Here is a 115343-nt window from a genome sequence, read left to right on the forward strand (position 1 = left end):
TGTACTCGGCCCCCGCCGGCGGAGCGGCTCCGTGGGACAGGATATCAACCTGATCTGGCATAAGGATGGGCATTCTGTGGAGGTCCTGACTACCCTTGCGCCGATTATTATCAACCAGTCTACCGTAGGCTTTTATATTATCGTCAAGGATATTACCGAGCAGAAGAAGCTGCTGATTGCCAAGGAGACCGCAGAGAATACGAACCGCGCCAAAAGTGAGTTCCTGGCCATGATGAGCCACGAAATCCGTACTCCGATGAACGGGGTGATCGGGATGACCGACCTGCTGCTGGAGAGCAGTGAGCCGGGTTCGCAGCAGCGGGAGTTCCTGGAGATTATCCGCCAGAGCGGTGAATCCCTGCTGAATATCATCAACGACATTCTCGATCTCTCCAAGATTGAGGCAGGCAAAATCTCACTCCAAGACGAGCCGTTCATCCTCCAGCACTGTATGGATTCCGCACTGGAGCTGCTTCAGCTCAAGGCGGAGCGCAAAGGGCTGACCCTCAGCGTGGAGACGGAGCCGGATGTGCCGCAGCGGCTGATCGGGGACGGGGAGCGGCTGAAGCAGGTGCTGCTCAATCTGGCCGGCAATGCCGTGAAATTCACCTGTACCGGCGGGGTAAAGGTAAGCGTGAAGCGCATTGCCGATGGCCTGGCAGGCGTAACGCTCCAGTTCACCGTGGCGGATACGGGGAGCGGGATTCCCGAGGAGGCCCGCAGCCGCTTGTTCGAGCCGTTCTATCAGATGGAGCATTTCAGGGGCCGCCAGGGTGAAGGCACTGGTCTGGGGCTGGCGATCAGCAAGCAATTGGTCGAGCGGATGGGCGGAGAGATCTATCTGGATACAGCAGCCGGGCAGGGGGCGACCTTTGTGTTCACCGTGGTCCTCCGGACAGAAGCGCAGTCGCTTCCGGCTGACGGGCCGGATGCGAACCTGCCGGAGCCGCAATCAGAAGGCCGGTCCCTGCATATTCTGGTAGCCGAGGACAATGTGATTAACCAGATCGTCCTGCGCAAAATTCTGGAGAAGCGCGGCTTCGCCGTCGATGTGGCCGAGGATGGGCGGCAGGCGGTCGATATGACGGCCCGGCATGGCTATGATCTGATCTTCATGGATGTGCAGATGCCCGGGATGAACGGCCTGGAGGCCACAGCTGCCATTAGGGCAGAGCAGCCCGCAGACCAGCAGCCGGTCATTGTTGCAGTGACGGCCAACGCGCTCAAGGGCGACCGGGAGCTATGCCTTGAAGCAGGGATGGATGAGTATATCAGCAAGCCGCTGAGAAGCGACAGCATTGCCCAAGTAATCGGGAAATTTTTTGCGGAACAGGAATAAGCAGACCTCTCTTCACAAAATAATCACAATGCTGAGTTAAAGCTGCAATGCAGTGCTGTGATGTCTTGCATATGGAAGTCTTTTTGATTAAGATAGCAGAAACTGGTGCATAAGCAGCACCGATATACCTTGTAATGACAATGACGAAGAGAGTAAGCACTTCATAGCGTATTTTAACAGGGAAGGCGTGCCGGAGACTGAGAGCACCCCCATTAGACGCTTAGTGCCGAAGTTCACTTCCGAGTCGGTCCCTGAAGTACACTGCTGCAGCAGTTATGGGTAGGGTGGCCCGCTTCCTGCGTTAACGGATGTAAGACAGAATGAATCGACTGGCCGGTATCCTTCAGGTTATGCCGTCATGTGCTGATGCGTCAGCAGGATTCAGTTCTAAATAAGGGTGGTACCACGGCTCCTCGTCCCTTGCGGCGGGGGGTCTTTTTGCGTTCGTTCATAGCCTTAACTATTAATATCACAAAGGAGTGTCTTGGAATGAGTAATGTCGAATTGGATGATCTGAGAGCAAGATTGGATGAGATTAACGGTCAGCTGCTGGAGCTGATCTCGGAGCGTGCCGGAATCGTTCAGGAGATTGGGGTGCTCAAAGAGAAGCAAGGCGTGCCGAAGTTCGATCCTGAACGGGAGAAGGCGATGCTGGAGAAAATGGTCGCAGGCAATAAAGGACCGTTCACGAATGGAACCATCCGTACGTTGTTCAAGCAGATTTTCTCAGCTTCGCTTGATCTGCAAAGTACGGAGCATAAGAAGACCCTGCTGGTAGCGCGTAAAGACCATGCGGAGGATACAGTTATTGAGCTGCCGGGCGGCGTTACAGTAGGCGGATTATCCTCCCTGATGGTAGCTGGCCCGTGTTCGGTGGAGAGCGAGCTGCAGACCCGTACGGTGGCTGCGGCCCTGCAGAAGGCAGGCGTCAAGGTTATGCGCGGCGGCGCCTTCAAGCCCCGGACCTCCCCATATGATTTCCAGGGACTGGGCATGGATGGCCTGCGGATTCTGCGTGAAGCGGCGAATGAATACGGGCTGCTGACGATCAGTGAGATTGTCGATCCCCGGCATATTGAAGAAGCGCTGGATTATGTGGATGTCATTCAGGTCGGCGCGCGGAACATGCACAACTTCGAGCTGCTTAAGGCGGTAGGGGAAGTGAACAAACCGGTGCTGCTGAAGCGCGGACTATCTGCCACGCTGGATGAATTCGTCCATGCGGCAGAATATATTATGTCCCGCGGCAATATGGAGATTATGCTGATTGAACGCGGTATCCGCACCTATGAGCGGTCGACGCGCAATACGCTGGATATCTCGGCGGTACCGATTCTTAAGCAGGAATGCCATCTGCCGGTGCTGGTCGATGTCACCCATTCCACCGGACGCAAGGACATTCTGATCCCGTGTGCCAAGGCTGCGCTTGCTGCCGGAGCCGACGGTATTATGGTGGAGGTGCATCCTGATCCGGCTACAGCCTTGTCTGATGCGGCGCAGCAGCTTAATATTGAGGAGTTCAACACCTTCTTCAATGAGGTGAAGGCCTCCGGATTATACCGTTAAGTGAAACAGGGTGAATTCAGGTAACAGGAGGAACTGAAATTTTGAAGCAAATCGTCTCATACAACAACGGTTGGTTCTCCAACACACGGAGTGATATTTTATCGGGCATGACCGTGGCTATTGCCTTAATTCCTGAAGCGATTGCTTTCTCCATCCTTGCTGGCGTAAGCCCTATGGTTGGTTTGTACGCCTCCTTCTGTATCGCTATTGTAACAGCCTTCGCCGGCGGGCGGCCGGGGATGATCTCGGCGGCGACAGGAGCGATGGCGCTGCTGGTCGGCAGTCTGGTGCTGTCGCACGGCATTGAGTATCTGTTCGCGGCTACGGTGCTGGCTGGCATCCTGCAGATTGTGATGGGGCTGCTGAAGCTGGGCCGGTTCATCACCTTCCTGCCGCAGCCGGTCATGACCGGCTTTGTCAACGCGCTGGCGATTCTGATCTTTATGGCTCAGCTCGTGCATTTTGAGGGACAGGGCTGGATCATGTACGCACTTGTGGCTCTTACGCTGGTCATCATCTATACGGTTCCCCGGATCACCAAGGCGGTGCCATCGGCGCTGGTCGCCATTGTCGTAGTCTCGGTCCTCAGCATTGTGCTGGGTCTGGATGTAAGAACCGTGGGCGATATGGGGACTATTACTTCAGCGCTGCCTGTATTCCATCTGCCGAGCCTTCCCTTGACGCTGGATACACTGCTGATTATACTGCCGTATTCGCTCTCACTCGCGGTCGTCGGATTACTGGAATCGCTGATGACAGCCACGCTTATTGATGATATCACGGGCACCGGCAGCGACAAGAACCGGGAAGCGAAGGGGCAGGGGCTGGCCAACATCGTGACCGGCTTCTTCGGCGGCATGGCTGGCTGTGCGATGATCGGCCAGTCGATGGTCAATATGAAATCGGGCGGACGGACACGCTTGTCCACTTTTGTCTCCGGGATCTTCCTATTGTTCCTGATTCTTGTGCTGGGTGATGTTGTTAAGCAGATTCCTATGGGTGCACTGGTCGGTGTAATGATTATGGTCTGCATCAGCACCTTTGAATGGAAGTCCCTGACTTCCTTGCGGAGAGTTCCGCTAAGCGATGCCCTGGTTATGGTGGTCACTGTGGTTACAGTAGTAGCTACCGATAACCTGTCGATCGGCGTGCTGTTCGGCGTGCTGCTGAGTGCTTTGTCTTTTGCCTGGAAAATCGCTTCCCTTCAGCTGAATGTTCATACTACGGCATCTGTAACGACTTATCGGGTATCGGGCCAGCTGTTCTTTGGAACCACGAGCCATTTCGTGAATGAATTCATGTATGACAGTGATCCGGCGCAGGTCATTATCGATTTCAGCCGTTCCCATGTGTGGGATCAGTCGGCGGTGGGGGCCATTGCCAAGACGATGGACAAATACGCGGCATTGGGTACTAAGGTCACTCTCACGGGTCTGAATGAAGAAAGTGCCCGGCTGGTGCAGCGGGTTGGATTGTCGTCTTCGGGCGGCCATTGACGGATCAAGGACAGAAGGCTGTTTTTGGAGCGATTAGGCTTCAGAAGCAGTCTTTTTTTTGACAATATAATAATGTAAAGGATTCATTCTACAAATTTTAATCGTCTACGCCGTCTTTGGAAAAGGGTTTTTGAAAAGTTTGTCGAAATTTTCCGGTAGAGGGACATTTGTCATTGCATCTTCGGATGGCCCTACTATAACTACGCAATTGTTATGCGCGAAAGGGAAGGCCTCCATGTTTTCTTTTATCCGAACCAGACTGATTGCCCGTATTCTCTGTGTTATGACTTTAGTGATTCTCTGCATTACAGCAGGCAATGCCGCCATTCAGTGGGTGAACACCGGATCAGCGGTCAAAGGGACGATCAGCAGCTACAACATGAGTATTGCCAGCCATTATGTGACGCAGATTGATGCCGGGCGCTACAGTGAATTCCTGGCTGATCCGCAGGAGTCGGACCTGTATTGGTCGCTCCGCAATGAACTGGATCAGTTCCGGAAGTCGATTGGTGCCCGTTATGTATATTTTGTGCGGATTGATGATGCCCGCCAGCCGCAGCTGATGATTGACGGCAGGCCGGAGGGAGACCCGCTGGCTTCAGGGATTAATGAGAGTACCGATATGCCAGCGGCCGCAGTTACGGCTGTGCTTGCCGGAGAGAATGCCAGCACGCCGCTGATCAGCAATCCCGAATACGGGGATTATATCTCGGCATTCGTTCCTATGAAGGACACCGGCGGGAAGCTGGTCGGGGCGCTGGGCATTGATACCGATGTTGCTGTGCTGAGTACGCTGACCCGTGATGTCCTGATGGAGAGCCTGCCGCTCTATAGTATTATTCTAGCTCTGTCTCTGGGCGCACTCGCGGTGCTGGCCTGGTTCGTCTCCCGGTCCTTGCGTCCGCTGGTGACGATTACAGAGAGCGCGGGCACGATGGCTGAAGGGGATCTCGCCGGGGCAGCCCGTATCCTGCATGCCCGTCCGGTCAACTCCCGGGATGAGATTGGCAGGGCTTATCAGGCGATGCTCCAGATGTCAGGGGATCTGAATGCCAGAGTGAAAGGGATGGTATCCGGGGTGTCTACCGCCTCTGACAGTCTCTACGGCTCCTCCGAGACCTTCGCCAGGAATGCCGATGATGTGCTGAAGATGAGTGAGACGGTGAGCGGCAGAATCAGCAATATCCATGCCGGGGCTAACTCGCAGACGGAAGGCGCTCAGAGCAGCGCAGTAGCCATGGATGAGATGGCGCTGGGCATCTCGCGCATCTCGGAGGCCTCGGCTGCGGTCTCGGAATTCGCAGTCAAGGCGCTGGACATTGCAGAGGCGTCACAGACGGCGATGAACCACACCAATCAGCAGATGAAATCGATCTCTGTATCCACCGGGGAGACGCTGGATATCGTGCTGCGGCTGCAAGGGTACACGGATGAGATTGAAGGTGCGCTGGCTGCGATCAGGCAGTCTGCGGATCAGACGAAGCTGCTGGCGTTGAATGCTTCCATTGAGGCGGCGCGTGCGGGGGAGCACGGCAGAGGCTTCACTGTCGTAGCCGGTGAAGTACGCAAGCTGGCGGAAGGCTCCGCGGCCTCAGTCGAGCGGGTGACCGAGCTGCTGCTGCACATCAGCCAGGCTTCGGCAAGCATCGGGGTTCAGATGACGGAAGCATCCGCTGAAGTGCAGGAAGGGGTGCGGATGTCAGCCGAAGCGGAGGCTGCTCTGCTGGAGGCTTCCACTGCCTTCCGCGAGGTGGCCGGACAGATCATTGATGTGTCGGCGACCGCCGAGCAGCTCTCCGCCGGCTCGGAGGAGGTTGCGGCAGCGGTGGGCAGCATGGCCGATATTGCCGGAGAGGTCTCGGAGCAGACCCGGGAGATCCGTGAGCTGACTGATCTGCAATTGGCGCGAATCAAAGAAGTCTACGAGGCTTCGCTGAGCGTCAGCGCGAGTACAGGCGATCTGCGGGAGGCCATCCGGCAGGTGAATGTATAGGGCTAAGGGTTCGGTGCGCTTGATCTATGCTGCCCGGAGCGGATACGGATTAGCAGATGTTATGCCCTCCAGCTTTCAAAAGCGTCCGACTATTGGTATGATACAAGGGATGTGAACATCTATTACCGATTATATGGAGGAATTGAACATGAGTGACACTACAATATCCGGGATTATTGATCATACGCTGCTGAAGGCGGATGCCCGGAAAGACGATATTATCAAGCTTGCCGAAGAGGCCAAAGCCTACAAATTCGCCTCTGTGTGCGTGAATCCGGCCTGGGTGGCAACGGCGCATGCCGTGCTGAAGGATACACCGGAAGTGAAGGTATGTACAGTAATCGGCTTCCCGCTGGGGGCATCGACGCCTGAGACGAAAGCTTTTGAGACGAAGGATGCCATTGCGAACGGTGCCGGTGAGGTGGATATGGTCATTAATATCGGCGCACTGAAGGACGGCAATGACGAGCTGGTGAAGCGCGATATGGTTGCTGTAGTCGAAGCCGCACGCGGCAAAGCGCTGACCAAGGTCATTATTGAGGCCTGCCTGCTGACTGAAGAGGAGAAGGTCCGGGCCTGCAAGCTTGCTGTAGAAGCGGGCGCAGACTTCGTGAAGACTTCAACCGGCTTCTCGACCGGCGGGGCAACGAAAGAAGATATCGCCCTGATGCGGGCAACGGTCGGCCCTGAGATCGGCGTGAAGGCCTCCGGCGGTGTCCGCAGCGCGGAAGACGCGCTCGTGATGATCGGCGCAGGCGCCAGCCGGATCGGCACCAGCGGCGGCGTAGCGATTGCCAAGGGCGAGCAGAGCCAGAGCGGCTACTAAGCTGAGGTGAGTTAAACACATAGAAACGGCTGCGGCCTCCTTGAGTTCAGGGGAGACGCAGCCGTTTTCTGTTTAGAGGAAGTAGGGTAGGTGGATTTACTCCAACTATTAAAGAACATATGAGTGCTGCCGTTCCACTATATAAATTAATTGTATTTAAGAGTACTTAACAAATTGATAAAAGTTATATAAAAAGGATATATAACCATCGCACCAATAGCAAGGAGTCCATGCACTGGAGGAAGCATTTCGGCAGGATTCACATTTGGCCATATTCTGGTAAAAACAAATACGAAAATGGCGAAGTATGGCAACCATAGAATTGCCGTGAAATAATTTAATTTAGATTCTTTAAAATGCTTGTTGGTATAAAAAACGAAGAAAGCCGTACCTAAAATAAAAAATATTATATTAAAAATTGAGACCAATCTATTTGTAAAAACGAAATCTAAACCAGTTGTCCTACTCAGTCTATTTACATTCCCCATTAATTGCAATTCAATGAATAATAATAAAGCATACATACAACTGATATTATTCAGCTTTAGCATAATTACTCCCCTCATTCCATTTCCATATATATTCTAGGTGGACAATTTTATGAATGATCTATGGTTGAGGGGCAAGGTAGTTGGCGTTATTGAGACAGTATGAAAAAAAACAAGGACACTGTGGGTTTTAGCCAGGTCCTTGTTTTTTTATTGTACGTGGGCCAAAGATATGCGTAAAACAGAATACAAGGGGTGCTGCTGGGATGAAGGATAGGCCTCATGCTCTCCAGCCAGGGAAATTTTAGAGAAATCCTGCAAAAAGTGGAGCGACCGAGCCTAGGTTGAGTAACTTAGCAGGTGGAACCCCTGCTTGGAAAGGCGAAAGCCACGCCACCAATAGCGAGTCTTGGAGCGGCAAGGGTAACCCTGCCGTTTAAGCGTAGACAGTTAGGATGCAGGCCTGAAAGTGATGGAGCCTCGAAATGCAGCAAACGGGAAGGTCGACGGGCTCACTTTCCCGGAAGACAACATGACTCCAGCCGAAAAAAAAAAAAAAAGGCGAGGATGGAGGAGCTTCCCCGGGGTCGAAGAGCCAGGCATGTATACCCATGGTTACTCAGCAACTCGGGAGACCCTGACGCTCTTCTGCGAGAGAAGTACTATTTAGGAACCTTTGCAGGAGTATGGCAAACAAGCCGTAACACGTAAGAATGTCAAACGGCGTTCAGGGAGTCGGATTGCCGCATAAGACCTGTGAAACCCCTGTAATGGGGGCGGAGGAAAGGCAGGCGACACCCCATCAATCTTGGTAAGGACACATTGGCCACACACAGAGGTGGGAAAAAAAAATGGAAACGAAATTAACAAGAATAGCAGAAATGGCCAAAGCAGATCCGAAGTTACGGTTCAACTCCATCGGACATCTCATTGACACAGAAGCATTAAAGAGAAGTCACAAAGAGATGAAACCGGGAAAGGCAACCGGAGTCGATGGATCGACCAAAGAGACGTACGAAGCCAACGTGGAAGCGAATGTAACACACCTGGTGGACCGGTTAAAGCGAAGAAGCTACAGACCTCAGCCCGCGAGAAGAGTGTACATCCCAAAGGACGGGAAAAACATGCGGCCCCTAGGAATTCCTGCGTATGAAGACAAACTGGTGCAACATGCGCTGAAAAGAGTACTGGAAGCCATTTATGAACAAGACTTCATGGATTTCTCGTATGGATTTCGCCCGAACCGAAACATGCACAGTGCGCTGAAACATCTAAACCGGGTCATCGAGCAGGGAAAAACCAGCTATGTCGTCGATGCAGACATCTCCGGCTTCTTCAACCATGTAAATCACGAATGGCTGATGAAATTCCTCGAACTGCGAATCGGAGATCCAAACATCCACCGGCTGGTGAGACGGATGCTGAAAGCAGGTATTCAGGAGGATGGACACTTTGAACCGACGGAGGAAGGAACTCCCCAAGGTTCGGTGGTGTCGCCCCTGCTAGCCAACGTCTACCTGCACTATGTCCTTGACCTATGGTTTACCGTGACGGTGAGGAAGCAGTGCGGGGGGCAAGCCGAAATGGTGCGCTTCGCCGATGATTTTGTATGCTGCTTCCAGTACAAAGAAGATGCAGAACGCTTCTATACCGCACTTGTGCTCCGGCTGGAGAAATTCGGGTTAAGCATTGCGGAAGAGAAGACGAAAATCATCGCGTTCGGTCGTTTTGCGGAAGCAGAATCACGGAGGAAGGGCGAAGGGAAACCGAAAACATTCGATTTCCTAGGCTTCACGCACTACTGCGCCAAGAGCCGAAAAGGAACCTTCCGGGTAAAGCGTAAAACGAGTGGGAAGAAATTCAGACAGAAGGTCAGAGCCATGAAGAGCTGGGTCAGGTGGAATCGCCACATGAAGCAGGAGGATTTCCTAGGCGTCATCCGGTCCAAACTGTCGGGACACTACCGATACTATGGAATCACGGATAACTCGGAGAAAATAAAAACCTATTACATGCAAACGCTCGACTTGATCTATACATGGCTAAACCGCAGAAGTCAGCGCAGGAGTTTCACCTGGGAGAGGTTCTACGAAGTGCTAAACGAATTCAGGCTACCTAAGCCGCGGATCTACGTCAATATCTACGATTAAGGCCAATTGTGAACGATGGGGTGAAGAGCCGTATGCGTAAATTGCGCACGTACGGATCTGTGAGGGGTAGGGGCACAATCCACGAAGGAAAGGCCCCGCCTACTCGACCAGCATTACTGCCTAATAGAAGCGGTCTGTGCCGAAATCTTGCAAGAAATACAACAAAGTCAACGCTAATTTGCTCTCTGTACTGGAATTTGTGCAAATAATGCAACAATCTACCACGATCAGCAGTAGTTATATAAGAATCCTGCAAAATATGCAACAATGCTCTCCACACAATAGGTCGGTGAGAGAGAAAAAACATACTGGCTGGATATACCATCAGAAAGCGGTGAGATACCAGCATTATTCACCGCAGGGTGATTTTATTCTGCAGATTGTTAGTAGTTAGCTCCTCTATGAGTAGACTGTTCAGTTCACCCCTTGCCCCCTTAAACCAGCCCCTTATCCATCGCCTTACCGATCAGCGTAGCGAACAGGCTGTTGGACCAGGCGAACCACTCGCGCGAGAAGTCGGCCGGGTTATCCGGGTGGAAACCTTCGTGCATGTAGCCGGTATCGGCATCGGTGCGGATCAGCATGTCGATCAGCTCCTTGATCTCCTCATCGTTATCCGCCGTCAGCGCCTGCATGGAGAGCGCCATATGCCAGACATATCCGCCCGGTGTATGCGGACTGCCGATGCCCTTGGCGTGCTTGCCCTCGAAATAGAATGGGTTATCGAAGCTGAGCGCGAACCGGCGGGTGTTCTGATAGATCTCATCCTCTACGCCCACGTAACCAATATAAGGAATAGAGATCAGCCCTGGAGTACCAGCATCGTCCATCAGTGAGTAATTGCCGTAGCCGTCCGTCTCATAGGCGTAGATTCTGCCGTATTTCGGATGGGTCACGATGCCATAGGTACGGATGCCGAAGTCGATCTCCTTGCGCAGCTTCGCCGCTCTCGCCGCCAGCCGTTCATCCTGGTAGACCTCGCTCGCTATCTCGCCGATATACCCCAGAATGACCACAGCGAACATATTCGAGGGAATATTGTAGCCGAATTCGCAGCTGTCATCGCTCGGACGGAAGCCTGACCAGCTCATCCCTGTGTAGTTGACCGGCATCCCGCGTCCGTTATTGTGCAGCGTCTCCGTATCCTGGAGCGTCTGCCGGATGAAATGGTAAGGGGATTTCTCCCCGTGGTGCTGCTCGGTCTCGATCGTGTTCACGATGGAGGTCAGCGCCTGGTAGCAGGCGGCATCGAAGATATCGGTCTGCTCCGCTTCCTTCCAGTACATATAAGCCAGCTGAACGACGAAGCAGAGGGAGTCCAGCTCATATTTGCGCTCCCACATCCACGGGTTCAAGTTACAGTCGTCCGTATCGCGGTAATGCTTGTCACTTGCCGTCTCGTTGAAGGCATTGGTGTACGGATCAATATTCACATAGAACATCTGGCGGGCAATCAGGCCGCGGAGAATCCGCTGCAATTCAGGGTCGTTTTTGGCAAAAGGAATATAATGCCGCACCTGCTCCGTCGAATCGCGCAGCCACATGGCCGGAATATCGCCGGTGAACACGAAGGTCGTGCCGTCATCCAGCAGCTTGGTTGTAGTCTCCAGAGTGTTCGGGAAGCAGTTGCGGAACAACTGCTGCAGTTTCGGGTGATGCGCTAGCCGTTCATCGGCCTCATTTAGATAGGCGGTAATGGAAGCTGGCAGATTCATGGTGTAACTCCTCCTGGCATAGTCAATTTAGGGTTGTACGGTTTGCAGGGCATAGGTGACGATTTGAGCTTTACCGACAGAGTGGCGGAGAGTGCCTTCATCCAGAACTTCCCGCTGTTTGCGCCGTTCCAGAATATCACTGGCATGGACAGCCTTCACCGGAAAATGCGGCGTCAGCGCGAGCTCCTGCTCCGCGCCCGCCAGATTGTACCAGCGCAGAATGAGGTCCTCATGATCTGCGGACATTTTGAAGGCCGACAGCGCCAGGGTGCGGCCCTGCCACTCCAGCGGCTGATAGACAGCAGGGAGGGAGCCTTCCTGCCAGCCGGTCTGGACCGTGAACCAAGGCACCTGGTACTGATAGGCCCAGGCACAAGCCTCCGTCCAGTCCGCATCCCCGGCAAAGGGACGGACCGCGAATTCTACGGTCTGCTCGCCCAGGCACTGGGCTTCCGGTGTAGGGAACACGCCCCAGTCCCCCAGCTCCGATACGCTGCGCAGCAGGGTAACGGCAATCGTATTCCTGCCGTCCCGCAGCACCTCGTATTCGTTCAGACCTTGGTTGGCTACCAGCAGTCCGGCGCTGCCGTCTGACACGCTGACATAAGCCTGCTGGTGCTGGGCATTGCTCGGATTGATCCAGTCCGCTGCCGGCTCAATCTCGCGTTCAGCAGCTTCGAAGATCGAATCGGCCCGCAGGGTGGAAGCCGCCAGCCCGGTAGGGACAAGCACACGCAGCCGGTGGTCCTTAGCCTGATTATTGAACGTGGCAGAGATCTGAACGCCGGTCCCGCTGGTCTCCAGGCTGATCCGGGTCACGATCCGCAGTGGCACCTGCTCCGCAGAGCGTCCGGCCTTGCGTTGCCGGAACGGCACCATTCTGCGCTTCTCGTCCTCGAACGAAGCATCGGCGGAAGCGGGAATAGCCCATTCATGCACGATTTCATACGTGATGCGGTAAGGCTCATGCTCAGCCAGCGAGATCCGGGCGGCAAGGCCCTTGGTCGTCAGTGCAGCATCGCCCTCGGGCTGGCGGAACACGTATTCATTCCCGATATCGCCGCAGTTCTCATAGACGCCGAGTCTGGTGAAGCTGCGGCCCGTCCGCTTGTCAGCCACATCGTAAGAACCGTCCTCGCGGATCTGAACGGTCAGGAATTCATTCTCCATCCCACGTTCCAGCAGCTTAAGCGGGCCTTCAACAGCCAAGGCAGACTCATCCGCCGACTCTACCCAGGCGTAGGTGCTGTAGCCTAACGGCGGCACCTGTGCAGCCTCGAAGGTCAGCCGGACCATCCGGGCCATGTAAGGCTTGCGGAATTGGTCCTCCGGCAGCTCATAGCCGAACCGGGTGCCCAGATCCTCCGCACGGCAAGCCACGGTCTGCCCTTCAGCGTCCACTAGCCAGCCGCGCGAAAGCTCAAGCGGAAGCTGATCCAACGCTTCGGCAATTGCCGCCGGACTCGGCCCTTCCTTGAAATAACGCTTGGCGAAGATCACCTCCACGCTTACTGTTCCGCTGCGCTCCCAGCCGGTAGTATTGAACACCGTCACTGGCCGGGCCGATTCGCCCCAGGCTGCAACATTCCGGGTTCCAATCTGTGCGGATACCGCCTTCAGACTCTCTTCAATAATAGCTTCGCCGACATGGCGGCTCTTCTCGAAACGTGTAATCATCTCGCGGTGGACCTCATCCACACTGCAGCCGCAGATGCTGTCATGCGGGTGGTTCTGCATCAGAGTCTTCCAGGCGTAGGTCAGCAGGGCATGGGGGTAGGCCTGCCCGCTGACCAGATAAGCGAGTGCCGCCAGCGGCTCTGCGCCCTTCTCCAGCAGCGTCTGGCCCTGCTGGTTAAGCTGCTTCAGATAGACGCGGGCAGAAGCGGTATTCACCAGCGTCCCCCAGCCGTCCGTATGCTGGCTGCGCAGCTCGCCGTGCACGGTAACCAGATCCTCAGGCAGCGAGGGCGCCAGCGCCTTCAGATACTGCTCGAAGCTGGAGTGGACGAAGTCCGTGTCCGGGTACAGCTTCCGGGCTGTCTCCAGCGCATCCGCGAGATCACGCTGCACCGGCTGATGATCACAGCCGTTCATGAACAGCAGCTCCGGGGTGGAGGCATATTTGCCGGCATCCGCGAGTTTTTTGTCCCAGAAGACCTTGGCGTCCTCAGCATCCACCGGCACCTCGTTGCCGTTGCTGTACCAGTTCGCAAACAGCAGTCCAAGCAGGGCTGAGCCATCCGGGGATTCCCAGTACATCTCGGAGTAAGGCGACTCATAGCTGGTGCTGTTCAGCTCGCCGACCATGTTATCGAAGCCTGTCGGCTTCACGCCGCGGCCGAACACCGCAGTCTCGATGTCAGCTTGCTTGAGCAGCTGCGGGGCTTGGCCCATATTGCCGAAGGAATCGGGGAAGTACCCGAGCTTCGAGATCACGCCATATTTCGCGGCGTCCTGATGGCCGATCAGCAGATTGCGCACATTGGCCTCGGAGCTGGTCAGGAATTCATCCTGGAGCACATACCAGGGACCGATGACAATCCGGCCTTCGCGGATGAACCGCTCCAATTGCTCTCTTTTCTCAGGATGCACCTGCAGATAATCTTCAATAATAATGGTCTGTCCGTCCAGGTGGAAATACCGGTAGCGCTCGTCCTGCTCCAGCGTCTCCAGCAGCTCGTTCATCAGCTTCGCCAGCAGCACATGGTGACGCTCATAAGGCATATACCATTCCCGGTCCCAATGGGTGTGTGAGATCAGGTGGGCAGTTGTACGGGTCATGACAGAAACCTCCTATATCTTCAGTAGGGTGTTGTAGTGTCGGCATTCGTAGCAAATGTTTGCATACCTGCCGGGGGATCACAATATGTAACTTTTGCAGCGGGGATGAGGGTTCATAATTCACACATTTACGGCAGTCAGCCAGCAGCGGCCCGCATAAGTTATTCAGCTCGTAAGCCCCGTAACAGCGCGGTTTTACACTCCGTTAACATGACAATGCACAACCTACATATTTACGGTGTCAGCTTAGTTTCACTACAATTTGGGATGTAAGCGTTAGCAGGCAAGGCCATTGCAAGAATGCGAAGCGGATACAGATTTATGTGTAATGAAAACTAACATAGAGAGGAGTGGGAGAATGAAGGGGAACAAGTCCCTTGGCAAACGAATCTGGCAGAATTGGGAGCTCTATCTGTTCATGCTTCCCGCGTTACTGTATTTCTTCATCTTTCATTATGGTCCGATGTACGGCATTCAGATTGCCTTCAAAAACTTCGTACCTTCTAAAGGAATTACGGGCAGCGACTGGGTAGGCTTCGACCATTTCGAACGGTTCTTCAATTCTTATTTCTTCTGGGATCTGCTGTGGAACACGTTCAGCATCAGCTTCTATGAGCTTGCCATCGGGTTCCCGCTGCCGATCATTCTGGCCCTGGCCTTCAATGAGGTCCGCAACGGCCCGTTCAAGAAGTCGGTCCAGACGGTTACCTATGCGCCGCATTTCATTTCAGTGGTCGTCATGGCGGGGATGATTATTACCTTCCTGTCGCCCTCCAGCGGAATGATTGTCCGGGCGATTGAATTCCTGGGCTTCCAGCCCGCACAGTTCCTGACCGACCCGGCCTGGTTCAAGACGGTATACGTCTTCTCAGGCGTCTGGCAGAGCACCGGGTGGGGGACGATTATCTATCTCGCAGCGCTGTCCGGCGTAGATCCACAGCTGCATGAAGCGGCCATTGTGGATGGAGCCAGCCGGATCAAGCGGGTGCTGCATATCAATCTGCCGACGATTATACCCACGATTACGATCATGCTGATTCTGAACATGGGTAACATTCTGGGCCTGGGCTTCGAGAAAATCCTGCTGCTGCAGAATTCGCTTAACATGGAAGCCTCCGATGTCATATCCACCTATGTCTACCGCGCCGGTCTGGTGAACGCCCAATACAGCTTCTCGACGGCTGTCGGATTGTTCAACTCGGTAGTCAATGTAATACTGCTCGTTACCGTGAACCGGATTGCCAAACGCACCAGTGAGAACAGCCTCTGGTAGAAAGGAGTTGAAGTCTATGGTTACTGCGATGAAAGAATCCAGGGGAGATAAGCTGTTTCTGATCAGCACCTACATCTATCTGTGCCTTGCGCTGGTAGTGGTCCTCTATCCGCTGATCTACATCCTGAGTGCGTCCATCAGTTCGCCGCAGGATGTCAATTCGGGCGCGATGTGGCTGTTCCCGAAGAATGTGACGCTGGACGGCTACAAGCTGGTGTTCGAGAACCCGAAGATCTGGAACGGATATCTCAATACCGTCATCTACACAGCGGTGGGCACGTTGCTTAATCTGGCGGTTACACTGCCTGCTGCGTATGCACTCAGCCGGTCTGATTTTGTCGGACGCCAGTTGTTCATGGGCCTTATTCTGTTCACGATGTTCTTCAGCGGCGGGCTGGTGCCGACGTATCTGCTCGTCAAGAACCTTGGCCTCATTAACAGCATGGGGGCGTTGATCCTGCCGGTGGCCGCATCGGTGTGGAACATCGTGGTCGCCCGCACCTTTTTCCAGTCCACCATTCCAAAAGAATTACAGGAAGCGGCCCACATCGACGGCTGTACGAATCTGAAGCTGTTCATCCGCATCATCCTGCCGCTGTCCGCGCCGATTGTCGCCGTGATGGCCTTGTTCTACGGGGTTGGACACTGGAACAGTTACTTCCCGTCCCTGATCTATTTGAATGATGAAGCCAAATATCCGCTGCAGATGGTGCTGCGTCAGATTCTGGTCCTGCAGGAAATGTCAGCCGAAACTACAGGCGCTGCAATCAACGGCGAGGTAGCTATGGCCATGAATAATAAGGCAGAGACAGCATCGCTGGTCAAATACGGAGTTATCGTTGTGTCGACACTGCCGATTGTAGCGGTCTACCCGTTCCTGCAGCGTTATTTTGTGCAAGGGGTCATGATTGGCTCTGTGAAAGGCTAAAGGTTAAAATGTAATGAACCTAAGGGAGGAATTATTAATGCAGATCACACGTAAACCATGGAAGATTCTGCTGTCATCAGCTGTGATTGTTGGACTGCTGGCAGGCTGCGGAAGCTCGGGGGCAAATGAAGGTAAAACGGACAAGGGTACCGGAGAGGCTACAGTGAACAAAGAAGGCTTCCCGATTGTGAGTGAGCCGATCACTCTGTCCATGATGGCCCCGGATGTGGGCATCCAGAACTGGGAGAACATGCCGGTGCTCCAGCAGATGAAGGAGAAGACCGGGATTACGATGGAATATAAAAATGCGCCGAAGGACAGCTTCGATACCAAAAAGAATCTGGTGTTCGCCAGCGGCGATTACCCTGATATCTTCTATGCGGCCGGTCTGACGACTGCCGAGCAGATGAATTACGGCGAACAGGGGATTCTGATCCCGCTGGAGGACCTGATCGAAGAGTATGCCCCGAACTTCAAGGCGCTGTTGGAGCAGAACCCGGATGTGCGCAAATCGATTACCGCCCCGGACGGTCATATCTACTCCCTGCCGGTGGTGGAAATGAGCCAGCACTGGTACCGCAACCCGATGTGGTATAACGGCGACTTCCTGAAGGCGCTGAACATCGATAAGCTGCCGGAAACGACCGAGGAGCTGTACACCTACCTGAAGCGCGTGAAGGAGGAAGATCCGAACGGCAACGGAACCGCCGATGAAATTCCGATCTCTTCAGTGACGACAACAGCCGCGAACCTCCGCGATATCCGCACCTGGCTGCTGGGCGCTTTTGGCATCTATGAAGAAGAAATCTATGTAGACGATGCGGATAAGGTCCACTATACACCGCTCGAAGAAGGCTATAAGGAGTATCTGACGTATATGAACCGTCTATGGTCCGAGGAGCTGCTGGATCATGAGAGCTTCTCGCAGACGGCGGAGCAGAAGAAGGCCAAGGCGCAGAATAACCGCGTGGCGCTCTTTTCCGACTGGCACGCTTATATGACGAAGGGTGGAGAGCCGTCCACGTCAGATCCGATGTTCGCCCCTGTGCGCAGTGAATCGGTGTCCGCTCCAGCGATTGCCAAGAACAGAGGAATTACGACAGGCGCATTCGCCATCACGAACAGCAATCCGGCGCCGGAAGCCTCGCTCCGCTGGGTAGATTACCTCTATTCCTATGAAGGCGCCCTATTCTTCAACAAAGGGCCGGAGGGAACGCTCTGGGAGTACACCGACAAAGACAACCGCGTGAAGCAATACCTGCCTGTACCGGACGGCAAGGAAATGGAAGATTTCCGGGCTACCTTGACGCCGAACTACGGTATTCCTGCACCAACCCTGTCCATGGATGATATTAACAAGGGGCTGAAGACGGACTTTGACCTCTGGGTAGAGCAGGAGACCAAGCAGAAGCTGCTGGATAAAGGCGCGCGCATTCCATTCCCGGCCCTGTTCCTCACCGTGGAAGAGCAGACGGAAATCAGCAGTCTGAATTCGGACCTGAGCACTTATGTGAAGCAGATGGAAGCGAAGTTCATTACCGGAGCCGAGCCGCTGACCGGCTGGGATAACTATGTGGCCACTGTCAAGAAGATGGGCGGAGAACGTGTAGCCGAGATTAACCAGGCTGCCTATGACCGCTGGAAAACCAACTAAATCAGGCCCGGCAGAAAGGTGCTGTAAAAATGATCTATAAGGATAAAACACAATCTGTGGCGGATCGGGTACAGGACCTGCTGCAGCGCATGACGCTTGGAGAGAAGGCTGGACAATTAGTCCAGCCTTTCGGCTGGCAGTGCTATGAGAAGCACGCGGACGGAACCACAGGCATGACGGAAGCCTTCAAGCGCCAGGTTGCCGCCGGAGGTGTCGGCTCCCTGTATGGGACGCTGCGTGCCGACCCGTGGACCGGGGTCACGCTGGAGACCGGCCTGTCCCCGAAGGAGGGGGCGGAGGCTGTTAATGCAATTCAGGCTTACGCCATGCAGGAGAGCCGGCTCGGGATTCCGATTCTGTTCGGCGAAGAATGCTCCCACGGGCATATGGCAATCGGCGCAACCGTATTTCCGGTTCCGCTGGCTCTGGGCAGTATGTGGAACCCGGAGCTGTACCGGGAGATGTGCCGGGTGGTGGCGCTGGAGACCCGCAGCCAGGGCGGAGCGGCGACCTACTCGCCGGTGCTTGATGTGGTGCGTGATCCGCGCTGGGGCCGGACGGAGGAGACCTTCGGCGAAGATCCGTTCCTGATCGCGGCGATGGGTGTAGAAGCCGTGAAGGGCTTGCAGGGGGAACGGCTGGACGCGGAGGATTCCGTGCTGGCCACCTTGAAGCACTTCGCCGCCTACGGCAGCTCGGAAGGCGGGCGGAACTCCGCGCCTGTGCATATGGGACTGCGCGAGCTGCATGAGGTCGATCTGCTGCCGTTCCGTAAGGCGGTAGAGGCCGGGGCGCTGTCCATTATGACAGCGTACAACGAGATTGACGGCGTACCTTGTACGACGAACCGTTATCTTTTGCAGGATGTGCTGCGGGAGCAATGGGGCTTTGACGGGTTCGTGATCACGGACTGCGGAGCGCTGGGCATGCTGACGAATGGTCATAACACCGCAGATAGCGGAGAAACGGCTGTAGCCCAGGCACTGCTGGCCGGCATCGATATGGAGATGTCGGGCGAGATGTTCGAGCAGCATATCGCGTCCGCGATCGAGCATGGACGGCTGCAGGAATCCGATCTGGACCGCGCGGCGGCACGGATTCTGGAGCTGAAGTTCAAGCTCGGGTTGTTCGACCGTCCCTATGCCGATCCTGAGCAGGCAGAGCAAATCATCGGCAAGCCGGAGCACCGGGAGCTGGCGCGGCGGATCGCCGGTGAGAGCATCATCATGCTGAAGAATGAGAACGCAGCGCTGCCGCTAAGCAAGGAGATTCGCAAGCTTGCCGTAATCGGTCCCAATGCGGATGCGCCGTACAACCAGCTTGGCGACTACACCTCGCCGCAGCCCGCAGGCGCGATTGTTACCGTGCTGGACGGCATCCGGCAGGCGCTGGGCGGCGAAGCGGACAAGGTCCTGTACGCACCCGGCTGCCGGATCAAGGGCGATTCCCGCGAAGGCTTTACCCCTGCGCTGGCCTGTGCGGCTGAAGCCGATGCGGTGGTGCTGGCCATTGGCGGCTCCAGCGCCAGAGACTTCGGTGAGGGGACGATTGATCTGCTCACCGGCGCTTCTGTTGTGACGGAACATTCCTGGAGCGACATGGAAAGCGGGGAGGGCATCGACCGGGCCACATTGAATCTGATGGGTGTGCAGCTTGAGCTGGTGCAGGAGCTTCACAAGCTGGGTAAGCCGCTGATTGTGGTCTATATCAACGGCCGTCCGATTGCCGAGCCTTGGATTGTAGAGCATGCCGACGCCATTCTGGAGGCGTGGTACCCGGGCCAGGAGGGCGGACATGCAATTGCCGATATCCTGTTCGGCGAGGTGAATCCTTCGGGGCGGCTGACGATCAGCGTTCCGAAGCATGTCGGCCAGCTTCCTGTGTATTACTATAAGCGGCGGACAAGAGGCAAACGGTATCTGGAGACAGACTTCCACGCCGAATATCCCTTCGGCTATGGTCTTAGCTTCACTGAATTCGGGTACAGCAACCTGAAGGTGGAACCTCCTGTAATCTCTGCGGATGAAGAAGCGCTTGTCTCCGTGGATGTGACTAATAGGGGCGACCGGGCGGGCAGCGAGGTGGTCCAGTTGTATATTTCCGACTTGGTCTCCTCCATTACCCGGCCCGAGAAGCAGTTGAAGGGCTTCCGCAAAATCAGCCTTCAGCCGGGAGATACGCAGACGGTAATGTTCCGTGTAGGCCGGGAGGAGCTGGAATATGTATCAGCGGATCTGACGCGGATCGTCGAGCCGGGAGAATTCGCGGTGATGGCAGGCCCTCACTCCGCAGAGTATCTGAGCGCGCCGCTCCAGGTCAGAGAGGAGGGCTAAGCCATGAAGCGAATAGAGCGGTTCATCGGATGGCTGGCCAAGCGGCAGTGGGCTGAGAAGATAGAGCTTGCGGAATGGACGATGCGCAAATCCCGTTACCTCACTCCGGGCTGCTATGAGCATGAGGAGGAACTGCATCAGGAGTACAACATTTCCCGGCTGGATGGCGGGTATGGTACTACGTATTTCCTTCAGCGGGAGATTACGGTTCCGGGGGATTGGGGACCGGAAGAAGCAGCGCTGCTCTATCTGGGACGCGGGGAAGGCCTCCTGAAGCTGGGCGGAGCGCCGTATCATGGCTTGGACAGCAATCACTGGTTCATTCCGCTGCCGTCTTATGCTCCGGGTGAACGGCTGAATCTGGACATCGAGCTATATGATCCGGTGCCTGAGCCGGAGGACCCGCTGAACCGGCAGGCGGTGATTAAGCCGCCGCTGACAGGCATTGAAATCAAGCTGGTGCGCGTCAATCGTCTGGTATACAGCCTGCTGTATACGGTGCGAATCGTACACGAAGCAGCCCTCCTGCTGCCGGAGGGCGACATGCGCCGCATCCGCAGCCTTAAGGCGCTGGAGCGGGTGATGGACGCGCTCTATATGAAGGAGGAGCTGCTGCTGGACTCTGAGGCCGTGACTGCGGCGGAACAGCAGCTACGGGCTGCTGCTGCGGCTGACCGGGCTGCGGGACTGGACCCGGGAACGATGCATATGGTCGGCCAGTCCCATATTGATGTGGCCTGGCTGTGGCCGGTCCGGGAGACGGTGCGCAAGGTCAGCCGGACCTTCTCCACCGTCTGCACCCTGATGGACAAGTACCCGGACTTCCGGTACTCGCAGAGCCAGCCCCAGCTCTATGCCTTCGCCAAGGAGCATTATCCCGAGCTGTACGGGCGGATCAAGGAGCGGATCGCTGAAGGCCGGTGGGAGCTGGTCGGAGGCATGTGGGTAGAGCCGGATCTGAACATTCCCGGCGGGGAGTCGCTGGTCCGGCAGATGCTGTACGGCCAGGGCTTTTATATGAAGGAATTCGGCAAGCATTCTACGATTGAATGGCTGCCGGATACCTTCGGCTATTGCGCCTCCCTGCCGCAGCTGCTGAAGCAGGCGGGCATCGATTATTTCATGACCACCAAGCTGGGCTGGAATGATACCAATCCCTTCCCGCATACCTTATTCCATTGGGTCGGCATAGACGGAACGAAGATTGTGGCCTATCAGAACCATGGGGTGAACGAGCATACCCACCCGAAGGATGTGCTGGAGCACTGGGAGGCCTACGCTCAGAAGGAAGTGCATGATGAGCTTATGCTGCTCTATGGCCACGGAGACGGAGGCGGCGGAGTCACTCATGAGATGCTGGAATATGTGGCCCGTACTGATCTCGCGCCGGGCCAGCCGGTCAGCGGATTCTCTACGGCCGAAGCTTTCTTCTCGGAGATCGGTGCGTGTCAGCCGGAGCTTCCGGCGTGGCACGGCGACCTCTATCTGGAGCTGCACCGGGGCACCTTCACGACCCATGCCTTCAATAAACGCAGCAACCGCAAGGCGGAGGTCTTATACCGGCAGGCAGAGATTTGGAGTGTGCTGGCGCAGAAGGACGGTGCGCTGGAGCTGGAGCAACCGGATCAGCCGGATGTGCAGCGTCTGCTGCCCGCCGGGGAGCTGGCCGAGGGCTGGAAGCTGCTGCTGCTCAACCAGTTCCATGACATCATTCCGGGGACTTCCATCCCGGAGGTGTATACAACCTCGCGTGAGGAATACGCTGAGATCTTCCGTCTGGGCGGGCAGGTGCTGGACCGCTCCCTGCACGCTCTAGCGGCTGAGGTGAATACATCGGGCGAAGGCCGCCCTTATGTGGTCTTCAACAGCCTGGGCTGGGAGCGGACGGAGGTCATCCAGCTGGAGGGTGGTCCTGAGCTGGCTGCTATGCAGGCCTTCGATGAAGATGGGCCGCTTGCGAGCGAATGCTGGAACACCGAGGCTGGCGGGGACAGCTACACACTGGCTGTGGAGGTCCGCAAGGTACCGGCCTTCGGCTGCCGGACGATCTGGCTGCGGGAGGCTGCAGAGCCAGCCGGAGTAAGGCTTGAGCGGCAGGTTGATTCAGCTGCGGGAGACGATTTCCCGGAGCAATGGGAGACGGACCATTATATCCTGAAGTTCAATGAAGACGGCGAGATCAGCCGCTGGTATGACACAAGCGAGGGCCGCGAGCTGCTCCAGCCCGGCCAGTCCGGCAACCAGCTGCAGTTCTATCATGACACCCCGCCGCTGTGGGATGCCTGGGATATAGACCCGCGCTATGAACAGCAGCCTGCGGGCAAGGCGAAGCTGCTGGACCGCGAGGTAGTCAGTAGCGGACCAGTGCAGACAGTGCTGAAGTTCCGCTGGCAGCTCGGTGAATCGCAGATTGAGCAGGAGATTGTCCTGCCCCGGAACAGCCGCAGAGTGGATTTCCGCACCCGCGTAAGCTGGAGGGAGCAGCATAAGCTGCTGAAGGTTGCTTTTCCGGTCGATATTGTGGCCGCGAAGGCTACCTATGAGATTCCGTTCGGCGCGCTGGAGCGCCCGACCCACCGCAACACCAGCTGGGAGCAGGCGCAATTCGAGGTCTGCGGACACCGCTGGGCTGATCTGTCCGAGGGCGGCTATGGCGTCAGCCTGCTGAACGACTGCAAATACGGCTATGACATCCATGACGGAGTGCTGCGCCTCTCGCTGTTGCGTTCCCCGCGCTGGCCGGACAGTTATGCGGACCAGGGGGAGCATGAATTTACGTATTCGCTCTATCCGCACAGCGGAGAATGGCGGCAGGCCGATGTGGTGCGGGAAGCGGCAGCGCTGAATGAGCCGTTGCTGGCGGTCAGTGAAGCCGCACATTCCGGCCGCTATCCAAGCACCAATGCCTGGCTCGCCTTCCAGAGCAGTCACGTCATGCTCGACACGATCAAGCCTGCCGAGGACGGCAGCGGCACGATTGTCCGGCTGTATGAGGCGGCAGGCAGCAGAGAGACAGCCACGCTGGACTGGCAGGACGAGGAGATCAGCGCCTGCCGGGTCAACCTGCTGGAGAGCAAGACCGGCTCAGTGGAGACATCCGGCGGTGTGATCCCGCTGTCCTTCAGACCCTACGAGGTCCAGACGCTTAAGCTATATAAGAAGCACGACAGAAATTAACTGAAAGCAAAGAAGCGGAGGGGAAATTTGGAACTGCAGGAGCGGTAGCGTCCGCCTGAAAGCTTTCCGTAGGAAAGCTAGCATCGGAAGCATAAGCTGTCACCGGATTTCTACCGCGAGGAGCGGTTATAATCAGGAAATTCAAACACAACAGCGGCCGAAAGTCCAAATGTTCACCGCAGTGACGATCAAGCTTCAAGTTCAAATCCTAAGTGTTTCTTGTATACCACAGTGCTTCCTATATACCACCAACATCATTCGCAGGAGGAATAGACATGCAAATTACAAGACATCCCAATAATCCGATTGTCGTCCCGGGCGGCTATGAGTGGCGCAAGGTGACCGTGTTCAATCCTGCGGTTATCATCGATAACGGCAAGTTCTATATGATTGAGCGTACAGCCGGGTCCCTGACTCCGTGCAAGAACTTTCTGGGTCTACTGGAGAGCGAGGACGGCGTGAACTTCACCCATGTGAAGGATGAGCCGATTGTTACGCCGGATATGCTGGGCTTCCCGTACGGCAGTGTGCAGGACCCGCGCATTGTGAAGATCGACGGAACGTTCTACCTGAACTACGCCCTGCGCCCTTGCGCCATGAGCTATTATCCTACCGGGCGCGGCGTCCCTGAGCGCTCCATTCCGGCCTACCCGGACGGCTGGGGGGAAGAGGAGGGCCACTGGCTGACCCGCTCCTCGATTCTGAAGTCAACCAATCTGCTGGACTGGGAGTTCGTCGCGGACACCACGCCGCTGGACATTAACGACCGGGACAACATCCTGTTTCCTGAGAAAATAAACGGCAAATTCGTGCTGCTCCGCCGCCCCGAAGAATATGTGGGCGAGGCTTACGGAACGGAGAAAGCCGCCATGTGGATTACCTATTCCGAGGATCTCGTGCATTGGGAAGAGCCCAAGCTGCTCGCCACCGCCGGGAACCTGTCCTGGGAATCGCGGAAGATCGGCGGCTCTACGCCTCCAATCCGTACAGACAAGGGCTGGCTGGTGCTCTATCACGGCGTAGATGAAGAGATCGTCTACCGCGTGGGGGCGATGCTGCTGGATCTGGAGCAGCCGGAGAAAATCATCGCCCGGACCCATAACTTCATTATGGAGCCGGAGACGTATTACGAGAAATTCGGCTTCCAGATTCCGAATGTCATCTTCCCGACCGGCAATGTAGTCAAGGACGGATTGCTCTATATCTATTACGGAGTAACCGATACCGCGATTGCGCTGGCTACCGTGCCGCTGGATGAGCTGGTAGAGCATATTTTGCAGGAAGCAGAGTAGGCGGCAGCTTCAGAAATCGGAGTAGGCAATGAAGTGGAGCAACCAGTCCCGGTTCCCCTGCGGGCGACGGGTTCACTCCCAACTGCCAGGGAACTCCTTTATAAGGCATTGAGGACATAAATGTTGCACTTTTTGCAGCTTCGGTTCGTACGTAGCCAGGTGTACAGGCAGATTGTTGCATAGAATTCAACAATCTGCCTGCTAAGCGGCCTGAAAAAGGTGAAATCCTGCCTTTTGTGCAACAATCGCGGATTCGGGCCAAACCGCTACGGGAAATGTTGCATTTGTTGCAGGATTATAGGGGTGCTCACCAGATTTCAGGGGTTCAGGCTATTAACTATTCACAGGATAAATAATTGCTTGGACATCGCAATATCAGGTTCAGCCTATCCATGGTTCAGCCTATCCATGGTTCAGCCTAGCCACAGGGCGGAGGCTCCGTCCAATCAAACCGGTCTTTTCGCAGCGGCCCCCTTCAAGGCATGTTCCTTGCGGTATTGCCCCGGCGTCAGACCGGTTTCTTTTTTGAACTTGCGGATGAAGTTGGGCGCATCCAGGTAACCGACCTGCTCGATAATCTCCTTGAGCGGAGCGCTGGTGTTCTCCAGCAGCCGGATGACCTCGTCCACACGCCGCTGCCAGATATATTGCGAGAAATTGCTGCCGGTCTTCTCCTTGAAGCTCCGGCTTAAATAAGAGGTCGAGATGGCGAACTTCAGCGCTACATGCTCCAGGCTGAGGGTGTAATCTGCGAATTGCTGGTCCACATACGCCAGAATGTCATCCATCAGGGAAGACTCACTGGTCTCTGTGTTCCGCTCGACCTGCGCGCAAATGGCGGAAGCCAGCGAGAGCAGCCGGCTCTCCAGCTCCTCTAATGTCTCGAAGGAGGTCAGCTCCGGCATATTGGTGAACACCTCATCCATACCAAGCTCGGAGGCGGTGCGCAGAAAAGCGTTCAGCAGATCGAAGCAGATACACCGCAGCAGATGAACCTGCAGCGGCTCGTCCTTGATCGTGTCAATGGTGTCGGTAATCATCTGGGCCGCTACCGATTCGTTGCCCTGCTTCAGACTCTGCTCCAGCTTCAGCATGGTTTTGCGCGGAATCCAGAAGCTCTCGGCAGCGGCGGGATTTAGCTCCGCAAGCTGCTCGAAGTAGGTGACCTGGCCGCTGCGCCGGATCATCCGGTGCTCCAGCGCGGCGGCGGCTTCAATGAAAGACTGGTTCAGCCGGGCGAGATCACGGTAGGCCATACCGACACCGATACTCAGCGCAAGCTGCGAGTGTTCACGGATCACATCCTGAATCGCTTCAATCACCTGCTCCATCCGGCTCTGAACGGGCAGCTCCCCCTCCCCTGGAAGGGAGATGATCAGGGCGAACTGGTCCTTGACCGAGAATTCAATTCCGAAGATCTGCGCATCCGGGCCCGGCAGGCAGATATTGCTCAGCATCTCCTGCAGCAGATGGCGTTCCTGCCAGGACTTGCCGCCCGGAGCGGTATCATCCCAGGACAGGATGGCCGAGAAGTAGAGGCCCTGTCCCTGCGGATGCCGGAAGCCTGCGCTCAGGATCATCTGTTCAATCTCGGGATCATCCGGCTGGCCGTGCTTGAGCAGCAGCAGCATACACTGGTTGCGGACAAAAGGCTCCTGGAGATCAATCCGGGCACTGTAGTCATGAAGCGTCTGCCGGATGGACTCCCATTCATCGCGCAGCTTCGGAGCCTCATTGCTGTTGCCTCTCGGCTTGGCGAACTCCATCAGATCGCGGATCGGGTGATACTGCCGCTTGGCCAGCAGCAGCGCGGCCGCTATGCCGGTAACGACTGTAATACAGAAGACAATCAAAATCAGTGTCTGGACATGGGCAACGCGGCTGAAGAACTGGAAGCTGGGCATCGTGGTGACGTAGGTCCAGCCATTCTCCTCCGACTGCACGGACACGACGGAGTACTGTTCCCCGTCCAGCTCCAGATTGTGTATCCCCGGCTCAAGGGCGGATAGGGTCTGAAGCTCGTTCTGGGGAAAGCTGACGCCATGGCTGTTCGCGGTCAGCACCTCGCCGGAGGGGCCGAAGATATAGCTGCTGCCTGAGAAATCGCTCAGAACCGAATCCATGACGCCGGTAAGATTGGATTCCTTCATCAGATAGACGACCGTCCCGTAAGGGAAAGGGTCATTCGGCTTCACCGGGACAAGCATGGCGAGCATCGGCTCCATCCGGGAATTGACGGTCACATTCTCGGCAGGACGGACGAGCGGCTGACGGGTCTCGTTCAAGTCGCGCCGCAGCTCCTCCGGGGTCCAGCGCTCGAACTGATAGAGGGTATCGAAGGTGACATGAAGATCAGCCAGCCCGCGGTAAGAATAGATATTCGAATCACCGTGGAAGTAGAGGAACAGATCCTCCGCGATGCTGCTGCTGGCCTTGTAATTCGCCAGTGCCTGAATCGCCTCCAGACTGTAATAGGGATGCCGGACCATATAAGGAGTCAGATGCTTGTCATAGGCGATTCTTCCGGCGATCTCCTGAAGCTCGTTCATCCGGCCGTCGATGGTGCTTTTCACCTGATTGAGCTGATTGACATTGGACTGTTCAATTTCGACCCGCAGGCCCTTGACGGCGTTTTCATAGACGAAGATGGTAACACCTGTGAGCGGGATCAGGAACATGAGGATATAGGAAAAAGCGTATTTCAGCAGCAGCCTTGACTTGAAATGATTCCAGGTCAGCCGGAACCGGTTCAGCAAGGATGGCTTGGGTGCGGAATTAGCCATACAGCAGTACCTCCAGTGTTAAGATATTCGGACTAGAAATCTAGGATGGAACCTCTTGACTTAGAAATTGCAGTTCTCTTCTGGATTACACTTGTGCTACTATAAACATTATAACATTATAATCTTTGGAGTGAAGCAGCTTTATATTTTTCTAAGAGGACGGCATGTCCGTTACTACTTGTTAAATATAAGGATGTATGGAGTTCATGTCATTAATCATTTTTTGTAATTCCCTTGTAAATCTGTATTTGGAAAAAAGGAGATGGGACAAGTGGGCACAGAGAACGTGCTGCGCAATTTGCGGCTGGTGGACGGCCGGACGGTAGATATCTCCATTCAGGATGGGATCATCACCGCGATTACCCCGCCGGGCCAGGCAGGAGGCAGGACCCTGCTGGACTGCTCCGGGTTATACGGCTCCAGCGGATGGATTGATCTGCATGTACATGCTGTGCCGGAGCTTGACCCCTATGGTGATGTGATCGACGAGATCGGGGTGAAGCAGGGAGTGACGACAGTGGTGGATGCCGGAAGCTGCGGGGCAGACCGGATCGGGGCTTTTTATAGTGCCAGTCTTCTGGCGGATACACGGGTATTCGCGCTGCTCAATATCTCAAGAATCGGCCTTACGCGGACCGATGAGCTCTCCAAGCTGGACTGGATTGACCGAAACTGCGCACTTGCAGCAGTAGAGGCTTATCCTGAATTCATCGTCGGCCTGAAAGCCCGCATCAGCCAAAGTGTCGTCAAGGACCGCGGCATTGAGCCGCTTAAGCTGGCGCGTACCTTATCGGATGAGATGAAGCTCCCGCTCATGGTGCATATCGGCTCCGCTCCGCCTGCGATCTCCGAGGTACTGGAGCTGCTGCGGGCGGGCGATGTAATCACTCATTACCTGAACGGCAAAGCCAATAATCTGTTCCGGGCGGACGGCACACCGCTGCAAGAGCTGCTGGATGCTGTGGCCCGGGGCGTTCATTTGGATGTCGGGCATGGCACGGCAAGCTTCTCCTTCCAAGTGGCGGAGCAGGCCAAGCGGGCCGGGATTGCCCTGAATACGATCAGCACAGACATCTACCGGGGCAACCGGTTGAATGGTCCAGTGTACAGTATGGCGGATGTACTGACCAAATTCCTCTATCTCGGCTACAGCCTGGGAGAGGTGATCCGTGCAGTCACAAGCAGCGCCGCAGCGTGGCTCGGCAAGCCGGAGCTTGGGCAGATCCGGATAGGGCAGCAGGCGAATCTGACCTTGTTCGCTCTGGAAGCCGGAGAGAAGCAGCTTATGGACTCGGAGGGCGATGTCCGGACCGCGAATCACTATATTGAAGCAAAAGGAGTCTTTATCAATGGATCACTCATTACAAGCTAAATATGGATTGAAGCGTGTGATTAATGCCAGTGGAAGAATGAGCATCCTTGGTGTATCTGCCCCAACAGATTCGGTGATGGAGGCAATGAAGCAGGGCGGGCAGCAGTACGTGGAGATTGCGGATCTGGTGGACAAATCGGGAGCGTACATCGCCCGTCTGCTCGGCTCGGAAGGGGCTGTTGTCGTGAATTCGGCCTCCAGCGGCATTGCGCTGTCGGTGGCAGCCATTGTGACCGCCGGAGATCCCCGCCTCAGTCTGCGTCTGCACCAGGAGCCGGTGCTGAAGAATGAGATCATTATGCTGAAGGGCCATAATGTGCAGTATGGAGCGCCGGTGGAGACGATGGTTTTCCTCGGCGGCGGCCGGGTGGTTGAAGCGGGATATGCCAACGAAGGCCGTGCAGAGCATATTGAACAGGCCATCGGTGAACGTACCGCAGCGATCCTCTATGTGAAATCCCACCATGCGGTCCAGAAGAATATGATCTCGGTGGAGGAAGCCTGGGAGGTGGCACAGCGCAGGGGAGTACCGATGATTGTCGATGCGGCTGCGGAGGAGGATCTGCGCAAGTATGTCCAGTATTCCGATCTGGCCATCTACAGCGGCTCGAAGGCGGTGGAAGGTCCTACTTCAGGCATTGTAGCTGGCAAGCAGGAATACATCGGGTGGCTAAAGGTGCAGCTGCACGGGATCGGCCGCAGCATGAAGGTCGGCAAAGAGACGACCTTCGGACTGCTCAAGGCTCTGGACGAGTACCAGGACAAGGCGGACAACAGCCAGCAGGAGAAGCAGTCACTGGAGGCGCTTCAGCCGCTGGCCGGTCTTCCCGGAGTGTCGGTCCGCACCGTGCAGGATGAAGCGGGCCGGGCGATTTACCGGGGACGCATCCAGATTGATGCCGCTGCTGCGGGCGTGGATGCAAGGGAGGTCAATGACAGCCTGCGGGAAGGCGAGATTGCAGTGTACACGCGGGACTATGGAGTGAAGCAAGGGTATTTCGATATCGATCCAAGGCCGCTGCAGGGCGATGATCTGCAGGTCATTGTCAGCAGAATTCATGAGATTATAGGGGGCAGATCATAATGAGCAAGATTCAGGAGCGATTCTATAAGAACAGAGCGGCACTGAATGTACTGGCCGGCAGTATCAGGAATGCCAAGGATATATACGAGGCTGCCGAAGGGCATGTTCTGGTAGGCGTACTCTCCAAAAATTATGCCAACGCCAGGGAAGCATCCGCCGCTATGACGGAATATGGACAGGTGATTCAGGACGCCGTATCCATCGGGCTTGGAGCCGGGGACAACCGCCAGGCGGCGGTAGTCGCAGAGATTGCTTCAAGCTATGCGGGCAGCCATATCAATCAGGTGTTTCCGGCTGTAGGCGCGACCCGGGCCAATCTGGGAGCCAAGGACAGCTGGATTAACAGCCTGGTCTCTCCCTGCGGACAGCCGGGTTATGTCAATATATCCACCGGCCCGGTCAGCGCCGGGAATGCTTCGCAGGCCATCGTTCCGGTCCGCGCCGCCATCGCCCTGGTCCGGGACATGGGCGGCAATGCGCTCAAATATTATCCGATGAAGGGGCTGGAGCTGGAAGAAGAGTATCGTGCGGTAGCCAAGGCCTGCGGAGAAGAGGGATTTGCCCTTGAGCCTACGGGCGGCATCGATCTGGACAACTTCGCGCCCATTCTGGAGATTGCGCTTCAGGCGGGTGTACCGCAGGTGATCCCGCATGTCTATTCCTCGATCATCGATCCGCAGACCGGGAACACGAACATCCAGGATGTCCGCACGCTGCTCAGCGCGATGAAATCGCTGGTGGACCGGTATGCCTAGAATCGCTGCATTTGGCGAAGTGATGATGCGGCTGCAGGTTCCGGGGGTGGAGACACTGGCCCAGAGCAGCAGGCTGGAGTACTCTTTTTCGGGCAGCGGGGTAAATGTAACGGCAGCGCTGGCCAGATATGGCCATAACGGAGCATTAATCACGACCTTGCCGGAGACTCCGGTAGGGGAAGCCGCGATTGCTTATCTGCGCAAGCTTGGGGTAGATACGTCACTGATCCGCCGGGGCGGCAAGCACCTCGGGATGTACTTCCTGGAGAACGGGTTCGGTGCCCGTCCCGGAAGAGTCACGTATACCGACCGGCTGGGCAGCAGCTTCAATACCGCTGAGGCTGGTCAGTATGATATGGCGGCGCTGGCTTCCCGGGTGGATGTGCTTCATCTATGCGGCATTACGCTGGCAATGAATGACGGGGTGCGCGGGCAGATGAAGCAGCTTGCGGCGGAGGTGAAGCGTGCGGGGGGCAAGGTGGTATTCGACTGCAACTACCGTCCGGCGTTATGGGGTGAGGAGGGTTATGCCAAGGCCCGTCCGCATTATGAGGAGCTGCTCACGCTTGCGGATCTGGTGCTGATGAACGAGAAGGATGCGCTGTACATTCTTGGCCAGAGTGCCGGAGATTATGATAGAATAACACAGTTGAAGCAAGCGGTTCCCGCTGTGGCGGAGCGCTTCGGAATTGCAGCGGCAGCGGGCACCCACCGTGAGATTAACGCAGACAATACGCATTCCCTCACAGGATATCTGTACCGTCAAGGTACGTTCGCGTTCTCCCGTAAGCGCACCTTCCCTGTGTATGACCGGATCGGTGCCGGGGATGCTTTTGCCAGTGCCATTATTCATGGTGAATTGCAGGATTATCCGCAGCAGCAGACGGTGGATATGGCAGCGGCCGCAGCGATGCTGGCCCATACCATCCCGGGCGATACAGCGTTGTTCACCGAGAGCGAGGTGCTCCGCGCGCTGGATGGCCATACCTCAGATGTTGAAAGGTAGTGAACGTAAGGTGTCTCTGAAACGCAAGCAAGGCCCCTTATACCAGCAGATCCAGAAGATCCTCAAGGACCGGATTCTGCACGGGGTATACCCGCTCGGCAGCATTATCCCTTCCGAGCCGCAGCTGGAGAAAGAGTTCGGTGTCAGCAAAATGACGGTCCGCGGCGCGGTCCAGGAGCTGGCCCAGGAAGGCTATGTGCAGAAGAAAAGCGGTGTCGGAACCATTGTCATGCGCAATACCGCCTATCAGAAGCTCTCTAAGGGCAAACGGTTCACAGAGCTGCTGGTTGAAGCAGGTCATAAGCTGGAAAAGAAGCTGCTGAGCACAAGTCTGGTCACCAATGAGACTGGGACAGAGGAATACAGCCGCTACGGGCCGTATTGCCAGCGGATTGAACGTCTGTATATTCTGGATGGACAGCCTTATATCCATCTGGTGCACTTCTTGACGGCAGCAGCCCTGCCGGGCGGAGGGTCGGCAGAGCTGGGGGAGGACATCCAGTCCCTGTACGACTCGCTGGAGGAGAACGACATCGTGCTGGAGAACTTCAGGGACCGGTTTTTTGTCGAGTCAGCACCACCCGAGGTATGCCTGCTGCTGAAGCTTCCGCCGGGGACGCCTGTGCTGAAGCGCCTGCGCAACTCCTATGACGGGGAAGGCAGGCTGATCGAACACAGCATCGGCAGCTATAATACGGAGCTCCATCATTATCTGGTCAGCTACGACACCTGAGGCTCGTCACTCTCATTCTATGCTACGGTTGCACACAAGCTCGCTTGTAGGTAACTGTAGCATTTTTGCTTATATAGATTGAACTTGAAAATATACGGAAAGGGAAAGTGGCGGAGGGGAATTTTGGAACTGTAGGAGCGGTAGCGTCTGCCTGATAGTACATATTCGGTTCATATTCTGTTCATATTGTCGTCATAAAGAGTACATCTTCGTTCGGTAAGCTTGCATTAACGGCAATGAAGCAAGCTTACTACCAGTTAAGATAGGGGAAGATGAACATGAGACCATCGGCGAATAACATAATGGGAAATCAAACGGGGTTCAAGAAACTGCGCAAGATTCTGCTTAAAATATTGGGAGCCATCCTGCTCGCTATTGTGATTTTTGTGGGGATTGTGTATATCACGAATGTAATCAGCAGCAATGCGGAGGCCAAAAGGATAGAGCCTTACGGCCAGCATGTATCCGTAGACGGCAAGAATATGAATGTGTTCATTCAAGGCGACGGCCCGGACACGGTTGTGCTGCTTCCCGGCTTCGGAACAGCTTCACCGGCGCTTGATTTCAAGCTGCTCATTGACGAGCTGTCTCCACATTATAAGGTTGTAGTTGTTGAGCCTTTCGGCTATGGCTTAAGCGACGCGACGAAGAAAGAACGAACCTCAGAGAACATCGTAAGTGAAATCCATGAAGCACTGCAGCAGCTCAATATTGACCGTTACATCCTTATGGGCCATTCCATTTCAGGAATTTACAGTCTGGATTATGTGAATAAATACTCAGATGAAGTAAGTACATTTGTCGGACTGGATAGCAGTGTACCCTCGCTGAGCGAGAAGAAAATAGAGTCTTCAGAGACAAGCATGGTTAAATGGTTCCGCGATCTGGGCTTCGCCCGGCTGCAATTGAAGCTGAGTGCTGACCCTTACGAAGGACTGGCGTATGATGAACATACCAAAGAACAACTGAACCTGCTGATACACAAAAATATGTACAATACTACTCAGTTAAATGAGGCGGAGAGTATGTTTTCCAATTTTGAAGAGGCTGAACAGCGGAAGGTAACTTTCCCTCCCAATCTCCCTGTCCTTCTCTTTGTTCAAGCAGAGCATCCGGCAACCGATCAATGGATTCCTGAGCATGAGAAGCTGATCCAGAATTCCGTACATGCAGACATGGAGCTGCTGGATGCCAATCATTATTTGTACCGTTCCCATCCCAAAGAAATTGCGGAGAAATTCATGAGCTTCATGAAGGGGATAGCGCAGCAGCCATGAGGCTATGCCGGGGCTTACTAAACTTAATAAAACACAGTGAATTAATAAGAATTTTATCTTTTCAAATGACATGGTTTGTGAGAGAATAGGTACAATCTTGTAGAGTTAACATTTGACATTACCTATTTTAGAGGAGGAAATACCCATGTCAGAAGAGCGCAAGCTGTCCTTTGAAACCCTCGCCATCCACGCAGGCCAGGAGATTGATCCCACTACTTTAGCCCGTGCCGTGCCGCTGTATCAGACTACATCCTACGGTTTCCGGGATGCGGAGCATGCTGCTAATCTGTTCGCGCTCAAGGAGTTCGGCAACATCTATACCCGGCTGATGAATCCGACCACCGATGTGTTTGAGCAGCGTCTTGCCGCGCTGGAGGGCGGGGCAGGGGCACTGGCGACCGCTTCCGGAGCAGCAGCGATTTCCTTCTCTATTCTGAATATTGCCGGGGCAGGGGATGAGATTGTCTCCTCCGCAAGCCTGTACGGCGGAACTTATAATTTGTTCTCCACGACGCTGCCCAAGCTGGGCATTAAGGTGAATTTTGTGGATTCCGATAACCCGGAGAACTTCCGGGCAGCGATTACGGACAAGACCAAAGCGCTCTACGCTGAGACGATTGGTAATCCGCAAGGGAACGTTCTGGATATCGAAAAGGTTGCAGCCATCGCCCACGAGCACGGGATTCCGCTGATTGTAGACAACACCTTCCCAAGTCCGTATCTGCTGCGTCCGATTGAATTCGGGGCGGATATCGTCGTACACTCGGCGACCAAATTCATCGGCGGCCACGGTACCTCTATCGGCGGAGTCATCGTGGACGGCGGCAAGTTCGACTGGAAGGCCAGCGGCAAGTTCCCGGGCCTGACCGAGCCGGACCCGAGCTACCACGGGGTAGTCTACACTGAAGCGGTCGGTCCGATTGCTTATATCATCAAGGCGCGGGTTCAACTGCTTCGTGACCTGGGCGCGGCCATTTCACCGTTTAACTCGTGGATGCTCTTGCAGGGTCTCGAAACGCTGCACCTGCGTCTGGAGCGCCACAGCCAGAATGCACTCAAGGTTGCCCAGTATCTGGAGGCGCATGATTCGGTAGAGTGGGTCAGCTACGCTGGACTACAGAGTCACCCTTCTTATGAGCTGGCACAGAAATATCTGCCTAAGGGCCAGGGCGCGATTCTGACCTTCGGAATTAAGGGCGGGGCAGCCGCAGGGGTGAAGCTGATCGAGAACGTGAAGCTGTTCTCCCATCTGGCCAATGTCGGCGATTCCAAGTCGCTGATCATCCACCCGGCCAGCACCACTCACCAGCAGCTGTCGGACGAAGAACAGATTACCGCCGGTGTTACACCGGAGCTGCTGCGCTTGTCCATCGGTACTGAATCCATCGATGATATCCTCTATGATCTGGAGCAGGCGATCGCTGCCAGCCAGCAGGCTTAGGCGCTGTTCCTTGCAGCATAGGAAGAGGAATTACAGACCACTGTTTGATGCAGCGTATTTCTGCATTAGGCAGTGGTCTTGTTTTTTTAGCAGGAGGTGGGATTGGGAGTAATGGGAAGAGAGAGGAGTGTCAGCGGGGGAATCGTTTGTGAGTAAAACGGTTGGTGAGGTATGTGTTCCCGCTGAAGTTGCACGGCAATTGTACTTTCTGCAATGGATTAGGCCATTTTCGGCGTTAAAATCCGTTCTAATGTATTCCATACAACAGATTTCCGGCATACGGCCCCAAAACACCTCTCCCGCAAAAATCTGCTGTACAAACTGCAACAGATCGCTTTTTACAACCGCTAAAGAGAAAATCTGCTGTAGTAAATACATTAGATCAGCTATGGACCATGCCGAACCCGAATCCCAACCCCAGTTCTAAGCCATTAGAGATTAACAACAAAATATGTAAACTTTACTTCCCGCCTACTTTAGCCCTTTTATCCACTTCAGCTCTCTTACCCTCTTTAGCCCGTCGTCCACCTTCTGCCCACTACCCATTCGGGTAAGATGCAGCTGCATTCATTTGATACCGTTTGCATATTTCAGTACCTTTGCCAGTATTTATAGATTGAAGCCTCTTAATATGCTGGCAGCTTCTCTTCAGGGGAGCGGAGCGGCAGTAATTCAAAGGTAAAGGGTGGGTGCGAGGATGAAGGGTGAACGCCAGCAGAAGGATGATCCAAACAAGGAAGATCGCCCGTTCAAGTATAACGCCGGGGACCGGACCATTGGCGTCGAGATGAGCCAGTCCGCATCTGTAGCCTCCGCCGCAGCGGAATTTCTTGCTGAGGGGGACCGGCGCAAGAGTAACGTGAGTACGAGCCGCACGTATATCCGCCGTCCCGGGGAGCGCCAGGCCTTCCTGGTGCTGCGCGAGGGCAGGGGGGACGGGGCTGTCCGCCGTGAGCCGCCCGGCGTCTACCCTGCGGGTCCCTGCCTGATCCGGGGCGAGGAATGGCTGCACGAGCCGGAACTGTCGGCGCTCTACTCGCGCTGGATGTCGTGTGGGGATGAGGAGCCGGTGCAGGCTGAGCGTATCCTGCAGCGGATCTATCACCGGCTGCGGGCAGCTGCTGCCGACCTCCTGGAGTCGGCGGATGGCGTCTGGGCCGCAGTCACTCTGCCTTACACGGCGGAGCTCGCCGCCCGCCCGGACCGGCTGGCCGCGCTGCAGGACGCGCAGCTCGGCGCGCTGTTCGCCGCCGTCCTGCACAGCCAGCGGCTGGGCGGCGACAGCCGCATTGACCTGCTGGCGCCGTACCCCGCCAGCCTGGAGGAATTCGCGGCGCAGCGCGAATTCATTGAGGGCGTGGCCGAGCAGACTCTCGGCCACGCTTATGCGGCAGCCTGCCGCATCGGGGCGCTGCTCGCGCCCGATGTGGGGCCGGCTGCCGCCGGGGAAATCGCGCGCATCGCCGATTTCCTGGTGCTGGACGGCGCGGCGGAGGAGGCCGCGCCGGGAGAGAACGCCGCCGAGGGCTTCGCGCAGGCGGCGGCCGGGGTGCTGGCCGCCGTGCGCCGGGTGCGGCCGGCGGCGGCAGTGCTCGCCGCGGGGGCACCGGCGGCGTACGCGCTGGCCGATCTGTATGAGATCGGCCTGAGCGGGGTCTTCTGCGGCGCGGCCCAGCGGACCGACGCGCTGCTGCGGGCGGCCTGCCTCACCTGGATAGCGAGGCAGGAGCATCCTGATGCTGCCGCCGGAGGCTGGCAGTAGGTGGAAGTATCTGGCAGTAGCTGGCGGTAGCGGTGGCCTGGCCTGCCTACACTGTCTGGTCTGCCGCGAGTAGCGGGATCGGCCAGGCAACGACTGATACAGCGCTCTATTCTCCACCATCTGCACAAACGTACACCAACGAAATACCCGCAAAACACTCGAAAACCCACAACAACCCACAACAAACCACAAAAACCCGATTTCGCCAAGCCCTGGGGCTGCGCGGAATCGGGTTTTTAAACTAACTTATAAGTGTGTTTTAAATTCATATGATTAGGGAAGCTCACTCCATTTTGCGGCGTAATGCGGCTATGCTTGGAGCTCCAAGTTTTCATTCGCAGCGATCATTCAGCGGTAGTTGTATTCTGTACATTTAAAACCAGCGAAAAGGAAGACTTTTCTCTTCTAAGTGTAGTTGGTACAACTAAATTAGCCCGAATAAGCGGGAATTCAGCTATAGCGTTATTATAATTGTACGAACTACAGCTAATCGGATATTAGTCGGTATAACAGATAATTTAGTTGTACAGAGTGCAAGTAAGTATACCGTGTACACATTACTCGGGCACGGCACGGTTAGCGCTATAGCTGGGGCTGTGCTGAGGCTGAAGGGAGGACTCTTGTGGCGGCTCGGTGGGGGCTGATCGGTATTGATAATAGTTGAGTACATTGTCACAGCCCCAGTTACAGCTATAACCCCAGTCTCAGCGATAGCCCCAATCTCAGCCTAGCCACCGTCCAAGTACAGCCCCAGTCTCCCCCAAATTTTCTCTCTATTCAGCCCCCTATCTCTAATGCCAGCTCCTGAGTCTCACCCTAGCCCCAACTCCTAGCCCCATTCCCTACCCCAGCCGCACCGTCCCCCCGCCCGGAATGCGGCGGGCTTCATCCCCCACAGAGACCCACACCTCCGTAGCCGACGGATTATACACCATCTCCTGCGAAGCGGAGAAGCGCAGTCCCTGCAGCGCGGACAGATAGTCCACGATTTCAATATTGGTAGCATACCAGATGTCCTCGTGACCGCCCATCATGGCGGCGAACTGCTCCAGCTCTCCCCAGTTATCATCGTCATTGAACTCATAGCTGTGTCCCCAGACGTACAGCAGCTGCATATACGAGAAGCGGGGCTTTTCCTCCAGGAACTTTTTGCCCAGGGCCAGCATCTCCTTGTGGTGGCAGGTAGGGTGCCAAGCCAGCAGGTTGTCCGGCAGGCTGAAGCTGCGGTGGGAATTCACCGTGCGGGAATACTCAATGCCCAGGGCAGGCAGCAGGCCGATCACCTGATCATTGTAATTGCCGAACGGATAGGACATGCCCCGGATCGGATAACCGGCCAGCGCCTCCAGCGCCTTACGGTCCGTCAGAATCTCGTCGGCGATCCCCTCGCGCGGAGTCATGGTAAGGAAAGGATGTGTGCTGGTATGCGCCGAAATCTCATGCCCCTCATAGAGCGCAGCCACCTCGTCCCGCGAGATGTAGCCCTCATTGCCGAACAACCCCGAATTGAGATGAAAAGACCCCTTCAGCCCATGCTGATTTAGAATCTCCACGAGCTGCCGGTCGTAGATTCTTCCATCATCCCAGCTTAATGTTAGCGCTTTAGAAACTCCGCCCGGAAAAAGATCAAATTTGATTCTCATTGCTGTTATCCTCCCTGACTATAAAATATACAGAATTTGAAGTGAGCACCGGTTCCGCCTAAGACGAATACTGCTCCACCAAGAACAATGCCAGAAGTGAAAGCGATTAGCAAGATTCTTGTTAATGGACGATACTGCGGCGCTTGACTACACTGGGGTTGCGAACAGGGCTATACAGCCGGGAACAGGCTCCAGGTTTCAGGTTTCAGGCTACAGGTTTCCGGTTCAGAACAGGACATTGCAGAAGGAGGAGCATTATGGAAGCAGTATCACGGACAGTACTCGAAGGCCATATCGCCCGCGTCATTGAGCGGATGAAAGATATGAGAGGCTCCATTCATGAAACCGCACCCATCGGCATCATCTCTATGGACAATTGGGAGTGGCCCCAGGGGGTTGGATTATTTGCCTTATACAGATATTACCGGGAAACCGGGGAGCAGGAGATTCTACACTACCTGACCGGCTGGTTCGACAGCAAGCTTGACGGGGGCATCCCGGCGAAAAATGTTAATACGATGTGCCCTATGCTTACCCTAAGCTATCTGGCAGAGGAGACCGGGCGCGCGGATTATATGCAGCTATGCCGGGAGTGGCTGGAGTATGCGCTGCATGAGATGCCCCGCACGGAGGAAGGCGGCCTTCAGCATGAGGTGACCGGCAGTCCGAATACCGGGCAGCTTTGGGACGACACGCTGTATATGACGGTGCTGTTTATAGCCCGGATGGGAATCGTGCTGAAGGAGGAGGAGGGCATACAGGAGAGCATCCGCCAGTTTCTCGTCCACCTCAAGTACCTGACCGATCCCGTGACCGGATTGTTCTTCCATGGCTGGACCTTCGAGGGAGGCCACCACTTTGCCCGGGCCTTGTGGGCACGGGGCAATTCCTGGTATACCGCCGGACTGGCGGATTACCTGGAGATGGTGGAGCTGCCGCCAGGGGTGAGCAGCTTCCTGCTGTCCTCGCTTGAGCGACAGGTACGCAAACTTACAGAGCTGCAAGCCCCGGAAGGCGCATGGCATACCTTGCTGGACGACAGCAGCTCGTATCTGGAGACCTCGGCCACCGCCGCCTTTGCTTACGGCATGTTAAAGGCGATGCGGCAGGGACTGCTGCCAGAGGACTGCTGCAAGCCTGCAATGGCAGCCCTTCATTACGTGCTGGGCCAGATCGATGAAGAAGGGGTGGTGCAGGGCGTCTCCTACGGCACGGGGATGGGCGCTACGCTTGACGATTACCGGGAGATTCCGGTCTGCCCGATGCCCTACGGGCAATCCATGGCCCTGCTGCTGCTGGTGGAGGCGATGAAGCATGTATAATCCCGCCAGCACCCATTCTGCCAGCATCAATTCCGCCACCATGGGGCTGCCGGGACTGGACCGGATTGCCTTCCATAACGTGGCCGAGCTGGAGCCGGCTACGGGCTACGGCGTGCACCTCCGCCGCATTCCCCGCAGCGTCAGGGAGCATCTGAACGAGCGGGGCCGGTTCATCGCCGGGGAAGCGGGCGGCTGTGAGCTCAGGTTCGTCACACCGGCTCCGAATATCCGTGTCACGCTGACCTTGCCGGAGACGGATGGCAGCGTAACGGTATACAAGGGCGGGCTGTTCCACTCCAGGCATGAGCTTCAGGCCGGGAGCATACGCACCCTCCAGCTAAGCGAACCGCCGCGTCTGGCGATGGTGGAGCGTGAGCTGCTGATGGAAGCGGGCTTCGCACCGGAGGTATGGCGGATCTGCTTCGGACGGTATGCCTGTGTGGTCTGTGGCATCGAGACCTTCGGCCATCCGCTCCGCCCGCCGGTGGAAGGGGAGATTCCCCGCACACGCTGGATTGCTTACGGCTCATCCATCACGTATGGAGAGAACAGCAGCCTGCCGTATATTGCCCACGCGGCAAGAAGGCTGGCTGCCGATGTGCTCAATCTCGGCATGAGCGGCTCCTGCCATTGTGAACGGGAGATGAGCAACTATCTTGCGGCGCAGGAGGACTGGTCATTCATGACGCTGGAGCTGGGCGTGAATATGCGTGACCACCTGTCGCCGGATGAATTCAGTGAGCGGAGCGGCTACCTGCTTGACCAGCTGGTGAGCAGACATCCCGGGAAGCCGGTAGCGGTGATCACGATGTATCCCAACTTTGCGGTGTTCCCCGGCAGTGGAATAGCGGAGAAGGATCTTCAGTTCAACGACATTCTGCGAAGTCATGTGCAGCGTCTGTCCCGTCCCAAGCTGAGCCTGATCGAGGGAAGCCGGGTGCTGGATGACCTGGCCGGGCTGTCCTGCGATCTGATTCACCCGGGGGATGAGGGACATATACGGATGGGTGAGAATCTGGCCCGGGAGCTGGCTGGAATCCTGTAATCCCGGGCTGCATAAGGGTTCAGCGGCAATTAACAGAAAAACTGAATATTGCCCTAACCCGCTGAAGCGGCTATGGTGAGGACATGAAATCGGCCATTTCAGCTCCGTAGCATTTATTCATCACACAATTAGGCACCACATGCAAGTGAAAGGAGGCACCGTAATGAAAGCGAATACAAGCAGTGAGGCGGTGCTGCGTCTGGACACTTCACGGCAGACCGGAAGCAGCCGCAGACGTTTTTGGCAGACCCGCCGCTTCAAGAATAATGTCCCCCTGTGGGTCATGTTCGTTCCGGTTATCGCATTTTATATGATTTTCAAATACACCCCCATGCTGGGGCTGGTCATCGCCTTCAAGGATTATACCTTCTATGAGGGGGTATGGGGCAGCCGGTGGGTGGGCATGGACAATTTCACCAATCTGTTCACCCAGGCGCAGTCGGTGCAGATTATCCGCAATACGCTGGTGCTCAGTATATTGTCGGTGCTGGTCAGCTTTCCGTTCCCGATTGCCCTGGCGATTATGCTGAATGAAGTCAGGAACAAGTGGTTCAAAAAATCGGTCCAGACTCTCGTCTACCTCCCGTACTTCTTCTCCTGGGTCATTGTCGGCGGGCTGGTGGTGACAATCTTTGCCCAGACCGGGGTAGCCAATGCGGTGGTTGAGAAGCTGACCGGCCAGGCTTTTCCCTTCCTGTTCAAAGAGTGGTCCTGGGTCTCGATCTTCCTCGGCTCGGGAATCTGGAAGGATGCGGGCTTCAATGCAATTATCTATCTGGCTGCGCTGACCTCCATCGACCCCAGTCTCTATGAGGCGGCGAGTATGGACGGAGCGGGCAAATGGAAGCAGATCCGCCATATCACGCTGCCCGGAATCAGTCCAACCATCGTTATTATGCTGATTCTGGCCATGGGGCGGGTCATGGAGGTAGGCTTTGACCATGTGTACGTGCTGCAAAATTCGATTGTATCGGGGATCTCCGAGGTTATAAGTACGTATATTTACGCGATAGGACTACAGGGAGGGCAGTTCAGCCTGACCGCTGCACTGGGGATGTTCGATTCCCTCGTGGCACTGACCCTGGTGCTGATATCCAACGCCATTGCCCGGCGCTTCAATAAAGGCTTGTGGTAACAGGAGGACACTATGCAAAGTACAAACGGTGAAAAAGTATTCTACAGCTTCAACTATCTGCTGCTGACGCTCGCAGGCATTCTGTGTCTGCTGCCGCTGCTCCATCTGGCATCCCTGTCGCTCAGCGGCAAGGATGCGGTGCTGTCCGGTTTTGTCACCCTGTGGCCGGTGGATTTCACGCTGAGCTCATACACGATGCTCTTTGAAGGAACGCCGGTGGTGCGCGCCTTCGGCAACAGCCTGCTGATTACCCTGGTCGGTGTGGCGGCCAGTATGCTGTTCACCATTTTCGCCGCGTATCCCTTGTCCCGCCGTGATTTCTACGGAAGACGCACGCTGACGCTGGCGATTGTGTTCACGATGCTGTTCACCGGCGGACTGATTCCGACCTATCTCGTGGTCAGCAGTCTTGGCCTGGTGGATTCCTACGCAGCCCTGTGGCTGCCCGCTCTGGTCAGCACCTATAATATGATGATCATGCGGTCTTTTTTCGAGAACATTCCGGAGGAGCTGATCGAGGCGGCCAGAATCGACGGCTCCGGTGAATGGCGGCTGCTGGCGGGCATTATTCTGCCGCTGTCCCTGCCTGTGCTGGCGACCATCGGCCTCTTTTACGGCGTGTATTACTGGAATTCGTTCTTTAACGTCATGATCTATATGAACAGCCCGGAGAAAATCAATCTGACCGTGCTCATCCAGCAGATGGTGAAGAGCCAGGCTGTCCTGCAGGAGCTGAACACCATGAACTCGCAGGAGGTGGTCAATATTACACCGGAGGGCATCAAGGCCGCAGGGATTATGGTTATGGTCATTCCGATGCTGATCGTGTATCCGTTGCTGCAGCGGTATTTTGTCAAAGGCGTAACCATCGGTGCTATCAAGGGCTGACCCCTGCTGCACCATACCTGCAAGTACAAGAACGCCATTATAGGAGGGTCATAATCATATGCACACATCACCTCGGCTAATAAAAACAACTGCTGCCGGTGCAGCTTCCCTGCTGCTCGCCATCGCGGTTACAGGCTGCGGCGGCAATAATGCCGCCACGCAGGGAACAGACAAGGGAGAGGGCTCCGGGAAGCGCGGGACCATCACCGTCTCGCTGTATGACCGCGGCTCGGTACCCGCAGAAGAGGGGACCATGAGCGACAACCGCTGGACGAAGTGGGTCAACGAGAACGGGCCGGTGAACGTCAAATACGTTACCGTTCCGCGCTTCGAATCCCTGCAAAAGTTCAATGTGCTGTTCGCGTCGAAGTCGGCCCCCGACCTGATCTTTGAATTTGATACCGCTTACCAGGGCCAGCTCTACAACCAGAAGCAGCTTCTGCCGCTGGATGACCTGATTGACAGCAGCAGTACAGAATATAAGGCGATGCTGGAGAAATATCCGGCGCTGCGCAAGGCAGGCACCATGGCGGACGGCAAGCTGTATACGGTGGGGCGTCCGGTCCAGTTCGGCCCGCAGCATTATCTGTTTATCCGCAATGACTGGCTGAAGAAGCTGAATCTGGAAGTGCCCACCACACCAGAGGAGCTGCTGAAGGTCGCGAAAGCCTTCACAGAGCAGGACCCCGACGGCAACGGCAAAGCGGACACGTATGGAACCGGGCTAAGCTTCGTGGCCGGCATTATTCTGAACAACATGTTCGGCACCGGGTTCACGCTGTTCGGGGAAGACCAGTATCCGTGGGTGCTGGAGAACGACAAGGTTGTGCATGACTGGGACCGGATTCAGGCGGCGCTCTCCTTCCAGAAGCAGCTGTATGCGGCCGGTGTGGCGGATAAGGATTTCGTCACCGATAAGAACGGCGAGAAGCAGAAGCAGGACTGGATCTCCGGCAAGCTGGGGATTTACGGGGGCAACGGTGCCGATATCGGCACCTATGAGACGTTGAAGAAGAATTCTCCTGAAGCCGAGGTCATTCCGATTGCCTTGCCGACGACGGAATTCGGGCAGTTCAGCCCGACCCTGACCACGCCGATCCAGATGACGGGGATGGTGAATGCTGCAGCCAAAGATCCGGAATCCGTGATGAAGATGATCGACTTCATGGTTGCGGCCCCATACACCACCACCATTCAGAACGGGCTGGAAGGGGTGCATTACAACAAAACCGCCGACGGCCGCGCCGAGGTGATTGATCCGGAGAAAAACAAGAAGGAGCTGGAATACAACCGCGATATGGGGATGCTGACTCCGCTGATCGGCAAGAATTACGGGCTGAAGAACAAGGTCAACCCTACACCTGCCGAGCAGAATTTAATCAAAATCTATGAAATGGCCGAGAAGCTGTACATGGACCCTGACCGCCCGATTGTCGGCATTACGCAAAAGGCCTTCCTGCCGCTGCTGCCGCAGGATCTGACCCAGATCAACACGAACGCGAATAAAACGATTCTCGACCGAGCCATGCAGGCCATTGTCAGCTCCGATCCGGCTTCGGTGGACCAGTTCATTGCGGAGGCCAAGGGCATCTGGGAGAAGGCGGGCGGACCCAAGGTCGATGAGTTCTACGCAGCCTGGTATCAGGACAATAAAGCGGATGCCATCATGCTGAAGGATATTTATGAGATGGGCAAGCAGCTGGATGCGGCTGAATAAATGGAGTCACAGCTTAGGGGGCGAGCAGAGTTGAACAATGGGGTTAGAGCCATTCTGGAGCAGAGCTGGGCGGCGGCCACGGAGAATATTCTGGTGGAAGAAGGTCTGGTGCGCTATAACTGGCCCGGACATACCCGGCAGATCTCGCAGCTGGCGTATTGCCATGAAGCCCGCTTCTCGGCAGGCTATTATGCTTATGGTACACTGCTGGGTCGGCTGGAGGAGCAGGCCGGACTGGAGATGCTTGTAGCCATCGCCGGGCTGCAATTCACCGATCCGGAGCATCCCGATTACGGAGGGTTCCTCTGGTACCGGGAGGAGAAAGTCATTCAGGATTCGAACGCGGCATTCTTTATCCTTATGCCGCTTATAACGGTGCGTCTCTGCAAGCCGGAGGTATTCCCGGCCAGTCATCTGGAGGTGATGCAGCGGATGTTCGGCCATGCGGCGGCCTGGTTCTCCAGGGAGTGCCGGACACCGGAGCTGTTCTACCCGAACAAGACGATGAGCGACGGCGCCATGCTGCTGGCTATCGCCCACTTCCTGGATGAGCCGGAGTATCTGCAGACCGCAAGCGGATATTTCGCCAGATGGGCGGAATATACCGGCCGCCGGGGCTGGGGCTGGGGGGAGAATATCAGCCTCGTCTACCAGGGAGTGATGATGAATGCGCTGAGGATTGCGTGTTTTGTTCTCCAGCAGCATGACCGGGAGCTGTCCGGGCAGCTGTCAGAGCGGATGGATACCCTGAAGAGCATTCTCGTGTTCCATGACGGGGAGGAATTGGTTCCGACCATCCGCAGCTACAACTTCCGGGGAGAGACGGAGCGGCCTAGCTTGCTGTGGGTAATTGCGGGTGTGACGGGGCTGGACCGTCTGGCAGAGCAGACATTCTCGCTTAATGATGTGGCGGCACTGCTCCTGTTCGAAGAGGAGTTGCTTCAAGGGGGTGACCCCTTGGCCGCGCTGCCCGTACCCCGGATGCTGGAGGAGCGGATCTTCGATGCCTCGCGGTCCTACACCTGGATCGGGCAGCATACCCGGCTGGGCAGCATCAACCGCTTTCCGGTCATGCCGGGCAGCTACCAGCACCCCGTCTGGGGTCTGGGCTGGCAGAGCTTCCCGGTCAGCTTCAGCGTGAAGGATCAGCAGGTATCCTATCTGCGCTGGTACGTGGATGATTCCGCATCGGTGCGGACACATCCGGCAGAGGATTACCGGACCGCCTATCTGATGCCCGCGCTGTTTGCAGAGCCGCTGTACCCGGAGGTGGAGACACGAACGGCCCAGCAGGCGAATGCGCTAGTGGTGGTCCGCTCGATGACCCGGCTGCATAACCGGGCCGCGGAGATCGCGGATGAATGGGTCATCCACCGCTATGACGGTGAGGTGGAGCGGGTAGTGAATGCCGCCGGGGACCGGGAATGGCTCGTACTGCGTTATCCGGGCTGTGCGGTGGCGGTCACGGCGCTCAAATGCATTGCTGCCGGGGCAGATGCCCGAGCTGCGCTGCCCGTCACTGTTGTACGCGAGGAGGGAAGGATCAGGCTCCGCCAGGTGCTCTATTCCGGGGACAGTGCCGTCCTGGCGCAGCCCCGCCTGGAAGCGGGCTGGGCGGTGGTATGTCTGGACGAAGCTGCGGAGTCAGCGGACATCCAGAAGCTGCTCGATACGGTGACGGTTGAGGATACGCTGAGGGATGACCGGGAGGTGCCGCGCGAGCCGTGGGCCTTAGTGCGGAGCATTGTGCTGACAGCAGGCAATCAGCCGCCGGTTCAGCTCAACGTTGATCCGTACGCCCCTTAACCAACTTAACCAAGCCACGCATTTCAAGCGGGCAGCCGCAGGGTTTGCCGTGTCCCGATTAAGGGGCAGACGGAAGCAGTAGGCTTAATTGCACTCCATACAACTAAATCGTCCGCTGTACCGCCAAATATCCGTTTAGCTGTATTTCGTACAATTAAATTCCCATCTGCCCCCGGATTCTCACCCCATGGGGCAGATTTAGTTGTACAGACTACAGTTAGCTGAGGAGATTCTACCGTTTCGCGGTTTTTAAATGTACAGAATACAACTATCTCTGAATGTCCACATCGAACATGCTCTACCGGAACACTATACTTGCTTCCATACGGAAAGGTGGCTATTATGAGACAATCAAGCCGAAAGCCGTTTTATGTATACGCTATCATTATGGTTCTGCTGCTGGGCCTTCTCCCGGCAGACCTTGGATCTGTTGCCCGGGCGGACAGTGATTACAGGCTGCAAGAGACCTTTGAGACGTATAGCACCGGTGCGAAGCCGGCCGGATGGACGATCAAGACACCTCCCCAGGGAGTGAGTGTGGGGGTGCAGGCCTGGGAGGGGTATCCCGGCAAGCTGCTGGAGCTAGAGCAGACGAGCAAGCTTGCCAGCAGCTACAGCATTAGCAAATCCGTTACAGATGTGACGTACAGAAGCATGTTCAGCTATTCGTTCAGAGCCGAGCAGACCGGAGCGGTGATCTACCTGCCCACCCCGCAGAGCGGGTCCGTGCCGCTGGTGAAGTTCGCCATTAACAACGGGGCGTTCAGCTATATGAAAAAAGGTGCCGGCTCCTGGACTTCCGTACTGCCGGTATCAGCAGGCGTATGGCATGAGGTGCGCCTGTCGCTCGACGGCGGCGGCCATACCTTCGATCTGTCCATTGACGGCAACCGTCTGCTGACGAAGGAGCCGATGGCCGAGGGAGGGGCGTTAACCTCCTTCTATATGGGATTCTATAAAGACAGCACAGGGAAGATAGGCTTTGACAATTTTATTGTAAGCGGATACAAACAGGCGGTAAGTGCAGCCTTCACCCAGCAGTCTTACGGGCTGCGAAGGGGGGAGAAGCTGTCCCTGCCTCTTCAGTTTACCCCTGCGGATGCTACAGATCAGACGGCTGTGTGGTCTTCCGGCGACGGGGAGGTCGCTACAGTGGATGGCAACGGCCTGGTCACAGGCATCCATCAGGGAACGACCGTGGTGACAGCCCAGCCGAATGAGGGGCTTCCGGCCGTCACTGCGACAGTAGCCGTCTACGAAGATCCGATCACGGATATTGTATTGGCTCCGCTTCAGCGGGCGGTTCCCGCAGGCTCCCGTGTGCTGTTACAGGCAACAGTAACACCGGAAGACAATACGGATACAGGCATCCGGTGGGGAACGGAGGACGAGAGCATTGCCGTCATTGACCGCTACGGAGAATTGGCGGGCGTGAGTGCCGGAACGACAACCGTGTTCGTCACGGATGAGACCGGAAGCGTCCGGGCCGAGACATCCGTTACCGTAACCGGACGGACAACCGGACAGGAGCTGTATGTCGCTCCGGGCGGAGACGACAGCAACAATGACGGCACGGAAGCCTCGCCCTTCCAGACGATTGCCTGTGCCCAGCAGGCGGTGCGCCTGTTGAACGAGGATATGGACTCCGACATTGTTGTCAATCTGAGGGAAGGAACGTATACGCTGACGGAGCCGCTGGAGTTCACACCGGAGGATTCGGGGACGAACGGCTATTTTGTCACTTACCGCAGCTACCCCGGGGAGCAGGCAGCCATCAGCGGCGGGCGGTCCGTCACAGGCTGGACGGTGTTCGACAGCGCTAAGGGCATCTACCGGGCGAATGTCGGAACCGGCCTTCAGACAAGGCAGCTGTTCGTGGATGGTATCCGGGCAGTCCGGGCCCGGAGTACAGCGGGACTCGTGAATCCGCTGAAGACGGCAACCGGCTATACTTCGGATAATACGGAGCTGGCCGGGTGGAGCAATACGTCCGATATGGAGCTGGTATTCAATGAGCTGTGGACGAATTCCCGGATTAAGGTAGAGTCGGTAACCGCTTCAGGCGGCAAAGCACAGATCGTCCTGCAGGAGCCGGGCCGGAGCGCGGTCTTTAACCGGGGATTAACCTCGGCGACTGTACCCGTCTATTACGAGAATGCTATGGAGCTGCTGGATGAGGCCGGGGAATGGTACTATAACCGGAATGAAGGTATGCTGTATTACAAACCGCGTGCCTGGGAGAATCTGTCCACGGCCGGGGTTGTGGTTCCTGTACTGGAGCAGCTCGCCACAGTCTATGGCAGATCGGCCGGCGAGCCGGTGCGCAATCTGAATTTTGAAGGCCTGAAATTCATGTACACCACCTGGAACCGTCCGAGTACAGCAGCGGGACACTCCGATTCCCAGAACAACCATCTGCGTTATCCGTCGATCCCCGATGAGCTGACCGATGCGGCGGTGATGCTGGAGCTGGCCAATACGGTGAATTTCCGCAACAATCAATTCACCAAGCTCGGCATTACGGCGGTGCGGATGCAGAACGGGGTTCAGAACAGCCGGGTTGAAGGCAACCGCTTCTATGATATTTCTGGCAGTGCGTTGAATGTGGGGCAGCCGAATTCCTCCGACCGGAATATCTACCATCCTGCAGACCCCAGGCTGCTGATGAAGAATAATGATGTGCTGAACAATGTGATCCACGACATCGGTATTGACTACAAATCGGCTTCCGCTGTATCCGCAGGGTATCCGGTAGACATGGATATCAGCCATAATGAAATGTACAATCTGCCTTACAGCGGAACCCATATCGGGTATGGCTGGGATAAGCTGTTCGATGCCGCTACCCGGAACGTGAAGATTCAGGATAACCTGATCTATGATCTCATGGGAATGGGCTTTCGTGACGGAGGCGCCATCTACAGTCTCGGACCTACCGGAGCCACCGCAGAGGACAAAAATCTGGTCAGCGGCAACTACATCCGCAACCAGATGGACGGCAATTCCGCCCTGTACACGGATGAAGGCTCCGCCTACTGGAAATTTGAGCACAATGTGATCGACCTGAAGGATGCTCCGCTATGGCATTCATCGCTCCGCTGGGCGATGGCGTATGTGCCGACCATCCATGATGTGGATTTCGTGAACAACTATACAACTACAGACGGCTATACCAACAACGGGCGCAATGTTCTGTTTGAGAACAATACGGTCCGGCCGGATGCAGAGTGGCCTCAGGCGGCACGCTCGATCATTGATCAGGCCGGGCTGGAGCCGGAATATGCCTCTGCAGCAGAAGGGCAGGTCAGCCGCTGGAAGCTTGATCCGCTCAAGCTGACCGCAGGCGGCAGCGGACAGGTCTCCGTCCATGCCATGAACGGCAAAGACCAGCCGCTGGGCAAGGAAACCAGCAGCTTCTATTACAGCATTCTCGATCCGGCCGTAGCCTCGGTTAGTAGCGCGGGCGTGGTCACCGGACTGACCCAGGGACAGACGAAGCTTATCGTGAACATCATTAACGGCTCCATTCTGCGGACAATCACAACGGATGTATTTGTGGGCGATACCTTAGCCACGGTCCGCCTGGAGGGGCATGACGGCAATGTGGCGTATATCCGTGAAGGCACCGACCTGCAATTGCAGCCTTACGGGGAGACGCTGTTCGGCAACCGCGAGGAGCTGGAGGAAGTCACCTATACCAGCAGAAATCCTTCCGTCGTCAGCGTAAGCGGCACCGGCCTGTTGACGGGGCATCAGACCGGCTCGGCTACTCTCACGTTATCGGCCGAATATCTGGGCACCATGACCCAGGGGCAATATGAAGTTAAGGTGTGGAATGAGGCCAGCCAATACGAACATCCCCTGACGGCGGAACTGCAAGACCCTGATGGCTGGTATGTATCGGCAACGGCGAACGGGCTGAAGGAGACCGGGCAAGACAGCCTTACGCTGAGGGCCCCCGGAGGGCATGTCATCTACCAGAACCGCAAGTACCAGAATGAGCTGCTGGATTTCAAGATGAAGATCAATGACAGCGCAGTCTCTACCAACTGGTACGCCCTGATGCTCAATAACCAGAGCAAGGAGCTGAGCTATAGCACCGGCAGCATGTATCTGGTGGTCATAGGGACATCGGGCATCGAGCTGCACCGCTTCAACGAGGGGGTACGAACTGTGATCTACGGCAAGATTGACGGCCTGACCAGCCTCGGCGGGCCGGCGATTCCGAATACAGCCATTACCTTCGGGGTGCAGAGCCGCGTTCAGCTGGGCGCTTTTCAAGAGTCCGGGGGTGTGCGTCTGATCCTGAAGGTGGACGGGGTGCAGATCTTTAATTATCTGGATACCGCCGCAGGGGCGATTGGCGAAGCGGGGTACTTCGGGCTGGTCTCCCGCAATGCGAGCACGGAGCTGGGAGATTGACAGCATAAGCTTATGAATCCGGGTGCGCAGCCCATATCATTAATGAGATAGCCAACATCTGGACTTACAGGGGATGACACCGATGCATAAGAAATGGCTGTACCGACTGATTCTTTCCTACCTGCCGATTCTGTTTGCCGTAGTATTTTGCCTTATTATTCTATTCTTCCTGACCTTAAATGAAGCGATGGAGAGACAGACGGCTCAGGCAAACGGCGTGTACGCGGAAAATGTGCTGCAGATTGTGGACACCACCCTGCGCAACCTGGAGACCACCACGATCAAAAGCCTGCTGCTGGATGAGAAGGTTGGCAGTTATTTCGACCGGCCGGGGAAGCTTGACCCTTATCAGGATTACGGGGTCGCGGAGGTGCTGCTGGATTTCATGTCGCCGCTGCCGATGATTGATTCGGTCTATCTATACCGCGCAACCGACGGCAAGGTGCTGATGCAGCATTTCGCCTCCCGCCTGCCGGACTTCGGGGACCGCAGCTTTATTGAGACTGCGATGGGGAATGCCCCGAGCTATATCTGGAGCGGAATCCGTGACTTGCAGCTTTTCTCCGGGGAGGACCAGCCGAAGTCGGTCATTTCACTTGTGGAGCAGGTGCCTTACTTCTCCGGCGAGCAGGGACTGATTGTCATTAATGTGCGCAAGGAATCTCTGCAGACGCTGATCCAGGATATGAACATGGCGAATACGGAGATCTGTCTGAAGGATGCAGGAGGGATTGCTTTTGCAGGTGCGGATACCTGTTCTGACCCGCAGGTTCAGGATCGGGCGGTTAGCCGGATGTCCCCCTATACCGGCTGGACGATCAAGGTTGGAATGGCGCGGGCGGAGGCCTTCTCGCTGCTGTCGGCCTTCTCCAATATCTGGGCCATTCTGGGCTTTGCGGCTGTCGTTGGCGGTATCGCCGCCATGACGTATATCAGCCACCGGAATTACCGTCCGATTGAGCAGGTCATGAGCCGGATCTACAGGTTCGGAGAGGACCGTGCCTTCGGCTGGAAGCCGCAGAGCAAGGAAGGCGACGAATTTGCCTTCATCGGCCATGCGCTGGAGAGCCTGATCGAGCAGACCAACAGCTATGAGAAGCAGCAGGCCGAGGGGATTCTGCACAGGCGGAATCAGTTATTCAAGGAGCTGCTGGAGAACAGCGGCCAGATGTCGGCGGATAACTGGAGCAGGGAAGCGGAACGGATCGGGATGGACGGTGAATTCGCAGGCGCGGTGGTGGGCATTGCCGAGATTGATTTCTATGAGGCTTTTGCCGCAGGTTACTCGGCACGGGATCAGGCATTGTTCAAATTCACCCTGCGCAGTGTGATTCAGGAGATCTCCGAGAAGGAAGGAGTGTCCCTGTGGACTGAGTGGATCGGACCGGTCCGTCTGGGACTGCTGTTCCGCCGCTCTGCGGATGAGGAGGCAGCGGACATCACAGAGAAGACGCTGATCATTGCTGAATCTGCCCGGTCCTGGGTGAAGCAGCATCTCAAGTTCACGGCTACCTTCGGCATCAGCGGACCTGCCGCCGGTCTCAGCGGCTTATCGGGTGCGTACCGCCAGGCCCTGGGGGCGCTGGACCGCAAAATAACCGCTGGCCCAGGCCGCGTCTATGCGGCGCCTGCCGGCCCGCTGCCTCCGGCTGAAGGAATGGATGTGCTGGTCCAGGCCATCGGTGCCGTTCCCCAGCTGTACCGGCTGGGGAACACAGAGTGGAAGCCGCTGATCGAGCGGATTTTTGAACTGCTGGCAGGCGGCAACTACTCCAAGGAGGATATCGTCCGGCTGCTGAGGCTGCTGGAGACCGGGCTGTCCCGGGAGATGCAGGAGCTGCCGCCGGAGATGAAGGGGATCTGGAATAACGGACGGCTGCGGGGCATTCCGCATTCACCGGAGTCTTTTGAATGGATTGAGGAGCTGCACGGGGAACTGGTCTCTTCGCTGGAGGAGATGGAGGAGGCGCTGAGCAGCCTGCGGATGAACCGGGAGCAGTACACACTCGCCAATAAGGTGCGCGAATACATTGGCTGCAATTACGCGGACCCCGACTTCTCCCTGACCCATGTTGCCGACAGCTTCGCCATGAACACCAAGACGGTAAGCCGGATCTTCAAGGAGGAGATCGGCGAGAACTTCGTCGATTATCTGGCCCGCCTGCGCATGGAGGAGGCCAAGCGCCTGCTGACCGCAACCTCCGAACCAGTGCAGAGCATCGCGGAGCGTGTGGGGTATCTGTACCCCATGTCCTTCATCCGCGTCTTCAAGAAGCTCGAAGGCGTCACGCCGGGCGAATACCGCAAAGCCCAGGGGAGTCCCCTGCATGGTGGTGATAGTGAGGGTGATGGGGAGAGTTAGGCTCATATGGCCATGTGGTGTGAGCGGGGCGCACAGCGATTAGCCGGTTATAGTTGGCGCAGCTACGGGGATATATAGGTGTGTAACAAGACGGCCGGGGTTTCCGGCCGTCTTGTTCGTCTGCTTGCTGCTGAGTCGCTGCCATTCTGGAAAATAACATCGGCGCACGAATGAAGTGCATAAACACACCACATTTTCGCAAATTCACCGTTGGCGCATGTATGCTGTTTTCCGCATACATTTGGTCCATATGTCTGCGTGCGAGCTGAATGTATGCTGTTTTCAGCATACATTGGGTCCATGTGCCTGCGTGCGAGCTGAATGTATGCTGTTTTCCGCATACATTGGTTCAAGTGTCTGCGTGCGAGCTGAATGTATGCTGTTTTCCGTATACATTTGGTCCATGTGCCTGCGTGCGAGGTGAATGTATGCTGTTTTCCGCATACATTGGGTCCATGTGCCTGCGTGCGAGCAGAATGTATGCTGTTTTTCGCATACATTGGTTCACGTGTCTGCGTGCGAGGTGAATGTATGCTGTTTTCCGCATACATTGGTTCACGTGTCTGCGTGCGAGCCCAATGATGAAGGGTATAAATACACTGCATTTACGTAAATCTACCGTCGGCGCACGGATGAAGGGATAAATACACCGTATTTACTGGAATAGCACTGTTGGCGCAAGAGTCAAGTGTATATGTCCCCCCCCAGTGCCGGCGTTGGCAGGCCTCGATCAGCATCTTATTTTCTCCCGGAACAAGCCTCTCCTTTATTCTGAAACATCGGCGGGTAGTCTGCACAGCGCTGACAGTAAGCCCGGATTCGGTTGCCGCATCATGTGCACGTATAGCTGCATTTTTGCATGTCGTTATTATGCTAAAGAAGGGCATGATCGTCAAGGAATCGGCCCGCCGGATACGGTACTCTAAAGGGGAGATGACATAAGGTTGGAGGGATACGATGCAGCGTTGTTTATATAGAGCCGAGTGCCGGGAGGGTGCTAATCCGTCAGTGTTCTGGGGCGCACAGACCGGACTGCTGAATGAACGCATGGACAGGCTGGGCCTGGCACGGCTTAGTATTTTTCAGGATGGTAAGGAGCTGTTTCTGTACTATGAGTGCACCAGCCGGGAGGTGGAGCCGGAGCAGCTATTTCAGGGCGCGGCAGAGATGCTCAAGGAATGGCCGGGAGGGGAGCAGCCCCGGTTGTGGGTGCCTATGATGGATATTTTCCATTATCAGCAGCCGGTCTCTGCAGAGCATTGGAAGCGCAGTCATGCGGCGGGAACCCCCTACGGAAGAGTGGCGGCGCTGAAGCCGGAGCAGGTCGCAAGCTATGTGTATCACCATTATCAGTATCAGGAGGAGCATCCGGGGGACGGCGACAAATATGGGATTATCGGGCTGCATGAGAACCTTCTGTTTTTTTATTCCGAGCTGCCTGCAACGGTGGAGCCAGCCCCGTACGCCGGGAAGCTTGCCACGAATCTCCGGCCGGACAACTGGGGTGAGGTGATGGACCCGCATTTCAGGAAATGGAGTGAGATGCCGCCGGATCAGGCCATTTGGAAAAAGCTTACGCTCGTCCTAACCATCCCCCGCCCCTATGCGGAAAAAGGAGAATGATTATGCTACGTACATCCATATGTCTCAATGGTGAGTGGGATTTCATGCCGCTCTATGACCAGCCGCGCACTCGCGCCCTTCCGGAGAAATTGCAATACGAGGCCCGTAAAATACAGGTTCCATCGAGCTGGCGCTACAGCTATACTGCGCCTTCTGGCAGCAAATTCGGCGAAGTCGCCGACCATAATTTTCAGCCCTTCGATGTGTACAGCTACCCGGAGGAATGGAATGCAGCCGAAGCCGGGGTGCTTCACCGCAGCTTTCAGGTGCCGGAGACAATGCTGGAGCAGCGGGTCGTACTTCGGTTCGATGGCATTATGCAAAAAGCGGCCATCTATCTGGACCGCGAGCGGATTGCGCTCTGGGAGGACGGCTTCCTGCCCTTGCGGCTGGATATCACCGGGCTGGTGAAGCCCGGCCGGGAGCAGCAGCTGCACGTGGTCTGCGGCAGCTTCGACACGGCGGTGCTTCCCTCCGGGGAGACCAAAATCACCGGACTCTCCGGCTCCTGGTTCGGCAGAATCGCCCGGGGCATCTGGCAGGATGTCTTCCTGGAGGCCTATCCGCCGGTATCGCTGGAGGATCTTACGATCCGCACCTCTGTCCGGCAGGGAAGGCTGGAAGTGGATGCCCTGATAAGCGGCACAGAAGACGGTCCCTTGTCCGAAGGACTGCGGGTGCTTTTGCAGGTCAGGGAGCGAACGTCCGGCGTTCCGGCCGCACGGACAGAGCCGCCCCATCTGTCGCAGAAGCTGGCGGCCGCCCGTCCGCTGCCCGTACTTGAAGCGGAAGCCGCAGTAGCGCTTCGCCCTGCGGAGGCTGCGGCAGGACGGCAGTTATGCGTCAATACCGATAGCCGGGAGTGGGGAGGAGCGGCATTCAGCCTGCCCTGGCAGGAGGCCATGCTGTGGAGCCCGGATTCCCCTGTCCTGTATGAGCTGGAGCTAGTGCTTCAATCGGGCGATGTCGTTCTGGACCGCCGGAGCGAGACCTTCGGCTTCCGGGAGTTCTGGTGCGAAGGGCCGCAGTTTATGCTGAACGGGATTCCCGTTAATCTGCGGGGGGACTCTTGGCATTTTCAGGGTGCGGCCCAGCAGACAGAGGACTATATCCGGAGCTGGTACCGGATGTGCCGGCAGGCGGGCATTAACAGCATCCGGCTCCATGCGCAGCCGTATCCGTCAGATTATCTGCGGATTGCCGATGAGGAGGGGATGCTGATTGTCGATGAGACGGCCATCTACGGCTCCAGCAAAAGCATGGATGCCGCGCATCCCGATTTCATCGGCAATTGCCGCGCGCATGTGCAGCGGCTGGTGCAGCGGGACAAGAATCACCCTTCGGTCATCCTGTGGAGTGTGCAGAACGAGATGCGCTGGGTGGATGGACGCGATGAATACAAGCAGCATATCCCCGGCCTGATTGAGCTGATGAAGGCGCTGGATGATACCCGCCCGGTCATGGTGGAAGGGGATAACCGCCTTGTCTCCAGGCAGCAGACCGAGGTGGAGAGCCGCCATTACAACATTGACGGCACCATCGCGCAGTGGGACCGGCGGGTTCCGCTTACCTTCGGCGAGCATGGCGGCTGGTGGTACATCTGTCCGCAGAACAGCAGCATGTACTCGGGAATGGATGTATATAAGGATTCGGACGCAAGTGCTGCCGGTCTGGCCCACAAGGAGCGGCTGTTCGTGGAATATGCACGGCGGCAGGGCGTCTCAGGCATCTCTACCTTTAACTTTGTCCATTACTTCATGCGGGCGATGCCGGAGCAGGAGCTGAAGCTGCCGCAGGCTGATCTGACCACACCCGGCCCCAAGCCTGCTGTGATTCCGGCCTACTCGCTTTCGCTGAATAACGGGCTGCTGCCGGAGGAGTATCCGGTCTACAGGCCTAATCCGGCTTTTGCCATTATGGCCGCGGCCTTCAAGCCGGTAACGCTGATTGCCGCCGAATACAACCGCTGCTTCTTCGATGATGCGCCGGTCTCCCGCAGCTTCGATGTCTATAACGATACGTTGTCCGCGCAGGAAGTGACGATCGAATGTGAGGTCATGCAGGGCGGGCGCAGCGTACACAGCGAGACCCTCCGCTTCCGTCATGAGCCTGCTCAGCGCCGGAGCATCCGGCTGGAGTGGATGCCGGAGCCGGTCAATGGCGAAGGAGCTGGGGTAGCAGTAGGAGATAGGGTAGCAGCAGGAGATGGGCCATCAGTACAAGATGGGGCAGGAGTAGGAAAAGGGGCAAAAGGAGGAGAGGGGGCCGGAGTAGGAGCACCACTAGGTGAAGGAGAAGCCACGCTGTCTGCCCGGCTGTTCCATGGCAGCGAGCTGATGCATGAGCTTGAGGTAAGCTACCGCCTACTGTCCGGCAGCTGCCGGACCGAGCCGGTAGAGATCGCCCTGTCCGCTGCTTACATCGGCTCTGACCGGGACTTCCAGGCGATTCAGGCGCTGGTGCCCGATCTGGTCCGGGTAGAACCGGAAGCTGTAGAAGGGCTTGCCGCCGGGACCCTGCTGATTGTCGGCAGCAAGATGGAGGATAAGGATGGGGCGCTTGACCGGAGGCTGAGAGGATTCGTGCAGCGGGGCGGCCGGCTGCTGCTGCTGGAGCAGCTTCATCTCTCTTGCGGCAGACTGCCGCTCACCCGCCGGGAATTCATCCGCGCACATGCCGGGGATTACGGGCATCCGGTGCTCCGGGGATTAGGCCCGGAAGATCTGATGTACTGGCATGAGGAGCTGCGCGAGGACGGGCCGCTGCCGATCATCCATGCGGCGTTCGAGAAGCCGGTAATCGGCGACTTCACACTGCTGCTGGAATGCAGCGCAGGGGACTTCGGAGACGGCGGCGATCTGTGGTCGCCACTGCTGGAATACCGCAGCGGAGCAGGCATGTTCCTGGCGAATCAGCTGGAGATTATGGACCATCTCCAGCGGGTTCCCCAGGCGCAGCTGCTGCTGCGCAGCCTGCTGCAGTATGCGGGCCGCGCAGTCCACGCGGCCGCTGGTCCGGCGGCTGTTGCGCTGCGGTCCGCCGCGCCGGAGACCGCAGCAGCCGATCTTGCCACCGCCGCCAGGTCCGTCGTAGAGGAGCAATGCGCCGCCGTTCCATCTTGCACCGATCTTACCGCAGCCGTAACTGCTCCAGCCCCGGCTGCGGTGCAGCCCGCAGCAGCCGATCCAGCCGCGGCACAATCCGCTGCGGTCTGGGTCCGCAGCGACAGTCCGGCGGCAGCCTTGCTCGGCAAGCTCCGCCTGAAGGGCCACAGGCTGGACAGCGCCGCAGGCTTGTCCGGCCTGACCCCCGGCCTCCTCGTCGTGGAGGCCGCACTGCTAGGCGCACCGGGCGCGGCGGAAGCCGTCCGCCAGGCAGCCCTGGCCGGCGGCAGCGTGCTGGTGCTGCCGGCAGAACCCGGCGGGCAGGAGGCACTCGCCCGCCTGCTGGACGCTCCCGTGCGCATCGCGCCGCACGGGACGTATCATCTGGCGGCGGACTATGCGCACGCCGCCATGCAGGGCATCAGCCCGGTCGACCTGTTCGGCTTCGACAAGGTGCATCTCTCGCCCCGGGATGTCGTCAACCGGGAGCTGGCCGGGTACAGGCTGGAGGTGCCAGATGCGGAGGTGCTGTGCACCAGCGTCGAAGGCACAGCCTGGAAGGACTATTTCGCCGGGCTGCATACGGCGGAATACAGCAGGCTGGCGCTGGTCGAGCTGAACCGCCGCCAGGCCGCTGCTCCGGGAGCTTTTGTGATCCGGCAGGCGGCCGGAGCAGGAGAGATCGTCTGCTCGCAGCTGCTCGCCGACCCGGATAGCGACAAGAGTCTCAGGCTCTACACGCGCCTGCTCGGCAATCTCGGGGCCGCTTTCGCCGATGAGCTGCTGCTTCATGACAAGGGAGATGCGCAGTGGGCGGTGGAGGCCGCAATGACACTGTTCTGTCCGCCGCATACCGGCTATGAGGCGATGAAGGACTACTATACAGACCCCGAATTCTCCCTGAACAATTTGGGGGAAGGCCTATACGGCTGGATGAAGAAAAAAGAACGGCGCCCGGACGGAACCTTCCTCATCCCCGCACCGGAGGGCCGGCCCCTGTTCCTGAGCTGCTTCGTGCATCTGCCGGAGACGGGGGATGCAACCGAAGCAGCCGCAGGCAGCGGGAAGCCGGGTGGAACGAGAACCGGCAGACTCCGGGTGAACTCGGCCTGTGCTTTTGAGATCTATATGAATGGCAGGCTGGTGCCTGAGCCTGAACAGGAGATTACGCTGGCCAGCAGGATCAACCGCCTGATCGCCATCGTCCGGGGAGCGCAGGAGGATATTGCCTTCGGCATGGTATTCCTGAATACAGACGGCACGTATATGAATGATCTGGAGTTCCGCCTGACAATGGATGAGGTGGAGCCCAAATGAGCAACAGCAAATGGAGAGGAGCAGACGATATGAACGCCAATGAACCGATACCATCCGCAGCATCTGCATCATCCACACCACCCGCAGGCCCTTCCGGCCGCGCACAGAGTAACAAGGCTGTAGAACCGCCTTATGGGGTCAGTCTGCTTGCCCGCACTACTGAGCTGGACCAGTATTTCGCCTTCAATGATGACGCGAGGGAGGTGGAGTTCAAGCGGCATGACATGCCGACCCCTTGGCTGAACTATCTATCCAACGGGACCTTCCATACCATGCTGTCCCATGCGGGCGGCGGACTTTCATTCTATAAGTCTCCGCAGATCTGGCGGATTACCCGCTACCGTTTCTTCCATCTGCCCACCGATCGCTCCGGCCCGTATATTTACTTGCAGGATGCCGGAACAGGCAGCTACTGGTGTCCCACGTATGAGCCGGCCTTCCGGAAGCCGCAGGAGTGGCGGAGCAGCCATGGCATGGGCTATACCCGGTTTGAAGCGCAGGCGGATGAGCTGGCGGCGAAGACGGTTTATTTTGTCGGGCCCTATGAGAATTCCCTGATCTGGAATCTGACGCTGACGAACAATAGCAGCAAGGTCAAGGAGCTGAATGTGTATGCTTACGCCGAGTTTGGGATGATGGAATTCATGCGCGAGCTGCAATGGCAATGCTATAACAAGCATCAGGTGTCGGTGCAGTATCATGAGAAGGAAGCGCTGATCTACAAATACGGGGTGGAAAATCAGCCCAAGCCGGACGAAACTCCGCTCGTCTATATGATGTCCGATGCACCGCTCGCCGGGTATGACGGAGACCGTGAAGAATTCATCGGCAGCTACCGCAGTGAATCCAATCCGGCCGCTATTGAGCAGGGGGGCTGCACCGGCTCGGCCATTCTGGGAGGCGACCCCTGCGGTGCACTCCAGGTCCGGGTAAAGCTTGCGCCCGGCGAGACCCGCACCGTGAACTTTTTCCTCGGAACAGCGATGAACGAGGCTGAGATTGAACGGGCCATCGACCATTCGCGGGAGGCGGATTTCGTCACCCGTTCCTACGCGGCGCTTCAGGAGAACTGGGAGCATTACCTCGGGGCATGGAATTGTGAACTGCCGGATCAGGATGCGCAGCGTATGCTTAACACCTGGAATCCGTACCAGTCGCAACGGAATTTCCTTTTCTCGCGCAATATTTCGTACTATGCCACCGGTACCTTCCGGGGCGTAGGTTACCGGGATACCGCACAGGATATTCTGGCAGTCGTACCATACGATCCCGAGGCCGCCAAAGATAAAGTCCGCCTGCTCCTCGGGCAGCAGTATCAGGACGGGCATGTGAATCATTACTTTTTCCCGAATGAGGGTTGGGACCCGGTGACCAGCATCCATTCGGATGATCACCTGTGGACGGCGCTGGCCGTTTGGGACATTCTTGCCGAGACCGGAGACGCGGCATTCCTTCAGGAAAATATTCCGTTCTATGATGGCGGTGAAGCGCCGCTCTATGAACATTTGAAGCGGGCGATTGATTTTACCGTCTCCAGGCTGGGACCGAACGGCTTTCCGCTGATGCTGCGCTCGGACTGGAATGACCAGCTTTTCCGCGTATGCCGTGAGGGCAGGGGGGAGAGCATCTGGACAGCAATGCAGTTCGGGACGGTGCTGCTGCGTATGAAGGATCTGGCGGCGGCTTCCGGTTACCCGGAGCATGCGGCGTACTATGACCGGCTCTATGGGGAGCAGAAGTCGCTCGTGAACACGCTGGGCTGGGACGGGAAGTGGTTCCGGCGGGCGGTGATGGATGACGGGCGGTATCTGGGTACCGCCGAGCATGAGGAGGCCCAGATCTGGCTCAATGCCCAGACCTGGGCGACCCTGTCCGGGATGGCCGAGCCTGACAAGGGGCTGAAGGCGATGGACAGTGTGCGCGACATTCTCGATACAGAGCTGGGTATCAAAAAACTGCATCCGTCCATCACCACCTTCCCCGATCCCGCCGATCCGCTAACCAACTATAACAAAGGAACCGGAGAGAACGGGGCCGTCTTCTGCCACGCCAATACCTGGGCGATTATTGCGGAGTGCATGCTGGGCAGAGGGGATCAGGCGTACAAATATTACCGCCAGCTGATCCCGAACATCGCCATGGAGCAAGCCGGAATCTGGCGCTACAAGGCAGAACCGTATGTCTATGCCTCGAACCTGTTCGGGCCGGAGTCCGACCGCTTCGGTCTGGCGAATGTATCCTGGCTGACCGGGACGGCTGCGTGGATGTATGTAGCTGCTACACAGTACATTATGGGCATCAAGCCGGTGCTGGCCGGACTGTCCATTAACCCGTGCATCCCGTCTGCCTGGGAGGGCTTCTCGGTCACCCGGCGGTTCCGTGGCTGCGAGTATGAGATTACCGTGAAGAACAACAGCCATGTCTGCTCAGGCGTCCAAGAAATCCGGGTGGACGGCGAACGGCTCGAAGGAACAGTCATCCCCGCATATCCGCACAAACAATCAGTGAAAGTGGAGGTCATATTATAACGATAGGCTTTCTGTATAGACAGAGTGTCTAAGTTAGATTCAGAGTATATAAGCAGTGTATAAAAAGTGTCCCGCTAACGGCTTTAGCAGCGCCCCGGCGGGACTTTTTGTTAGTGTTCAACGACAGCCGGTTGATGCAACCCCCTCTTTCCCAAAAATCAGGCTTGCCCCCGGGTTTACTTTTACGCCTGGCGTGGTATAGTATAGTTATAAGTTGCGCGAAGGAAATATAGTTGCTCTATTGCAACAATGATTATCATTCTCATTTATCTTTCAGTCATTATCCTCAACTACCATACCCATTCAACATGCTGTCCCGGCGATGCCGGGGCAGCATGTGTCATTTTAAGGGTGTTAATAATGGCTCTCATTCTCAAGTGTGCGCTTAACCAAAACCATTCAGGAAGGTGATTGTTCATGCAAGCAACCTCGAAATCAATGCCCAAATCTATAGCGCGTCAAGGAGGGGCGCAGCAGCCCCGCACTCCGGGACCGCGCCGCTTCGATCCGCTGGCGATGCTCAGCAACTCCGAAATGCAGGCCGCTCTGGGGAGCGGGCTGATTATGCTCGTAGCCTGGGCTACCAGCGGCTGGTCGGAGGTCTTATCCGTTATCCTCTATGTGATCTCTTATACACTGGGCGGCTGGATGAAGGCGAAAGAAGGCGTGGAGACGCTGGTCAAGGAGCGTGACCTGGATGTCAACCTGCTGATGATCGCTGCAGCGCTGGGTGCCGCCTCCATCGGGTACTGGAATGAAGGGGCGATGCTGATTTTCATCTTTGCCCTGAGCGGAGCGTTGGAGAGCTACACCATGGAGCGCAGCAAAAAGGACATCTCCGCTCTGCTGGCCCTCAAGCCTGCTACTGCGGTCCGGATTGAGCAGGGGGCGATGAGTGAGGTAACGATTGATGAGCTCATGCTCGGAGATCTGCTGCTGATCCGTCCGGGTGAACTGATTCCCGCTGATGGCAAGGTATGCCGGGGGGAATCATCTGTGAATCAGGCCTCCATCACGGGAGAATCGCTTCCCGTAGACAAAGCTGCCGGCAGTGAAGTATTCGCCGGTACCGTTAATGGAGAAGGCCCCCTCTATATAGAAGTGACGAAGACGGCCGAGAATACGCTGTTCGCCAAAATCATCCGCATGGTGGAAGAGGCGGAGAACGAAGTGCCGGATTCGCAGCGTTTTATCAAACGGCTTGAATCCGTATATGCCCGAGTTGTCGTGGCTGCCACGGTCCTGCTGATCACCTTGCCGCCGTTTGTGCTGGACTGGAGCTGGAGCAATACGTTCTACAAGGCAATGGTCTTCCTGGTCGTGGCTTCCCCGTGTGCGCTGGTATCCTCCATCATGCCCGCCATGCTGTCGGCCATCTCCAAGAGCGCCCGCAAAGGCATCCTGTTCAAAGGCGGGGTACATCTGGAGAATATGGCACGGACCTCGGTCGTTGCTTTTGACAAAACGGGTACCCTGACGGAAGGCATCCCGCAGGTCACGGACTTCATCGCCGGAGAAGGCTATGTGCGGGAAGAGCTGCTGGCCGTGAGCGCCTCTATTGAGAAGCTGTCGGGGCATCCGCTGGCAGAGGCCATTGTCGCGCTGGCGGAAGCGGAACAGATCGGACTGCGGGATATTGAAGAGAGCCAGTCGGTCACCGGCTGGGGAATTGAAGGCGTCATCGACGGCCAGTTGTGGCGGATCGGCAAGTCGAATCTGCTGGATGAAGCGGAAGGGGCGGCTGCCGGGGCGGATACGGACCATTGGAAGGCTCTGCGCAGCAGGCTGGAACAGGAAGGCAAAACGGTATCGCTGATCCTTTCCGGAGAGACCATTGCCGGAATGATTGCCCTGCAGGACACTGTGCGCCCGCAGGCGGCGGCTGCCGTGCGCAAGCTGCATGATCTGGGGATCAAGGTAGCGATGCTGACCGGTGACCGCGAGGCTACAGCCCGGGTCATTGCGGGTGAGAGCGGCGTAGATCTCGTGTTCGCCGGGCTTTTGCCGGAAGATAAGGTATCACACATCAAGGCGCTGCGGGAGCAATACGGTCATGTTATCATGGTAGGCGACGGGGTGAATGATGCACCTGCGCTCGCAACCGCAACAGTTGGCATGGGCATGGGGATGAAGGGCAGCGGGGCTGCCCTGGAGATTGCTGATGTGGTGCTGATGAATGACAACATTGAGGAGATTGCCGGGACGATTGCCCTGGCGCGCCGGACGCAGCGGATTGTGAAGCAGAATATGATTTTTGCCGTAACGGTCATTGCCGCCTTGATGATCAGCAACTTTGTGCAGGGGATTGCGCTGCCGTTCGGGGTGGTCGGGCATGAGGGAAGTACGATTCTCGTTATCCTTAACGGTTTGCGTCTGCTGCGTTAGAGGCCGGTACAATGGAGGGAGCAGCTGAATAGGTGCGCCCGCTTATTTTAAATTGCTTAAAATTGAATTGTTCACAAAATGGAGCGTTTACAACGGGTCTGGCATATTGACAACTCCCCTTGAGGTGATCATAATAAATACTAGATTATAATTATTTTAAATAAGGAATGGCGTCTTTTCCGTCCATCTCAAGGGGGATATCATCATGTACAAATCAATTATTGTCGGTACTGGACCGGCCGGATTGACAGCTGCTATATATTTGGCCCGTGCGAACCTGAACCCGCTCGTTATCGAAGGTCCGCAGCCAGGCGGACAGCTTACAACTACAACGGAGATCGAGAACTTCCCGGGATTCCCGGAAGGCATTCTGGGTCCCGATCTGATGGATAATATGCGCAAGCAGGCTGAGCGATTCGGCGCACAGTTCGTGACCGGCTGGGTGAACAGCGTGGAGCTGGGCGACCGTCCGTTCAAGCTTAACGTGGAAGGTATGGGCACACTGATTACGGATACGCTGATTATCTCCACGGGTGCCACAGCCAAGTATCTCGGAATTCCCGGGGAACAGGATAATATTGGCCGCGGGGTCAGCACTTGTGCTACCTGTGACGGATTTTTCTTCCGCGGCAAAGAGATCGTGGTGGTCGGCGGCGGCGATTCCGCGCTTGAAGAAGCGGGCTTCCTGACACGCTTTGCATCCAAGGTAACCCTGGTGCACCGCCGTGAAGAGCTGCGGGCCTCGAAGATTATGCAGGATCGTGTCCGTGATAACGCCAAAGTGACCTGGGGACTGAACCGCACCCCTGTTGAAGTGATTGCCGGAGACAAGGGCGTAACCGGGCTGAAGGTTGTCAACAACGAGACTGGCGAAGAAGAGTTCATTGAAGCCAGCGGCGTATTCGTGGCGGTCGGCCATCATCCGAATACGGCATTCCTGGGCGGACAGATCACTACGGATGCCAACGGTTATATCGTATCGAATCCCGGCACCTCCGAGACGAACATTCCCGGCGTATTCGCCTGCGGCGATGTGCAGGATACCCGTTACAGACAGGCCATTACGGCTGCAGGCAGCGGCTGTATGGCGGCTATGGATGCCGAGAAATATATCGAGAGCCTGGAGCACAGCGCGGTAATTATGTAAGTCTGGCATTTGGAGAAGCAGGGATTCCGGTGCTACAATAGAGCTCAGAGTCTAATACTTAGATACGAGGAGGAAATCATACTATGGAGAATGTAATTGTGTACACATCGACGAATTGCCCGCATTGCCGTCAGGTGAAAAGCTTCCTGAGCGATAAAGGGGTAGCCTACGAAGAACGCAACATCGAGCAGAATGAAGAGTACGCCCAGCAGGTGTGGGATATGGGCATGAGAGCTGTGCCGATTACGGTGATCGGGGATATGAAGATCGTCGGTATGAACAAGACCAAGTTCGACAAGGCTTTGGCTGCAACGGAATAATAGCCGGCAGTCCTGAAATATATAGAGCCGCTTCCCGGTGGGAGGCGGCTTTTTGCGGTGCATGCGGAGGAAAAACAACATTTAAATCTGCCCATTGGCCTGGCCTGCTTTAGCGAAAATGAACAATCTTAAATGCTGCTTCTCTACTTGCTTACGTCATTTCTGTCTGCTTGCAGGCCTCAGGTAAGAGACATGAACATCTGAAAGACAGCATAGACGGCAATGCCGCTGGCGATAAGGAGGAATCCCGATTTCTTCCGCGACTGGAACAGACGCAGGACACCGAGGCTGACGAGCGGAGCAATGATGAGCAGCAGCAGCAGCACTGCGATGAACATCTTCGCCGAAATATCAGACGTATCAACATAAGTCATGGATTCTCTCTCCATTTCAGAAAAAGGGGTGTGGTGACAAATGTCACACGAGTATCCTTATTATATAGGATAGCCACTCCTTATAGAGCAGGAAATGCAGAAAAAAATGCGGCGATTTTAAGAAATATAAGAATTTAAGGGTCTATAGGGTGACGCGGATGTTGCCCAGAAAATGCATCACCGCTGAAAAACCCGCTCCAATCATGGTTCCCCGGCTTCCCAGCCTGGAGAAGGTGATTTCGAGCTGCTGCTTGTGGTAGGGGAGGGTACGCTCAGCTACCACCCGGCGCAGCGGCTCGCCGAGCCACGGCTCCGCCTCCGATAGAGCGCCGCCGATCACGATCAGCTCAGGGTTGAAGCTGTTGATCAGATTGGTAACTCCGATCCCCAGATACTCTCCAATGGAGTTGAAATGGCTTAGCGTATCGGACTGCCCCTCAAGCGCATACTTGACCAGTCCGGTCGTTGTGCGGGCCGGGAGGGAGAGGCCGGGGTTATCATAGGTTTTCTCGGAGGCGTACAGCTCCCAGCAGCCCCGGCTGCCGCAGCTGCAAGGCTTGCCTTCCGCTTCAATCGTCATATGTCCGGTCTCACCCGCATAGCCGCGCGCGCCCTTGTACAACTCTCCGCCGATAATAATCCCCGACCCGATCCCCGAGCCTGCGCTGATATACAGCAGATGGCGCACATCGCGGGCCGCCCCGAAGTTCAGCTCACCCTGAGCCCCTGCGTTGGCCTCATTATCAATGGTGACTGGCACCGCGAAGGCGCTTTCCAGAATCGAACGCAGGTCTACCATCTCCCAGCCCAGGTTGGGCGCGAACAGGACAACGCCGTGCTCATCGACCATTCCCGGGACGCCGACACCAATGCCGACGAGTCCATAATGTGAAGGCGGGGCCGTAGCGATTAGCTCCGAAATCATCTGCTGCATCTGCCCGAGCACATAAGGGAAGTCGTGGTTCTCCAGCACACTGTCCCGTTCATGAAGAATGCCGCCCCCCAGGTTGCAGAGTACGGCCTTAAGCTGTTTCACGCGCAGCTCGATCCCGATCACACTTCCCGCCATTTCGTTAAAATGCAGCATCAGCGGCTTACGCCCGCCGCTGGATTCTCCGGGTCCAGCCTCGGTTACGAGCTGCTGCCCGCATAGCTCGGCTACCAGATTGGAGACGGTAGCTTTATTCAATCCTGTCACCTCGGACACCTTGGCCCGCGAGATGGGGGAATGCATACGGATGGTATGTAAAATAATCGATTTGTTTATTTTTTTGACCAGCGCCTGATCACCGGTAACTTTCAAGCAGCACACTTCCTTTTACAATATAAGAATTTATCAGTATAGAACCGAGTAGATTACTGGGCCCTTGCACAGGCGGGAGGAGGGTAGCTGTGAAGACGCTCTCCGCTGCGCGGGTATGCCCCCTAGTCTAGAATGAAGAGCGTAAAAATGCAACTATATCCGTTGGAGCTGGACGGTCCGAACGTTACATATTTTTAAATAACTGGAACTTATGAAGGTGAATATAAGCTCCGGTAGACACGCGAAACAGCGGGGAAAATAAAAATAAAAAAACTTTGTTTAACCAATATACAAAGTCAAAGAGATGTGTTAAGATGATGCTGTAAACGCTTGCGGGCGAAGCAAAATATCGAGGAGGATTTTACAAATGGCTTATTTTGAAACAGTGAGCAAGATCTCTTACGAGGGAAGCCGTTCCACCAACCCTTATGCATTCAAATTCTACAATCCTACAGAAATCGTAGCCGGCAAAACAATGGAAGAACACCTGAAATTTGCAATGGCTTACTGGCATACATTAACAGCTGGCGGTTCCGACCCGTTCGGCGCTGAAACTGCAGTCCGCGCTTGGGACAAACTGAGCACGCTGGACAAGGCTAAGGCCCGTGCAGAAGCAGCATTCGAATTCATGGAGAAGATGGACCTGCAGTACTACTGCTTCCATGATGTGGACATCGCTCCTGAAGGCGCGTCCCTGCGTGAATTCTACAGCAACATCGATACGATCGTAGACATCCTTGAACAAGGCATGAAGGCTTCCGGCAAAAAACTGCTGTGGAACACTGCCAACATGTTCACCAACCCGCGCTACATGCACGGTGCAGGCTCCACCTGCAACGCTGACGTATTCGCACACGCTGCTGCACAAGTGAAGAAAGGTCTGGAAGTGGGTAAACGTCTGGGCGCTGACAACTATGTATTCTGGGGCGGCCGTGAAGGTTATGAAACACTGCTGAACACCAATATGCAACTGGAGCAGGACAACATTGCCCGCCTGTTCAGTATGGCTGTAGATTATGCGAAGGAAATCGGCTTCGACGGCCAGTTCCTGATCGAGCCTAAGCCGAAAGAGCCTACCAAGCACCAGTATGACTTCGATGCAGCAACCTGCATCGCATTCCTGCAGAAGTACAACCTGGATAAGCACTTCAAGCTGAACCTTGAAGCGAACCATGCTACACTGGCTGGCCACACATTTGAGCACGAGCTGCACGTAGCCCGTATCAACGGTATGCTGGGATCACTCGATGCGAACCAGGGCGATCCATTGCTCGGCTGGGATACAGATGAATTCCCTGCAAGCATCTACGATGCTACACTGACTCTCTATGAAGTACTGAAGAACGATGGTCTGGGCAAAGGCGGAATCAACTTTGACTCCAAAGTACGCCGTCCTTCCTTCGAGCCTGAGGATCTGTTCCTGGCACATATCTCCGGTATGGACGTATACGCTAAGGGCCTGAAGGTAGCTGCTAAGCTGCTGGAAGACGGCGTATTCGAGAACTTCATCGCTGAGCGTTACAGCAGCTTCAACGAAGGCGTTGGCGCTGACATCGTATCCGGCAAAGCGACACTGGCTTCGCTGGCTGACTACGCGCTGAACAACGAGAGCCCGCGTCCGAACAAATCCGGACGTCAGGAACTGCTGAGAGCTACACTTAACCAGTACATCCTGACTGCTGAGTAAGACGCTGCCGGATTTGCGGGATTGCCCGCAGATTCATTAGAGAATACACGCAACGGGGGTTGCTGAAGAGAGCATTCTTCGGCAGCCCCTTTTTTAATACTGGAAATGCATTTTATACAACTAAATCATCTGATGTACCGCCGAATATCCGTTTAGTTGTAATTCATACAATTAAACTGCCTCCGTACCCGGGTTTTCGCCTATTCGGGCAGATTTAGTTGTACAAAGTACAGTTAGAAGAGGAGAATCTTTCGTTTCACTCTATTTAGATGTACAGAATACAACTACCACCGATTGGTTCGGTTCATACGCATCTTCATACATTACCTTGTTTATTGAATAAATTCACTTGTTTAGCTCTGATGCTCTACTAGGACTGTGTGAGTGTATTTAGTGCAGTAGAATGCTCTAATTTGGCTGCAAAATAGCATTCTGCTGTATTCCGTACAACAGATATTTGAGGATACCGTACAAAACAGCCTTTTCATGGAATTCTAGTGTACAAAGTGCAATTGCCTACGATTTTCCGCCGATTTAACGAGAATCTATTGCAGGAAATACAATCGCGGCCGCATCTTCAGTGGATTGAAACCGTTGGAACGGCTGATGCTTACGAAGCGAGTTTTGCTCGAAGAGAATACAGGATGCGGAACCCCGCAAAACTTAAGATTATGCTTACGAAGCGAGTTATATTGCGGAGATGTTCCAAGAGAAGTAATGCTTCATATAACTAAGCGTATGCTTACGAAGCGAGTTTTGCTCGAAGAGAATACAGGATGCGGAACCCCGCAAAACTTTTAGGAGGATAACTATGAAATATGTAATTGGCGTCGATCTTGGAACCAGCGCGGTAAAGACTGTACTGGTAGATCCTCAGGGCAAGGTGGCTTTTGAGCACTCTGAAGCGTATCCGCTCAGCAGACCCCAGCCGAACTGGAGTGAGCAGAACCCAGAGGATTGGGTGAAGGGAACCATTGCCAGTCTGAAGCGTCTGATGGAAGTATCGGGTGCAGAGCCTGGACAGATCGACGGTATCAGCTTCTCCGGCCAGATGCACGGGCTTGTGCTCGTTGACGGCGAAGGCAAGGCGCTGCGTCCCGCCATTCTATGGAATGATACACGTACGACTGCGGAATGCCGCAAAATTGAGAAGAAGCTCGGCAGCAAGCTGATCGATATCGCCAGAAACCGCGCGCTCGAAGGCTTCACACTTCCGAAGATTCTGTGGGTCCAGGAGCATGAGCCGGAGGTACTCGCGAAGGCTGAATTGTTCCTGCTGCCGAAGGATTATGTGCGCTACCACCTGACGGGTGACTACGCTATGGACTACTCTGACGCAGCCGGAACCCTGCTGCTCGACGTTGGCGCGAAGCAGTGGAGTGCGGAGATTGCCGGAGCGTTCGATCTGCCGGTCTCCCTCTGCCCGAGACTCGTGGAATCCTTCGAGCAGACAGGAACTCTGCTTCCGGCAGTTGCCGAAGCCTCCGGCCTGCTTCCTACCACCAAGGTGTTCGCCGGCGGGGCAGACAATGCCTGCGGCGCACTGGGTGCCGGCATTCTGGGTGAAGGCCGGACGATGTGCAGCATCGGGACTTCCGGTGTGGCATTGTCCTACGAGAGCAACAAGGATCTTAACCTCGAAGGCAAGGTGCATTTCTTCAACCACAGTGAGAAGGATGCCTTCTATATCATGGGTGTTACCCTGGCGGCAGGACACAGCCTGACTTGGTTCAAGGAGACCTTTGCGGCAGACAAGAGCTTCGACGAATTGTTGCAGGGAGTGAACGAAATCCCGGCTGGCAGCAGCGGTCTCTTGTTCACCCCTTACATCAGCGGGGAACGCACCCCGCACCCGGATGCGAGCATCCGCGGCAGCTTCATCGGTATGGATTCCGGACATACCCTGTCCCACTTTACCCGGGCTGTGCTGGAAGGCATCACGTTCTCGCTGCGTGAATCGATTGAGATTGTGCGTGAATCCGGCAAAGAGATTACCGAGGTCGTGGCGATCGGCGGCGGGGCCAAGAATGAAGCCTGGCTGCAGATGCAGGCTGATATCTTCGGCGCTACGATCATCAAGCTGGAGAGCGAGCAGGGTCCGGCTATGGGCGCAGCTATGCTGGCAGCCTATGGCGCAGGCTGGTTCGAGTCCCTAGGTGCATGTGCGGAAGCCTTCATCCGTCCGGCAGAGACCTATACCCCTAATGCAGATCAGGCGGCGCTATATGACGGGATCTTCGCTTTGTATCAGGATGTATACGGCCAGACCCGCGAACTGAATGAGAAGCTGGCTTCTTACCGTAAATAGAATATCCGCACGGAATGACTGCCATCCTGTAAAGGGTGGCAGCTTGTTTTCTTTAGGGTATAAGATCTATATAAGAAGACTATCTGGTGACAACAGCGGCCGGAAGTCCAAATGTTCACCGCAGTGACGACACTGCTTCAAGTACAATTTTAAGTGTTCCTTATTTAGTAAGATAAATTCCGGCTCGGAAGCTCGAGTACGGCATGAAGGGAGGCCCCAATTGATCAAAGTACTGATTGTGGATGATGAGCCCAAGCTGAGGGAAGGGATGCGCACCTTGATTCCCTGGGAGGAAGAGGGGTATACCGTGGTGGCGACAGCGGCTAACGGTTATGAAGCGCTGGACAAATTCCGTGAGCTGCAACCTGGACTTGTGATGGCGGATATCCGTATGCCGGGAATGACCGGACTGGAATTAATCGCTGAGCTGCGCAAGGAAAGTCCGGGCTGCCATGTGCTGATTCTGAGCGGCTATGCCGATTTTGAATATGCGAAGCAGGCTATTTCCTATCATATTGACGGATATTTACTCAAGCCGGTGGATGAGGAGGAGCTGATCAGCTATCTGCAGGAGCTGCGGGAGAAGATCAGCCTGGAGGAACGGATCAACGAATGGCAGGCTCTGGAGCCGGCAAGAACTACCGAGGTGCTGGTGCGGGAGCTGCTGCAGTCGAATTCGAAGGAAGGCGGGGAAGCCGCGGCTGAACTGGGCCTCACTGACAGCAGCTGCGAAGTGGTGCTGCTGGAATTGAAAGGGCTTAACAAGGGTGAGGATGCCCGCGAAGATGTGGTGAAGCGGCTGATGGAGCGGCATTGGCAGGAGCAGGAGGGGCACGGCTTCTTCTTCACCCTTCCCCCGTACATGGGAATTCTGCTGAAGGAGCCGCTCCCGGATGAACGCGCCCGGGCGGCGCTCTGGCAGGAGCTGCACCACCTGATCTCGAAGGAGGGGCTGGAGTTCGTGGCCGCAGCGGGCGGAGCAGCTGTCCGGCCGGAAGAGGCCGGAGAGTCCTTCGGGGCTGCGCGCGCCCGGCTGGAGGATGCCTTCTTCGGGCAGAAGAACACACTGCTCTGTGGAATGCCGGACCTGTGGGAGGAGCCTGCACAAGGCGCGGTTGAACCGGAGGAGGAGCTGGACCCCGAGCGTGATATCGAGGTGCAGCTGCTGCTGGCAGTAGAGGCTGGCAGTAGCGAGGTAGCCAGGGAGCTTACGCTGCAGATTATCCGCAAGCTCGTGCATACCCAGCGGGACGAGACCTATATCAAGGACCAGCTGCTGCGGATTGTCAGCAGCACGATTGCCCGGCTGGAGGCAGCGAGTCCCGAGCTGCGCCCGCTGATTGCCGGACAAGCCTCGCCGATGGGCGAGGTCTACAGCAGCAGATACCTGCATGATGCAGAGCGGCTGGTGTCGGGCTATATGGAGCAGCTCTCCAGGCTGACGGGCAGCGGAAGCGGACGCGGCGATGAGATTAAGCGGATCACGGATCTGATCCAGCGCCGGTATAAGGAGAATTTGAAGCTGGGCACACTTGCGGAGATTTTTAACTACAATAGCGCCTACTTGGGTAAAATGTTCAAGAACCAGGTGGGCGAGCACTTCAACACATATCTGGATAAGGTGCGGATCGAGAAGGCCAAGCAGCTGCTGACCCAGGGCATGAAGGTCTATGAGGTGGCCGAGCAGGTCGGGTACATGAACTCTGATTACTTCAATGCCAAATTCCGCAAATATGTCGGCGTCTCCCCAAGCGCATACCGCAAGGAGAACTAAATTTATATAAGAAGCGCGAAAGCACTTAACGAAAAGCAAAAAGAAGCGGAGGGGAAATTTGGAACTGTAGGTCGCGGCAAGCTTGCAGAGATTCAGGTATGAGGCTTATGATATACAGGCTGTTCCCCTTCTTGCAGAAGATCCGGGAGCAGCCTGTTTGTATAGAGAGGGGGAGATTGATATCAAGAAGCTGGTGCGGATGGTCAATAACATGAAGCTGAAATACAAGCTGATCTTCTTTTATATCATAGTGGTGATGATTCCCGTGCTGATTGCAGGGGTGATTCTGACAAATTATTTTCGGGAGGGAGCCTTGAACAGAGCGATAGATCAGGCCACCAACAACGTGGAAAAGATCAAAAGCCAGTTGTACAGCAAGCTGCGGGTCCCCACAGATATTTCGAATCTGCTCTATTTCGATGAGGATCTGGAGCGGCTGGTCAATACGCATTATCCGAGTATTCTGGAGCTGACCAAGGCCTACCTGAATTATACCGACCTCAAGGAATATGTGCTGCGGTACCGGGAGATCTCCAATATCCGCTTTTTCATCGATAATCCCACACTGGTGGACGATATGTCCATCGCGCCGGTAACGCCGGAGATCCGTACGAGAAACTGGTATACACAGGCTATGCAGAACAATCAGATCTACTGGATGTATATCCACGACAAGGACCCTTATATCAACAGCCCCAAAGGGACCATCAACAAGCTGAGTCTGATCCGCCAGGTTCCCTACCCTGAATACAGCAAGTCAGGAATTCTGATGGTGCAGGTGAATCAGGATGAGCTGAACCAGATGCTGCACCAGGAGCCGTTCGAGACGATCATTATTGATGAGCAGGGCTATATTGTATCCGCCAAAAACCCGCAGCTGGTAGGCAGCACGGTGGATGCTTTTGACATTGGAATTGATGTGCAGGCGCAGTCCAAGGGCGTGTTCACAACGCAGGTGAAGGACAAGGATTCCTACGTTATCATCGATGAAATGATCCCTGAGCTGAGTGTCAGCAAGCTGAAGATTATCTCGGTGTTCGAGACCAAAAGCATTCTGAGCGATGCCAACAAGGTGAGTCAGCTGGGTCTGTTCATCGTAATCGGGGTGCTGCTGGTTGCGCTTGTACTGGTATACACCATCTCGCTGCTGACGAGCAACCGGCTGCTGCGGCTGAGCCGCCAGCTCAATCAAGTCGCCCTCGGGAACCTGAACATCGTCTCCCACATTGATGGAACAGACGAGATCGGCCAGCTGTCGCGCCAGTTCAACTACATGGTAGCCAGCATCAACCAGCTGATTACCCAGGTGATAGAGAGCAATGAGAAGAACAGTACGCTGGAGATCGCGCAGCGGGAGATTAAGCTGAAGATGATGGCCAGCCAGATTCATCCGCATTTTCTGTTCAACGCGCTGGAGTCGATCCGGATGAACGCCCATCTGCGGGGAGAGAGGGAGATCGCCAATATTGTCCGGCTGCTGGGCAAGCTGATGCGCAAGAACCTGGAAGTAGGCCGGGAGAGAGCGCCGATCAAGGAAGAGATTGAGATGATCCGCTCCTATCTGGAGATTCAGAAGTTCCGGTACGAGGACAGGCTGGAGTATGAGATTGCCTTCGATCCCGCCGCCGCTGAGGTGATGATTCCGCCGCTGATTATCCAGCCGCTGGTGGAGAATTCCGTCGTTCACGGTCTGGAGAACAAGGAAGGTACGGTGCATGTCAGCATCGCCGTCACTCTCACGGAGAATCAGGAGATTCAGGTCATTGTAATGGATGACGGGATCGGCATGACGGAAGATCGGTTGGCTGCGATTATGGAGGTCATCACCAAGGCGGAGGAAGAGGAGCAGGGCCGGATCGGGCTGCGCAATGTGCAGCAGAGACTGACTCTGTATTACGGAGCGGAGCACGGGCTGAACATCTCAAGCCGGGAGGGAGAGGGGACCCGGATTACATTTTCAATCCCTAAGGACAGTGGTTTGAAGGCTTAAGGGGATACAGGCGGGGAGAATGTCTAATTTCTATAGGTTTTTACGTGAAATCTGTTGGGTATTCTCGCCCCCGGCGCTGGGATAAGATAAAGCTATCAAAGCGAAGGGGGAATAATGATCGTGAAAGCGCTCACTGAAAGCGGTGTTACAGCAAATGAAAGCGTAACCCCCCGCCCACCTGCGAAACGGAATAGTGGATTTTGGAAAAGCGTACTCCAGCAAAAGTACTTATACCTGATGTCCCTTCCATTCGTAATCTGGGTATTTATATTCAGCTATGTGCCTATATGGGGATGGCTAATGGCCTTCCAGAATTATAAGCCGGTCAGGTCGTTCAGCGAGCAGAAATGGGTCGGACTGGACAACTTCAGGGAGCTGTTCCAGGATGAACGCTTCTACCTCGTATTAAGAAATACACTGGCGATGAGCATGCTGGGACTGATCTTCGGCTTCGTGGTTCCTATCCTGTTCGCCGTGATGCTCAACGAGCTGCGCGGGAACGTCTTCAAGAGATCGGTTCAGACGATATCTTACCTGCCCCACTTTGTATCCTGGGTCGTTGTAGGCGGGATTGTCTACAAGACGCTTGCCATCGATGGAGGGATCGTGAACGATCTGCTGCTCTGGATGAATGTGATTGATGAGCCGATTCAGTTCATGGCCAAAGGGAAATACTTCTGGGGAGTCTTAACGGCTGCTGACATTTGGAAGGAAACGGGCTGGAACGCGATCATCTATCTGGCAGCGATTACAGGCATTGATAAAGAGCTGTATGAAGCGGCCAAAGTCGATGGTGCAGGACGGGTCAAGCAGATGTTCAATATTACGCTGCCGGGTATCCGCACAACGGTGATGGTGCTGCTGATTATGAATATCGGCCATCTGGTCGGTATCGGCTTCGAGAAGCAATTCCAGCTGCAGAACAACATGGTTACCGATTATTCGGAAGTGCTGGATTTGTATGCGCTTAAATACGGGATACAGATTGGACGGTTCTCCTACGGTACCGCGATAAGCATGTTCACCTCGGTAGTCAGTGTCATCCTGCTGTTCACCGCTAACGGTCTGATGAAGAAATTTGCCAAAGAAAGCATTATGTAAGGAGGGGATCATCCATGGGTGGCAAAGCATTCCAAATGTCAAAAGGTGAACGTGTCTTCGATGTTTTTCTCTACATCGCTCTAATCCTGATTATGATTGTGACGTTATATCCCTTTCTGAACGTGCTGGCGATTTCCTTCAATGAATCTACAGATACGGTCCGGGGCGGCATCTATATCTTCCCGCGGGTCTGGACTCTGGAGAATTACCAGCGGATCTTCAGCTATACGGGGCTGATTCAAGGCTTCAAAATATCGATTCTGCGTACCCTTTCCGGGACTCTTCTGGGGCTGATCAGTGCTTCCATGCTGGCCTTTACCCTCAGCCGTCCGGAGTTCAGAGCCAGAAGATTCGTCTCGGTATTCCTGGCCCTGACCATGTATTTCTCCGGCGGTATGGTGCCGATGTACATTCTCATGAAGGACCTGAATCTGATCGGAACGTTCTGGATCTACATCCTGCCGGGTATGGTATCCGCGTTCAACGTGTTCATTATCCGCTCTTTCATGGACGGCCTGCCGTTTGCCCTGCAGGAATCCGCTAAGCTGGATGGGGCGAATGACTTTATGATTTTCTACAAAATCATTCTTCCGCTCTGTAAGCCGGTGCTGGCAACCATCGCCTTGTTCCTGGCCGTGGGGCAATGGAATGAGTGGTTCACTACCTATCTCTACAACGGCAACAAGCCGCATCTGACTACGCTGCAGTTCGAGCTGATGAAGGTCCTGTCTTCGACCAATCAGGGCAGCGGAATGGCAAATGCGAATGATATGGCCAGACAGATGGCGCAGATTTCACCGGAGTCGATCAAGATGGCGATTACCATTGTCGTAACGGTGCCGATTCTCGTGGTCTATCCGTTCCTGCAAAAGTATTTTGTCGGCGGGATGACGCTGGGTGCAGTCAAGGCTTAGGCCTTAACCCAGAGCGACAAGGGGAGAAGCTGCCGGGTTCAGTGCAGAGCCGGGCAGCTAACCCGCTTAGGGTAAAGTGTTAATTAGTGGTAATTTATATTTATAGTAGTTTTGCAAGCGTTCACAATGGTATATTCAGGTCTCACCTGATATGCATAGAGGCAACATATTAAGATACAAGGGGGATACACAATGAACCGCAAGAGTACCAAGACGATCTTCACACTCCTGCTGATGAGCTCAATGCTGATCGCCGGTTGTGGAGGCAACGGCAATAATGCAGCCAACAATACGACGCCTAACAACTCAGGAACAACACCTGATGCTACTGCCGCAGCAGATGATACCGCTCTAGATACCTCACCGGCTACATTCACCTTCTTCGGAGCGGATGCCAGCCCGAACTGGAACAAGATGCAGGATGATGTCGGTAAAGCCATTACGGAAAAGACAGGCGTCACCCTTGAAGCTGAATTCGATGTAGGCAGCGGCGGCGGCGACCAGAAGATTGCGATGATGGCGGCGAGCGGCGACGTTCCTGATATTATTTTCGCTAAAGGAAGTCTGAGTACCCTGGTGGATGCCGGTCTGATCCTTGATATGACGGACCTGATTGACAAATATGGCCCCAACCTCAAGAAAGTCTACGGCGAGAATATGAACCGTCTGAAGTACAGCCTGGACGACCAGAGTATCTATCAGATTCCTACGAATATGGGTGTCGGCCAGAAATCCTTCGATGCCACAGGCGGATTTGAAATCCAGCATCGTGTACTCAAAGAGCTTGGCTATCCGAAAGTGCGGACTGTAGCTGATTTTGAAAAGGTGCTTAAGGATTATGTCGCTCTGCATCCGGAAACCGATGGACAGCCTACCATTCCGCTGACGCTGAACGCTGATGACTGGAAGATTATGATCACCGTGACGAACCCGGCCTTCACTACAACCGGTGCACCGGATGATGGTGAATATTATGTGGACCCTGAGACCTTCGAAGCGAAGCTTCACTACAAACGCGCCGAAGAAAAGGAATATTTCCGCTGGCTGAACGGTATGTACAATCAAGGCCTGCTCGACAAGGATACCTTCGTACAAAAGGATGACCAATACAAAGCGAAAGTGGCCAGCGGCCGTGTACTCGGTCTGATCTCCCAGGAATGGGAATACTCCGACGGTGAGAATGCCCTGAAGGCTGCCGGCAAAGACGAGTATACCTATGGACACTTCCCTGTAACCCTGACCGAAGAGTATAAGGACCATTCCTTCATGCAGACCGGTATCGACGGCTACGGCATTGCGATTACTACGGCAGCCAAAGATCCTGAGCGGATCATCAAATGGCTGGACTGGATGTCCTCCGATGAAGGCCAGATCCTGAGAACCTGGGGGATTAAAGACAAGCACTATACTGTGGATGCGAATGGCAAGCGCGAGGTTCTGCCTGAGATCCGTGACGGCTTAGCAAACGATACGGCGAACACCCAAAAAACAACCGGGATCGGCCAGTACCTGATCTTCGGTGCACGGTATGGCGACGGCGTGAAGGATTCAACAGACAACTATTACACCACAAGCTTCCCTGAGCAGATTGTTGCTTCGTACTCCGAAGCTGAGAAGGAGTCCCTTGCCGGATATAAGGCGACTACCTGGAAGGACCTGTTCCCGAAAGAGGATGAATTCCCTGTAAAAGAAACAGGTGCTCTGTACAACCTGCCGGTTCCGACAGACGGTAAATATCAGGTCATCTTCAAAAAGACCCAGGATATCGTACGTAAACGTATCCCGGAAGCGATTCTGTCCAAACCGGCTGATTTCGATAAAGTCTATGACGCCTTCCTGGCCGAGCTGGACAAAGCCGGTGCCCAGGATATGGAAAAAGAATTCACTGAGCTGGTGAAGAAGAGAGTATCCCTGTGGACAGGCAAAAATCTGTAAATCCTAATGGGATGTAGCATGATCCAGAGTACAGCAGAAAGCAGAAGGCCCGACTTAGGTCAGGGCCTTTTGCTGTATTCAGAACTTAGTAGGAAGGGTGAGGAGAACATGGAAACTAAACAAAATACATCCGCATGGAAGCTCAGATACCGTCAGCCCGCAGCTGTCTGGGAAGAGGCGCTGCCGCTCGGGAACGGGCATATGGGGGCTATGGTATTCGGCGGTACGGATAAAGAGCTGATCTCGCTGAATGAGGATACCTTATGGTCCGGGTTCCCCCGGGATACCAATAATTACGAAGCGCTCAGGTATTTGAAAAGAACCCGGGAGCTAATCGCTGCAGGCCAGTATGGGGAGGCCGAGGATATGGTGAATGCCCATATGCTGGGGGTCAACGCCCAGGCCTATATGCCGCTCGGGGACCTGATTCTTAAGCAGCCGGGCGCAGAGAATTGTACGGCCTATGAAAGAGAGCTGGATCTGGATAACGGAGTTGCCAGAGTGACCTATCAGACCGGGCAGGGAGCCTTCACCCGTGAAGTATTTATCAGTACCCCGGACCAGGTCGGAGTCGTGCATCTGACAAGCGATCAGCCGGGGGGAATTCAGCTAGAACTGGAACTGGACAGCCAATTACAGCATAGCGTTAGCCCAGGGGAGGGAGACAGGCTGGTAATGAAGGGGCGCTGCCCCTCGCATATTGCCGACAATTACCACCAGGATCATCCGCTCGCGGTGCTCTATGAGGAGGGACTTGGAGTAGCATTCGAACTGCACCTGCATGTACAGGTAACCGGGGGGAGTATCCGGCATTCCGCAGGCAAGCTCGTGATCACCGGAGCAGATCGTGTACTGCTACTGCTGGCTGCCGGAACGGACTATGAGGAGGTGCGGTCCAGAGCAAGCCATAGATCCGCTGCGTCAGCACCGTATTCCGCAGCTAGGATAAGTCCGGCGGAGCTGTGCGCGAGCAGATTAAGCGCTGCGGCCGGTAAGACTTATGAGGAGCTGTACGCACGCCACGTTGCAGATCATCAGGCGATCTTCCGCCGGATGGATCTGGAGCTTGGCGGTCACGAGGCGGATGAGCGGCCCACCGATGAACGTCTGGCCGCATATCAGCAGGGGGCAGAAGACCCGGCGCTGGAGGCCCTATTGTTCCAATATGGCCGCTATCTGCTGATGGGCAGCTCACGGGCTGGAACACAGGCAGCGAATCTGCAGGGGATATGGAATGCCCATGTTCAGCCGCCATGGAACAGCAATTACACGACCAATATCAACACGCAGATGAACTACTGGCTGGCGGAGGTCTGCAATCTCAGCGAATGTCATGAGCCGCTCCTTGAGCTGATTAAGGAGCTTAGTGAGACCGGGGCCAGAACCGCGGCTATTCATTACGGGGCACGCGGCTGGGTAGCCCATCATAATGTGGATCTGTGGAGGGCTTCCACACCGTCCGGCGGAGATGCCAGCTGGGCCTTCTGGCCCATGGGCGGCGTGTGGCTATGCCGTCACCTGTGGGAGCATTACGAATTCAACCCGGATATGAAGGTTTTGAGTGAGACCGCTTATCCGCTAATGAAAGGAGCTGCTCTCTTCTGCCTGGATTGGCTGGTGGAAGGACCGGAGGGGTGGCTCGTTACCAGTCCGTCTACTTCGCCGGAGAACCGGTTCATCACGGAGGACGGCAGAGCTTGCAGTATCTCTATGGGTTCGGCCATGGATATGAGCCTGATCGCTGAGCTGATGCAGCATTGCCTGGAGGCTGCGTGTATTCTTGGCGTGGACGCTGAATTTCAGGAGGAGCTGGAGCAGACACTCACCCGGCTGTCTCCGCTGAGGATTAGCAAGGATGGACGGGTGCAGGAATGGCTCTATGACTTCGCTGAAGCCGAGCCAGGGCACCGCCATGTCTCCCATCTGTACAGCCTGTATCCGGGCAGCCGGATTAACAGGCGGGACACGCCGGAGCTGCTGGAAGCCAGCCGCTTAACGCTGGAGCAGCGGGTTGCTTCCGGCGGGGGGCATACCGGCTGGAGCTGTGCTTGGCTGATTAACCTCTATGCCCGGCTCGCAGACGGCGATGCGGCTTACGGCTATGTGCGCACGCTGCTAACCCGCTCCGTCTATCCCAACCTGTTCGACGCGCATCCGCCGTTTCAGATTGACGGTAATTTCGGCGCGGCCGCCGGCATCGCAGAGATGCTGCTTCATAGTCATCTCGGGGAGCTTACACTGCTTCCGGCGCTGCCTGGAGCCTGGAAGAATGGCCGCATCCGGGGTCTTAAGGCGCGCGGCGGGTATGAGGTGGACCTCGAATGGCGGGCCGGAGTTCTGGTATACGCGCGGATTACAGTGAAGTGCGATGGGATGCTGCGGCTCAGTTATGCGCAGGCACTGAAGCTGCTGCTTGCGGACGGCAGCGCTCAGGCACTGAATGGTGCGTTTGAGGTTAAGGCTGGCGGGATTTACTCGGTGGGGGTGTGATGATTAGGAGAATTGAAGGAAAAATGGAAAACTATAAATCTAATGGGAAATAAACCCGATAATATAGGAGGTAACCTGTATAACTGAGGGATATTTATTGGTTTAAGTGGAAGCCAGAGTTCTAGTGTCCGGCGGGGAGGGTGGCTATGGCATCAACGAAGCTAGTATTTAACGAAGATGAAGTCAAGCGCCTGCAATCGAAGATCGGCCAGGTGAGTCAGGACACCAACCGGCTGTATCTTCAATTGAAGGGCCAGTCCAGCAGCTGGGGCGGCATCCCCATGGGCGACCATCTGGTCAAGGCCCAGGTCCTAATCAATGAATTAACCGTTGAAGCGGAGAAGTTAGAGGATATTATCAGGGTCGCCCTAAGAGGCGTCTCGGAGTTGCAGGAAGAGAATAAGCGGCAGGCGGACAGGCTGGCGGGGCAGTTTAATCTTTTGCTCGCTGCCTTCGGCAGCTTGGGGCTGCAATCAGCCACCGGACGGGTCTCCATCCCTGAATTTGTGCAGCGAAGTGCGACGAATCTCATCACTTCGATTGCTGCTCTATCAGGAAAAGATGAACTCAGCAGGGACCCGGTGGTGCAGCAGCTTAGGAATGTTATTCAGACCTCCGGTCTGCTGAGCGTAGAGAGTATAGCTGCGCAAAGTAAGCTGAACGATATCTTCGCGGCGCGCAATGAGATCGCCAGGGCACAGACGGCCTTCAGGGTGTATCAGGCGTTTGGAAATCAGGCGCAGATGGAGGCTGTCCACGCGCAGGCCGAAGAAGCCCGGCAGAAGCTGGCTTCTCTAGGCGTAGCCAAGATATACTATGAATCCGGCAAGGATCTAAGCGGATATTACAAACAACCGGCGGTTACAGCCTGTGAGTATGATCCGTCAATTACGGCGGAGATGGTTCCCTTACTACATAACGAAGAATATTTACTGCTTTTGCGGCTGGCCATGGAGAAGACCGCCGCCGGAGCGTATGCGCGGAGTCAGCTTACGGCGAAGCGGCAGGAAATTAAGATCGCAGCGGCTCTTAAGCAGGTTCAAGAGCAGATCGAAGCAGAGCGGCGGTTGAACGGGCCGCCGCTCACGCTGCCGGACGGCAGGCCAATTACCGCAGACAACAAGGAAAATGAGACCACCACCTGGGACTTTTATCAGGCGAAAGTCTATGTGCCGAATGAATATCTTACCCCGATGTACACTAGTTATCTGGGGTGGCTAGAGGATACCTACGGGCTGACGAAATGGGAGAGCAAGGTCCGTCAGTCGGGAGATGTAGTGCTGGCTTTTACCGAAGGCTTGGTGAAAGAGGTCGTCATGGGCGTAGCGGATACGGCAACCTTTGCCTTCAAGCTAGTGGTAGACCCGGTCAAAACCACCACGGACATGAAGAATCAGGCGCAATACCTTATCGAGCATCCGGAAGTGCTGGTCGAAGCGGCGAAGAAGGCGTATCATCAATTTGATGAAGGCACCCCGGAAGAGAAGGCGAAGATGCTGGGTGCGGTCGCTTCGATTCTGGTTCCTGGACTCCAGGTCACCAAAGCAGGCAAAGCCGGTAAAGTGCTGGGCGAGGTTGAAGAGGTCGTCAGCCAAGCGGCGAAGGATGCCCTGCAAGGGATCAGGCAGAAGCTCCCGGATCTGGGACGGGCAATGCAGACGCCGGAAGGTTTTGTTTTCAAGATAGGGGAGATTCCCGATACGCCAGCCTTGCCGAAGACGCCGGTGCAGCAGCGGTATATGGATGGGTTGGAGGGTGGCACGGTTGAGGGGCCGCACAATGTTGGTTCTTCTATAATTAGTATAGAAATGGAAAAGAAAATATTAGATGGACAGAGAAAAGTTCCTACAAAAAATGAATTGATCGGTGGTCATTCTCCGAACATCAATAATGCAAATCCTAATTATGCAGTTCAAGAAATAACAGTTAATGCAGATGGAACAAGAAAAGTTAAGTTTACTACTGAATATCCTGATGGTAATTTATCTAATATTAAAACGAGTACTTTATTCCCGGATTCATGGAGTGATTCGCAAATTATTAATAGTATAAAAGATACTGGTAACACAGCATCCGTTGGAGTTCGTACCTCGGATGGTGCGACTCTTCATAGAGGAACGGTTAATGGCGTTCAAGTTGAAGTTATTAAAATAGGTGACAATGTTGTATCGGGCTATCCAACAGGTGGGGGAGTTACACAACTTTTAAGTGGTTTTACAGCACCTAACTTGTAATCTAATTCGAAGGAGATTTTTAATGTTTATAGAATTTGATGACTATCTTTCAGGATATTTTACGGATGATTATTGGTATGATGAAGGTTTTTTAATTGCACAGGAGATGCTGCTGAAATTCTCCCCACGGGATTGGGGGGAATTATCAAATGGAGTATTGAATAAGCCAGTAGAGTGGCAAAGAAAATTAGCATATTGTTTGCATAATGAATCTAGCATGGATGAATTGAATATGTTATTGAAACTGCTAAATACTGATGATGAAGAGTTATTCGAAATTTGTATTGATGCATTAAGAAGTTTTACTAGTTCAGAAAGTAAAAAACTGATATTAAAAAACCCTTCAATTCTACAGAAGATTCATGAGTTAATTCCCATTTCAGGGGAAGCGACAAAAAAAGTATTTGAAGCTTTTCTGGAGAAGATACAGAGCTGACGATATTATTGGTGGGGGCTACCCAAAACCCATGTAATACCTGTATAAAGATTTGTTCATTTTGGTTGTACGTGCATTAAAAGCTTTATTTTCATAACTCAATTCCCGCAATACCGATACAATGAACAGGTTGATTATGGTCAGATACCACCATGATTGACCTGTTTGTGCTATCCACGCCTAGTAGAGTATCAGATTTTAACTTGTGAAAAATACTTTAACTAATCGCTTGCTGAGAGTTCTGCCGCGCCCCGATTAGGGTGTAAGGGATCGGCTTAATTGCAATCTGTACAACTAAATCACCCGGAGTGCGGCCGAATCTCAGGTTAGCTGTATTTCGTGCAATTAAAATGTCTCTGTACCTGGATTTTTGCCCAACGTGGCAGATTTAGTTGTACAAAATATAGTTAGAAGAGGAAAGCCATCCGTTTCATTGTTTTTAGTTGCACAGAATACACTAATCTCTGATGGTTCGCTACAACCCGGGTGCATTCTTTACTCCATCCAAAATATGAGTTCCTCCATCTGTTACACTGAGTCCTCCAGCAGAGGGGGCCCTGACTTCACCATTTTAAATCTGATGCTGTACTAGTTAGACGGCCTGAGATGATATAATGAATAGGTCAGGCTGGCGCATAGTTACGTTCTTCAGGTCGGAGTTGTAAACATGGCATGATTGGCATTTACTATAGAGTACATACGGCTACGGCCGATGATATAGATTGCAGGAGGCGCGCGGATCATATGGGGAAGAGACAGGGATCGCTGTTGAAGACGGCGGTTGGACTTATGCTTGTGTTTGCTGCTTTACCGCCTGCGACGTACTGGGGATACGAGCATGCGTATGCTGCAGCGGATTCGGCGGTGGTGCAGACGACACAAGGAATGACGCAGAAGCTGGCCGGAGCGATGAGTAACCGCAGAGAGACGATTACCTTCACTTATCAGGGCAAGACCGCCAAGCTGAAGAGTGAGATCCAGACGGCAATTAATCAGGCGATGGGGAGCGATCCGTACCTGTATTATATTATTGACAGCTATGCCTTCTCCTACCGCGGAAGCACGCGCGCTGTTCATGTGACGGTTCAGGTGGAATACCGGGAGACGCTGCAGCAGACGGCCTATGTGAACAAGCAGGTGAAGGCTATTCTGCAGCAGATCATAACACCGGGGATGAACAATCACCAGAAGGTAAAAGCGATCCACGACTGGGTTGTGCTGAATCTGGAATACGATCACTCGCACCGCAAATACACCGCTTATGAGGGACTTCAGACCGGGAGTGCGGTCTGCCAGGGCTATACGCTGCTAACCTATAAGCTGCTGCTGGGGGCGGGGATTCCGAACAGAATTGTGGAAGGGACGGCCAGGGCGGCAGACGGTGTGACCCAGTCGCATGCCTGGAATCTGGTACTTCTGAACGGGGCATGGTATCATCTCGACACCACCTGGGATGACCCGGACCCGAGTCCGGAGGGCGGAATCAGCACGGTCTATTATATGAGGACCGATGCCCAGATGCGGCTTGACCACACTTGGACGAAGTCCTATCCGGCGGCCTCCACCAGTTATGCACAGACCTTGACTAAGCTGGTCAATCAAGGGGGCCAAGGGGTGGAGGCATACAAGAGGCTGCAGAAAGACCTGAATTACTGGCTGTACGAGGAGAATCAGGTGGTCTCGTCAGCGGAACAGCTCGAGAAGCTTGCGAAGCAGGCGGCAGAGGCCGGACAGCAGTCGCTGCTCTTCCGCTACCGGGGAAGCGACAAACTGCTGAGGCAGGATCTGCAGGTGCTCTACGGGCTGGGACTGAATAACCTGGCCTTCAACAGTTCGCCGTTCGAGAATACAGGAGATCTTAAGGTATATGTGACCTGGAAATAAAAGCGTGCAGCTACCCGGCGAACCAGCCAGGGTGCACTTCAGGCCCTGGTCTCCAGGAATTGGATGGTCTGAAGCTTGTTTGTTGAAGGGTTGAAGCGGACCATCACGAATACGCCGAATTCCCGGCCTGCCTTGCTCCGGACCACCAGCTTGAACTTCTCTTCTGCAAGCTTAGGCTTGATCTGGGTCCGGCCGATGTGCTTGTAATCGATGATTTCGGCGTTGTATTTCTGCTGCGTCTCCTTCACGGCAATGGTTCCCCACCGGGCATAGTCAGGTGCAGCGGAGCTCCGGCTTAACGGGCTGCTCAGGACCAGGGCTAACGTCAACAAGGCTACTGTCCATTTTTTTTTCATAAAGGCCTCCTTGAACTGGGATTACAGGTTAGCGTCCCCCGGCCCCCGCGCCTTTATACGACTCCCTGGAGCACAGCTCTGGGGTTTTAGTATTTTCCGTACCCGTTCTCACAGGTAATATTCATTTCGAGAAGCTCGTAAAGAGACTGCTTGGAAGCCTCCAGGTTTTTTTGCGCAGCTTCAATTTCCGTAATTTTGTCGGCAATGATCCGTTTTTGTTCCTCTTTCGATATTCCCTGCTTGGAGATCATCGATTTAATATCGTGGATTGAAAATCCAACAGCTAAGCTATTCTTTATGACTTCAAGATACGGAATAATCTCCGGGGCATAATTCCGGTAATTATTCTCTTCTCTGAGGATGTACTCCTCCGTAATCAGGCCTATTTTCTCATAGTAGCGCAGGGTTGATATCGGAAGGTCAGCCTTTTTGGCAACTTCACTGGTTTTCATGGCAATCCCCCCATTTATTGTTCTTGCTATGAAGTATACTTTATAGTTTACAATTCTTCTAGTGATGATACGTTCACGTTCATCCGTACCATTCCGTATATAAAAGGAGAGAAATGTACATGAGCACAATGATGGGGAAATACCAAAAAACCAATGATTTCAATGAAATTGTTCTGGAGCGCCGTTCCGTGAAAGTCTATGATCCTGAGGTGAAGATCAGCAGAGAGGAACTGACCGAGATTCTGGCGGAAGCTTCCCGCGCCCCCTCTGCGATTAACATGCAGCCGTGGCGTTTCCTGGTCATTGACAGCGCTGAAGGCAAAGCGAAGCTGGCACCGCTGGCCTCCTTCAACCAGACCCAGGCGCTCACCTCCTCGGCTGTGATTGCTGTATTTTATGATACGAACAACGTTGAATATATTGACGAAATTTTCGGCAAGGCTGTAGAACTCGGGTACATGCCCCGCGAGGTGATGGACATGCAGCTGCAGCAGGTCAAGCCTTATTATGCGAACATTTCCGCGTCCGAATTGCGGGATGTGAATCTGATTGACTCGGGGCTTATTTCGATGCAGTTAATGCTGGTGGCCCGCGCCCACGGATATGATACCAACCCGATGGCCGGCTATGACAAGGAGCATATTGCAGAAGTGTTCGGCCTGGACAAAGAACGGTTCCAGCCGGTCATGCTGATCTCGATAGGCAAAGCCGCCAAAGAGGGGTATCCATCCTACCGTCTGCCGGTTGAGACGATCACAACCTGGGCATAAACAGCAGTTGCCGGAATTCCCACGAAGAGAAGCAAACTTAAGCTAGTAAAGCGTCAGAGTTACAACCCAAAATCTAACGGACCGGAGAGATCTTATCCCCGCGAAAACGCCACTTTTTGCAGTGTAACGGACTCAGGCGACCTTAGAGTCTCTCTATGAGACGTTTCGGAGCTGAAGTGCAAAGGATAAGGCCTGTGGAGTCCGTTACTCGCCCAATAGGCGACTTTCTTCCCAAATAAGCGCACCTCAGTCCGTTACGCTAAGCCAAACGCCCTGAAGAACAAGGCCCGCTTGGAAAAAAGATGTTATTTGAAGGGGACTTGCGTCTGATCCACTATTTTAAATCTGATAAGGTACTAGCAATATATAAAAGACCGGTTTTGGCCCACTTTTGCGGGATCAAAACCGGTCTTTTGCTGAAAGATAAGAATTTATATGCTGCTGCAATGAATCAGTCTGCGTGGGTGCTCAGATCACACTTCTCCAGCGGGATAAGGCTGCTCTTGCGGAACCAGCCATAGCCCAGCCAGATCAGCAGGAACAGCGGCACACTGACATAGGAGACCAGAATGCCGTACCAATCGATCTTCGCACCGGTGAAAGCGCCCATGTTCTGGCCGAATACAGCGACCATACACAGAGCGAAGGCAAACAGCGGACCGAACGGGAACCATCTTGCCCGGTAAGGCAGCTCCTCCAGCGAATGGCCCTGCTTCACGAAGGCCCGGCGGAAACGGTAATGGCAGACGGCAATTCCGAGCCAGTTGATGAAGCCGCACATCCCAGAAGCGTTAAGCAGCCAATTGTACACCGCGCCGTCTCCGAAGAAGGAGGCGAGGAAGGCGAGCATGCCGACAGCGGTTGTCACGAGCAGTGCGCCTACAGGAACACCTCTGCGGTTCAGCTTGCCGAGCGCGCGTGGTGCCATTCCATCCTTGGCCATAGCGTACAGGACACGGGTGGAGGCGTACATCCCGGAGTTCCCGGCAGACAGCACGGAGCTGAGAATCACGGCATTCATGACCGAGGCGGCAATCGCCAGCCCTGCTTTGTTGAAGACGATGGTGAACGGGCTGACGCCGATATCATCAATACCGCCGCGGAGCAGATCGGGATTCGTATAAGGAATCAGCATACCGATGACGGCAATGGCGAAAATATAGAAGATCAGGATGCGCCAGAACACCTGGCGGATCGCGATCGGCACGTTGCGGCGCGGATTCTCGCTCTCTCCGGCGGCTACGCCGACCAGCTCTGTTCCCTGGAAGGAGAACCCGGCGGCCATGAAGACCCCCACGAAGGCGAAGAAGCCGCCATGGAACGAGCTGCCTCTGAGCTGGAAGTTGCTGAAGCCCACCGCCTTGCCGCCCAGAATCCCGAAGATCATCAGGACGCCGACCGTCAGGAAGACGACCACCGTAATAATCTTGATAATGGCGAACCAGTATTCCGACTCGCCGTACCCCCGCGCAGACAGGAAGTTCAGGCCGAACATGAGCGCCAGGAAGAGCAGGCTCCACAGGAACGAAGGACTGTCCGGGAACCAGTACTTAATGATAACGGTGGCCGCTGACAGTTCAGCTGCAATGGTTACTGCCCAGTTGTACCAGAAGTTCCAGCCGATAGCGAAGCCGAAGGCAGGACTGACGAACCGTGTACCGTAGGTGCTGAAGGAACCGGAATCGGGCAGATAGGTTGCCAGCTCCCCAAGGCTGGTCATCAGAAAATAGACCATAATGCCGACGGCCGTGTAGGCGAGCAGTGCTCCGCCCGGACCGGAGGAGGCGATGGCCCCGCCGCTGGCGAGGAATAATCCGGTTCCGATCGAGCCGCCGAGGGCGATCATGGTCAGATGTCTTGCTTTGAAGGATTTGCGCAGGCCCGGCGTATTGGCGTTGCCCGCCTGTACTGCCGGCCGTTTAGGCTGCTGTGCTTGCATGAATAAGACACTCCCTTTAGATTGATAGTTCTGTTCACAGTGGGAGTGCCGCTGCCTGCATGTGCCGGTGTCTTCTTCCCGGCATGCTGCACGCAAAAAAACCGCAGACGGACGCTGCGGTTTCCTGATTATAGGCTCCGCATCATACTCCCTGTTAAGATAGCGCAACACAGTGCAGCTCCCGCAGTCTCCTGACAGGCGGCAATACACAGTGACAGTTCCGCGCCTTTCGGCAAACGGCCCCAATCGTAGCTGCGGACTAAGAGCAGCAGTTACGATTTCGGCGGATATTCCTTTGGGCGCGTATCACTGATGGCTCTTAGGCATCTCCACGCGCTTACTCTTCTTATCCGCGACCTCTACCTCATCCTAGGTATGATGAGGCTATCTTTGAACGATATGAACAACAGGAATCAGTATAAGGCATACCGGCTTCTCAGGCAATGACAAAATACGGCAGGTTCACGTCAGCTCCGCCGGCGCTCTGACATCTGCTGCCAGACAGTACCCGCCGCTTCCTCGCCGGACAGAATCCGCTCCAGCGCCATCTTGGCCTGCAGCCCCACCTCGAATTCGGGGTCTTCGGCAGCAACGCTCAGCGCGTCCTGGGCCTCGGCTGTCCCGACTTCATACAGGAAGCGTGCCGCCCGCCAGCGCACCAGCTTGCTGGCATCACTCAGCGACGCCGTCATCACCGGCGTCGCCGCCGGGTCGCCGATGTCGGAGAGCGTGTCCCCGGCTGTGCGCCGCACGGCCGGGGCGCTGTCCTTCATCGCCTCATAGAGCAGCTCCATCGCACCTGGCGTGCGGATGTCGCCCAGGTACACGACCGCAAGTCTGCGAATCTGCAGCTTGGGGTCGTGCAGCGCCGCCCGCAGCTCCGGCAGGAGCTGCTCGCCCGGCGCCAGATCCTCCAGCGCGGCGTAGCGCACGCGCCAATCCGCATCGTGCAGGTCCCGCAGCAGCTCGGCCAGCTCTTTCTTGTGCCGCTGCTCGACGAACTCGCCGGCAGCCCCGTGCGCGATGGCCTGCTGCACGAGGGAGTCGAGGCGTTCCTGCGGATACGCCGCCTCCAGCTCCTGCTCGACCTCGCGGGCAATCTCCGGCGGCTCGCCGTAGCGTACGCCGTAATCACTGAGCTTGCGCTCCTTGATCATCACGGCGCTGGCCACATCGGTCACCGCCTGGGTGAAGCGGCTGGAGAGGGCGATGCGCTCCTCCTTCGCGCCGGTCTTGACGCGGATCTGGATCGGGATGCCGCGGAACATCTGCACGAACACCTGGGACTCCCCGTAGTGGGTGCCGTCATTCTCATCGCCGAGACTATATTCCGCACTGAGGCCGTCCGCTCCGAAGCGGTTCTGGACCTCGCGCAGAATTGCAGCCCAGTCCGCACTGCCTTTGCGCTCCAGCGCGGCGAAGTCAGCGGCATGATAAATACTCGTAACGCCTGGAATCTCCAGCATCTCCTGCGCCCAGGAAGGGGCGGAGCGCCGGGTCTCCGGGGTATAGGTCCGGCGGATACCGGGTGCAAGGCTTTCATCGAGATGAAGCTTCATGGTATTTGGACTCGGTGTCGGTTCAATAAATGTAATCTTCATATGTCAGCTCCTCTTCTAAGTAGCATAAGCACCGTTTGCTTTACCCGCATTTTACCTCATTTAAGCAAGTGAATACAAAGGGGCCGTAAGTCCGGACGTTTCCCGCCCGGCCATTTGGGTACAATTTGTAATGAGCGTCCCGCAGGGCCCTGTAGTTTTGCAAATGATTCTGCGGAACCCTATAGTTAAGATATGTGGTTTGCCGCCGGCAACAGAAACGGCAAATCTGCTATAAGGAGTGGTTCATGCTATGGCCAGAATACGTTATAACAACATCGACAATGTAAGCACCGATAAAACACTTAAGGAATTCCGCCAATGGCGCGAGGAACGCCGCCGGAAGAAGAAGGATTACACCTATAAAGTGCCGAATCATCCGCCGCGGCTCGACTATCTGGCCGGGAACCGGCTGGAGACAACGATTACGTGGATCGGGCACTCTACCTTTTTTCTGCAATACGAAGGGCTTAATATCATCACCGACCCGATCTGGGCGCGGCGGCTGGGCTTCGAGAAGCGGATCGGGCAGCCGGGCATTCCGCTCGCGGATATCCCGCCCATCGATCTGATCCTGATCTCCCATTCCCATTATGATCACCTGCATATCGCGTCCATCCGCAAGCTGTACCGGGCAGGAACAACCCTTGTGGTGCCTGCCGGACTTAAGCGCAAAATGCTCCGCAAGGGCTTCCCGAACTGTCAGGAAATGCAGTGGTGGGAGGAGATTACACTGGGCGCTGTCAAGCTGACGTTTGTCCCGACCCAGCACTGGACGCGGAGGACGCCGTTCGATACGAATTCCTCGCACTGGGGCGGTTATGTGCTTCAGCCGGCAGACCCGCAGAAGCATCCGGAGGGGGAAGAGGGCAAGGCGCAGCATAAGCTGCTTCCGCCGAACCTCTATTTTGCCGGAGACAGCGGCTTCTTCCCGGGCTTCAAGGAGATCGGCAGACGCTTCAAGCTGCATGTTGCGCTGATGCCGATAGGCGCTTATGAACCTGAATGGTTCATGAACTCCCAGCATGTGAATCCCGAGGAGGCCGTGCAGGCCTTCCTTGATGTAGGCGCCGAGCTGATGATTCCGATGCACTTCGGCACCTTCAGGCTGGCCGATGATACCGCCCGCGAAGCGCTGGACCGGATGGAGCAGGCCAGGGTGGCGCAGGGGCTTGGCGAGGAGCGTATCCGTACCCTCGGGTACGGGGAGACGCTGGTCGTGCAGCCCGAGGAACGCCCGGCGGGGGAATAGCCCGTAGAAGGCTTGTATTAAACACTTCTACTTAAATAAGAGCCGTAATAAGGGCCATTTTGCTTGATTTTATGCTATAATGAGCCGGAACCTATGTGAAAAGGATGGTAATGCTTAATGATCAGCACAAGCGGTATAACACTCCGCTACGGAAAACGCGCACTATTTGAGGATGTAAACATAAAATTCACACCCGGCAACTGCTACGGTCTGATTGGCGCGAACGGCGCCGGCAAATCGACCTTCCTAAAGATTCTGTCCGGAGAGATCGAAGCGAACATCGGCGATGTGCACATCACACCCGGTGAACGTCTGGCCGTACTGAAACAGAACCATTTCGAGTATGACGAGTTCCAGGTGCTGGAGACCGTAATCATGGGTCATACCCGCCTGTATGAAATTATGAAGGAAAAGGACGCCCTGTACGCAAAGAGCGACTTCACCGAAGCAGACGGACTTCGTGCCGGTGAGCTGGAAGGCGAATTCGCGGAGCTGAACGGCTGGGACGCCGAGCCTGACGCAGCCGCCATGCTGATCGGTCTTGGTATCATGCGTGAGATGCACGACAAGAAAATGGCCGAACTCAGCGGCAACGAGAAGGTGCGGGTCCTGCTGGCCCAGGCCCTGTTCGGACGTCCGAACAACCTGCTGCTCGATGAGCCTACCAACCATTTGGATCTTGAATCGATTGGCTGGCTGGAGAATTTCCTTATGGACTACGAAGGCACCGTTATCGTGGTATCCCATGACCGTCACTTCCTGAACAAGGTCTGTACGCATATTGCGGATATCGATTTCGGCAAAATCCAGATGTATGTCGGCAACTACGACTTCTGGTATGAGTCCAGCCAATTGGCCCAGGCGCTGCAGCGCGATGCCAACAAGAAGAAGGAAGACAAGATGAAGGAGCTGCAAGCCTTCATTCAGCGCTTCTCGGCGAACGCCTCGAAATCGAAGCAGGCGACTTCCCGTAAGAAGCAGCTCGAGAAGATTACCCTGGATGACATCCGTCCGTCCAACCGTAAATATCCGTTCCTGAACTTCAAGCCGGAGCGTGAAGCCGGCAAGCAGCTGCTTACGATCAGCGGCCTGACCAAGGCAGTGGACGGCGAGAAGGTGCTGGATGAAGTCAGCTTTGTAGTCAACAAAGGGGATAAGATCGCTTTTGTAGGACCGCATTCCCAGCCTAAATCCCTGCTGTTCGATGTCATTATGGGCGAGAAGGAAGCAGATGCGGGTGAGTACACTTGGGGAGTGACAACTACCCAGGCGTATTTCCCTAAGGATAACTCCAGCTACTTCGACGGGGTGAATATGAACCTGGTGGAATGGCTGCGCCAATACTCCAAGGATCAGGACGAGACCTTCCTGCGCGGCTTCCTGGGCCGGATGCTGTTCGCCGGCGAAGAAGCACTGAAGAAGGCAAGCGTATTGTCCGGGGGCGAGAAGGTCCGCTGTATGCTGGCCAAGATGATGCTGAACGGAGCCAACGTGCTGGTATTCGATGAGCCTACCAATCACTTGGACCTGGAATCGATCACCGCGCTCAATAACGGCCTGATCGACTTTGACGGCACGATCCTGTTCACCTCCCATGACCATCAGTTCATCCAGACGATTGCCAACCGCATTATCGAGATTACTCCGGCTGGAATCATTGACCGTACGATGAGCTATGACGAGTATCTGGAGAACCCGGAGATCAAGGAAATGCGTGCCCGGATGTACCCTGTAGAGGCTTAAGAACTAGATATAGGCAGAATGAACAGTTATGAGTTCATATACAAACGGCTGCGTCGTCCCCGGAGGGATTACGCAGCCGTTTATGTTCACCATATACAACAACCTAGAAGTCTAGGAACCGCCAGTCCGGCGGCGCTGATTGTTAGGCTTCTTGTTATTCTGGCTTTTCAGCGGCTTCGCGGAGCCGGCCTGGAAGGTTGAACCCGGTTTTCCTGAAGCATGCTGTTTCTTCTGCTCCAGCTTCTGGCGGATCGCATCAGCCAAATTAATTTTTGGTTTCTCATTGTTCTCGCTCATTATGTTACCCCCTTAGGCAGCAAGTCCTTATTCCTTATTCTAATTGTTTTTAAATGCTGCTACAAGGGCAAGAATAACTCAAAGAAAGTTTTCCTGTAATTATGCGGCAAAGGATGGGAGGGGCGGCAGAAATGACCGATATTTATGAGGATATACGCAAGGGTGAAAAGGGTGCGATGGTCAGCATTGCTGCTTATCTGGTTCTGTCTGCCTTCAAGCTGATCTGCGGCTACTTGTTCGCTTCCAGTGCGCTCCTGGCGGACGGATTCAACAATTTAACCGATATTGTGGCCTCGCTGGCGGTGCTGATCGGGCTGCGCATCTCGCGGAAGCCGCCGGATTCCGATCACACCTACGGGCATTTCCGGGCCGAGACGATTGCGGCGCTGATGGCCTCTTTCATTATGGCGCTGGTGGGTATTCAGGTTATTGTGGAGGCGGTGCGCTCGCTGTTCGAGGGGGAGAAGGCCACGCCGCAGCTCTGGTCTGCCGGTGTTGCGCTGGTGTGTGCGGTAGCGATGATGGGGGTATATATATATAACAAGCGTCTGGCCGAGCGAATTAATAACCATGCTCTGATGGCTGCTGCCAAGGATAATTTCTCGGATGCTATCGTAAGCGTAGGTGCAGCTGTAGGGATTGTAGGGGCACAATTCGGACTGCCGTGGATCGATTCCGCGGCTGCCATCGGAGTCGGCTTGCTGATTATCAAGACCGCCTGGGATATTTTCCGCGATTCCACGTACCGGCTGACGGACGGATTTGACGAAGACAAGCTGCTGGACCTGCGCAGCACCATTGCCCGGACACCGGGCGTAGAGGGCATCAAGGATCTGAAGGCCCGTGTACACGGCAATCATGTGCTGGTGGATGTAGTCGTAGAGGTGAATGCCCGCATGACAGTCATGGAAGGGCATGAGATCAGCGACTCGATTGAAGAACGGATGACCAAGCTGCACAACATCATGCATGTGCAAGTTCACGTGGAGCCCAAGGACTAACATTCCATGATTTCTCCTAGTTAGCTGTAATTTCCACCAAATACAAGGAGAAATCGAGACTATAGACCTGTATGTTACCATAAGATGGAAAGGTTTTTTGTGAAATTTGGAGCATGTTCCAAATCCCGGGCCAGCCTATAATGAGGGCAGAAAGCAACAAACGTAGCGCGCGCCGTTGTTGATTTTCTTAATACGCTAAGCGGGGGAACGCTATGATCGTATCACGCAAGAAAATTACAGCATCGTTATGGGTTTCCGCATCACTGGCATTATCCTTGGGAGTGTTCAGTCCCGGGCAGGCTTTCGCTGCAACCGATTCTTCGATTACAACGCTTGCGGCGTCCGCTGGACAGACAGGCATCATTGAAGCTTCGGTACGGCTGCGTACAGATCCGTCTACCAGCAGCACGGTATTGAAATATCTGAATAAAGGCGACCAGGTTGTTATTCTGGAAGCTGCGAACAGTTACTGGTACAAAGTAAGAACGGCAGAGGGAATTGTGGGGTATATGAGCTCGGGGGATTCCTATATCCGGGTAGGTACAGCTTCCGCACCTGCGTCCCGGACAGCGGTGATTCAGGCCACGGTCCGTGTAAGAGAGACCCCAGCAACCAGCGGGCAAGTGGTTGGATATCTCTATAAGAATGACCAGGTAACCATTCTTGAAGAGACCAACAGCTATTGGTACAAAATAAGAACGGCAAACGGGACGGTGGGTTATACAAGCTCATCCGATCAATATATTACAGCGGGTGCTTCATCGCCGCCTGCTCCAGCCACTCCAGCTCCAACACCTGCACCTGTTCAGACACCGGTGCCGGCACCTGTTCCAACACCAGCTCCGGCACCTGTACCTACAGCCGGGCAGACTGCTGTGATTGAACGAGTGATATCAGTGGGCATGGGCTATCTGGGAACACCATATGAATACGGCTCTGACCGCAATAATACAAGTACCTTCGATTGCTCTGATTTCATCCGCCAGATCTTCATGGATGCAGCGAACTTGAAGCTGCCTGCCGATTCCCGGCAGCAAGGGGACTGGGTGAAGCAGAACAGTGGTGCAGTTACGGATGTATCCGGCTTGAAGCGGGGCGATTTGATGTTCTTCATGGATTATAAAGGAACTTCTCCCTCTGCTTATGCCGGAATCAACAAATCTACGGCAAGAATTACGCATGTTGCCATGTATTTGGGTGACGGGAAGCTGCTGCATACCTATTCAGTAAGCTCCGGCGGTGTAAGAGTGGATAATCTTAGCGCTTCTTGGATGAACCGTTTCCTGTACGGAGGCTCGGTCATCCGCTAATATATACAGCTAGGACAGCAAGAAGCGACAGGCAGTACAAGTTTGTGACGGGTGAACTACAAGCGGGTGTATGGCGGGGTTATCCCTCCAGTAGAAGATTCTACTGGAGGGATAACCCTTTTTATATGTTTTGGTGGGGGAATTTAGCATCCATCAGACGCAAAAAAAGGCCGTTTGGATTGGCGTCCACGTGCCTTGTTAGGTACATCCGTTGAGTCATAGCTGCAGCATATGAGTGGAGCAGCTATGACTCCTATATGTCCAATCGCTTATGGATTGATTACGTATGCAGAGGCAGGAACCTTGATCCAGGCTTTACCCAGCCAAGTGTAGATTTCTCTCCATTCGTTGCCCATAGCGTCTTTTGTGATCACACCAGTAGTATCCACAGTCTGTGCACCCAACCAGCCAATAGCAGTTGTGCTTCCCGCAGAAAGATGGAATGCTGTGAGTTTGGTCAGAATGATCTGAGGTGTTGCTGGCTTGATGTCAGCTTGTGTAATTACCGGGTCTGCCGGGTTCAGGTAAGTCACTCCGGTTACAGTAGTTACTGCATCGGAAGAAGTGGTTTTGGTAGTTTCTGTTGTTCCTGTTACTACCTCAGCTGCGGAAGCTGTTGCTGCCAAGGAAGCCATAAGACCCATTGCTACTGTTAAACTGGCTAATTTTTTCATCGATGATTCCTCCTAGGTATGATGGTGAGATGTTCTATGTTCATGCTGTGCTAATAAGGATGTAAACATAAATTGCATTGAATGAACCAGCGGCATCAATAAATTTTATTTTTCTTGTCCGGCCTTAGCGGGGGAACGCTTCATTACGGACTGAATCACGGATGACAACCTGAGCGGAAAGGCCTATACTTTTTGAAGGGGAATGAAGCCCATTTCAACACTACATAAGACTGGCGGGAACAGCAAGAGGCCCGGGGATCTCCTGGCGGAGACCTCCGGGCCTGCAGCACTGCCTGTCCGGCAGTCAGCTAACGTGGGCTTGCCTACATAGATCGTCCTCTGCGCCCCATAAAGAGTGAGACCACGAAGAGGACCAGGAAGATGTAGAACAATACTTTGGCGATGCCGACAGCCGCCGCCACAATATTGAAGAATCCGAAGATACCGGCAATCAGGGCGACTACCAGCAGAATTATTGACCATCTTAGCATGAGATGTCATCCTTTCTGTGCGTTGATGTAGTCATTGTTTAAACGGCGCGTATCCATTTGAAACAGGGAGGAAAGGAAGAGGATTCCAGGGGCTTGGCCTTTGTTTCGGCCTAATTCTGTAAGGGTAACTATGCAGTATCAGACAGTGCAAACCGATAATTTACACACTTGGAAGGGGTTATCTACAATGATCATTGAACTTAGCGTAGCACTGGCTGCTATCGCATTCGCAGTACTCGTATTCTTTTTAATCAAAACCTTGAAGTCAGCGAAGGAATCGCTCGACAAGGTCAGTCAGACTCTGCAGGAGGTTCAGAAGACTATTGATGAGCTTACTTATGAAGTCAAAACAACTGTCCGGCATGCCAATGACATCACAGCGGATGTGCAGGGTAAAATTCAGAAGATTGACCCGATCGTGGATTCTGTAAAGAATCTGGGCGATGTCATGAACGAGCTGACATTGACCGTGAAGCAGGTATCTGTAACGGTAATTGAGAAATTCCGTAAATCACGTGAACTGAAGGATAAGGCAAAATCGGTATCCATCGCAGAAGCCCCGTTAACACCGGCCGAGGAGAGAACCGTGCAATCCTATGAGGCAGTGAGTTCAAGCAAATCCAAGGGCAAGATAGCCTCAGCCCTCAAAGGCGTGGATGCAGCCGCTGCAATCTGGCAGAAATTCCGCCATTAATACGATGGAATGAAATACGGCGGGGCTCAGGACGGGGCAATACCAGCTCATGAAAGGCGGGAACTCTATGAAAATGGTTATTCTCTTGCTTAGTCTGCTTGCTCCCTTCATATCTGCACCGCCGCAGGATGAGACTGTTTCTCCCGCTCCCGGTACCGCTGCACAGCTGCCGGTAATGTTCGCCTTCGAGCATAGCACAGCTGCCGATCTCTACATAAGCAGCTTCGACTCCTTGTCCGGTATTAGCTTATATATGACGGAAGAGGAGCTGCTGCAGATCAAGGGAACCCCTCAGCAGATTGTTGAAGATCCTTGGGCCGGGTGTCTTGAATATCAGTATGCCGATAGCTCGGCGGGGGTATGCGGCGGTGTTGTCCTGTATGTTCATGCTTCGCCTTCCCAGGCCGGACAATATGGTCTGAGCCTCAATGGACGGATGCTTAATCCGCAGGCCATGAACGTGCAGGATATGCTGGGAGCGCCTGATTTTGAAGCTGAGGATGGGGATGTTTATATTAGAGGAGAGGCTGCGCTCAAGATCTACCGCAATACGGAGAGCGGCGAATGGGCCGGGCTGGATTTATTCGACGCGTATTCCTTCTGAAGCTGTTTCAAGCGCGGCGATTTGGGTTAAAGAATGCTCAGTCATCCATCCGGTGGCTGGGCCCTTATTCATTATGAAGGAGAGTGATCTCATGGATTCAACAGGTACACAGGCTTATGCCAAGCTCCTGGAGAACGGCGTTCAGGCGATCGAAGAAGTGAATCGGCTCCGTAGCAGCGGCTACACCAGAGAGGATCTTTATGTGATCAGTCACGATGAAGACCGCGAAGGGCGTATCGTGGACGCCGCAGATACTAATGAAGTGGGGCTGAGTGAAGAAGGGCTGTTCGGTGCCATTGCCAACCTATTCCGTTCGCGCGGCGACGCTTTACGCTTCAAGATGACTTCACTGGGCTTCAGCGCAGCGGAGGCGGCATTTTACGAGAAAGAGCTTGATACAGGCAAGGTTCTGGTCATTGCCAAAAGAAACCCACAATAATTGCGGGTCGGCTTCGCTGACCTTAATAGTACAATAGCGTAACCTCCAGTCCCACTAGATGTTAGTGGAGCTGGAGGTTACTTTGTTGAAGCCGGGACCTGCTTTATGCCAATATCTAGCTGGTTGGTAACAGGCCGTGTAAATATCGTATGATAGAATGACAGAGCTGCGGGTTAGGGCCTTAACACAATATTCGCGTGAGGTGAGGAAGCTTGAGAATATTAATCGTAGACGACAATCCTACCAATGTAATTATTATCCGTGAGATCCTCAAGAAGGAAGATTACCGGAATTTCATAACGGCTTCGTCCGCCAAAGATATGCTGAAGCTGCTGGGCGTCGGTGTGGGGGAAGAGCCCCGGCCGTCCGATGTGGATCTGATTCTGCTGGATATGATGATGCCGGAAATGGACGGAATTGAAGCCTGCCGGGTGGTCCAGCAATATGAGCATCTAAAGGATATTCCTATTATTATGGTTACGGCTGTAGGTGACTCCAAGAAGCTCGCAGAGGCGCTGGATGCCGGAGCGGTGGATTATGTTACGAAGCCGATTAACAAGGTGGAGCTGATGGCCCGTATCCGCCTCGCGCTGCGGCTGAAGCGCGAGAAGGACTGGCATAAGGAGCGGGACCAGCGGATACAGGATGAATTGAAGCTGGCTGCCCTGGTGCAGAATGCGGTACTCAGTCTGCCGCTTGCCGAGGAGACCCTGGAGGTACATGCGATTTACCAGCCTTCCTTCGAGTTGGCCGGGGATCTGTATGCCTGGTATCCGCTGGGAGACGGGCGCTATGCGGTCATCCTGCTGGATATGATGGGCCACGGTATCTCGTCCTCCTTGTTTACCATGTTCCTGGCCTCGGTCCTGAAGGATACCGTAACGACCTATGTGGAGCCGGAGAAGGTTATTCAGGAGCTTAACAGACGCTTTAATCAGCTATATATTGAGAAGCAGCTGGTTCAGTATTATTTCACGGCGATCTATCTTGTCATTGATACCCGCATGAAGCGGATTAATTATGTGAATGCCGGGCATCCGCCGGCGCTGTTTTTTGAAGGGGAGGCCAAGACGCCTGTTCTGCTTGAGAGCAACGGCCACCCTGTCGGGCTCTTTGACCGGATCGATATTCAGCAGCAGAGCCTCAGCTACGAGGACGAGGGTCATCTGGTGCTGTTCACGGACGGCCTTATGGAGATGGTAGAGGGTGAACAGGAGGAGCAGCTGAAATTCATGGTCGGGCATTTGAATGCCACTCATGACTGGCAGGAAGACCTGGTGCGCGCTGCCTTCCTGAGCGAGCCAGTTAATTCGGAACGTGATGACGATAAATGCCTGGTGTGGATCTCGCTGAAGAAAGGAATCGATAAGGAATGAAGATTAAGGCTAAGCTGCTGATCGGATTCAGCGCCATGCTGGCGATTATGCTGGCGCTTACCCTGATCGGGTATGACAGGCTCCATTATATGAGCAATCAGCTGGATAGCTACCAGGAGAGATATAGCAAAGGCCGTGCTTCTTCGGGACTTCGCGGGGAAGTGAACGACATGGCACGGATACTGACCACTTCCATGCTTAATGCCGATACTGTAACCCTGGAAGCGCAGAAGGCGGAAATTGACAGCAAGGTCCTGAAGTCTGCGGAGCATCTGGAGAATATTAAGGCCTCTCTGAAGACGGCAGAGGAATTGCAGATGTTATCCCGGATTGAGAATGCCTATTCCGGCTATCTGAAGTATCAGGACAAGGTCCTGGAGATGCTGAGTGCCGGATACTTTCAGAATGCCAACACGTACCGCAATGCAGAAGGACAGGATATTCAGAACGAGGTGCTTAACAGCCTGAATGCATTGTCTGATTACAATGCCTTCCGGATGACGGAGGAGACTGCTAACGCCCAAGAGGCTTCGAGCAGATCGATTCAGATGGTAACCCTGATCATGATCTTAGGGCTGCTGCTCGGGCTGGGTGTCATTCTGTGGGTGATACCGAGCATCACGCGCGGTCTAAGTGTCGTCTCCATGATGATTACCAGCTTCGGCAACGGTAAAATGCGGGCGATCCGCCGGATCAAGGTGAAGTCGAAGGATGAGATCGGCGATGTGGCCCGGGTATTCCAGCGGATGGCCGAGGATCTTGAGCAGAAGCAGCAGCTTGAGAGATCCTATGCCCAGGCACAGAGCGATCAGGCCTGGCTGAATGCCAATATTGCCCGAATTACGGAGCTGCTGCGCGGCGTCAGCTCACTGGATCAGGTAGCCCAGACCTTCATCAGTGAGTTCACGCCTGTGCTTGGAGCGCAGTATGGTGCCGTCTATCTGAAGAGCCAGGATAATCCGAACCTGCTGGTCAGCAGCGCTTTTTATGCCGGTGAGGAGGGGGTTACGCCCAGGGAGAGCTTCGAGATCGGTCAGGGACTGGTCGGACAGAGCGCGTTGGATAAGCTGCCGATCAAGCTGACGGAGGCGCCTGACAACTATATCTCAGTGTCTTCGGGATTCGGGGAGTCGCATCCAAGTTATATATCGATCCACCCGCTTTTATTCGAGGATGAGGTTCTGGGTGTTGTGGAATTCGCTTCCTTCACACCATTCTCGGTGCTGCAGAATGAACTGCTGCATCAGCTCTCCAATAATCTGGGGATTATTCTGAACAACATCAGCCGCAGGCTTGTGGTTGAGGAATTGCTGCGCGAATCGCAGGCGCTCACGGAAGAGCTGCAATGCCAGTCGGAGGAACTGCAGACCCAGCAGGAGGAGCTGCGCCGCTCTAACGAGAATCTGGAGGAGCAGACGGATGCCCTGAAGCGCTCAGAGGAGCTGCTGCAGCGCCAGCAGGAGGAGCTGGAGCATTACAATACAGAGCTGGTCTCCAAGACACGTGCCCTCCAGGATCAGGTGCAAGAGGTTGAAGAGAAGAAGGATGAGATTGAACATGCCCGTATGCAGCTGGAGAAGCAGGCTATGCAGCTTGCAGTAACCAGTAAATACAAATCCGAGTTTCTGGCCAATATGTCCCATGAGCTGCGTACTCCGCTGAACAGCCTGCTCATTCTCTCCCAGCTTCTTACGGAGAACAAGGAAGGCAATCTGAGCGAGAAGCAGGTCGAATTCGCCCATACCATCTATATGTCAGGTGCAGATTTGCTTAAAATGATTGATGAGATTCTCGATCTGTCCAAGGTCGATGCCGGCAAAATGGAGCTGAATCATGAAGAAATCCCGCTCGTCGAGCTGAAGACCTTCGTGAAGCAGAACTTTGCTCCACTGGCTGCGCAGAAGGGGCTGTCGCTGCGCCTGTCCTTTGACGAGCCGCTTCCGGACAGTGTATATAGCGACAGTCACAGACTGAAGCAGATCCTGCGTAACCTGCTGTCCAATGCCTTCAAATTCACGAGCGAAGGGTATGTAGAGTTCTCTGTTAGCCGTGCGGACGTCAAGCGGCTGCCTGCCTATCTGCCGCATGAATATGATTATATTGCCATATCCGTCAAAGACAGCGGGATCGGCATCCCGTCAGATAAGATGGATATCGTCTTTGAGGCGTTCCAGCAGGTTGACGGTACGACGAGCCGCAAATATGGCGGCACGGGGCTTGGCCTGTCGATCAGCCGCGAATTAGCCCGCCTGATGGGCGGGGCCATCGGACTGGAGTCCCGTGAAGGGCAAGGCAGCGTATTTACACTGTATTTGCCGGTTCAGGGGAATTTTAGCCTGCTGCCGGGAGCGGTTGAAGCCGCTCCTGCCGGGGAGCCCTTGCAGCTTGAGGAGTTCCGGGAGGAACTTTCATGGGATAAGGCAGGGGACATCACGCCTACACCTGCTAAGCCTGTAGTTGTGGAAGATGACCGGGAATCCCTTGCCAGCGGCGACAAGGTGCTGCTGATTATTGAGGATGATGAGAGCTTTGCCAAGATATTGCTGGGCATGGCCCGCGGACGCGGCTTCAAGGGGCTGGTAGCCCTGCAGGGTGATATCGGCCTGCAGATGGCCAAGACCCTGCTGCCGGACGCGATCATCCTCGACATCCAGTTGCCTGTCTTGGACGGCTGGTCGATTCTGAGAGAGCTCAAGAGCGACTCCCAGACACGCCATATTCCGGTGCATGTAATCTCTGTGAATGATGAGATGAAGCAGGGGCTCATGATGGGAGCGATGGCCTACCTCAGAAAGCCGTCCTCCCGTGAAGCGCTGGACCGGGCCTTCTCGCAGATTGAGAATTACACCGCCAGCACGATGAAGCATCTCTTGATTGTCGAGGATGACGATATCCAGCGCCGTTCCATCGAGGAGCTTATCGGACATGACGATGTAGTGATTACGGCGGTGTCTTCAGGCCAAGAGGCGCTGAATGAGCTGCACAAGCAGAGATATGACTGTATGGTGCTTGATCTGATGCTGGATGATATGACCGGCTTCGAGCTGCTGGATCAGATCCGCGACGATGAGGAGCTGAACGATCTGCCGATTATTATTTATACCGGCAAGGATCTGGACAGCAAGGAAGAGACCAAGCTGCGCAAATATGCGGAATCTATTATCATCAAGGATGTCCGCTCGCCGGAACGGCTTTTGGATGAGACCACGCTGTTCATGCACCGGGTAGAAGCAAATCTGCCGGAGGATAAGCGTAAAATCCTGCAAAAGCTGCACAATAAAGAGGAACTGTTTGAAGGCAAAAAAATACTGCTCGTCGATGATGACATCCGCAACGTCTTTGCCCTCTCCAGCGTGCTCGAAGGCTATCACATGGAAGTGAAATTTGCCGAGAACGGCCGCGAGGCCATCGACATGCTTGTCGAACAGAGTGATTATGATCTGGTGCTGATGGATATGATGATGCCGGAGATGGACGGATATGAAGCTATGCGCCGCATCCGGCAGATGCCGCAGTACCAGAAATTGCCGATAATCGCCCTCACAGCCAAGGCTATGAAGGAGGACCGGGCCAAGTGTATTGAAGCCGGAGCCTCCGATTATATGAAGAAACCGATCAGCACGGATCAGCTTCTTTCGTTAATGCGCGTCTGGTTGTATTCGTAAGGGTGATTTCGGGGTAATAGCTATACAGCAGGTTCAAACCAAGTACGGAAATAAGGCGCAGGCAAGGGAGTATTGATGACAATGGCAGCGATGGAGCACGGATATGAGGGTCAGGGGAATCCGCCGGAGAGCAAGCAGGAGCTTGAACAGATTGAGATTGAGCTGCTTCTGAACGGAGTACACCGTTTGTATGGATATGACTTCAGGAATTATGCCCTGCCTTCCTTGAAGCGGCGCATCTGGCATCATGTCCATGCGGAGAGCTTACCTACTATTTCTGCCCTGCAGGAAAAGGTGCTGCATGACCGTGCCTGCTTCGAGCGGTTCGTGTATAGTCTCTCGATCCCTGTGACAGAGATGTTCCGTGATCCCGGACTCTTCCTGACCTTCCGTCAGAAGGTCATTCCGCTCCTGCGGACCTATCCTTATATCCGGATCTGGCATGCCGGCTGCTCGACAGGCGAAGAGGTCTACTCGATGGCAATTATGCTGCATGAGGAAGGATTATATGACAAGGCTAGAATTTATGCCACGGACATGAACGCCCGTTCCTTGCAGCAGGCCAAAGAAGGCGTGTACGAGATTGGCAAGATGAAGCAATACACCAAGAACTACCTTGAGGCCGGAGGCACGGGTGTCTTCTCGGAATACTATACAGCGAAATATAACTCAGTGATTCTGCAGCCGTATTTACGCAAGAACATCATTTTTGCAGAGCATAATCTGGCAACGGACACTTCCTTCAACGAATTCAATGTGATCCTGTGCCGGAATGTAATGATCTACTTCAACGACGAGCTCCGCGATCATGTGCATGGCTTGTTCCATGAGAGCCTCAGCCGTTTCGGAGTGCTGGTCCTCGGTTCCAAGGAATCTATTCATTTCACACGATACAGTGACAGCTACGAGCCGCTGGACCGGGTAGAGAAAATATACCGCAAAAATAAATAGCGGGTAAGGAGGGACCTATGGGGGTTCAGGAACCGATTCATATACTGCTGGTTGACGACCGTCCCGAGAATTTGCTGGCACTCGAAGCCGTCCTTGAGAGTCAGCATTACAAGCTTGTCAAAGCCAATTCTGGAGAAGAAGCACTGCGGTGCTTATTGAAATATGAATTCGCCGTGATTGTTCTGGACGTTCAGATGCCGGGTATGGACGGGATCGAAACCGCCAAGTTAATCAAAGCCAGGGAGAAAACCAAGGATATTCCGATCATCTTCATCTCTGCCAACAGCAGGGAGTCCGAGCATCTCTTCGCAGGGTACTCTGCCGGCGCTATTGATTATATGGTCAAACCGTTTATCCCGCAGATTCTGAAGTCGAAGATTGAAGGCTTTGTGAATATGCATCTGACCAGCAAGAAGCAGCAGATTCAGGCGATGCAGCTGCAGCAAAAGACGCTGGAGCTTGAGCGCATGAACGGTGAACTGATCAAAGCCAAGGAAGAGGCGGAGATCGCGGCTAAGGCCAAGACCGAATTTCTGGCGATGATGAGTCATGAGATCCGCACGCCGATGAATGGCGTAGTGGGCATGATTGATCTTTTGATGGAGACCCAGCTTGCTCCTGAGCAGAAGGAATATACAGAGATTATCCGTAAAAGTGCGGACACACTAATAACCGTGATTAACGATATCCTTGATTTCACCAAGATGGAATCGGGCAAAATGGAAATGGAAGAGCAATTATTCGAGCTGCATACCACCGTTCAGGAGGTATTTAGTCTGTTCTCGGCGGAAGCCGGCAAAAAAAATCTGGAGCTGGCCTATTTCATCGACCAGAAGCTGCCGCGGCTGATTTATGGAGATATGGCCCGGCTGCGCCAGGTGCTGATCAACCTCGTATCCAATGCGGTGAAATTTACCAACCAGGGCGGCGTTTATTTAGTTGCTTCCCTTCTGCCTTCAGCGGATAATAAGCTGGTAATAGAATTTACCGTTAAGGATACAGGCATTGGAATTTCACCGGAGAAATGTGACCGGCTGTTCCAGCCCTTCTCCCAGCTTGATTCCTCCATGACGCGTAAATACGGAGGCACAGGCCTCGGCCTCGCCATCTGCAAGTCCCTCGTGGGCATGATGGGCGGAGATATCCGTGTAGAGTCGATGGAAGAGAAGGGGGCTACCTTTGTATTCACTATCCAGGTTGCCGTGCCGGAGGAAGAGCTGGAAGGCGGCTGCCGGGAAGAGGACGGTACAGCGGACGAGGTAGATGAAGCAAGCCGGAGCAAAGTGCTGGTCGTAGATGACCATCCGATTAATCAGCGCCTTATGGTCAGCATGCTGGATAAGCTCGGATATTGTGCCGATGTTGCTGAGGACGGGAACCAGGCTGTAGAACTGGCCCGGCAATCCGAGTACGATTTTATCTTCATGGACCTGCAGATGCCTGTGATGGATGGTCTTGAAGCCACTTCCCTGATTCGTGAGGAGAGCAGCGGTTCGCCTGACAAGACGGTGATCATTGCGATGACTGCGAATGTGATGGAGGGGATTCAGGACCGCTGCACCGCTGCCGGAATGGACGGCTACATCAGCAAGCCGCTCAAGCTAAGCAGCATCAAACAGATGATCTCCAGATATTCAGGCAGAGATAACCCCGCAACCGCGCGGAACACTTCGCTTTTCAACGCATGACCCATGATTTACCAGTGCCGTCTTGTCTATTTGTTGTTTCAACCCTAGGCTATTAGGGTTATTGGTAAAGAAAACATTTAACCAGGAGAGTTGTCTATGAATACACATAAAAGCGAAAAGTTTCACGCAAAGACCGAAACCGTTGGTTCGGTATGTACTGTTTATCTGACAGGTGAACTCGATCTGTCTGTGGCGCCTGACTTTCGTCTGGTGATGGAACCGCTAGTGGGAGACACGGGGCTTGATCTCGTGATTAATCTGAAGGATCTGAAGTATATTGACAGCACCGGTATCGGAATCCTGTTGTCGATCCTCAAAGCAAGACATGGAATGGACGTCAAGTTCACCGTTGCTGAAGTTCCCCCGCAAATACAGAAGCTGTTTGACATGACCGGCATTTCCAAGTTTTTTGCCTCCCAAGAGAATTCCCACTAGGAAAGGATCGAACTAAGAATGAGTGATGACATACAAAGAGTAGTTCTTCAGTTACCCGCCAGTGCAGAATATGTCGATATTGTCAGACTTAATTTATACGGCATTGCCTCCAAAATGGGTTTTACTTATGAAGACATTGAAGATATGAAGGTAGCCGTCTCGGAAGCATGTAATAACTCCGTGCTCTATGCCTATGGGCAAGCGGACGGTATGGTTGATGTAATCTTTGAGGTAGGATCAAGTGTCTTATCCATTACTGTCAAAGATGAGGGGGAGAGCTTTGACGGTTTGGATGCGTCCGGGGAACGTCTGACGCTTCATGACAAGGAGCTGAATGATGTTCAAGTGGGCGGACTGGGCTTCTATCTAATGCAGGCGCTGATGGATGACGTTAGCGTTGTTAGCGAATCAGGGAAAGGGACAGTCGTTACCCTGACTAAACGGCTCAATTTCAGCGAGGAGAAAGTATGAATGACAAAGTGACTCCCCCAGAGTCCATGAATGAAGCAGTAAGCCTGATCTGGGAATACCAGCAGACGAAAGACAATGAAATCGCAACAGTGCTCATCCGCAAATATGAACCTATGGTAAAGATGGCAGCCGGCAAAATTGCCCGTAACCGTCCGGATCTCTATGAGGATCTGTATCAGGTAGGGCAAATGGCGCTGATCCGGCTGCTGGCGCAATACGACATCAGCTTGGGGATTCCCTTCGAGCCGTATGCGATGAAGAGCATGATTGGACATATGAAAAACTACCTGCGTGATAAATCCTGGTACATACAGGTTCCACGGCGGATTAAGGAAAAGGGCGCGCTTGTTCAGCAGGCCATTGATGAATTGACCATTCGGCTCGAACGTTCTCCGGCGGTTGAAGAGATTGCCCACTATCTGGATCTCACCGTAGAGGAAACTGTGGAAGTACTGGCCGGCAGAGAATGTTATCATTATGTCTCCCTGGATTCACCGCTCTCCCAGGAAGAGAGTGGGGCCACACTCGGTGAATTGATCAGCTCCGATGCAAATGACTACGAGACAGTGGAGAAGCGTATGGATCTCCAGCAGGCGCTCGGACAACTGAAGGAGCAGGAGCAGCAGGTGCTGCTGCTGGCCTTCCAGGATGGCCAATCCCAGCGGGCCATTGCCCAGAAGCTGGGTGTCTCGCAGATGAGCGTATCCCGCATCCAGAAGCGGGCCACCGAGAAGCTGAAGCAGATCATGGCTAATTCATCCTATTAGGATCAAGGTCATTATATTTATCAGGGCAGGTTCCATCCCGTAAGGGATAGAGCCTGCCCTTTTTTGGGTAGATAAGAATTTATATGTTTTGGGGTCCCCGCCAAGTACCTGAGTCATCACCTACGCTAGAGCCCCACTTTGTGGGGGTAAAGAGCAACATCCCTCCTGCAGTCTATTCACGGTAGAGTAGGCTGCAGGAGGGATGCGCGGGAAATGTGTTTAGTTAGCATCTATATACTTTTTGATTTCTCCAAGATATTCCCCGATAACCGGTACATTGAGAAACAAACTGAGGATATAGCCAAGGATACCAAGAATGACAAAAGTACCGAGTGAGAGGCCCAGGCCTCTGGAGATCCCGGCCATCAGATTGGTGATAATCCGCTTCTTGGGGTCTGTATAGTTCTCCAGGATATCCTTGAACTCGGATTTCTCCAGTGAGTCGGCGATCTTGTCGAGCCTCGCATTCAAGCGTTTGACCTCATGCCGCAGCTCGAAGGGATGCTCATCTACGTCATAAGCTTTGGTTCTGTTGTCCGCTTCTCCCATAAGGCGTACCTGCTTTCTGTAGCCTGAATCAGGCTTTATTGAGATATAAGACATGCATAAATAGGGAGCGGCCAGCTACGGAAGATCTGGCCGCTCCCTTCAATGTATAATCAGCCTGAACATCCGGGATTAATAAGAGGATTTAACTTCGTCCTTGGCATCCTTCGCTGCGCCTGCGATTTCCTTGGAAGCGTCCTTCGCCTTGTCGGCAACCTCTTGGGAGGTATCCTTGGCTTCAACCGCTATGTCCTGGGAGGCGTCCTTAACGCTGCCCGTGATGTCCTTGGAGGCATCGCTTACCGTTTCGCCAATCTTTTTGCCGGTTTCCGCCAGAGTAGCTGCAATTTGTTGCTTGCTGTCACTGACGGTGGTGAAGATATCGGAGGCCTTGGCTGATACTGTGCCGGCCAGATCAGTAGCTTTTTCACCTACGGTCGTAGCAATCGTCTTGGTCTTGTCAGTTACGGCTCCCGCAACCTCTTTTGTCTTATCCGTAGCTACTGTGAGCTTATCGGACAGGTCACTGCGCATCTCGCGTCCAGGTTTTGGTGCGAATAGCAATGCTGCCGCCGCTCCCAAGAGTCCGCCGATGAAGATCCCTTTTAAGAATGTGCCGCCGCTTTCTACCGGATATTCCTTCTCTGCTTTATTCATTATCAATCACTCCTTGTCAGAATTGTTATTCAAATTCAGGTGAGCCTGAATGTTCTTACTTCGTATATACACTTTGGGCTATGTGCTGAAACAGCGGAATAGCTTGGCAAAGATTGCCGGAGCATAAGGGAGCATCCCAGCCGAAAAGGTGTTTTTTCATACCTAATTGGATGAATATGCGGCTTTACAAGATTGATTGATCTCGAAGGGAAGGGGGTAAGAAATAGTTAATCATAGCGCATCTATACATCCCATATTGAAGAGCATTCATTCCCCTGTTTAGTATATTGATAAAATAACAACATCTATGGAGGTGCAACATTATGATAAAAGTAGTTACAGCAGCCGAGCGTCATACTTCGAATAGAGAATGGATACACAGTGAATTCAGCTTCTCGTTTGCCGATTATGATGATCCCAGCAACGCCCATTTCGGCGCACTGCTGGCACATAACGACAATGAATTGAAGCCGGAGCAAGGCATGCATGAGCACCCGCATCATGATCTGGAGATTATCACTTATGTGGTATCCGGTGTGCTGAAGCATCAGGATGATCTGGGGAATCATGCAGATCTGCAGGCAGGCAGTGTGCAGCTGATGAGCGCAGGAACAGGCATTAACCATTCGGAGACGAATCCGTCAGACCATGTGGATGTCCGGTTCCTGCAGATCTGGCTGTTGCCCGACCGGCCCGGTAAGACCCCGAAATGGGATGCCCGGTTCTATCCGGCCGAGCTTAAGCTCAACCACCTGCTGCCTATTGCTTCAGGGGAAGGGACTCAGGGCTCGCTGCAGCTGGACAATGATGTTAACATCTACTTGTCCGTTCTGCAGACGAACCGGGAGCTGCGCTATCCCCAGCAGGAGGAGCGGCGAACTCATCTGTATGTCATTTCCGGGAATCTGGAGATCTCATGCGCGGACGGTGTATTCCAGCTCCAGCAGGGGGATGCGGCGCGTATCCGCAAGAGCTGCGAGCTTACGCTCAAAGGCATAAGCAGCTCAGGAGATGCAGAATTCATTCTGATTGATCTCCCGTAGCAGGCCGGAGCATGACAGTAAGATTATTATTGGAGTATACAAAAGCCCTTCAGCTTCAACGTCCCGTCTTACGGACAATGAAGCTGAAGGGCTTTATATTGTATACGAACTGCTGGTGCTATTTCTTGCGCAGGCGGCCAAGCTCTGAGACGAGCGCCTCCACCTGGGAGATACTGAGCCGGTCACTGCCCATCGCAACCTCATAAATATCCTGGATATCCTCATACTGCTCCACCGAAAAGGCTGACGCCTGCATTGCAGCAGCACTGGCCATTTTCAGCTTGCTTTTGATGCCTTCAATCATATATTCAACGTTCTCCTGGCTTGGTTTTGACAAATCCATTGAGTATAACCATCCTCCCTGAGTAATATAGAATGTGAACTGGTATAGTTCAAATATCTTATCATGTTTGGGCAGGGGATGACCATTTTTTTGTCCAGATCACGCAAACATGTTAAATTAAAGGTAAATATAACTGGCTGCTTAGCAAGGGGGAGAGAGTCTTTGGCCATCAGAGAAGAAGAGAGCAGAAAACGGCGTAAAATGGATGCCGGGGGACTGGCGGCTTTCTTCCGCGGGATCGCAGACGAGTATTCCGCTGAGCAGCTGACCTTCCTCTGTATCGGAACAGACCGCTCCACCGGAGATGCACTGGGGCCGCTGACAGGAAGCCGCCTGCTGGAGTACGGATTTCCGAATGTAACGGGTACGCTTCCGGCGCCCTGTGATGCGGATAATCTGATTCAGCGGATAACAGAGATTCCGGAAGGGCAGATTATTATCGCTGTTGATGCCTGCCTGGGACCGCCGGCCGCACTGGGCTGTTACTTTGCGGCCGCGCAGCCGCTGCGTCCGGCAGAATCTGTAGGGCGACTCTTGCCTGCTGTAGGAAATTACAGTCTGGCGGCGATTGTTGATGTGAACAGTCCGCGTCCTTACCGGACCATCCAGACTACCCCGCTCTACCGGGTAATGGTTATGGCCGACCAGATTGCCAGGGCAGCCGCCCTGGGATTCGGACTTACGGATTGAGAGCGTTTCAAATCAGCTGTTCTAGCTTATTAATATAGACCACTACATAGAAAGAGGGTAAGCAGCCATGGAAAATGTTCGATGCGAGGGAAGCAACATTTGCTATAGTGATCAAGGCAAAGGGGATGTAATCGTGCTGCTGCACGGATTCTGCGGGAGTGCCGAATACTGGGAAAAGGTGATTCCCGGACTTACAGCCCATTACCGGGTCATCGCCCCGGATCTGCGCGGGCACGGGGCTTCCGATGCTCCGCTTGGAGCCTATACCATCGAGCAGATGGCTGATGATGTGCTGTCGCTGCTGAATGCCTTGGAGATTCAGGAATGTTATCTGCTGGGACATTCGCTCGGAGGCTATATTACCCTGTCGTTTGCCCAGCGCCATGCTTCCCGGTTGAAGGGCTTCGGGCTGATTCATTCCTCCGGTTATCCGGACAGTGAAGAAGCCAAGGAGAACCGGCTGAAGAGCGTCACCATGATCCAGAGCGAAGGCATTTTTGCTTTTGTGGATCAGCTGGTGCCTGGACTGTTTGCTCCTGGAGCGGAGCCCCGGCTGCTGGAACGGGCCAAGGAGATCGGCTACAAGACTCCGCCGCAAGGCGCGGTTGGCGCGTCCTTGGCGATGCGTGAGCGCCCGGACCGCCGAGATGTGATCTCGGCAACGGCGCTGCCGGTGCTTCTCGTTGCCGGAGCTGAGGATTCGAAGGTGACGCCGGAGCGGACGTTCACCTCAGACAACCGGAATATCACCAAGGTGACGTTGCCGGGTGTAGGCCACATGGGTATGTTTGAAGCACCGGAGCAGCTGGCGAAGATTATTAAGGATTTCGTTCAGGCCCCTGTGCAGAAGTAAATTACATCAGGCAATAGGGACAGAAGGCAGCACTTCCGCTCTCCGGCGGGTGCTGCCTTCTGTTTGCTGTGCAAATATAAGAATTTATTGGCTGGATTTTATTGAAACTTACGGATAGCCGGAACGCACAGCACCAGGGCAACACAGGAGAGGCCCAGGCCGGAAAAAATAATAATGGTCGATACTCCTCCGATCTGGTCGGCCAGCCAGCCGACTAAGATATATCCGACCGGCAGCAGGGCGAAGGACCCAAACATATCCAGACTGGCTACCCGTCCGAAGGCTTCCTTCGGAACAAGCTCCTGCAGGCTGATCTCCCAGATCAGCCCGAAGATCATTAGTCCGAAGCCTTCTACGGCAAATAAGGTGACAGCTGCTGCCGGAGTGCCTGCGAACGGGAGCAGCAGCAGAGCAGCCCCGCTGATCAGTGCGCCGCCGTAAGCCAGGATGCCGCGGTGATTCCATTTCGGCCGCAGGCCGTACAGCAGGCCGGCCGCTATGGCCCCGACACCGGAGAACGTAACGGCCAGGCCATAGAGATAAGGAGGCCAGCCGTGATGGACCTTGAACAGCCAGGGAAGAAGGACGCTGATTACGCCCGTATAACATATATTGACGAAGCAGAAGGCGAGAATTGTAATCCAGAGCCAGGGCTGGCTGCGCAGAACATGTATTCCTTCGGCGAAATCCTGCCTCCAGTGCGGAGCGGGAGAGGTCCCGGCAGCAGGCTTAGCCGGGATGTCAGTCTCAGTGGCAGCAGACTGCAGCCGGGTCATCATCACTCTGCGCAGATAGACCAGGCAGATGAGGGAGATAAGATAGGTGAAGGCATCAATTCCGAAGCCGATGCCCGCGGACAGGTGGGTAATCAGCAGTCCCCCTAACGCGGGACCGATCAGCCGCACGGACTGGGTTGTGATCTGAGTTAAAGAATTCGCTGCTACGCGGATATCCGGAGTGAATACGGTAGCGCGGACGGCAGCGTAGGCAGGCTGGAATAAGCCGTCCAGCAGGCCGTAACAGGCAACTAGTCCATAGAGCAACGGAATGCTCAGCACTCCGGTCAAGGACAGCACAGCAGTCGTAATCATAACGATGAACCGGGCAATATCGGCCAGCATCATAATCCGTACACGGTCGTAGCGGTCGACAATATGTCCGGATACCGGAAGCATGATTACATTAGGCAGCATGTAGGCGGCCATGACCATCCCCATAATGGTGGTGGAGCCGGTCAGGGAATAGACCAGGACAGGCAGGATAACCATGGTTACCGAGCTGCCCAAAAAAGAAACTAAATGTCCCAGCCACAGGTAAGGAAAGGCGCGGGATTGCCGGAAAGGGGCGGCGAAGCCCTCAAGCGGATGATGCTTCGGTTGTCCGGAAGGGCCAGCGGTGCTCATCTATTAATGTGCCTCCTCTTCCGGCTGCGCAGCAGCATCGGAAGACTGCAGACGGCCCAGCATCACTTCCACACCGTATTCGTCACCTTCCGTTACCTTGGACTCCCAGGCGGTAATCAGCTCCAGCAGCTCCTGGTGGAATTCCGCAAGCTCCTGAGGAGAGAGAGTAAGTCTGGTATTGAAATGCCGGGTCTGGTCTTCTTCGCGGAAGTGAAGGCTGCGAAGCGCCTCCGAGTGGAACACCGTACCTTTGGAACGGTAAAATTTCTGGATGATTCCTCCTGCGGCTTCTGTACGGACAAGCTCCAGCAGACCGCCCTCATAGAGCTTGACGATATGGTAGTGAATATTACCCGGAGTCTTGTTCAGCTTCTCCGCAACCTGCTTGGATGTAAGCGGCTCTGCCGACAGCGTGTG

81 protein-coding genes and 1 riboswitch (2 of these 82 only partly in view) are annotated in these 115343 nt (G+C 54.8%); of the genes, 63 read left to right on the top strand and 18 right to left on the bottom strand.

Annotation, left to right across the window (positions count from 1 at the left end; all coding sequences use genetic code 11):
• From MKY64_RS32210 to ltrA, 6 genes are all read left to right on the top strand, one after another.
• A protein-coding gene (locus MKY64_RS32210; RefSeq protein ID WP_340957902.1) for a PAS domain S-box protein crosses the window boundary here: on the top strand, positions 1-1339 show its 3' portion. 938 nt of this gene lie to the left of the window's left edge; the window shows 1339 of its 2277 coding nt (coding positions 939-2277); the start codon falls outside the window, past its left edge; its stop codon occupies positions 1337-1339.
• Between the two features lie 489 nt (positions 1340-1828).
• A complete protein-coding gene (locus MKY64_RS32215) occupies positions 1829-2905 on the top strand; it encodes a bifunctional 3-deoxy-7-phosphoheptulonate synthase/chorismate mutase (protein ID WP_036730419.1) in 1077 nt (358 codons plus the stop codon).
• 41 nt (positions 2906-2946) lie between these two features.
• The gene (locus MKY64_RS32220; RefSeq protein WP_281068252.1) at positions 2947-4401 is read left to right on the top strand and encodes a SulP family inorganic anion transporter; all 1455 of its coding nucleotides are present in this window, start codon (positions 2947-2949) and stop codon (positions 4399-4401) included.
• A gap of 235 nt (positions 4402-4636) precedes the next feature.
• Positions 4637-6394: a methyl-accepting chemotaxis protein gene (locus MKY64_RS32225; protein WP_340957903.1), complete on the top strand. Its 1758-nt coding sequence runs from the start codon at positions 4637-4639 to the stop codon at positions 6392-6394.
• A gap of 148 nt (positions 6395-6542) precedes the next feature.
• Positions 6543-7220, top strand: coding sequence for a deoxyribose-phosphate aldolase (gene deoC, locus MKY64_RS32230; protein ID WP_209876732.1), 678 nt, complete (start codon positions 6543-6545; stop codon positions 7218-7220).
• Positions 7221-8559: 1339 nt separating this feature from the next.
• Entirely contained in the window at positions 8560-9858 is a 1299-nt protein-coding gene (gene ltrA, locus MKY64_RS32235; protein ID WP_340950427.1) for a group II intron reverse transcriptase/maturase, read from the top strand.
• Positions 9859-10292: 434 nt separating this feature from the next.
• Here the strand turns inward: ltrA and MKY64_RS32240 are convergent, their stop codons facing one another.
• Together MKY64_RS32240 and MKY64_RS32245 are read right to left on the bottom strand one after the other, a co-directional pair.
• Entirely contained in the window at positions 10293-11573 is a 1281-nt protein-coding gene (locus tag MKY64_RS32240) for a glycoside hydrolase family 125 protein (RefSeq protein ID WP_051478414.1), read from the bottom strand.
• A gap of 27 nt (positions 11574-11600) precedes the next feature.
• Positions 11601-14354 carry an alpha-mannosidase gene (locus MKY64_RS32245; RefSeq protein WP_340957905.1) on the bottom strand — a complete coding sequence of 918 codons (2754 nt, stop codon included), beginning with the start codon at positions 14352-14354 and terminating at the stop codon, positions 11601-11603.
• Between the two features lie 358 nt (positions 14355-14712).
• On the opposite strand from MKY64_RS32245, the gene MKY64_RS32250 reads away from it, so the two are divergent.
• The 6 genes from MKY64_RS32250 (at position 14713) to MKY64_RS32275 (ending at position 25011) form a co-directional block, all read left to right on the top strand.
• On the top strand, positions 14713-15627 hold the full coding sequence (locus MKY64_RS32250) for an ABC transporter permease (RefSeq protein WP_235192024.1): 915 nt from the start codon (positions 14713-14715) through the stop codon (positions 15625-15627).
• A gap of 16 nt (positions 15628-15643) precedes the next feature.
• Positions 15644-16555, top strand: coding sequence for a carbohydrate ABC transporter permease (locus tag MKY64_RS32255; RefSeq protein ID WP_036730407.1), 912 nt, complete (start codon positions 15644-15646; stop codon positions 16553-16555).
• A gap of 37 nt (positions 16556-16592) precedes the next feature.
• Complete coding sequence (locus tag MKY64_RS32260) at positions 16593-18209, top strand: extracellular solute-binding protein (RefSeq protein ID WP_036730406.1); 1617 nt, start codon at positions 16593-16595, stop codon at positions 18207-18209.
• Positions 18210-18238: 29 nt separating this feature from the next.
• On the top strand, positions 18239-20542 hold the full coding sequence (locus MKY64_RS32265; protein WP_340957906.1) for a glycoside hydrolase family 3 N-terminal domain-containing protein: 2304 nt from the start codon (positions 18239-18241) through the stop codon (positions 20540-20542).
• A gap of 3 nt (positions 20543-20545) precedes the next feature.
• Positions 20546-23719, top strand: a complete 3174-nt coding sequence (locus MKY64_RS32270) for an alpha-mannosidase (RefSeq protein ID WP_340957907.1) — start codon at positions 20546-20548, stop codon at positions 23717-23719.
• A 275-nt stretch (positions 23720-23994) separates the two neighbouring features.
• Positions 23995-25011, top strand: a complete 1017-nt coding sequence (locus MKY64_RS32275) for a glycoside hydrolase family 130 protein (protein ID WP_340957908.1) — start codon at positions 23995-23997, stop codon at positions 25009-25011.
• A gap of 446 nt (positions 25012-25457) precedes the next feature.
• On the opposite strand, the gene MKY64_RS32280 is transcribed toward MKY64_RS32275, so the two are convergent.
• Positions 25458-27794 (bottom strand): helix-turn-helix domain-containing protein, encoded by a 2337-nt coding sequence (locus MKY64_RS32280; RefSeq protein ID WP_340957910.1) that lies wholly within the window; start codon positions 27792-27794, stop codon positions 25458-25460.
• Positions 27795-28065: 271 nt separating this feature from the next.
• Here MKY64_RS32280 and MKY64_RS32285 point away from each other — a divergent pair, with 271 nt between their 5' ends.
• The 8 genes from MKY64_RS32285 (at position 28066) to MKY64_RS32320 (ending at position 37224) form a co-directional block, all read left to right on the top strand.
• Positions 28066-29166, top strand: coding sequence for an amidohydrolase/deacetylase family metallohydrolase (locus MKY64_RS32285; RefSeq protein WP_445671715.1), 1101 nt, complete (start codon positions 28066-28068; stop codon positions 29164-29166).
• Positions 29144-30250, top strand: coding sequence for a DgaE family pyridoxal phosphate-dependent ammonia lyase (locus tag MKY64_RS32290; protein ID WP_340957913.1), 1107 nt, complete (start codon positions 29144-29146; stop codon positions 30248-30250). The genes MKY64_RS32285 and MKY64_RS32290 overlap by 23 nt, the downstream gene beginning before the upstream one ends.
• Positions 30250-31005, top strand: coding sequence for a 2-dehydro-3-deoxy-phosphogluconate aldolase (gene dagF / locus MKY64_RS32295; RefSeq protein ID WP_340957914.1), 756 nt, complete (start codon positions 30250-30252; stop codon positions 31003-31005). Before MKY64_RS32290 ends, dagF begins: the two co-directional genes overlap by 1 nt.
• Complete coding sequence (locus MKY64_RS32300; RefSeq protein ID WP_340957915.1) at positions 30998-32011, top strand: sugar kinase; 1014 nt, start codon at positions 30998-31000, stop codon at positions 32009-32011. The genes dagF and MKY64_RS32300 overlap by 8 nt, the downstream gene beginning before the upstream one ends.
• On the top strand, positions 31998-32744 hold the full coding sequence (locus MKY64_RS32305) for a GntR family transcriptional regulator (protein ID WP_209876752.1): 747 nt from the start codon (positions 31998-32000) through the stop codon (positions 32742-32744). The genes MKY64_RS32300 and MKY64_RS32305 overlap by 14 nt, the downstream gene beginning before the upstream one ends.
• Positions 32745-33046: 302 nt before the next feature.
• Positions 33047-34021 carry an alpha/beta hydrolase gene (locus tag MKY64_RS32310; protein WP_340957917.1) on the top strand — a complete coding sequence of 325 codons (975 nt, stop codon included), beginning with the start codon at positions 33047-33049 and terminating at the stop codon, positions 34019-34021.
• 145 nt (positions 34022-34166) lie between these two features.
• Positions 34167-35462 (top strand): homocysteine synthase, encoded by a 1296-nt coding sequence (locus MKY64_RS32315; protein ID WP_076084569.1) that lies wholly within the window; start codon positions 34167-34169, stop codon positions 35460-35462.
• A 697-nt stretch (positions 35463-36159) separates the two neighbouring features.
• Positions 36160-37224, top strand: coding sequence for a hypothetical protein (locus MKY64_RS32320; RefSeq protein ID WP_340957918.1), 1065 nt, complete (start codon positions 36160-36162; stop codon positions 37222-37224).
• An 842-nt stretch (positions 37225-38066) separates the two neighbouring features.
• Here MKY64_RS32320 and MKY64_RS32325 read toward each other — a convergent pair.
• Entirely contained in the window at positions 38067-38867 is an 801-nt protein-coding gene (locus MKY64_RS32325) for a polysaccharide deacetylase family protein (RefSeq protein ID WP_340957919.1), read from the bottom strand.
• A gap of 257 nt (positions 38868-39124) precedes the next feature.
• Between MKY64_RS32325 and bglB the strand changes: the two genes are divergently transcribed.
• The 14 genes from bglB to MKY64_RS32395 all read left to right on the top strand — a co-directional run bounded on the left by bglB (position 39125) and on the right by MKY64_RS32395 (position 65988).
• Positions 39125-40189, top strand: coding sequence for a beta-galactosidase BglB (bglB, locus tag MKY64_RS32330; RefSeq protein ID WP_340957920.1), 1065 nt, complete (start codon positions 39125-39127; stop codon positions 40187-40189).
• Positions 40182-41234 (top strand): SGNH/GDSL hydrolase family protein, encoded by a 1053-nt coding sequence (locus tag MKY64_RS32335; protein ID WP_340957921.1) that lies wholly within the window; start codon positions 40182-40184, stop codon positions 41232-41234. Before bglB ends, MKY64_RS32335 begins: the two co-directional genes overlap by 8 nt.
• A gap of 163 nt (positions 41235-41397) precedes the next feature.
• On the top strand, positions 41398-42369 hold the full coding sequence (locus tag MKY64_RS32340) for an ABC transporter permease (RefSeq protein ID WP_445322037.1): 972 nt from the start codon (positions 41398-41400) through the stop codon (positions 42367-42369).
• A gap of 12 nt (positions 42370-42381) precedes the next feature.
• The gene (locus MKY64_RS32345) at positions 42382-43257 is read left to right on the top strand and encodes a carbohydrate ABC transporter permease (protein WP_076080366.1); all 876 of its coding nucleotides are present in this window, start codon (positions 42382-42384) and stop codon (positions 43255-43257) included.
• 58 nt (positions 43258-43315) lie between these two features.
• On the top strand, positions 43316-44974 hold the full coding sequence (locus tag MKY64_RS32350; protein WP_340957922.1) for an extracellular solute-binding protein: 1659 nt from the start codon (positions 43316-43318) through the stop codon (positions 44972-44974).
• A gap of 30 nt (positions 44975-45004) precedes the next feature.
• Positions 45005-46780, top strand: coding sequence for a hypothetical protein (locus tag MKY64_RS32355; protein ID WP_340957923.1), 1776 nt, complete (start codon positions 45005-45007; stop codon positions 46778-46780).
• Between the two features lie 342 nt (positions 46781-47122).
• Complete coding sequence (locus tag MKY64_RS32360; RefSeq protein WP_340957924.1) at positions 47123-51202, top strand: Ig-like domain-containing protein; 4080 nt, start codon at positions 47123-47125, stop codon at positions 51200-51202.
• Between the two features lie 82 nt (positions 51203-51284).
• Positions 51285-53564 carry a helix-turn-helix domain-containing protein gene (locus MKY64_RS32365; RefSeq protein ID WP_340957925.1) on the top strand — a complete coding sequence of 760 codons (2280 nt, stop codon included), beginning with the start codon at positions 51285-51287 and terminating at the stop codon, positions 53562-53564.
• A gap of 957 nt (positions 53565-54521) precedes the next feature.
• Positions 54522-55187, top strand: coding sequence for a hypothetical protein (locus tag MKY64_RS32370; protein WP_340957927.1), 666 nt, complete (start codon positions 54522-54524; stop codon positions 55185-55187).
• Positions 55188-55189: 2 nt separating this feature from the next.
• A complete protein-coding gene (locus MKY64_RS32375; protein ID WP_340957928.1) occupies positions 55190-59608 on the top strand; it encodes a glycoside hydrolase family 2 protein in 4419 nt (1472 codons plus the stop codon).
• Positions 59605-62136, top strand: coding sequence for a GH36-type glycosyl hydrolase domain-containing protein (locus tag MKY64_RS32380; protein WP_340957929.1), 2532 nt, complete (start codon positions 59605-59607; stop codon positions 62134-62136). Before MKY64_RS32375 ends, MKY64_RS32380 begins: the two co-directional genes overlap by 4 nt.
• A gap of 417 nt (positions 62137-62553) precedes the next feature.
• The gene (locus MKY64_RS32385; RefSeq protein WP_339311620.1) at positions 62554-64521 is read left to right on the top strand and encodes a heavy metal translocating P-type ATPase; all 1968 of its coding nucleotides are present in this window, start codon (positions 62554-62556) and stop codon (positions 64519-64521) included.
• Positions 64522-64726: 205 nt separating this feature from the next.
• Positions 64727-65668, top strand: coding sequence for a thioredoxin-disulfide reductase (gene trxB / locus MKY64_RS32390; protein ID WP_340957931.1), 942 nt, complete (start codon positions 64727-64729; stop codon positions 65666-65668).
• A gap of 83 nt (positions 65669-65751) precedes the next feature.
• The gene (locus MKY64_RS32395; RefSeq protein ID WP_036694922.1) at positions 65752-65988 is read left to right on the top strand and encodes a glutaredoxin family protein; all 237 of its coding nucleotides are present in this window, start codon (positions 65752-65754) and stop codon (positions 65986-65988) included.
• A gap of 179 nt (positions 65989-66167) precedes the next feature.
• Here MKY64_RS32395 and MKY64_RS32400 read toward each other — a convergent pair whose 3' ends face one another.
• Together MKY64_RS32400 and MKY64_RS32405 are read right to left on the bottom strand one after the other, a co-directional pair.
• On the bottom strand, positions 66168-66362 hold the full coding sequence (locus MKY64_RS32400) for a hypothetical protein (protein ID WP_036694925.1): 195 nt from the start codon (positions 66360-66362) through the stop codon (positions 66168-66170).
• Between the two features lie 142 nt (positions 66363-66504).
• The gene (locus tag MKY64_RS32405; protein ID WP_340957932.1) at positions 66505-67665 is read right to left on the bottom strand and encodes an ROK family transcriptional regulator; all 1161 of its coding nucleotides are present in this window, start codon (positions 67663-67665) and stop codon (positions 66505-66507) included.
• A 367-nt stretch (positions 67666-68032) separates the two neighbouring features.
• On the opposite strand from MKY64_RS32405, the gene xylA reads away from it, so the two are divergent.
• The 11 genes from xylA (at position 68033) to MKY64_RS32460 (ending at position 86418) form a co-directional block, all read left to right on the top strand.
• Positions 68033-69352, top strand: coding sequence for a xylose isomerase (gene xylA, locus MKY64_RS32410; protein WP_036730361.1), 1320 nt, complete (start codon positions 68033-68035; stop codon positions 69350-69352).
• An 811-nt stretch (positions 69353-70163) separates the two neighbouring features.
• Positions 70164-71660: a xylulokinase gene (gene xylB, locus MKY64_RS32415; protein ID WP_340957933.1), complete on the top strand. Its 1497-nt coding sequence runs from the start codon at positions 70164-70166 to the stop codon at positions 71658-71660.
• 220 nt (positions 71661-71880) lie between these two features.
• On the top strand, positions 71881-73434 hold the full coding sequence (locus MKY64_RS32420) for a response regulator transcription factor (protein ID WP_340957934.1): 1554 nt from the start codon (positions 71881-71883) through the stop codon (positions 73432-73434).
• 199 nt (positions 73435-73633) lie between these two features.
• Entirely contained in the window at positions 73634-75424 is a 1791-nt protein-coding gene (locus tag MKY64_RS32425) for a sensor histidine kinase (RefSeq protein WP_339314982.1), read from the top strand.
• A gap of 114 nt (positions 75425-75538) precedes the next feature.
• Positions 75539-76525, top strand: coding sequence for an ABC transporter permease (locus MKY64_RS32430; protein ID WP_081751337.1), 987 nt, complete (start codon positions 75539-75541; stop codon positions 76523-76525).
• Between the two features lie 14 nt (positions 76526-76539).
• Complete coding sequence (locus MKY64_RS32435; RefSeq protein WP_340957935.1) at positions 76540-77439, top strand: carbohydrate ABC transporter permease; 900 nt, start codon at positions 76540-76542, stop codon at positions 77437-77439.
• A gap of 192 nt (positions 77440-77631) precedes the next feature.
• Positions 77632-79374, top strand: a complete 1743-nt coding sequence (locus MKY64_RS32440) for an ABC transporter substrate-binding protein (RefSeq protein WP_340957936.1) — start codon at positions 77632-77634, stop codon at positions 79372-79374.
• Positions 79375-79482: 108 nt separating this feature from the next.
• Complete coding sequence (locus MKY64_RS32445) at positions 79483-81864, top strand: glycoside hydrolase family 95 protein (RefSeq protein ID WP_340957937.1); 2382 nt, start codon at positions 79483-79485, stop codon at positions 81862-81864.
• 146 nt (positions 81865-82010) lie between these two features.
• Complete coding sequence (locus MKY64_RS32450; protein ID WP_340957938.1) at positions 82011-84098, top strand: EndoU domain-containing protein; 2088 nt, start codon at positions 82011-82013, stop codon at positions 84096-84098.
• A gap of 22 nt (positions 84099-84120) precedes the next feature.
• On the top strand, positions 84121-84534 hold the full coding sequence (locus tag MKY64_RS32455) for a hypothetical protein (RefSeq protein WP_340957939.1): 414 nt from the start codon (positions 84121-84123) through the stop codon (positions 84532-84534).
• Positions 84535-85278: 744 nt separating this feature from the next.
• The gene (locus tag MKY64_RS32460) at positions 85279-86418 is read left to right on the top strand and encodes a transglutaminase domain-containing protein (protein WP_340957940.1); all 1140 of its coding nucleotides are present in this window, start codon (positions 85279-85281) and stop codon (positions 86416-86418) included.
• 38 nt (positions 86419-86456) lie between these two features.
• Here the strand turns inward: MKY64_RS32460 and MKY64_RS32465 are convergent, their stop codons facing one another.
• Positions 86457-86774, bottom strand: coding sequence for a DUF3889 domain-containing protein (locus MKY64_RS32465; protein ID WP_340957941.1), 318 nt, complete (start codon positions 86772-86774; stop codon positions 86457-86459).
• A gap of 86 nt (positions 86775-86860) precedes the next feature.
• On the bottom strand, positions 86861-87226 hold the full coding sequence (locus MKY64_RS32470) for a MerR family transcriptional regulator (protein ID WP_339311612.1): 366 nt from the start codon (positions 87224-87226) through the stop codon (positions 86861-86863).
• A 131-nt stretch (positions 87227-87357) separates the two neighbouring features.
• Here MKY64_RS32470 and MKY64_RS32475 point away from each other — a divergent pair, with 131 nt between their 5' ends.
• Positions 87358-87996: a nitroreductase family protein gene (locus MKY64_RS32475; RefSeq protein WP_445323383.1), complete on the top strand. Its 639-nt coding sequence runs from the start codon at positions 87358-87360 to the stop codon at positions 87994-87996.
• 451 nt (positions 87997-88447) lie between these two features.
• Here the strand turns inward: MKY64_RS32475 and MKY64_RS32480 are convergent, their stop codons facing one another.
• Together MKY64_RS32480 and MKY64_RS32485 are read right to left on the bottom strand one after the other, a co-directional pair.
• Entirely contained in the window at positions 88448-89935 is a 1488-nt protein-coding gene (locus MKY64_RS32480) for an amino acid permease (RefSeq protein ID WP_340957943.1), read from the bottom strand.
• 152 nt (positions 89936-90087) lie between these two features.
• A riboswitch (Lysine riboswitch) is annotated at positions 90088-90305 on the bottom strand.
• Positions 90306-90402: 97 nt separating this feature from the next.
• Positions 90403-91536 carry a conserved virulence factor C family protein gene (locus tag MKY64_RS32485; RefSeq protein WP_340957945.1) on the bottom strand — a complete coding sequence of 378 codons (1134 nt, stop codon included), beginning with the start codon at positions 91534-91536 and terminating at the stop codon, positions 90403-90405.
• A gap of 250 nt (positions 91537-91786) precedes the next feature.
• On the opposite strand from MKY64_RS32485, the gene MKY64_RS32490 reads away from it, so the two are divergent.
• Together MKY64_RS32490 and MKY64_RS32495 are read left to right on the top strand one after the other, a co-directional pair.
• Positions 91787-92785 (top strand): MBL fold metallo-hydrolase, encoded by a 999-nt coding sequence (locus MKY64_RS32490; RefSeq protein WP_340957946.1) that lies wholly within the window; start codon positions 91787-91789, stop codon positions 92783-92785.
• Between the two features lie 117 nt (positions 92786-92902).
• On the top strand, positions 92903-94528 hold the full coding sequence (locus MKY64_RS32495) for an ABC-F family ATP-binding cassette domain-containing protein (RefSeq protein WP_036730319.1): 1626 nt from the start codon (positions 92903-92905) through the stop codon (positions 94526-94528).
• A 111-nt stretch (positions 94529-94639) separates the two neighbouring features.
• On the opposite strand, the gene MKY64_RS32500 is transcribed toward MKY64_RS32495, so the two are convergent.
• Positions 94640-94825 (bottom strand): hypothetical protein, encoded by a 186-nt coding sequence (locus MKY64_RS32500; RefSeq protein WP_036694961.1) that lies wholly within the window; start codon positions 94823-94825, stop codon positions 94640-94642.
• 131 nt (positions 94826-94956) lie between these two features.
• On the opposite strand from MKY64_RS32500, the gene MKY64_RS32505 reads away from it, so the two are divergent.
• Positions 94957-95826, top strand: coding sequence for a cation diffusion facilitator family transporter (locus MKY64_RS32505; RefSeq protein WP_076080437.1), 870 nt, complete (start codon positions 94957-94959; stop codon positions 95824-95826).
• A 212-nt stretch (positions 95827-96038) separates the two neighbouring features.
• Entirely contained in the window at positions 96039-97136 is a 1098-nt protein-coding gene (locus tag MKY64_RS32510; protein ID WP_340957948.1) for a C40 family peptidase, read from the top strand.
• 269 nt (positions 97137-97405) lie between these two features.
• Here MKY64_RS32510 and MKY64_RS32515 read toward each other — a convergent pair whose 3' ends face one another.
• Both MKY64_RS32515 and MKY64_RS32520 read right to left on the bottom strand, forming a co-directional pair.
• A complete protein-coding gene (locus tag MKY64_RS32515; protein WP_036730313.1) occupies positions 97406-97810 on the bottom strand; it encodes a hypothetical protein in 405 nt (134 codons plus the stop codon).
• A 323-nt stretch (positions 97811-98133) separates the two neighbouring features.
• Positions 98134-98301 (bottom strand): DUF1328 domain-containing protein, encoded by a 168-nt coding sequence (locus MKY64_RS32520; RefSeq protein WP_036730311.1) that lies wholly within the window; start codon positions 98299-98301, stop codon positions 98134-98136.
• Positions 98302-98488: 187 nt separating this feature from the next.
• Here MKY64_RS32520 and MKY64_RS32525 point away from each other — a divergent pair, with 187 nt between their 5' ends.
• The 10 genes from MKY64_RS32525 (at position 98489) to MKY64_RS32570 (ending at position 109391) form a co-directional block, all read left to right on the top strand.
• Positions 98489-98995, top strand: a complete 507-nt coding sequence (locus MKY64_RS32525; protein ID WP_036730309.1) for a DUF948 domain-containing protein — start codon at positions 98489-98491, stop codon at positions 98993-98995.
• A 67-nt stretch (positions 98996-99062) separates the two neighbouring features.
• Positions 99063-99599, top strand: coding sequence for a hypothetical protein (locus tag MKY64_RS32530; RefSeq protein ID WP_340957951.1), 537 nt, complete (start codon positions 99063-99065; stop codon positions 99597-99599).
• A gap of 91 nt (positions 99600-99690) precedes the next feature.
• Complete coding sequence (locus tag MKY64_RS32535; protein WP_036730305.1) at positions 99691-100038, top strand: general stress protein; 348 nt, start codon at positions 99691-99693, stop codon at positions 100036-100038.
• A gap of 212 nt (positions 100039-100250) precedes the next feature.
• Entirely contained in the window at positions 100251-101414 is a 1164-nt protein-coding gene (locus MKY64_RS32540) for a SpoIIE family protein phosphatase (protein ID WP_209876814.1), read from the top strand.
• Entirely contained in the window at positions 101411-105079 is a 3669-nt protein-coding gene (locus MKY64_RS32545) for a response regulator (RefSeq protein ID WP_340957953.1), read from the top strand. Before MKY64_RS32540 ends, MKY64_RS32545 begins: the two co-directional genes overlap by 4 nt.
• A gap of 81 nt (positions 105080-105160) precedes the next feature.
• Positions 105161-106030: a CheR family methyltransferase gene (locus MKY64_RS32550; RefSeq protein ID WP_036730299.1), complete on the top strand. Its 870-nt coding sequence runs from the start codon at positions 105161-105163 to the stop codon at positions 106028-106030.
• A 17-nt stretch (positions 106031-106047) separates the two neighbouring features.
• Complete coding sequence (locus MKY64_RS32555; RefSeq protein WP_339251302.1) at positions 106048-107718, top strand: response regulator; 1671 nt, start codon at positions 106048-106050, stop codon at positions 107716-107718.
• 96 nt (positions 107719-107814) lie between these two features.
• Positions 107815-108153 carry an STAS domain-containing protein gene (locus MKY64_RS32560; protein WP_036730297.1) on the top strand — a complete coding sequence of 113 codons (339 nt, stop codon included), beginning with the start codon at positions 107815-107817 and terminating at the stop codon, positions 108151-108153.
• Between the two features lie 18 nt (positions 108154-108171).
• Entirely contained in the window at positions 108172-108624 is a 453-nt protein-coding gene (gene rsbW / locus MKY64_RS32565) for an anti-sigma B factor RsbW (protein ID WP_036730295.1), read from the top strand.
• The gene (locus MKY64_RS32570) at positions 108621-109391 is read left to right on the top strand and encodes a sigma-70 family RNA polymerase sigma factor (RefSeq protein WP_036730293.1); all 771 of its coding nucleotides are present in this window, start codon (positions 108621-108623) and stop codon (positions 109389-109391) included. Before rsbW ends, MKY64_RS32570 begins: the two co-directional genes overlap by 4 nt.
• 219 nt (positions 109392-109610) lie before the next feature.
• Here MKY64_RS32570 and MKY64_RS32575 read toward each other — a convergent pair whose 3' ends face one another.
• Together MKY64_RS32575 and MKY64_RS32580 are read right to left on the bottom strand one after the other, a co-directional pair.
• Positions 109611-109940, bottom strand: coding sequence for a DUF5665 domain-containing protein (locus MKY64_RS32575; protein ID WP_036694977.1), 330 nt, complete (start codon positions 109938-109940; stop codon positions 109611-109613).
• A 129-nt stretch (positions 109941-110069) separates the two neighbouring features.
• Entirely contained in the window at positions 110070-110594 is a 525-nt protein-coding gene (locus MKY64_RS32580; protein WP_209876822.1) for a YtxH domain-containing protein, read from the bottom strand.
• Positions 110595-110917: 323 nt separating this feature from the next.
• On the opposite strand from MKY64_RS32580, the gene MKY64_RS32585 reads away from it, so the two are divergent.
• On the top strand, positions 110918-111637 hold the full coding sequence (locus MKY64_RS32585; protein WP_209876824.1) for a pirin family protein: 720 nt from the start codon (positions 110918-110920) through the stop codon (positions 111635-111637).
• A gap of 118 nt (positions 111638-111755) precedes the next feature.
• Here the strand turns inward: MKY64_RS32585 and MKY64_RS32590 are convergent, their stop codons facing one another.
• A complete protein-coding gene (locus MKY64_RS32590; RefSeq protein WP_036730289.1) occupies positions 111756-111980 on the bottom strand; it encodes a DUF1128 domain-containing protein in 225 nt (74 codons plus the stop codon).
• A gap of 162 nt (positions 111981-112142) precedes the next feature.
• Here MKY64_RS32590 and yyaC point away from each other — a divergent pair, with 162 nt between their 5' ends.
• Both yyaC and MKY64_RS32600 read left to right on the top strand, forming a co-directional pair.
• Positions 112143-112670, top strand: coding sequence for a spore protease YyaC (gene yyaC, locus MKY64_RS32595; protein WP_340957955.1), 528 nt, complete (start codon positions 112143-112145; stop codon positions 112668-112670).
• Positions 112671-112737: 67 nt separating this feature from the next.
• Entirely contained in the window at positions 112738-113523 is a 786-nt protein-coding gene (locus tag MKY64_RS32600; protein ID WP_036730285.1) for an alpha/beta fold hydrolase, read from the top strand.
• Between the two features lie 98 nt (positions 113524-113621).
• Here MKY64_RS32600 and MKY64_RS32605 read toward each other — a convergent pair whose 3' ends face one another.
• A complete protein-coding gene (locus MKY64_RS32605) occupies positions 113622-114926 on the bottom strand; it encodes an MFS transporter (RefSeq protein ID WP_339251293.1) in 1305 nt (434 codons plus the stop codon).
• A gap of 3 nt (positions 114927-114929) precedes the next feature.
• Positions 114930-115343: the 3' portion of an ArsR/SmtB family transcription factor gene (locus MKY64_RS32610; RefSeq protein WP_209876830.1), read on the bottom strand. The gene runs 144 nt beyond the window's last position; the window shows 414 of its 558 coding nt (coding positions 145-558); the start codon falls outside the window, past its right edge — the gene reads right to left on this strand; its stop codon occupies positions 114930-114932.

Source organism: Paenibacillus sp. FSL R7-0210 (assembly GCF_038009085.1).
Lineage (GTDB): Bacteria > Bacillota > Bacilli > Paenibacillales > Paenibacillaceae > Paenibacillus_AQ > Paenibacillus_AQ silagei.

Coding starts and splice junctions, on each gene's coding strand:
- MKY64_RS32215 (WP_036730419.1), top strand. CDS start 1,829: ATGAGTAATGTCGAATTGGATGATCTGAGAGCAAGATTGGATGAGATT.
- MKY64_RS32225 (WP_340957903.1), top strand. CDS start 4,637: ATGTTTTCTTTTATCCGAACCAGACTGATTGCCCGTATTCTCTGTGTT.
- deoC (WP_209876732.1), top strand. CDS start 6,543: ATGAGTGACACTACAATATCCGGGATTATTGATCATACGCTGCTGAAG.
- ltrA (WP_340950427.1), top strand. CDS start 8,560: ATGGAAACGAAATTAACAAGAATAGCAGAAATGGCCAAAGCAGATCCG.
- MKY64_RS32240 (WP_051478414.1), bottom strand. CDS start 11,573: ATGAATCTGCCAGCTTCCATTACCGCCTATCTAAATGAGGCCGATGAA.
- MKY64_RS32245 (WP_340957905.1), bottom strand. CDS start 14,354: ATGACCCGTACAACTGCCCACCTGATCTCACACACCCATTGGGACCGG.
- MKY64_RS32250 (WP_235192024.1), top strand. CDS start 14,713: ATGAAGGGGAACAAGTCCCTTGGCAAACGAATCTGGCAGAATTGGGAG.
- MKY64_RS32255 (WP_036730407.1), top strand. CDS start 15,644: ATGGTTACTGCGATGAAAGAATCCAGGGGAGATAAGCTGTTTCTGATC.
- MKY64_RS32260 (WP_036730406.1), top strand. CDS start 16,593: ATGCAGATCACACGTAAACCATGGAAGATTCTGCTGTCATCAGCTGTG.
- MKY64_RS32265 (WP_340957906.1), top strand. CDS start 18,239: ATGATCTATAAGGATAAAACACAATCTGTGGCGGATCGGGTACAGGAC.
- MKY64_RS32270 (WP_340957907.1), top strand. CDS start 20,546: ATGAAGCGAATAGAGCGGTTCATCGGATGGCTGGCCAAGCGGCAGTGG.
- MKY64_RS32275 (WP_340957908.1), top strand. CDS start 23,995: ATGCAAATTACAAGACATCCCAATAATCCGATTGTCGTCCCGGGCGGC.
- MKY64_RS32280 (WP_340957910.1), bottom strand. CDS start 27,794: ATGGCTAATTCCGCACCCAAGCCATCCTTGCTGAACCGGTTCCGGCTG.
- MKY64_RS32290 (WP_340957913.1), top strand. CDS start 29,144: ATGGATCACTCATTACAAGCTAAATATGGATTGAAGCGTGTGATTAAT.
- dagF (WP_340957914.1), top strand. CDS start 30,250: ATGAGCAAGATTCAGGAGCGATTCTATAAGAACAGAGCGGCACTGAAT.
- MKY64_RS32300 (WP_340957915.1), top strand. CDS start 30,998: ATGCCTAGAATCGCTGCATTTGGCGAAGTGATGATGCGGCTGCAGGTT.
- MKY64_RS32305 (WP_209876752.1), top strand. CDS start 31,998: ATGTTGAAAGGTAGTGAACGTAAGGTGTCTCTGAAACGCAAGCAAGGC.
- MKY64_RS32310 (WP_340957917.1), top strand. CDS start 33,047: ATGGGAAATCAAACGGGGTTCAAGAAACTGCGCAAGATTCTGCTTAAA.
- MKY64_RS32315 (WP_076084569.1), top strand. CDS start 34,167: ATGTCAGAAGAGCGCAAGCTGTCCTTTGAAACCCTCGCCATCCACGCA.
- MKY64_RS32320 (WP_340957918.1), top strand. CDS start 36,160: ATGAAGGGTGAACGCCAGCAGAAGGATGATCCAAACAAGGAAGATCGC.
- MKY64_RS32325 (WP_340957919.1), bottom strand. CDS start 38,867: ATGAGAATCAAATTTGATCTTTTTCCGGGCGGAGTTTCTAAAGCGCTA.
- bglB (WP_340957920.1), top strand. CDS start 39,125: ATGGAAGCAGTATCACGGACAGTACTCGAAGGCCATATCGCCCGCGTC.
- MKY64_RS32335 (WP_340957921.1), top strand. CDS start 40,182: ATGTATAATCCCGCCAGCACCCATTCTGCCAGCATCAATTCCGCCACC.
- MKY64_RS32340 (WP_445322037.1), top strand. CDS start 41,398: ATGAAAGCGAATACAAGCAGTGAGGCGGTGCTGCGTCTGGACACTTCA.
- MKY64_RS32345 (WP_076080366.1), top strand. CDS start 42,382: ATGCAAAGTACAAACGGTGAAAAAGTATTCTACAGCTTCAACTATCTG.
- MKY64_RS32350 (WP_340957922.1), top strand. CDS start 43,316: ATGCACACATCACCTCGGCTAATAAAAACAACTGCTGCCGGTGCAGCT.
- MKY64_RS32360 (WP_340957924.1), top strand. CDS start 47,123: ATGAGACAATCAAGCCGAAAGCCGTTTTATGTATACGCTATCATTATG.
- MKY64_RS32365 (WP_340957925.1), top strand. CDS start 51,285: ATGCATAAGAAATGGCTGTACCGACTGATTCTTTCCTACCTGCCGATT.
- MKY64_RS32370 (WP_340957927.1), top strand. CDS start 54,522: ATGCAGCGTTGTTTATATAGAGCCGAGTGCCGGGAGGGTGCTAATCCG.
- MKY64_RS32375 (WP_340957928.1), top strand. CDS start 55,190: ATGCTACGTACATCCATATGTCTCAATGGTGAGTGGGATTTCATGCCG.
- MKY64_RS32380 (WP_340957929.1), top strand. CDS start 59,605: ATGAGCAACAGCAAATGGAGAGGAGCAGACGATATGAACGCCAATGAA.
- MKY64_RS32385 (WP_339311620.1), top strand. CDS start 62,554: ATGCAAGCAACCTCGAAATCAATGCCCAAATCTATAGCGCGTCAAGGA.
- trxB (WP_340957931.1), top strand. CDS start 64,727: ATGTACAAATCAATTATTGTCGGTACTGGACCGGCCGGATTGACAGCT.
- MKY64_RS32395 (WP_036694922.1), top strand. CDS start 65,752: ATGGAGAATGTAATTGTGTACACATCGACGAATTGCCCGCATTGCCGT.
- MKY64_RS32400 (WP_036694925.1), bottom strand. CDS start 66,362: ATGACTTATGTTGATACGTCTGATATTTCGGCGAAGATGTTCATCGCA.
- xylA (WP_036730361.1), top strand. CDS start 68,033: ATGGCTTATTTTGAAACAGTGAGCAAGATCTCTTACGAGGGAAGCCGT.
- xylB (WP_340957933.1), top strand. CDS start 70,164: ATGAAATATGTAATTGGCGTCGATCTTGGAACCAGCGCGGTAAAGACT.
- MKY64_RS32425 (WP_339314982.1), top strand. CDS start 73,634: ATGGTCAATAACATGAAGCTGAAATACAAGCTGATCTTCTTTTATATC.
- MKY64_RS32430 (WP_081751337.1), top strand. CDS start 75,539: ATGATCGTGAAAGCGCTCACTGAAAGCGGTGTTACAGCAAATGAAAGC.
- MKY64_RS32435 (WP_340957935.1), top strand. CDS start 76,540: ATGGGTGGCAAAGCATTCCAAATGTCAAAAGGTGAACGTGTCTTCGAT.
- MKY64_RS32440 (WP_340957936.1), top strand. CDS start 77,632: ATGAACCGCAAGAGTACCAAGACGATCTTCACACTCCTGCTGATGAGC.
- MKY64_RS32445 (WP_340957937.1), top strand. CDS start 79,483: ATGGAAACTAAACAAAATACATCCGCATGGAAGCTCAGATACCGTCAG.
- MKY64_RS32450 (WP_340957938.1), top strand. CDS start 82,011: ATGGCATCAACGAAGCTAGTATTTAACGAAGATGAAGTCAAGCGCCTG.
- MKY64_RS32455 (WP_340957939.1), top strand. CDS start 84,121: ATGTTTATAGAATTTGATGACTATCTTTCAGGATATTTTACGGATGAT.
- MKY64_RS32460 (WP_340957940.1), top strand. CDS start 85,279: ATGGGGAAGAGACAGGGATCGCTGTTGAAGACGGCGGTTGGACTTATG.
- MKY64_RS32465 (WP_340957941.1), bottom strand. CDS start 86,774: ATGAAAAAAAAATGGACAGTAGCCTTGTTGACGTTAGCCCTGGTCCTG.
- MKY64_RS32470 (WP_339311612.1), bottom strand. CDS start 87,226: ATGAAAACCAGTGAAGTTGCCAAAAAGGCTGACCTTCCGATATCAACC.
- MKY64_RS32475 (WP_445323383.1), top strand. CDS start 87,358: ATGGGGAAATACCAAAAAACCAATGATTTCAATGAAATTGTTCTGGAG.
- MKY64_RS32480 (WP_340957943.1), bottom strand. CDS start 89,935: ATGCAAGCACAGCAGCCTAAACGGCCGGCAGTACAGGCGGGCAACGCC.
- MKY64_RS32485 (WP_340957945.1), bottom strand. CDS start 91,536: ATGAAGATTACATTTATTGAACCGACACCGAGTCCAAATACCATGAAG.
- MKY64_RS32490 (WP_340957946.1), top strand. CDS start 91,787: ATGGCCAGAATACGTTATAACAACATCGACAATGTAAGCACCGATAAA.
- MKY64_RS32495 (WP_036730319.1), top strand. CDS start 92,903: ATGATCAGCACAAGCGGTATAACACTCCGCTACGGAAAACGCGCACTA.
- MKY64_RS32500 (WP_036694961.1), bottom strand. CDS start 94,825: ATGAGCGAGAACAATGAGAAACCAAAAATTAATTTGGCTGATGCGATC.
- MKY64_RS32505 (WP_076080437.1), top strand. CDS start 94,957: ATGACCGATATTTATGAGGATATACGCAAGGGTGAAAAGGGTGCGATG.
- MKY64_RS32510 (WP_340957948.1), top strand. CDS start 96,039: ATGATCGTATCACGCAAGAAAATTACAGCATCGTTATGGGTTTCCGCA.
- MKY64_RS32515 (WP_036730313.1), bottom strand. CDS start 97,810: ATGAAAAAATTAGCCAGTTTAACAGTAGCAATGGGTCTTATGGCTTCC.
- MKY64_RS32520 (WP_036730311.1), bottom strand. CDS start 98,301: ATGCTAAGATGGTCAATAATTCTGCTGGTAGTCGCCCTGATTGCCGGT.
- MKY64_RS32525 (WP_036730309.1), top strand. CDS start 98,489: ATGATCATTGAACTTAGCGTAGCACTGGCTGCTATCGCATTCGCAGTA.
- MKY64_RS32530 (WP_340957951.1), top strand. CDS start 99,063: ATGAAAATGGTTATTCTCTTGCTTAGTCTGCTTGCTCCCTTCATATCT.
- MKY64_RS32535 (WP_036730305.1), top strand. CDS start 99,691: ATGGATTCAACAGGTACACAGGCTTATGCCAAGCTCCTGGAGAACGGC.
- MKY64_RS32545 (WP_340957953.1), top strand. CDS start 101,411: ATGAAGATTAAGGCTAAGCTGCTGATCGGATTCAGCGCCATGCTGGCG.
- MKY64_RS32550 (WP_036730299.1), top strand. CDS start 105,161: ATGGCAGCGATGGAGCACGGATATGAGGGTCAGGGGAATCCGCCGGAG.
- MKY64_RS32555 (WP_339251302.1), top strand. CDS start 106,048: ATGGGGGTTCAGGAACCGATTCATATACTGCTGGTTGACGACCGTCCC.
- MKY64_RS32560 (WP_036730297.1), top strand. CDS start 107,815: ATGAATACACATAAAAGCGAAAAGTTTCACGCAAAGACCGAAACCGTT.
- rsbW (WP_036730295.1), top strand. CDS start 108,172: ATGAGTGATGACATACAAAGAGTAGTTCTTCAGTTACCCGCCAGTGCA.
- MKY64_RS32570 (WP_036730293.1), top strand. CDS start 108,621: ATGAATGACAAAGTGACTCCCCCAGAGTCCATGAATGAAGCAGTAAGC.
- MKY64_RS32575 (WP_036694977.1), bottom strand. CDS start 109,940: ATGGGAGAAGCGGACAACAGAACCAAAGCTTATGACGTAGATGAGCAT.
- MKY64_RS32580 (WP_209876822.1), bottom strand. CDS start 110,594: ATGAATAAAGCAGAGAAGGAATATCCGGTAGAAAGCGGCGGCACATTC.
- MKY64_RS32585 (WP_209876824.1), top strand. CDS start 110,918: ATGATAAAAGTAGTTACAGCAGCCGAGCGTCATACTTCGAATAGAGAA.
- MKY64_RS32590 (WP_036730289.1), bottom strand. CDS start 111,980: ATGGATTTGTCAAAACCAAGCCAGGAGAACGTTGAATATATGATTGAA.
- MKY64_RS32600 (WP_036730285.1), top strand. CDS start 112,738: ATGGAAAATGTTCGATGCGAGGGAAGCAACATTTGCTATAGTGATCAA.
- MKY64_RS32605 (WP_339251293.1), bottom strand. CDS start 114,926: ATGAGCACCGCTGGCCCTTCCGGACAACCGAAGCATCATCCGCTTGAG.